This window comes from Prescottella agglutinans (genome assembly GCF_004011865.1).
In the GTDB taxonomy this organism is placed as follows: domain Bacteria; phylum Actinomycetota; class Actinomycetes; order Mycobacteriales; family Mycobacteriaceae; genus Prescottella; species Prescottella agglutinans.
In genome coordinates, this window is record NZ_RKLP01000011.1 from 114057 (window position 1) to 229399 (window position 115343).

The window sequence follows — 115343 nt, forward strand, 5'->3', positions numbered from 1 at the left end:
ACGAGCACGCCGAGCGGGAACACCCACAGGGCGAGCTTGTTCATGATCGCGGACTGCGGATTCGCCTGGGCGGCCTCGCTCTGGCGGGCGACCGACGCGCGCGAGTTGAAGTGCGTCGCGACGGACGCGATGATCATGAGCGGGATAGCGACGACAGCGACGTTCAGGACGGTCGGCACGGTGCCGTACGCGCCGAAGGACTCGAGCTGTTCCTTCGGCATCGTGATGAACGACGAGATCGGGGCGCCGAACAGACGGGCGCTCAGGAACGACTGGACGTCGGAGGCACTGAAGACGTAGTTCGCGGTGTTCGCGTTCTCCTCGATCGACATGCCGAGGCCGCCGTACCCGGTGCCGGTCCGGTTGAACGAACGCAGCACGTGGAACAGGCCGATGAACACCGGTGCCTGCAGCAGGACCGGCAGACAGCCCATGACGGGGTTGAAGCCGTGTTCCTTCTGCAGCTTCTGCATCTCCAGCGCCATGCGCTGGCGGTCCTTGGAGTACTTCTTCTGCAGTGCCTTGATCTGCGGCTGCAGTTCCTGCATCTGCCGCGTCGTGCGCACCTGCTTGACGAACGGCTTGTAGAGGATGGCACGCAGCGTGAACACCAGGAACATCACGGACAACGCCCAGGCGATGCCGTTGTCGTCACCGAGGACGGCTCCGAACACCTTGTGCCAGACCCACAGGATCCCGGACACCGGATAGTAAATGAAGTCGAGCACGGCTCTAAGTACTCCTCTGTTCGTCCACGTTCACCACTCCGTGGTGCTTGGCAAGTTCTGGGCGAGTGGTGCGCGTCATTCCCGGCTCACATGGTGGATGTGCCGGCCCCGACGTTCCGGGACCGGATCCCATCCTCCAGGGTGCCAGGGCGCGCACTTGACCAGTCGCACCACGGTGAGCGCCGAACCCTTGATCGCACCGTGCGTGCGCAACGCGTCGACCGCGTACTCGCTGCACGTCGGCGTGAACCGGCACGTCGGCAGGCGGAGTGGGGACACGTAGGTTCGGTACAGCTCGATCAGAAAGATCAGGACGCGCGCGGGAAATCGTCGCAGCGTCGTCCAGAGGTGTCCCGCGAACGACGACGAGCGCGGACCGGATTCGGTCCGCGCCTCGTCGTGTTCGATGCTCATACCGGATTGCCTTCACCAGCCAGCAGATCCAACTTCCTGAGGACGGATCGCAGCTGTTTGTCGAGTTCCCGGGAACTCGCGGTCGCCGATCCCGGCAACGCGCGGATCACCACGTCGGTGTCGACCGGAACGGTGCCGACCAACCCGGCGCAGATATGACGAAACCGGCGAGCGACTCGATGTCGAATCACCGCCGGCCCGACAGCCTTGCTGACGACGAGCCCGAAACGGGGCCCGTCGCTACTCACCAACGAGTCCGCTGTGTCGCGCTCGAGAGCGTGAACAACGAGATCTCGTCGACCCATTCGACGCCCGCGACGCACCGTTTCGGAGAAGTCCGAGCGTCGGCGCAGGCGATACGGCTCAGGTAACACCCCGAGCTCCCGAAGTCAGGTTCGGAATCAGGCGGTGAGGGAAGCGCGGCCCTTGCGGCGACGCGCCGAAACGATTGCACGACCCGCACGGGTCCGCATACGGAGACGGAAGCCGTGAACGCGCGCGCGGCGGCGATTGTTCGGCTGGAACGTCCGCTTGCCCTTGGCCACGGTCAACACTCCTCGAAGTTGGGTGACGCCGGACGGCGTCGGTCTGTCATTTCATCGGAAACTCGTGATCACGCGACGGCACCGGGACACCGACCTCCGGCCAGCGCACATCCTCCACCATCGGGTGACTGTTCGAGGGTACTGACAGGCTCGAGAGAGGTCAAACCGGGGCCCGTCGCGCACCGTCGCGCCGACACGCCGCGCCGCCGAAATCCTTGCATCGGCAGGGGCGGTGTGCGACGCGCGCCCGTTTCGCGCCGAATCCGGCGAATCACCGTGAATCAAACCTTCCGGTTGTTACCGTCCGTGCATGGCACAGCCGAAGCCCCTTACGCTTGCGCCGCAACGCGGTCGCGTGGCGCGCGGTAGCGTTCGCCGAGCGAGGCTCGAGAATCGGGACTGTAAGACAACTAACACCCACGCCCGCGGCCCGAGTCGGCGCAGGTAGCGGACGGCTACGCACGGATCACCACATACCACCAGGTGAGAGGATCGAGAATCCCCCCGCGTGGAGATTCCGAGCCGGCGAGCCCCAGCACCCGAGCGTTGTCCACATCTGTGGATAATTGTGTGGAAACACAGCTCGGGTGGCATATTCGTTGCCCGGTAAGGGGTCCAGCCTCACCGGAGGAGCTCGACAGACACACACCACGGCGGCGGGTCGGCACAGGCCCGGGGAGGACACACAGTGAACGACGATCCGAACGCCTTGGCGAATGTCTGGCGCGACGTCGTTGCAGAACTGACCTCCGCATCCGACGGCGCGGCCCTGACCAAGGCACAGAAGGCATGGCTCGCTCTGGTCAGGCCGCTGACCTACGCACAGGGCTTCGCGCTGCTGTCGGTGCCGTCGCCGCTGGCGCAGGAAGCGATCGAGCGTGACCTGCGGGAACCGATCCTGCGGGCGCTCAACCTCCATCTCGGGCAGAAGGTCGAGGGCATCGGCGTCCGCATCGCCGCACCGGAGGACGTCGACGAGCCGGACGAGCCCGCCGAACCCGTCTTCCAGGACACCGCCTACGCGGACACCCCCTACGCGGACAGCGCGTACGCCGATGGTCCGACCACCGTGCGCCGGCGGCACCTGGCGATGGGCACCACGGAGGTCGCGGCGCCGGAACTGGCCGACCACGAGGAGGTCGACGACGACCGGGAGGCGCTGGCCAGCGTCCACGAGTCGTGGCCGTCGTACTTCACCAAGCCGCCGGCGGGACCCACGACCGGATCGTCGGGCAGCAACAGCCTGAATGCGAAGTACACGTTCGACACGTTCGTCATCGGCGCGTCCAACCGGTTCGCGCACGCCGCCGCGGTCGCGATCGCCGAGGCGCCCGCCCGCGCCTACAACCCGCTGTTCATCTGGGGGGCCTCCGGGCTCGGCAAGACGCATCTGCTGCACGCCGCCGGCCACTATGCGCAGCGCCTGTTCCCCGGGATGCGGGTGAAGTACGTCTCCACCGAGGAGTTCACGAACGACTTCATCAACAGTCTCCGTGACGACCGCAAGGTGGCGTTCAAGCGCCGCTACCGCGAGACCGACATCCTGCTCGTCGACGACATCCAGTTCATCGAGGGCAAGGAAGGCATCCAGGAAGAGTTCTTCCACACCTTCAACACGCTGCACAACGCGAACAAGCAGATCGTGGTGTCGTCGGACCGCCCGCCCAAGCAGCTGGCCACACTCGAGGATCGTCTGCGGACCCGGTTCGAGTGGGGACTGATCACCGACGTCCAGCCGCCCGAACTCGAGACGCGCATCGCGATCCTGTCGAAGAAGGCGCGGATGGACCGCATGGACGTCCCGTACGACGTCCTCGAGTTGATCGCCAGCCGCATCGAACGCAACATCCGCGAACTCGAGGGCGCCCTGATCCGCGTCACGGCGTTCGCGTCACTCAACCGCCAGGCCCTCGACCTCAAGCTCGCCGAGGTGGTGATGCGGGACCTGATGCCCGATTCGGCGGCACTCGAGATCAACGCGTCGACGATCATGGCCGTGACGGCCGAGTACTTCAACACCTCGATCGACGACCTGTGCGGCCCCGGCAAGGCCCGTCCGCTCGCGCAGGCCCGGCAGATCGCGATGTACCTGTGTCGGGAACTGACCGACCTGTCCCTGCCCAAGATCGGGCAGACGTTCGGCCGGGACCACACCACGGTCATGTACGCGGACAAGAAGATTCGCAAGGAGATGACCGAGCGCCGCAAGGTGTACGACCAGGTCCAGGAGCTCACTGCGCGCATCAAGCAGCGCTCGAAGAGCTGATCCCGGCCCCTCCCTCGAGCCGTGGCCGCTCGAGGCATCAATGCTCGAGGTAGGGGCGCTCGAGGCGTGAGAGCTCGAGACGCGGCCGCTCGAGACACTGGCCGGCGTCGCCGATCACCGAGATCCGCACGGAGTTTTCCGTGCGGATTTCGCTGTTTCACGGTGACTCGAGACACCATCCGAAAGAACTCACACCTGTGGATAGGTGTGTGAATACAGCGGTGCGGCTAGTGTGTAATCGTTGTGGACAACCGGTGGACAATCGGTGGAGTACCGGTGGACAGCTGGGGAGTGTCTCGAGGTATCCACAGATTCGCCCGTTTTGTCCTCGAGTGCGTCCTCGAGAAGTCCCCAGGTCTCGAGGAGGTGGGACCAGCGGATTCGGCCGTCGATCCACAGATTCCACAGTGCCTATTACTGTGATTGGAATCTTCTCGAGAGAAGTTCTTTGAAAACAGGCGCTGTGAACAACCGGCTCGGAGCCGCCTGTTCACAGCCCGTCTCGAGGTGTCTCGAGGCGCCGGCGCCCGCTTTCCAACACGGCCGTTCAACGCATACGGTGTCCCCTGGCCGCTGTGTCAGACTGCTAGCGCAGCCTTTGCAGCCTTCGTGCGCAGCTGCTGCCGATACCACCGCGCCTACCGAGAGGAACACCCGAGCAATGGAGCTTGGAAGCATGAAGTTTCGCGTTGCTCGGGAGGACTTCGCCGACTCCGTCGCCTGGGTCGCGCGCAGCCTGCCGTCCCGGCCGCCCGTGCCGGTTCTCGGCGGTGTGCTGCTCGGTGCCGACGAGCAGGGCCTGACCGTTTCCGGGTTCGACTACGAGGTGTCCGCACAGGTCCGCGTCTCCGCCGAGGTCACCACGACCGGCCAGGTGCTGGTCTCCGGCAAGCTGCTCGCCGACATCACCCGCGCGCTGCCCAACAAGCCCGTCGACGTGACCGTCGACGGCACCCGCGTGCTGATCACGTGCGGCAGCGCCAAGTTCTCGCTGCCGACCATGCCGGTCGAGGACTATCCGCAGCTGCCCTCGATGCCGCAGCAGACCGGCTCGCTGCCCGTCGACCTGTTCTCCGAGGCCGTCAGTCAGGTCGCCGTCGCCGCGGGCAAGGACGACACGCTGCCCATGCTCACCGGCATCCGCGTCGAGATCGAGGGCACCAACGTCGTGCTCGCGGCCACCGACCGCTTCCGGCTCGCGGTCCGTCAGCTGGAGTGGATGCCGACCGCCGGCGACGTCTCGGCGGCCGTGCTGGTTCCGGCCAAGACCCTGTCCGAGTCCGCGAAAACGCTGGGCGGCAACACGCTTTCGCCCGTCGAGCTCGCGCTGGGCGCCGGGTCGTCGGTGGGCACCGAGGGCATGCTCGGTATCGTCGCGGACGGCCGCCGCACCACGACGCGCCTGCTCGACGCCGAGTTCCCCAAGTTCCGTCAGCTGCTGCCGGCCGAGCACACCGCGATGGCGACCGTCGAGGTCGCGCCGCTGGTCGACGCGATCAAGCGCGTGGCCCTGGTCGCCGAGCGCGGTGCCCAGGTGCGACTCGAGTTCAACGGTGACGGGCTGCTGCTGTCCGCCGGTGGCGACGACGCCGGCCGCGCCGAGGAGTCCCTCGAGGCCGATTTCCAGGGCGAGCCGCTGATCATCGCGTTCAACCCCGGGTACCTCATCGACGGTCTGTCGTCGCTGCACTCGGACCGCGTGTTGTTCGGCTTCACCACCCCGAGCCGTCCCGCCGTGCTGCGCCCGGCCGGCGAGGAGGCGCCCGAGCACGGCGAGTCCGGCACGTTCCCGGCGCCCGAGAGCGAGTACACCTACCTGCTGATGCCGGTCCGCCTGCCGGGCTGATCCACGCGTCCGGCCGCCGGCGTCGCCTCGGAGCCCCGCTCGAATCACCACTAGTGGAGGGACATCTCACGATGCAGCTCGGACTGGTCGGACTCGGCAGGATGGGTTTCAACATGCGCGCTCGGTTGCGGGCGCAGGGGCACGACGTCGTCGGCTACGACCCGCGTCCGGAGGTCTCCGACGTCGCCTCGCTCACCGAGCTGGCGTCGGCGGTGACCGCGCCGCGGGTCGTGTGGGTGATGGTTCCGGCCGGGGAGATCACCCGGAACGCGATCCGTGAGCTGGCGTCCGTGCTGGGCTCCGGTGACCTGGTGATCGACGGCGGGAACTCGCGCTACGCCGACGACCGGACGCACGCGGACCTGCTGGCCGCTGCCGGCATCGGGTATCTGGATTGCGGTGTCTCCGGGGGTGTCTGGGGGCTCGACGAGGGGTACGGGCTGATGGTCGGCGGCGCGGACACCGACGTCGCACGGGCGATGCCGATCTTCGACGCGCTGCGCCCGGACGGGGAGCGCGCCGGGGGCTTCGTGCACGCCGGACCGGTCGGGGCCGGGCACTACGCCAAGATGGTCCACAACGGGGTCGAGTACGGGCTGATGCAGGCGTACGCCGAGGGCTACGAACTGCTCGAGGCGCAGGACCTGATCACCGACGTGCCCGGCGTGCTGCAGGCGTGGACACACGGCACGGTCGTGCGGTCGTGGCTGCTGGAGCTGCTGGTCAAGGCGCTCGCCGAGGATCCCGAGTTCGCCCGGATCTCCGGGTACACCGAGGATTCCGGTGAGGGCCGCTGGACGGTGCAGGAGGCGCTCGACCGGGCGGTGCCGGCCCCGGTGATCTCCGCGGCGCTGTTCGCGCGGTTCGCGTCGCGGCAGGCCGATTCACCGGCGATGAAGGCGGTCGCGGCGCTGCGCAACCAGTTCGGTGGGCATGCCGTGCGCGCCGCCGACCGGGGAACGGCGACCGAGACCTAGTGTTCGTCCGCAAGTTCTCTCTCCGTGACTTCCGGTCGTGGGACGCCGTCACGGTCGACCTCACGCCCGGCTGCACCGTGTTCGTCGGACGTAACGGGCACGGCAAGACCAACCTGCTCGAGGCGCTGGGGTACCTGTCGACGCTGTCGTCGCACCGGGTGTCGACGGACGCGCCGCTGATCCGGGCGGGCGCCGCGCAGGCACACGCGGGTGCACTGGTGGTCAATCACGGCCGCGAGTTGGGCATCGACATCGCGATCAACGACGGGAAGGCCAACCGCGCCCGGATCAACCAGTCCCCGACCCGGCGGCCGCGGGAGATCGTCGGCATCCTGCAGACCGTGCTGTTCGCGCCCGAGGACCTGTCGCTGGTGCGCGGCGACCCGGGGGACCGGCGCCGGTTCCTCGACGAACTGCTCACCTCCCGGATCCCGCGGATGGCCGCGGTCCGCGCCGACTACGACAAGGTGCTGCGGCAGCGGTCGGCGCTGCTCAAGACCGCGAGCGGCGCCCTGCGTCGGGGCGCGCGCTCGTCGGACGGCGCGAGCGCCCTTGCGACCCTTGATGTCTGGGACGGTCATCTCGCAGCGCACGGCGCACAGCTGCTGGAGGCGCGGCTGCGGCTCGTGCACGACCTGGCTCCGCACCTGGTGACGTCGTACCGGTCGCTCGCGCCCGAGTCGCGGCCGGCGTCGGTGCGCTACAAGAGCAGTCTGGGCACCTCACTTCCTCCCGAATTGCTCGATCCGACAAGGGAACCCGAGCGCGACGACGTCGAACTGCTGGAGGCGAGCTTCCTGCACGAGCTGTCGGTGATGCGGCAGCGGGAGATCGAGCGCGGGGTGTGCCTGGTCGGCCCGCACCGCGACGACCTCGAGCTGTTCCTCGGCGATCAGCCCGCGAAAGGCTTTGCCAGCCATGGTGAGTCGTGGTCGTATGCGCTGTCGATGCGGCTCGGCGCCTTCTTCCTGCTGCGGGCGGACGGCAGCGACCCGGTCCTGATGCTCGACGACGTCTTCGCCGAGCTGGACCGCAAGCGCCGGACCGCGCTGGCGGGCGTCGCCGCCGCGGCCGAACAGGTCCTCATCACGGCCGCCGTGTCGGAGGACGTCCCCGACGAGCTGTCCGCCACCCGCTTCGGGGTGGCGGCCCACGACACCGACCACGGGCGGATCTCGCAGATCACGCCCGTCGGCGGGTTCACCACGACGGGAGGTGAGCGGTGACCGGCACCGAACCGGAGCAGCCGGAACTGAAGGGCATCGACCTGGCCCGGCGCGCGCTCGAGGAGGCGCGGGCGGCCGCCAAGGCGAAGGGCAAGTCCGTGGGGCAGGGACGCTCGTCGCCGCGCACCGGCGGCGTGCGCGCGCTGCGGTCGCGGCGCCGTTCCTGGTCGGGATCGGGCCCGGACGAGCGCGACCCGCAGCCGTTCGGTGCGCTGGTCAACGCCGTGGCGAAGCAGCGCGGCTGGTCGTCGCAGGTGTCGGAGGGCACCGTGCTGGGCCGGTGGGCCGACGTCGTGGGTCCGGACATCGCGTCGCACGCGCAGCCGACGGGGCTGCGCGACGGCGTGCTGAGCGTGTCCGCGGAGTCGACGGCGTGGGCGACGCAGCTGCGGATGATGCAGGCGCAGATCCTCGCCAAGATCGCCGCGGCGGTGGGGCACGGCGTGGTGAAGTCGCTGCGGATCACCGGTCCGACCGCCCCGAGCTGGCGGAAGGGCGACCGGCACATTCCGGGACGGGGCCCGCGGGACACCTACGGCTGACCCCTGGTTTTACCTATAACTGGGTGTTACAGTTACGGCTACTTCGTCGAGTGAACTGGGTCACTATGTCGCCGCGCGTCGGCGGCGACCCCGCGTGAGTAGCTGGGAGCAGTCATGGCGGTCACCTCCGTAGCGCGCACCGTCGCGACCGAGTCGGACCAGCTCGAGCCCGACCACATCCTGTTGCAGGCCCGGAACGTCGAATTCGACTGGGCCGACCTGCCGATGCACTGGATGCCCGGCGATCCGTTCACCACGCACGTGTTCAACGTCCTGCACATGCTGTTGCCGGCCGGTGAGGAGTGGTTCGTCGCCACCTACAAGGAGGCGCTGCCGCTCATCGAGGACGAGAAGCTGCGCGAGGACGTCGTCGGGTTCATCGGCCAGGAGGCGATGCACGCCGGCGCCCACACCGGGGTGCTCGAACACCTGAAGGCCAACGGGCTGGACCCGACGCCGTACACCGACCAGATGCACTGGGCGTTCCAGAAGCTGTTGGGGCCCAAGCCACTCGTGGGCCGGCGCGGGCAGAACCATCTGATCGAGCGCCTCGCGATCATCGCGGCCGTCGAGCACATCACCGCGTTCCTCGGCGACTGGGTGCTCAACGCCGACGGCCTCGACCGCGCCGGGATGCACCCGACCATGCTGGACCTGCTGCGGTGGCACGGTGCCGAGGAGGTCGAGCACCGCTGCGTCGCGTACGACGTCATGCGCTACTTCGACAAGCGCGAGTCGCGGCGCATCCGCACGCAGATCATCGTCACGCCGATGATCGTGTGGCTGTGGGTGCGCGGCACCCGCTTCCTCATGCGCAACGACCCCGAACTCCGGAACTGGGCGCCGAGCCGCCGCCGGCCGCGCTACTCCGACTTCCGCGCCTCCGGGCGTCGTGGAACCCTGCCCACGACAATCGAATTGGGCAGGCGCATGTCGGCGTACTTCCGCCGGGACTACCACCCCGGCAAGGAGGGCTCGACGGCGCAGGCGGTGGCCTACCTCGCGGCGTCGCCCGCGGCGCGGGCGGCGGCACGGTGAAGTTGCCCCGCGTGCGCGACCTCCTGACGCGGCAGGAGGCACTGACCCGACCGGCGCCGCCGGCCGATCTGCAGGGCCGCGACCGGCCCGATCGTGCGATGGCGATCGTCGAGGCCGTCGCCGACAAGTACCTGCGGGTGCTCTCGGCCTACGACTACGACCCCCTCGTCGCCGGGCACAACCCGGACACCGCGATGACGCTGGTCGTCACCGAGCGCACGATCGTCGCGGAGGACGAGAACGTCGCGTCCCTGACGTTCGCCGCCGTCGACGGCGGCGACCTGCCGGCCTGGCAGCCCGGGTGCCACCTCGACTTCCATCTCCCGTCGGGCCGGCGGCGCCAGTACTCGCTGTGCGGCGATCCGGCCGATCGGCGGCACTACCGGATCGCGGTGCGGTCCATCCCCGACGGCGGGGGCGGGTCGATCGAGATGCACGGGCTGGCGCCCGGCACCACCGTGACCGTGCGGGGGCCCCGTAACGGCTTCCCGTTCGTTCCCGAGGGCGGCGCGCTGTTCGTCGCCGGCGGCATCGGCATCACCCCGATCGTCGCGATGGTGCGCGCGGCCCGCCGGACCGGAATGGATTGGTATTTCGTCTATTCCGGGCGCTCACGCGAGTCGATGCCGTTCCTCGACGAGATCGCGACGTGGGAACCCGAGCGGGTGTTCGTGCGCCCCGACGACGAATACGGTCTCCCCACCGCCGACGACCTGCTGGGTCGGGCGCCGGTCGGGGGAGCGGTGTACTGCTGCGGGCCCACGCCGATGCTCGACGCCGTCCGTGGCGGCTTCGCCGACTCGGGCGCCTCCGCGCTGCACTTCGAGCGGTTCGGGCCGCCGCCGGTGCTGGGCGGCGCACCCTTCGAGGTGCAGTTGGTGAGCACTGGCGAGGTCCTCGAGGTGCCCGCGGACGAATCCGCGCTCGCGGTGATCAGGGAGCGGCAACCCGGCGTCGGGTACTCGTGCCAGCAGGGCTTCTGCGGCACCTGCAAGGTGCGGGTGCTGTCCGGCACGCCGGACCACCGCGAGAACCGACTGACCCCGCAGGAACGGGAGGACCACATGCTCATCTGCGTCTCCCGCGCCGACGGCGACCGCCTGATCCTCGACCTCTGAAAATGTAAGCCCGGGAGGAACTTCCATGAGTTTGCTTCGTCCGCAACCGCACATCGTCGCGCGCGGCGACGTTCGGCTGGCCGTGTACGAGCAGGGCAACCCGGACGGCGAGACGCTCGTGCTGGTGCACGGCTGGCCCGACACCCACGACCTGTGGCGGCACGTGATCCCACACCTGGCGGACCGGTTCCGGATCGTCAGCTACGACACCCGCGGCGCCGGCGCCAGCACCGCCCCGACCGCGGTCTCGGCGTACGCGCTGCCCGAGCTGGCGCGCGACCTGTTCGCGGTGATCGACGCCGTCAGCCCCGACGCCTCGGTGCACGTGCTCGCGCACGACTGGGGTGCGGTGGAGACGTGGGAGGCGGTGTGCGAGCCCGGCGCGGGGGAGCGGATCGCGTCGTACACGTCGATCTCGGGACCGAACCTCGACCACCTCGGCGCGTGGATGCGGCGCCGGCTCGCGCAGCGCCGCCCCGCCGGCCCGCTCGCGCAGGCCGCGGCGTCGGGGTACACGCTGCTGTTCCAGGTCCCCGTGGTCGGCACCCTGCCGTTCCGGCTGGGCCTGTGGCGGATCTGGCCGACGTTCCTGAGGTTCTTCGACCGGCTGGATCCGGCGCTGGTGCGGCCCGCGCCGACGTTGCGCGCGGACATGATCACCGGGCTCAAGCGCTACCGCGCCAACATCCGGCCGCGGCTGCGCAGCCCGCGGGAGCGTCGCACCGACGTCCCCGTCCAGCTGATCCTCAACCGGCGGGACCTGGCGGTCCGCCCGGTCGGCTACGAGGACACCGAACGGTGGGTTTCCGACCTGCGCCGCAGCGAACTGCCCGCCGGGCACTGGTCGCCGATCTCGCACGGTCGCGACGTCGCCCGGCTGACGGCGGCGTTCGTCGACGATCTTCGAGCCGGGAGTGCACCGGAGGGTGATGCGGTCGGTTCCGCGTAGGGTTTCACCCTTCCGGGGCCGAGAAAATTCGTCTGTGAGGCAATCAGGGCCGTGTTAGGCGCCTTGTATGTCGGTGCGGACACGTAAGATGGTCGAGTAACTAGCGGCGAATCTCGACACACCGCTCGCGGTGCCCCGTTGTGCGTGACTGCATCCGAACGCGGTCACTCTTCCTCGGAGCGCGGTGCGGGGCCGTGTCGGCACAGTACGGAGAAGGAGAGCTACCCACCCGTGGCTGCCCAGAAGTCAGACAAGAGCAACACATACGGCGCTTCCTCCATCACCGTTCTCGAGGGGTTGGAAGCCGTCCGCAAGCGTCCCGGTATGTACATCGGTTCCACCGGTGAACGCGGCCTGCACCACCTGATCTGGGAGGTCGTCGACAACTCGGTCGACGAGGCGATGGCCGGCTACGCCAGCAAGGTCGAGGTGACCATGCTCGAGGACGGCGGCATCCAGGTCGTCGACGACGGCCGCGGTATCCCCGTCGCGATGCACGCCTCCGGCGCCCCCACCGTCGAGGTCGTCATGACCCAGCTGCACGCCGGCGGCAAGTTCGACTCCGACGCCTACGCGGTGTCCGGCGGTCTGCACGGCGTCGGCATCTCCGTCGTCAACGCGCTGTCGACAAAGGTCGAGGTCGACATCAACGTCGACGGCTACCACTGGTCGCAGACGTACGACCATGCCAAGCCCGGTCCGCTGGTGCAGGGCGAGCCGACGTCCGAGACCGGCACCACCGTCCGGTTCTGGGCCGACCCGGAGATCTTCGAGACCACCACCTACAACTTCGAGACGGTCGCCCGCCGCCTGCAGGAGATGGCGTTCCTGAACAAGGGCCTGACCATCACCCTCACCGACGAGCGCGTCGCCGAGGAGGAGATCACCGACGACGTCGTCTCCACCACGGCCGAGGCCCCCAAGACGGCCACCGAGACCGAGGAGGAGGCCGCGGCGCCCAAGGCGCCGAAGGTCAAGTCCCGCGTCTACCACTACCCGGGCGGCCTCGAGGACTACGTGCGGTTCATCAACCGCACCAAGCAGCCGATCCACAACTCGGTCGTCGGATTCACCGCGAAGGGCACCGGCCACGAGCTCGAGATCGCGATGCAGTGGAACTCCGGCTACTCGGAGTCCGTCCACACCTTCGCCAACACCATCAACACCCACGAGGGCGGCACCCACGAGGAGGGCTTCCGCGCGGCGCTCACCTCGGTGGTGAAGAAGTACGCGAAGGACAAGAAGCTCGTCAAGGACAAGGACCCGGAGCTCACCGGCGACGACATCCGCGAGGGCCTGGCCGCGATCATCTCCGTGAAGGTCGCCGAGCCGCAGTTCGAGGGCCAGACCAAGACCAAGCTCGGCAACACCGAGGTCAAGTCGTTCGTGCAGAAGGCCTGCAACGAGAACATCTCGCACTGGTTCGAGGCCAACCCGGCGGACGCCAAGACCATCGTCACCAAGGCGGTCTCGTCGGCGCAGGCCCGCACCGCGGCCCGCAAGGCCCGTGAGCTGGTGCGGCGCAAGAGCGCCACCGACATCGGCGGCCTGCCCGGCAAGCTCGCCGACTGCCGCTCGAACGATCCGAGCAAGTGCGAGATCTACATCGTGGAGGGCGACTCCGCAGGCGGCTCGGCCAAGTCCGGCCGCGACTCGATGTACCAGGCGATCCTGCCGCTGCGCGGCAAGATCATCAACGTCGAGAAGGCCCGCATCGACCGCGTCCTCAAGAACGCCGAGGTCCAGTCGATCATCACCGCGTTCGGCACCGGCATCCACGACGAGTTCGACATCAGCAAGCTGCGCTATCACAAGATCGTGCTGATGGCCGACGCCGACGTCGACGGCCAGCACATCGCGACGCTGCTGCTGACGCTGCTGTTCCGGTTCATGCGTCCGCTCGTCGAGCAGGGGCACGTGTACCTGGCGCAGCCGCCGCTGTACAAGCTCAAGTGGCAGAAGGGTGCCGCGCCGGACTTCGCCTACTCCGACCGGGAGCGCGACGGCCTGCTCGAGGCCGGTCTGGCGTCGGGCAAGAAGATCAACAAGGACGACGGCATCCAGCGCTACAAGGGTCTGGGTGAGATGAACGCCAAGGAACTGTGGGAGACCACGATGGACCCGAGCGTGCGCGTCCTGCGTCAGGTCACCCTCGACGACGCGGCGGCCGCGGACGAACTGTTCAGCGTGCTCATGGGCGAGGACGTGGAGGCGCGGCGCAGTTTCATCACCCGCAACGCCAAGGACGTCCGCTTCCTAGACGTGTAGGTGCTCCGCACGTCCAAGTGACCACCGCGCCGAGCCGGGCCGATGTGATGTCAATTACATTGGTGCCCGGCTCGGCGCCGTCACTGTGACAAGGAGCACCTAGACTCCGGAACCGCCTGAGGGTCTGTCTCGACTCCCTCCGGCGAATTCGTTCTGTGGTCCGGGGGTGGGCTGTAGCACGGCAAGTGGTGCCGGACCTGGGTGGAAAGTGAGCTTGGACGATGAAGACCCAATCGCCGCCTGGCAACAGGCTGGGGAGGCTGTGGAACCTCGAGGGCTGGGGCCTGCGCTGGAAGGTCGGCGCGGTGGTCGCGATCCCGATCACCGTGGCCATGGTGCTCGGTGGTCTGCAGGTGCAGGACCAGTTCAGTCGCGCGATGCACTTCCGCGAGGCCGCGGACCGGGTCGACGGTGTTCCTGACATGGTCACCCTCAGCACCGACTTCGCCCTCATGGTCGCCGGCTACACGGCCGGCTCGTTCAAGGAGTCCGACTTCAAGGACTTCGAACAATCGATCGTGGACGCTCGGGCCGCCGCCGAGAATCCGGCGTTGCCCGACGATCTGGCCGACCTGGTGCGATCCTCGGTGGCCACCGTCGAGGACGTCGTGGCCGAGATCGAGAGCGGCAAGGTGTCCAGCCAGGACCTGCCGGCCAAGTCCGCGAAGGTCACCGCCGACCTGATGCGTGTCGTCGACGAGATCGTCGGTCCGATCGACGACCCCGCGGTCGTCGTCGCCTACCGCCAACTCCTGGACCTGGGGTCCGCGCAGAAGAGCCTCGCCGACCAGGTCGCCGGAATGATGGTTCACGTCGCGAACCCCACCGTGCCGCCGTACGAGATGATCGAGGCATCGGGCGCCGAGTTGGCGACGGTCGACTCGATGATGCGCGCGTACCCGGAATCGGCACCTGTGCTGCAGCAGATTCGAGATTCCGGAGAGGCGCGGTACAACCTGGTCACGACCGCCAAGCTCGGTCAGATGCCGCACTTCGAGCTGCGTGATCACATGATGGAGAGCGTCAACAACTACACCGCGCTCGTCGGGGCGACATCCAACGCCATCGCCGACACCGTGGCCGTGCGCGCCGACGAGACGACCGCGGAAGCGGTGCGTACCGCCGCGGTGGTGCTCGCCACCCTGATCGCGACGATCACGCTGGCCATCCTGGTCGCCCGGTCGCTGGTCCGTCCGATCCGCCGGCTCAGGCGCAAAACCCTCGAGGTTGCGAACGCGGGCCTTCCCGACGCGATCGAACGGATCAAGGACGGCGACGAACTCGCGATCACCGACTTCGAACCGATCCCGGTGACCACCACCGAGGAAATCGGCCAGCTCGCGCGCGCCGTCGACGACATGCACGGTCAGGCACTGCGGCTCGCCGGCGAGCAGGCGCATCTTCGTCTCCAGATCGGCGACATGTTCGAGACCCTCGCCAGGCGAAGCAAGTCGCTGGTCGACCAGCAGCTGGGCCTGATCGAGAACCTCGAGTTCGAGGAGAAGGACCCCAAGCGACTCGAGAGCCTGTTCCGGCTCGACCACCTCGCGGCCCGCATGCGCCGTAACGGCGACAACCTTCTCATCCTCTCCGGTAACCGGATGCACAGCGCGCAGTCCGCCCCGGTGCAGCTCGCCGACACGGTGCGCGCCGCGATGTCCGAGGTCGAGGAGTACCAGCGGGTGCAGCTCGGGGCCACCCCGCCGGGCGCGTTGAGCGGTGCCGCCGCAGCCGACGTCGTGCATCTGATCGCCGAATTGCTCGACAACGCGCTGCGGGCCTCCCCGCCGGACAGCAGGGTGAAGATCACCTTCGCCCGTGCGGTCGACGGCGGCGTGCTGATCGAGATCGCCGACCGCGGAATCGGTATCCCCGCAGAACACTTCGCGGAGATCAACAATCGTCTCGCCTCGGGTGGTGCGGTCGGCCCGGAGACTGCCCGGCACATGGGCCTGTTCGTGGTCGGCCGCCTCGCGGCCCGCCACGGGCTCACAGTCCGCCTAAGGCGGACGTACGATACGCACACCGATCAGGGCGTCACCGCGAGCGTGCACCTGCCCGACACCCTGCTGGTCTCGCCGTTGGGGGAGATGCCGCCGACCGGCTCGATCCCGCGCATGGACACCGGCGGGCTGCCGCAGGTGACCATCCTCCCGTCCGGCGCGATGCCGCAACTGGTCATCGACCCGGCCCGGCAGGAGAGTCCGCCCGCGATGAACCCGCCCGCCGCCCCTCCGCGGCGGACTCCCGGGGCGGCGGCCCTGCCGCAGCGGACTCCCGGGGCGGCGGCCCTGCCGCAACGGATTCCGGGCGGCGGCGTTCCCGCACCGCGCCCGGTGAATCCGGCTCCCGCACCGCCGGCTCCCGCGCCGCGCCCGATGGATCCTGCGCCCGCGCATAACGAGCCGACGGAGTATTTCCCGGCGCCCTCGGCGCCGGCACCGACACCACCGCCCTCGTTCGAGCCCTCCGCTTCGGTTGTCGCGGGGCTCGGCTCGACCGAACCCGCGAGTGCCGAGACCGTCGACGAAACGCAGCGGGTGCGTCGTCACCGCTACCTGAACAACGCCGCCAAGACGGCGTCGTTCTTCCAGGCGCGCCCGAATCCGGCTGCAACCCAGGACGTTACGGCCACCGGAACGCCGATCTTCTCCGGCATGGTCACGGACTGGCTCACGGATCCGACGGAGTCGGGGAACGAGGGACAGTTCCAATGGAAGTCGGCGGCCGACGAGGGCTGGAGCGCCGCACACCGGGCCAGCGAGTCCCCGGTCGAGGCCCGGACCGAATCGGGTCTGCCGCAACGCACGCCGGGGCATCGGCTGGTGCCGGGCGGGCTCGACACCGGCGGCAGGGGCGCGCACCGTCGGCGGCTGCGTGATCCTGAGGCAGTCCGTGAGAATCTGAGCCGCCACCAAAAGGGAACTCTCGAGGGCCGTGCAGCGAGCTCGGCCGAGCGCACCAACATCGGAGGAGACAGATGAGCATCGATCAGGGATACGAGTCGAACGGGGCGTCGGTCTCCGGCGGTCCTCGCCCGCTCGACTGGCTGGTCTCGAACTTCGCCAGGGACATCCCGGGCGTCTCGCACGCCGTGCTGGTGTCCGCGGACGGCCTGCTGATGGCGAGCAGTGCACACCTCCCGGTCGATCGTGCGGAGCAGCTCGCGGCGGTCACCTCCGGACTCGCGAGCCTGTCCGTCGGCGTGTCGAACCTCTTCGACGGCGGCGGCGTCCTGCAGTCGGTCGTCGAGATGCAGCGCGGCTACCTGCTGCTGATGAGCGTCGGGGACGGATCGCACCTGGCCGCGCTGACCTCCTCGTCGTGCGACATCGGACAGGTCGGATACGAGATGGCGTTGCTCGTCGAGCGGGTCGGCAGCTCCGTCGAAGCCACGCCGCGGTCGATGCCCGGAACCTGACCGGACGGTGGACATGAACAACGAGTACGCCGAGGCGAGCGAGCGCGGACCGAACCTGGTGCGCCCGTACTCGCTCACCTCGGGCCGGACGAAGCCGGCAGTGGAACTGGCGCTGGAAGCCCTGATCCAGGCACTGCCGCTCAGGGACTACCAACTGCCGGACCTGGGAGACATCGAGGCGACGATCATCGCGCTGTGCGCGCAGTCGCCGTCGGTGGCCGAGATCGCCGCCCGGGTGGGCGTCCCGATCGGCGTGGCGCGGGTGCTCGTCGCCGATCTCGTCGAGGCCGGTCATGTGCGGATCCTGGCAACCCTGCAAGAAGACGCGAGCGACAGCGAGCGCCGCGAACTAATCGAAAGGGTCCTCGGTGGACTACGGAACATCTAGCCCCGAGCGCGATCGGGTGACCTCGACCAAGATCGTCATCGCGGGTGGCTTCGGTGTGGGCAAGACGACGTTCGTGGGCGCGGTGTCGGAGATCGTCCCGCTGCGGACGGAGGCTCTGGTCACCAACGCTTCCGACGGCGTGGACAATCTCGCGGCCACCCCGCAGAAGTCGACCACGACCGTGGCGATGGACTTCGGCCGCATCAGCCTGGCGCCGGACCTGGTCCTGTACCTGTTCGGAACGCCGGGGCAGCAGCGGTTCTGGTTCATGTGGGACGACCTGGTCCGCGGTGCCATCGGGGCGATCGTGTTGATCGACACCCGCAGACTCGAGGAGTCCTTCGCCGCGGTCGACTACTTCGAGGCCCGTGACCTGCCGTTCGTGGTCGCGATCAACGAGTTCGACGATGCGCCGCAGTATCCGCTCGAGGAGATCCGGCAGGCGCTCGCGGTGTCTGCGCACGTGCCGATCCTTTCCATCGACGCACGCAATCGGGAGTCGGCGAAGGGTGCGTTGGTCAAGATCACCGAGTACGCGCTCACCCGCCTCGGGTCGACGGTCGGGTAGCGCCGGCCGCCGCCTCCCTCGCTGCCGCGCCCGACTCGACGACGAATGTCGGACATTGAGCGAGTGCTGCCGGGTTTGGCTGACCTGCACCTATTAGACTTGAGGGGTTGCGTGTGCGTGGCACCGGAGCCATCGAACTCCAACGCTTCGCGCGCCCCGGGTCCGCAGGCTCTACCAGGACCGATTTGCTGAGAAGAAGAGGAGCCGATGACTGACACCACGTTGCCGCCGGAGGAACCGGGGCACGACCGCATCGAGCCGGTGGACATCCAGCAGGAGATGCAGTCGAGCTACATCGACTATGCGATGAGCGTGATCGTGGGCCGTGCGCTGCCCGACGTGCGCGACGGCCTCAAGCCCGTGCACCGCCGTGTGCTGTACGCGATGTACGACAACGGCTACCGCCCGGACCGCGGCTACGTGAAGTCCGCCCGCCCGGTCGCCGACACGATGGGTAACTACCACCCGCACGGCGACAGCTCGATCTACGACACCCTCGTGCGCATGGCGCAGCCGTGGTCGCTGCGCTACCCGCTCGTCGACGGCCAGGGCAACTTCGGTTCCCGCGGCAACGACGGCGCGGCCGCGATGCGTTACACCGAGTGCCGGATGACGCCGCTCGCAATGGAGATGGTGCGCGAGATCGATCACGACACAGTCGATTTCGTTCCCAACTACGACGGCAAGACGCAGGAGCCGACGGTTCTGCCGAGCCGGATCCCGAACCTGCTCGTCAACGGTTCCGGCGGCATCGCCGTCGGTATGGCCACCAACATCCCGCCGCACAACCTGCGTGAGGTCGCCGAGGCCATCTACTGGGCGCTCGACAACCACGAGGCCGACGAGGAAGCCACCCTCGAGGCGGTCATGGAGCGGGTCAAGGGACCGGACTTCCCGACCTCCGGCCTCATCGTCGGCGGCCAGGGCATCCAGGACGCCTACCGCACCGGACGCGGCTCGATCCGCATGCGCGGTGTCGTCGAGATCGAGGAATCCGATCGCGGCGCCACCCAGATCGTCATCACCGAGCTGCCGTACCAGGTCAACCCGGACAACCTGATCACCTCCATCGCCGAGCAGGTGCGCGACGGCAAGATCGCCGGCATCTCCAAGATCGAGGACCAGTCGTCCGACCGCGTGGGCATGCGCATCGTCGTCGTCATCAAGCGTGACGCCGTCGCGAAGGTGGTGCTCAACAACCTCTACAAGCACTCGCAGCTGCAGACGAGCTTCGGCGCGAACATGCTGTCCATCGTCGACGGCGTCCCGCGGACGCTGCGTCTGGACCAGATGATCCGCCTGTACGTGGCTCATCAGCTCGAGGTCATCGTCCGGCGCACCCGGTACCTGCTGCGCAAGGCCGAGGAACGGGCTCACATCCTGCGCGGTCTGGTCAAGGCGCTCGACGCCCTCGACGAGGTCATCGCGCTCATCCGCGCGTCGCAGACCGTCGACGTCGCCCGGACCGGCCTGATGCAGCTCCTCGAGGTCGACGAGATCCAGGCCGACGCGATCCTCGCGATGCAGCTGCGTCGCCTGGCCGCCCTCGAGCGCCAGAAGATCATCGACGAGTTGGCCGAGATCGAGCGCGAGATCGCGGACCTCAAGGACATCCTCGAGAAGCCCGAGCGTCAGCGCGCGATCGTCCGCGACGAGCTCGCCGAGATCGTCGACAAGTACGGCGACGACCGTCGCACCCGGATCATCGCGGCCGACGGCGACGTCACCGACGAGGATCTCATCGCCCGCGAGGACGTGGTCGTCACGATCACCGAGACCGGGTACGCCAAGCGCACCAAGACCGACCTCTACCGGTCGCAGAAGCGCGGCGGCAAGGGCGTCAAGGGTGCGGAGCTCAAGCAGGAAGACATCGTCAAGAACTTCTTCGTCTGCTCCACCCACGACTGGCTGCTGTTCTTCACCACGAAGGGCCGCGTCTACCGGGCCAAGGCGTACGAACTGCCGGAGGCGAACCGTGCCGCGCGCGGCCAGCACGTCGCGAACCTGCTCGCCTTCCAGCCGGACGAGAAGATCCAGGGCATCATCCACATCAAGTCGTACGAGGACGCGCCGTACCTGGTGCTCGCGACCCGCAACGGCCTGGTGAAGAAGTCCAAGCTGGCCGACTTCGACTCGAACCGGTCGGGTGGCATCGTCGCGATCAATCTGCGCGACGAGGACGAACTGGTCGGCGCGGTGCTGTGCTCGGCCGACGACGACCTGCTGCTCGTCTCGGCGAAGGGCCAGTCGATCCGCTTCTCCGCGACCGACGAGGCGCTGCGCCCGATGGGTCGCGCGACGTCCGGTGTCCAGGGCATGCGGTTCAACCAGGACGACGAGCTGCTGTCGCTCAACGTGGTTCGGGACGACACGTACCTGCTGGTGGCGACGTCGGGCGGTTACGCCAAGCGCACGCCGATCGAGGACTACGTTGCGCAGGGTCGCGGCGGTAAGGGTGTTCTCACCATCCAGTACGACCCGAAACGTGGCACCCTGGTCGGTGCGGTCATCGTCGACGACGAAGACGAGTTGTACGCGATCACCTCGGGTGGCGGTGTCATTCGCACCGCGGCCAAGCAGGTGCGCAAGGCCGGCCGACAGACGAAGGGCGTGCGGTTGATGAATCTCGGGGAGGGCGACACCCTGCTCGCGATCGCGCGCAACGCCGACGAACCCGAGGACGGCGCTGTGGGTGCTGCGGGTTCCGATGGAGCGAAGGAGTCCTAGTTGAGCACTCCCCGAAAGCCCGGCGAGCAGGGCGAGGGCGTCAAGGGCGACAACCCCGTGCAGGAGGCCGTCAAGGCCGCCACCGCCGAGTCCGTGGAAGCTCCGGCGTCCAAGGCTGCCGACGCCCCCAAGGCCGCCGACACTGCGAAGGCTCCGGAGGCCCCCAAGGCTCCGGAGTCCAAGGACGCCAAGGCATCCCAGCAGTCCGGCGGGTCGGCGGACCGCACGGCGGCCGCTGCTCCGGCGGACGCCGTGAAGGGTGCGGATCCGCAGAAGCCGGCGGCCCAGAAGCCGCCGCAGAAGCCGGGGGCCCCGACGCCGCCGTGGCAGCGGGGACAGCAACAGGGGGCGCCGAGGAACGACGCCAACCGCCCGGGCGCGCCGGCGGCGGGACCGGCCGCGGGCGGTCAGCCGCCCGCCGCTCCCGGTCAGCCGGGCACCCCGGCCGCCGCGCCGGGCAGCAACGGCGCCGGCAAGCCGCCGGCATCGGCTCGACCGGTCGTCACCGGCACGGCGGCCCCCAAGCCGCCCGCCCCGCCGGCGCAGCCGGGTACCCCAGCCCAGCACGCCCAGCCCGGCAAGCCCGTGGTCACGGGTACGGCCGCTCCCAAGCCCGCGGGTACCGCAGCCCCCAAGCCCGTGGTGACGGGTACGGCGGCCCCCGCACCGGCGCAGCCGGGCACTCCCGCCCCGAAGCCGCCCGCTGCGAAGCCGCCCGTCCCGCCGGCGCCCGGTGGGGCGGCGGGAGGCGGGGGCGATCGCCGGGCGGCGGCCAAGGCGGCCGCTCAGTCGAAGGCGGCGGTCCTCGACGGGCCCACCCGCAGCATCGCCCGCACCGACCTGGCGAAGGACATGCCGGACCTGTCGGAGGTCAAGCACCCGTCGCCGGCTCCGGCGCCCGGCGGCGCCGCGTCGGCACCCACCGGTGGTGCGCTCCGCAAGGCCGCGTCGGGGGCGCTGACGGCGACCGCGCCGGCCGACGGGAAGGGCCTGAGGGCCACGGTTCAGCTGCGCCGGGTCGACCCGTGGTCGACGCTCAAGGTGTCGCTGGTGATCTCGATCGCCCTGTTCTTCGTGTGGATGGTGGCCGTCGGCCTGCTGTACGTCGTGCTCGACGGCATGGGCGTGTGGGACCGGCTCAACAACGCCTTCACCGAGATCATCAGTGATTCGAACAGCGGCGGGCTCGTGACGTCCGGTCAGGTGTTCGGTTACTCGGCGCTCGTCGGGCTGATGAATGTGGTGTTGTTCACAGCTCTCGCGACGATCGGTTCGTTCATCTACAACCTGTGTTCCGACCTCGTCGGCGGTGTGCAGGTGACGTTGGCCGACCCCGACTGACCAGGCAAAACAGTGCCCTGCCGGAGCCGTTTTGGTATCTGCGGGTTCGGTGGGGTACTGTTCTGCTCGGTTCGAGGGCCTATAGCTCAGGCGGTTAGAGCGCTTCGCTGATAACGAAGAGGTCGGAGGTTCAAGTCCTCCTAGGCCCACTCCCACGTGCCGACGAAGGGGTTGCCACCATGAAGGTCATCCTGATCGCAGGAACCGGATTGCTGGTTGCACTCGGACTCGCCAAGTTGCTCTCCAAGCGACGCGGCACCGATGTCTGGCACGAGGTCACAAGTCGCTGAATCTGCGGAGTCAGTGCAGACGGGGCCTTAGCTCAGTTGGTAGAGCGCTGCCTTTGCAAGGCAGATGTCAGGAGTTCGAATCTCCTAGGCTCCACACCTGAAAGACGCCATCCCGATCGGGACGGCGTCTTTTTCGTTTTCCGGCCTGGCCCGCCTCCGACCACGGCCGGATGGTCACCGGAGCCTGCTGCGCGCGAATCGACGCGCGGCGCGGTCGATAGCGCGCGCGGGACGCCGTTCTGCGCGCAGCAGGGCGTCCGTGGTCGGCTCAGCCGGCGATCATGTCCTCAGGGCCCCACACGGCACGCATGCTGACGATCCTGCCGGCGTCGTCGAACTCCATGATGTCGATCGGGGCGATCTCGACGGTCTGGTCGCCCATCTTGGTGACCAGACGGAAGTGGAAGGCCGCCGTGTTCGCCGCGATGCGCAGCGTCACCAGCTCGGCCTCCTGCTCCAGGGGCTCGATGATCGCGTAGAACTCCCGGATCGACTCCCGGGTCGTACGAACCGGGCTGCCCACCGGGTCCTCCACCGTGGCGCCCTCGGCGTACAGCGCCAGGACGTCGTCGGCGGTGCCGGACGCGACCGCCTTGATGTAGCTCTCGACGGTGCTGCGGATGCTTTCGGGTGATGCGGCCATGCTGCTCCTCCTGGCTAGAACTTGTTCCAGTCGCGAGGGTATCCCAGGGGCACGGTGCACGCTCCGATTCCCTTGGTGACGTCGCGAATCCGAATGACCTCGAGGCTTCCGATAGAAAACGGACATTCGACCTACTCGTTCGGATACGATCACCGCGATCGCCGCTCGGAGCCCGCACAGGGCGAAGATCGGGGAGACTGAACCGCTCCGCGCACGGGGCGGCGGGTTCGGTGGCCGCCGGAGACGGTCGGACCACGTCCCACGGCTGTCGGGGCTGTCTCAGCGCATGTGGCACGGACGCTGCATGCGCTCGATCTTCGGTGACGATCGAGGCTGAGGTGGTAGGTGGCGCGTTCCTGGTGGGCCGTGGCGGTCGGCTCGCGGCTGACGCGGCGGGTGACGGGATCGGATGTGAGACGTGCGGCGACCGCGGTGCCGCTCGGGCGCGCATCCCCGGACCGGACTGCTGCGCGGGTCGCGAGCCTCGCCCACGACGATGGGTGAAAAGTGTTGATTCGCAGGGGTGACGACGAAGTGGCTCGGGTGGTCGAGATCGACGCGCTCACCTAGCCGCGCGCCTGGGGCCGAACTGCCCGAAGTTGCCGTGCATTCCGTGCATTCGGTGCAGGAATGGCTCGAAGCGAGGTCGGCGTCACATCCCGTTGGCTACGGTGGGCCGAAGCCCGTTTCGCCCGCCACCTCGGGAGCTGCCATGAAGCTCGGGAAGATAGTTGCCACAGCTACATTCGTTGCGACAGCCCTTGCTGTCGGCGCGGGAACGGCCTCGGCGGATCCGGCCGCGATCGTCGCCCCGGCAGCCACCGCGCGCGGCGCCGATCAGGGCGTCGGATACACGACCGCCGCGGACGCGCCCGGCGGCACGGTCACGACCGTGCTCGACGCCGGCACCTTCCGGGTCGAGGCCGACGGCGGTCAGGTGAGTGTCGTCCGTGACGACGGGGTCGTCGTCGGTTCGATCCCCTTGGCCTACCGGATCGACGGCCGGATGTTCCCGATCGCCGGCAGCGTCGGCGACGAGGGACGCACATTGACCCTGACGCCGCAGCAGAATCCTCTGCCGCTCAACCAGGTTCGGGTCGACGACCCGGTCGCGCAGCAGAAGCTGATCGAGGAAGCGCAGAAGAATCAGACCGGCGCGATCATCGGCAACATCGTCGGGTCGATGGTCGGGCTCGTGGTCGGTTGCATCGTCGGCGTGATCGGCGGTTGTATCCCGGGCGCGATCATCGGCAGTGTCGTCGGCGCGATGATCGGCATGGACATCCAAGGCGGTCCGCCGATGCGTCAGGCATTCATCGACTTCATAACACCTTGATGCACAACGGTTTCCGTTCGTAGAGCGCCTCTCGGCGAACCCCCGCGTCAAATTGTACCCGGGTGCATTCCGCGTAAACCGGTCCGGGAAAGCCTATTCCGCACTCAGAATGGTTCTGTGGACCAACTTGCGCGAGTGCCTCTTCGGGCGGTCACCCACGCCGTCACGACGGGGTGGGCGCGGATGGGTGCCGCGGTCTACGACCCGATGCCGGCCGCCGCCGAGCGACGCGGGATGGAGGCCCGTCGTCGGCGGGTGCGAACCGCGCGCCCGGACGCCGGGGCGATCGGGACGTCCGGGGACCGGTTGCCCGTCGCCGGCGGATCGGTGGACGCCGTGCGTGAGCACGCTCGTGTTGTGCACGGTGCCGGACCGGACGCGGTGCTCGCAGAGATCGTCCGGGTTCTGCGCCCGAATGGCAAGTTCCTGTTCTGCGAGCACGTACGCTCTGATGACCCGATTGCGGCGAGGTGGCAGGATCGCCTGGCCGGACCGTGGTCGGTGTTCGGGCAGGGATGCCGGTGCAATCGCCGCACCCTGTCTTCGATCGAGCAGGCGTTCGGGGGCGTCGAGGTCGATCGTGACGAGTGGCAGGGGATGCCGACTCTGGTCCGCCCATTGGTGATCGGGCGGGCCGTGCAGGGAACAACAGAGGACGGTCGTGCCGAGCGCTCGACCGGAAGCAATGACAAGCGGCCTGGGGTCGTGGAATCGGGGGGAACGAAGTGAGTCGAACGGGAAGGGCAGCGGCGTCGTCCGGCGTCGGACAGGAAAAGCCGGACAAACGTGCCGAAATCCTGGCGGCGACATCGGAACTGTTCGCGGCGAAGGGGTACACGGGTACCTCGATGCGGGACATCGCATCCGGCACCGGCATGCTGGCCGGAAGCCTCTACTACCACTTCGATTCGAAGGAGGCGCTGGCCGCGACGATGGTCCGCTCGCTGCGCGACGACATCGTCGCCGCGGCACAGGGTCCGGGGGAGTCGTCGGACTCGCCCGTCGACGCCATCCGCAGGTTCGCCCTCGACATCGCCGACGCGTCCGCGCGTCACCCCGGCGCACTCCAGGTGTGCCTGGGGGTGCCGGAGACGAAGGACGACGAACTGGCGAGGCTGCTGACGTCCGAGCCCAAGTGGTCGGAGAAGAAGTGGAACACGCTGGTCCGTGAGGCCTCGGACGCGGGCCTGGTGCGACCCGAGGTCGACACCCGGATCCTGCGGGAAGTGCTCCGCGTCGCCGAGACGTACAGTGCCACCCTCGCACCCACCGGATTCGCGGCCCGCAAGGTCGCGGGCTGCACGGTCGACCTGCTGTTCAACGGACTCGCGACCAAACCCGCCGACGGCGACCTGTCCGAATCGGAGGCCGCGCGCGTCGCGCGCAAGGTGATCGCGTCCTGGGACCGGGAGAATCCGATGTCCTTGTCCGACAAGCAGGATCGGATCCTCGACGCGGCCCGGTACGTGTTCGCCGAGCGCGGTTTCGACGCCACCACCACCCGCGACATCGCGAACGCCGTCGGACTGACCCAGGGCAGCCTCTACCACCACTTCGAGTCGCGGGAAGCGATCCTCGTCGCGATCCTGCAGAGCTTCTCGTCCCGGATGCGCGCGGCGCACCAGGAGATCGGTGCGGCCGGTGGGACGCCGCTCGAGACGCTCGACGCGCTCATCCGGATGCGCAGCGCGGCCGGCAAGCGGTTCGATCCCGAGGTGACCATCCTCAAGTCGTGGGCGATGCTCGTCAACAACGAGCACTTCGACTTCCTCATGCTCGACGGCCGAAAAGTGCTGCAGGTGTGGGACAGTGCGTTCACCGCGGGCGTGCGCGACGGCAGCGTCACGATGCCCGGCTCGAGTCGCCTGGTGTTCCAGTGTCTCGGTGAGCTGCTGTGGTGCACGCACGGGCTGCCCCGGATCTCGGCCGAGCGGCTGACGCGGTACAACCTCGAGACGACCCTGTGGGGTGCCTCGCCCAAGTAGCGGAGAACATGCGATCCGGGGAGGTCGGCATGATCGGAAGATGGTGTGTCGCAGCGGCGGCGGTGATCGGCGTGATGGTGGCCGGCGGTCCCACCGCCACCGCGGAGGTGGACTTCTATCGACCGCCGCCGCTCCTCCCCGGAGCGGCCGGGGACGTGATCCGGACCGAGCCGATGTCGTTGGTGTGGCAGGCCGGCGCCTTCCCTGCCGCGGCGACGCGGATCATGTACCGCAGCAACGACACCCATGGATCGGCCAACGCGGTCACCGGAACCTTCTTCGACCCCGCCCTGCCGTGGACCGGCCCCGGGCCGCGGCCCCTGGTGAGCATGGCCGCGGGCACCCAGGGCCAGGGCGACCAGTGCGCGCCGTCGAAGACGATCGGGACCGTGCTCCAGGTGGCGTCGCCGTCGAACGTGATCGCGTCGTACGAGGTGCTGTTCGTGAACGCCCTGCTCTCCCGGGGCATCGCCGTGGTCCTCACCGACTACGAGGGTCTCGGTACCCCGGGCCTGCACACGTACGTCAACCGGGCGGCGGAGGCGCACGCGGTGCTCGACGCCGCCCGCGCCGCGAAGCGCCTCCCGGGAACCGGGATCACCCCAGACGGCCCGGTCGCGTTCTGGGGGTACTCGCAGGGCGGCGGGGCGGCGGCCGCCGCGGTGGAACTGCAGCCCGAGTACGCGCCCGAACTCGACGTGCGCGGCGCCTTCGCCGGTGCCCCGCCCGCGGACCTGGCCGCGACACTCGAGCAGGTCGACGGCCGGGTTCTCGCCGGTGCCATCGGGTACACGCTGAACGGCATCGCGCAGGCGTATCCCGAGGCACGGTCGATGATCGAGGCCGAACTCAACGATCGCGGCCGGCAGATGCTCTCGGACGTGCAGAACATGTGTGTCGGCGAAACCCGGGCGCGGTACGGGTTCCAGCGCAGCGAGTCGTTCACGAAGACCGGCGAACCGCTCTCGGCGGTGCTGGCCCGGTATCCGCTCGCGAGCCGGTTGTTCGCCGATCAGAAGGTCGGCGACCGCACACCCCAGGCGCCGGTACTGATCGTGTCCGGGATCAACGACGACACCGTGCCCTACGAGCAGGCGCGGCGGCTCGCGCAGGACTGGTGCGGCCGGGGCGCGACCGTCCGGTTCAGCGAGAACGCCCTGCCGCGGATCAATTCGGGTACCGGCATCAACCATGCCGGGCCGTATCCGCTCGGGGCACCCGAGGCGCTCGCCTGGATCACCGACCGCTTCGCCGGCCTCCCGGCACCGAGTTCGTGCGGTGAGCTCTGAGAACTACCGCGGGTCGAGATCGTTCAGCGACGGCGGACGGGGAGCGACGGGCGGCATCTCGGGGCGTCGGGTGAGGGCGATCGCGGCGGCGCCGACCGCGGCCGCGGCGGCACCCAGACCGATCAGCACCCGTCGGCGGCCGGACGAGGACGTCGGGACGGAAGCACGCTTGGTCGCACGGGTCATGGCTCCACTCTCGCACAGGTCGTGGGCGGCGACCGGACCGCAATGGCACGATAGGGGGGTGACTTCACAGACTGCTACCGCAACGCTGCACACCAACCGCGGCGACATCAAGATCGCGCTGTTCGGCAACCATGCGCCGAAGACCGTCGAGAACTTCGTCGGCCTGGCGGACGGTTCCAAGGAGTACTCCACGCAGAACGCGCAGGGCAGCGCCTCCGGCCCGTTCTACGACGGCGCCATCTTCCACCGTGTCATCGACGGCTTCATGATCCAGGGCGGCGACCCGACCGGCACCGGTCGCGGCGGCCCGGGCTACAAGTTCGGCGACGAGTTCCACCCCGAGCTGCAGTTCGACCGCGGCTACCTGCTGGCGATGGCCAACGCCGGCCCGGGCACCAACGGCTCGCAGTTCTTCATCACCGTCGGCCCGACCCCGCACCTGAACCGTCGCCACACCATCTTCGGTGAGGTGCTCGACGAGGAGTCGAAGAAGGTCGTCGACGCCATCGCCACCACCGCCACCGACCGCGGTGACCGCCCGGTCGACGACGTCGTCATCAACAGCATCACCATCGCGTAAGACGAGGATTCACACATGACGAACCCCGGCTGGGGTGGTGCGGCGAGCGAGGGCACCCCGCCACCTCAGCCGAGGTGTGTCCACCACCCCGATCGCCCCACCGCACTCTCCTGCACCCGGTGCGGCCGCCCGGCCTGCCCGGACTGCCTGCGCCCCGCGTCCGTCGGACACCAGTGCATCGACTGTGTCGCCGCCGGACAGCGCGACGCGCGACAGGCCCGCACCGTCGCGGGCGCACCGGTCCGCACCCAGGCGCCGAGGCCGCTGCTCACCTACCTGCTGATCGCCGCCAACGTGGCGATCTTCGCGATCACCGCGGTGCAGTCGCGCAGCCTGCTCGACAACCATCTGTCCTCGCCGCTGTTCTTCGACTGGGTCCTGTGGGGGCCGGCCGTCTCCGCCGGCGACTACGGCCGCATCCTCACCAGCGGATTCCTGCACATCGGCCTGATGCACCTGGCCGTGAACATGTTCGCGCTGTACGTGATCGGCCGCGACATCGAGATCGTCCTCGGCCGGGCCCGCTACCTGGCGGTGTACCTGATCTCGCTGCTCGGCGGGTCGGCCTCGGTTCTGCTGCTCGATCCGATGGCGCCGACGGCGGGAGCCTCCGGCGCGATCTTCGGCCTGCTCGGCGCCCAGGCGGTGATCCTGCTGCGGCTGCGGCGCAGCCCGACGCCCGTCCTCGCGGTCATCGCGATCAACGTCATCATCAGCGTCACGATCCCCGGGATCTCGCTGTGGGGTCACATGGGCGGCCTGGTGGCCGGTGCCGCCGCGACCGGCGCCCTGCTCTACGCCCCGTCCGCGGTCGGAGCAAAGGACGCCGATCGGGTGCGGACCGCGGGATGGACCGCGCTGGGTTCGGTCGGCCTGCTGACGCTGATCGTCACGACCGCGGCAGTGGCCGCGATCTGACGGTCGGTCAGTCCTCCGCCGGCACCAGTCCGTGCACGGACAGCGCGTCGAACACCACCGTCGGGTCCTCGCCCAGGTCCCACCGGCCGAAGATCAGTAGTCGCTCGGTGCCGTCGGGGTCGAGCGCGTCGATCTCGAGCATCGGCACCCGCCGGCCCAGCCGCGGATACCGCACGATGCGGATCCGGGCGATGTCGCCGCGGCGGTAGACCCGTCGGCCCCGCACGCGCGTCGCGGCGATCGCCGGGCCGCCCTCGACACGCACGATCGCGAGCTTCGGTCGCTGTCGGGCGCCCAGCGCCGCGAGCACGAGCAGCGCCACCGCCGCGACGCCGGCGAGGAATCGTCCCGGTGCGTCGAGCCCGAGCAGCAGCGCGGCGGCGATCATCACGACCGCGCCGACCGCGAGGGCCGCTACCGCGCCGAGCGGGGTGGACCACTCGCGCGACGGTTCATGATCCGCTTCATCCTCAGGCATGTGTACAGATCCCCCTGTTATCCACAGGTGTTATCCACACTGGGGATGAATGACACGCGTGTAATTGCACGGCTGTAGGCAAACTGACCGGTCTGCGAAACGGAAGGTCAGCGCCACCGCATGGTCATGATCAGGCCCACGACCATGAATCCGAAGCCGATGAGGAAGTTGTACGCCCCCAAGTCGTTCATCCAGGCGAGGTTCTCACCGGCCAAGTAGTACACAATCAGCCACGCCAGCCCGACGAGCATGAAACCGAGCATCACCGACACGTACAGCGCGCTCGACGGACCCGCCTTCACCTTCACCGGGGTGCGGTTCGCGGGATTGATCGTGTAGTCGGTCTTCTTCCGGACCTTCGACTTCGGCATGACGTCCTTGTCTCGTGTGGATGGGAGAACGCGATCTGGTGCCCGGGTCGGTCCGGGCGGACAGGGTAGATTCGGCTCCACCTGTTGTGAAGTACACGCTAACTCAAATAAGCACAGCTGGGACCGGTCCGGTCACGTACCGAATGTCCGATGTGGAAGTGGTGGTCGAGGGTGCCCGACGTCGAAACGGAGCCGCAGGGCTCGAACCCGCGGTTCGGTTTCTGGTCGATCGCCGTCCTGGTCGTCTGTCTCGTCGCCGGGCTGCTGCTCGCGACCACCCGCGAGGTCTCCCACGGAAACGAGCTGCGCGCCGCCGACTCGACCCGCCTGTCCGACCTGGTCCGCCGCGCGCAGGTCGACGTCGACAACGCCGCCGCCACCCGGGACGAGCTGGCCGCCGAGGTCGAGGAGCTCCAGGAGAACGCGGCCGGCACCGACACCCGGGTGGCGGACGCGCTCGCCGACAGCCGCCAGCTCGCCGACGCCGCCGGACTGACCCCGCTCAGCGGGCCCGGCATCGTCGTCACCCTCACCGACGCGCCCCGCGACGCCGACGGCAAGTACCCGGCCGGTGCGTCGCCCGACGACCTCGTCGTCCACCAGCAGGACGTGCAGAGCGTCCTCAACGCGCTGTGGACGGGCGGTGCGGAGGCGATCGCGATGCAGGACCAGCGGATCGTGAACACGTCGGCGCCGCGGTGCATCGGCAACACGCTGCTGCTGCACGGTCGCACCTACAGCCCCCCGTACGTGGTGACCGCGATCGGGGACCCGGCCCGCCTCGCCGCGACCCTCGCGAACGAGCCCGGGATCAGGATGTTCAAGCAGTACGCCGTCCGGTACGGACTCGGGTACACCCAGCAGGAGTCGGAGCGCCTCGCCGTCCCCGCGTACACCGGGCAGTTGCACACCGAGTACGCGCAGCCGGTCGCGTAATCCCTGCGCACCGACCGAGATCACGCAGGCACTACCCTCGTCCCATGCGCATTCTGGTCGTCGACAACTACGACAGCTTCGTGTTCAACCTGGTCCAGTACCTGGGTCAGCTCGGAACGCAGGCCGAAGTGTGGCGCAACGACGACCCCCGACTGACCGGGGACGACGCCATCGCGGCCGCTGCGCGGGAGTTCGACGGTATCCTGCTCAGCCCCGGTCCCGGCACCCCGCAGCGCGCGGGCGCGACGATGCCGCTGGTCGGTGCGTGCGCCACCGCGCGCACCCCGCTGCTGGGCGTGTGCCTCGGCCACCAGGCGATCGGGGCCGCGTTCGGCGCCACCGTCGACCGCGCGCCGGAACTGCTGCACGGCAAGACCAGCCTGGTCCACCACAACGACACCGGCGTCCTCGCCGGGCTGCCGGACCCGTTCACCGCGACCCGCTACCACTCGCTGACCGTCGTCGAGGACACCATCCCCGCCGAGTTGGAGGTCACCGCCCACACCGACAGCGGCATCGTGATGGCGATGCGGCACCGCGAACTGCCGATCCACGGCGTGCAGTTCCACCCGGAGTCGGTGCTCACGCAGGGCGGTCACCGGATGCTCGCGAACTGGCTCGGTGTGTGCGGGCAGGCGCCGGCGGAGACGCTCGTCGCGACCCTCGAGGACGAGGTCGCCCGGTCGCTGGGCGACGCGCTCACCCGCTGACCCGGAGACGAAAAACGGCTGTGCGGTCCCCGGCGAGGGACCGCACAGCCGTTTCTACCGACTGCTACCGGGGAATCCCCAGCTCGCCGACGGCGACCGTCAGCGCCGCGTTCTTCGCGACCTCGGTGCCCGGCGTCTGCTGCTGACCGACGACCTTGCCCACCAGATCCTTGTCGAGCGTCGGCTGCTTGATCTGCGACAGCTGGTTCGACGAGCCCGTCCAGCCGGCCTTGCGCAGCGTCTCGACGGCCTGCGACACCGACATCTCGGTCAGGTCGGGCATCGTGAACAGCTTGCCGTTCGACACCTGGATGCGGATCGTGTCGCCCTTCGCCGCGCTCGAGCCACCGGACGGCGAGGTCGAGATCACCTCGCCCTCGGGCTTGCCGGAGTCGATCTTCTCGACCTGGACCTTGAATCCGGCACCCTCGATGTTCGGCTGCGCGACGTCGATCGACTGGCCGATGACGTTCGGCACCCGCACCTGCTCGGGACCCGAACCCAGCGTGATCGCCACGGTGGAATCGAGGTTGATCTTCGCGCCTGCCGACGGCTCCTGGCCGACGACCATGTCGATCTGCTCCGAATCCGAGGCCGCGCGGCCGACGTCGGAGTCCATCCGCAGACCGGCCGCGGCCAGCGCCTTCTCCGCGTCCTCCTGCGACAAGCCGGAGAGCTTGGGCACCTGCACCTGCTCGGGGCCCGACGACACCTGCAGCGTGACGGTGCTGTTCTCGTCCACCGAGGTGCCGGCCGCCGGGTTGGTGCCGATGACGTTGCCGTTCGCCACCACCGGGTCGGGCCGGGTCTGGATCGTCGAGTCGAGCTTCGCGTTGCGCAGCATCGTCTCGGCTTCCTGGACGCTGCGGCCCGCGACGTTCGGCACCGGCACCTTCTCCGGCGTGGACAGCAGCGACGCCGCGAACGCGCCGATGATGCCGACGACGACCAGCGCCGCGACGGCGATCAGCACGTTGCGGGTGGTGTTCTTCTTCTTCGGCGGATCCGCCGGCGGGATCACCGTCGGTGCGGCCGTCGCCGTCGCCGTGCGTGCCGGCTCCGCCTGGTAGCCGGAACTGGTGCTGGTGCCGCCGTCGACCGCACCGAGGATCGTGGTGCGGTCCTCGGCGGTCATCACCATCGGCGCGCTGGGACGCTGCCCGCCGAGCACCCGCACCAGATCGCTGCGCATCTCGGCGGCGCTCTGGTAGCGGTTGGCCGGATTCTTGCTCATCGCCTTGAGGATCACCGAATCCAGTGCGCGCGGCACCGCCGGATTGACCAGCGACGGCGTCTTCGGGTCCTCCCGCACGTGCTGGTAGGCGACCGCCACCGGGGAATCGCCCTTGAACGGGGGCTCACCGGTGAGCAGTTCGTACAGCACACACCCGAGCGAGTAGACGTCCGAGCGGGCGTCCACCTGGTCACCGCGGGCCTGCTCCGGCGACAGGTACTGCGCGGTGCCGATCACGGCGGCCGTCTGCGTCATCGTGCTCTGACCGTCGGCCATCGCGCGCGCGATACCGAAATCCATCACCTTCACCGCGCCCGCGCGGTTGATCATGATGTTGGCGGGCTTCATGTCCCGGTGCACGATGCCGTTGCGGTGACTGAAGTCCAGCGCCGCACACACGTCGGCGATGACCTCCATCGCCCGCCGCGGAGCCATCGGCCCCTCGGCGCGGAGGATGTCGCGCAGCGTGTCGCCGTCGACGTACTCCATGACGATGTACGGCAGCGGACCGGCGTCCGTCTCGGCCTCGCCGGTGTCGTACACCGCGACGATCGCCGGGTGGTTCAGCGCGGCCGCGTTCTGCGCCTCGCGGCGGAACCGCAGGTAGAACGTGGGGTCGCGGGCCAGATCGGCGCGCAGCACCTTGATCGCGACGTCGCGGCTGAGTCGGAGGTCGCGTCCGAGGTGCACCTCGGACATCCCGCCGAACCCGAGAATCTCACCCAGCTCGTACCGGGAGGAGAGATTGCGCGGCGTCGTCATGGCAGTCCTTGCGTGGCCGTGGTTGTGGTGGCCGTTGTCGTGGTGGTCGTGGTCTCGGGCTCGGTTGTCGTCGTCGTGGTCCGCGGCGGCGTCGTGGTCGTCGTGGTTGTCGGCGGCGGCGTGGTGGTCGTCGTCGTGGTTGTCGGCGGCGGCGTGGTGGTCGTCGTCGTGGTCTCCGGCTGGGTGGTCGTCGTCGTGGTCCGCGGCGGCGTGGTGGTCGTCGTGCGGGTGGTCGTCGTCGCCGGTGTCCGCGTCGTCGACGTGGCCGCCGGTGCGGACGGTCGATCGTCTCCGCCCCCGAAGAGCAGCATGCCGAACGTGACGATCGCGGCGAGCGCGAGCAGGCCGCCACCGGCCCACGCGAGCGCCTTCTGGCCGCTGGTCCAGCCGGAACCACTGTCGCCGTCGCCCTGCGGCGCCGCAACCTGGCCGGTGTCACCGGCGTAGTTGCGCTGCTGCGTGGGCATCATCGCAGTCGGTGCGGCGGCCACGACAGGCGGGACCACGAGCGTCGCCGCCGTCGGCACCCGGCCCGGTGGGGGCGGCCGGTGCCCCGCGCGGACCGCGGCGACGGCGTCGGCGAACTCGCCGCCGTTCTCGTAGCGGCCGGCGGGGTCCTTCGTCAGCGTGATGTCGATCAGCTCACGGATCGGGGCCGGCAGGTCGGCCGGCATCGGCTCCGGCGGTTCCTGCACGTGCTTCATCGCGACCGTGAGCGTGCCGCCGCCGCCGAACGGGCGCCGACCCGACAGCGCCTCGTAGCCGACGACGCCGAGCGAGTACACGTCGCTCGCGGCGGTCGCCTCCTGGCCGAGCGCCTGCTCCGGCGCGATGTACTGCGCGGTGCCCATCACCATCCCGGTGCGGGTGACCGGGGAGGCGTCGACCGCCTTCGCGATGCCGAAGTCGGTGATCTTCACCTGCCCGGTCGGGGTGATGAGGATGTTGCCCGGCTTGACGTCGCGGTGCACGACACCGGCCGAATGCGCGGCCTGCAGCGCCCGCCCGGTCTGTTCGAGCATGTCCAGGGCATGCGGAATCGACAGCCGGCCCACGCGGGCGAGCACCGCGTTGAGCGGTTCACCCGACACCAGTTCCATCACCAGGTAGGCGAGGTTGGCGCCGGCCTCGTCGCGGGTCTCGCCGTAGTCGTACACGCCGGCGATGCCCGGATGGTTGAGCTGCGCGGTGGTGCGGGCCTCGATGCGGAACCGCTCGAGGAACTCCGGATCCGACGAGAACTCGGCCTTGAGGACCTTCACGGCGACCCGGCGGTCGAGGCGGCTGTCGGTCGCCTCCCACACCTGGCCCATGCCGCCGGTGGCGATCAGCCGCTGCAGGCGATAACGGCCGCCGATCACCGATCCGTTGGTCAACGACATCCCCTCATCCCCTCTGCAATCCCGCTGCGATGACCGCTCGCCCGATCGGGGCCGCGACCGACCCGCCGGTCGCGGCGAGCGCCCGGTCGCCGCCGTCCTCGACGATGACCGCGATCGCGACGGTCGGATTCTGCGCCGGTGCGAACCCGATGTACCAGGCGTGCGGCGGGGTGTTGCGCGGGTCGTTGCCGTGCTCGGCGGTGCCCGTCTTGGACGCGATCTGGACCCCCGGGATCTTGTTGCCGCCGGCGGTGTTGTTCTCCGACCCGATCATCAGCTGGGTCAGCGTCGCGGCCACCTCGGGGGACACCGCGCGGCCGACCGACTTCGGTGACGTGGTCGCCAGGTTCGACAGGTCCGGGCTCTGCAGCTGCGACACCAGGTGCGATTCCATGCGCATGCCGCCGTTGGCGATGGTCGCGGCGATCTCCGCGTTCTGCAGCGGCGTCAGCGCGACGTCGCGCTGGCCGATGCTGGACTGGCCGAGCGCCGCGTCGTCCGGGATGGGGCCGATCGTGCTGTCGGCCACCGGGATCGGGATGCCGGGCGTGTTGGGTCCGATGCCGAACGCCTTGGCCTGCTCGGCGAGCGCGTCCGACCCGGTCTTGATGCCCAACTCGACGAACGCCGTGTTGCACGAGCGCGCGAACGCCTCCCGCAGCGACGCCGTCGGCCCGCCGCCGCAGTTGGTGCCGTTGTAGTTCTCGAGTGTCGTCGAGGTGCCGGGCAGCGTGATGTTCGGTGCCGCGGTCAGCTGCTCGTCCGGGTTCGCGCCGTTCTCCAGCGCCGCCGCGGTCACGACCACCTTGAACGTCGAACCGGGCGGGTAGGTCGCGGACACCGCGCGGTTGAGCATCGGCTTGTCCGGGTCGGCGTTCAGTTCGTCCCACGCCGCCGCGGTCTCGGCGCCGTCGTGGCCCGAGAGGCGGTTCGGGTCGTAACTGGGGGTGCTGGCCATCGCCAGGATGTTGCCGGTGCTCGGCTCGATCGCGACCACCGACCCCGTGTAGCCCTTCGCGGTCAGCTCGTCGTACGCGACCTGCTGCATCACCGGATCGATCGTGCTGATGACGTTGCCGCCGCGCGGATCGCGACCCGACACCAGGTCGAAGAAACGGTTGCTGAACAGGCGGTTGTCCGAGCCGTTGAGCACCGGGTCCTCGGCCTTCTCCAGGCCGGCGCTGCCGTACTGCATCGAGTAGAAGCCGGTGACCGGAGCGTTCGCGAGCGGGCTCGACGGCGACGCCGGGTTCGGCGGGTACACGCGCAGGTACTTGTAGCGGTCGTCGGTGGGGACCGACGCCGCGAGCACCTGCCCGCCCGCGGAGATCTGGCCGCGCTGCCGCGAGTACTCGTCGAGCAGCACCCGCGAGTTGCGCGGATCGTTGCGCAGGTCGTCGGCCTTGATGACCTGCACGTAGGTGGCGTTGGCGAGCAGCGCGACGACCATCACCATGACGGCCAGCGCGACGCGGCGAAGCGGTGTGTTCATTGGCGCTCCAGCATTTCCGTCGGAGCGTCCGCGATGGGAGCCGGCCCCTTCTTCACGGGCGCCGCGGGAGTGCGGGCGGCGTCGGAAATCTTCATCAGCAGTGCCAGTAGCAGGTAGTTCGCGAGCAACGACGATCCACCGTACGACATGAACGGAGTGGTGAGACCCGTGAGGGGAATCAGCTTCGTCACACCGCCGACGACCACGAACAGCTGGATCGCGATCGTGAACGACAGACCCGCGGCGAGCAGCTTGCCGAAGCTGTCGCGCACCGCGAGCGCGGTGCGCAGCCCACGCACCACGAAGACGAGGAACAGCATGAGGATGGCCGCCAGACCGACCAGACCCAACTCCTCGCCGATCGCGGCGATGATGAAGTCGGTCTTGGCGAACGGCACCTGCGACGGGCGGCCGCTACCGAGCCCGGTGCCGGCGATGCCGCCGGTCGCGAGTCCGAACAGTGACTGCGAGATCTGGTAGCCGGTGTTCTGGTAGTCGCCGAGCGGGTCGATCCACGTGTCCACGCGCACCCGGACGTGGCCGAACATCTGGTACGCGAAGAAGAACCCGACGATCAGCAGCGCACCACCGATCAGCAGCCACCCGACCCGCTCCGTCGCGATGTACAGCATCACCAGCACGGTGCCGAAGATCAGCAGCGACGTGCCCAGGTCCTTCTCGAACACCATGATGGCGACCGAGACGATCCACGCCACCAGGATCGGACCGAGGTCGCGCGCGCGGGGGAGGTCCATACCGAAGAAGTGCCGGCCGGCGGTGGTGAACAGGTCGCGCTTGGCGACCAGGACCGCGGCGAAGAAGATGATCAACAGGATCTTCGCGAACTCGCCCGGCTGGATGCTGAACCCGGGTAGCTTGATCCAGATCTTGGCGCCGTTGACCTCGGAGAACCGGGAGGGCAGCAGCGCCGGGATCGCCAGGAGCACCAGTCCCGCGAGCCCCACCGTGTACCCGTACCGCGCGAGCAGTCGGTAGTCGCGCAGCAGCACGAGCACGGTGACGAACCCGGCGAGCGCGAGCGCCGTCCACAACACCTGCTGGGTGGCGTCGGGGGAGGGGACCGGCAGACCCTGGTGGATCGCGCTGTCGGCGTCGGCGAGGTCGAGACGGTGGATCAGGACCAGCCCGAGCCCGTTGAGCAGGGCCACGATCGGCAGCAGCAGCGGGTCCGCGTACGGCGCGAAGCGTCGCACCGCGAGGTGCGCGACCAGGAACATCACCGCGTAGGCGATCCCGTACTTCGCGAGATCCCACGTGAGGGTCTGCTCCTGGCTCGCCTCGACCAGCACCAGCGACATCGTCGTGATCGCAATCGCGCAGCACAGCAGGACCAGTTCGGTGTTCCTGCGGTTCGACTGGACGGGTGCGGCGGCGAAGCCGCTCGGTGGGCTGGGGAAGGGAGCGTCGGACGTGGATGACATCAGCTAGCGGCCCTGCAGTTCTGGCCCGGGATCTGCTCGATCGGCGCCGGAGTAGGGGTGGCCGGGGGCGGAGCCGCCGTGGTCGGTGCGGGCGCCGGGGCCGGACCGGGCGGCGGAGTCGGCGCCGGGGCCGGGGCCGGGGCCGGGGCGGGCACGGGCGCCGGAGCGGGCGTCGGCGTCGGGGCGGGCGTCGGTTCCGGCGTGCACAGCGGCAACAGGTCGTTCGCGGCCAGTCGCCGCATCTGCTCGATCGCCTCGTCCTGCGAACCCGACGGCAGACCGGCACGCACCTGCTCGCGCGCCGACGGCTGCAGGTCGTCGACCTTCAGCACGCGGCAGTCGCTCGGCAGCGTGTTCGGGTCCACGATCGTCAGCACGTCGCTGTCGGTGATGCAGCCGACGAGCGCACTGTCCTGCAGCGAGACGCCGAGGACCGACCCGGGGACGCCGCGCAGCACCGTGACCTGATCGTCGGACGCGCCGACGTAGTAGTAGTTGCGGATCATCGAGCGGCCCACGACCAGCCCGCCGGCGACCAGCACGACCAACCCGAGCACGATCAGCGTCCAGCGCAGCTTGTGGGACTTCTTCGGGGGCTCCTCGGGGACCGGGGTCACCCGCTTCGGGGTCGCGCGCGGCGGCCGCATCGCCGCGGCCCGGCCCGCCGCGGTGTTCGGCGGCGGCGTGTCCTCCTCCTCGTCGGAGGCGGCGCCACCGACGATCGGGTGGCTCTGGCCGTAGTCGAGGTCGATGACGTCGGCGACGATGACCGTGACGTTGTCGGGTCCGCCGCTGCGCAGCGCCAGTTCGATGAGCCGGTCGGCGCACTCGTCGTGCGTGCCCTCGCGCATGGTGTTCGCGATCGTCTCGTCGCTGACCACGTCGGACAGGCCGTCGGAGCACAGCAGGTAGCGGTCGCCGGCCCGCGCCTCGCGCATGATCAGCGTCGGCTCGACCTCGCTGCCGGTGAGCGCCCGCATGATCAGCGACCGCTGCGGGTGCGTGTGGGCCTGCTCGGCGGTGATCCGGCCCTCGTCGACGAGGGACTGCACGAACGTGTCGTCGCGGGTGATCTGGGTGAGCTGGTCGTCGCGCAGCAGGTAGGCACGCGAGTCGCCGATGTGGACCAGGCCCAGTTTGCTGCCCGCGAACAGGATCGCGGTGAGCGTGGTGCCCATGCCCTCGAGTTCGGGATCCTCCTCGACGTGGTCCGCGATGGTGGCGTTGCCCTCGCGGGTGGCGGCGTCGAGCTTGCCGAGCAGGTCCTCGCCCGGCTCGTCGTCGTCGAGGTGCGCGAGCGCGGCGATCATCAGCTGCGACGCGACCTCGCCGGCCGCATGGCCGCCCATCCCGTCGGCGAGCGCGAGCAGACGTGCACCCGCGTACACGGAGTCTTCGTTGTTGGCGCGGACCAGTCCGCGGTCGCTGCGGGCCGCGTAGCGCAGAACAAGGGTCACGGGCGTAGCTCGATCACTGTCTTGCCGACGCGCACCGGGGTGCCGAGCGGGACACGGACCGCCGTGGTGACCTTGGCCCGGTCCAGGTAGGTGCCGTTGGTCGAGCCGAGGTCTTCGACGTACCAGTCGGTGCCGCGCGGGGACAGGCGTGCGTGCCGGGTCGACGCGTAGTCGTCGGTGAGCACGAGCGTCGAGTCGTCGGCACGACCGATGAGCACCGGTTGGGTGCCCAGCGTGATGCGGGTGCCGGCAAGCGCGCCCTGCGTCACGACCAAGTGCTTGGCGACCTTCTGCTTGCTGAGTGCCGGCAGCACCGACGGGCGCCGTGTGTACCGCGACGTGACACGTCCGCCGCCCGCGCCCGCGTAGACGTCGTTGCGGAGGGCCCGGATCACCGCCCACACGAAGAGCCAGAGCAGCAGCAGGAAGCCAGCTCGCGTCAGTTGGAGTATCAGTCCCTGCACTGCTCGACACCTCCTTCGGGAGCACGGCCACGCGGGTGCGCAACCGGGGCATTCTCAGCTGGCTGCATCATATGTGGAAGCCGCCGACAGCGATCATGATCCAGCACCGCGCCCGGTGTCCCGACACGCGGTCCCCTGTGTCGGCGGAGGACGTCTGCAGTGGTCAGAGGATGCGCACCAGGATCTCGGAGTGTCCGGCGCGAATCACATCACCGTCGGCCAGCTGCCAGTCCTGGACCTGCGCGCCGTTCACGGTGGTGCCGTTGGTGGACCCGAGATCGGCGAGCATCGCGACCTGACCGTCCCAGCGGACGTCGAAGTGGCGGCGCGAGACGCCGGTGTCGGGCAGCCGGAACTGGGCGTCCTGACCGCGTCCGACGATGTTGTTGCCCTCGCGCAACTGGTAGAAGCGACCGCTGCCGTCCTCGAGCTGCAGCGTCACCGTGAGCGTGCGACCTGCCTCGGGCGCGTACCCGGCCTGGTAGCCCTGGTCGTAGCCGCCCTGCTGGCCGTACGCCTGGTTGTACCCGGCCTGGTCGTAGCCGCCCTGCTGGTAGTCGTAGTCGGCGTATCCCTGCTGGGCGTAGCCCTGGTCGTAGCCGCCCTGCTGGTCGTAGCCGCCCTGCTGGTCGTAGCCACCCTGCTGGTCGTAGCCACCCTGGTAGCCCTGGTCGTACCCGGACTGGTTGTAGTCCTGGTTGTAGCCGGGGTACTGGCCCGGGTACGGCTGCTGTGCGTCGTACTGCTGCTGGTCGTAGCCCTGCTGGTAGCCGCCCTGCTGCGGGTAGCCCGCGTCCTGCGGGTAGCCACCCTGCTGGGGGGCGCCGTATCCGCGGTCGTAGCGCTCGGTGTAGCCCTGCGGGTAGTCCTGCTGGTAGCCCTGCGCCTGATCGTGACCCGGGTGTGCGTTGCCATTGCGCGCCTGATCGTGTTCCTGGCGGCGATCCTGGGGGTCGCGGCCGGGCTCGTAGCCGGGGTTCTGCGTCATGGGGCCTGCTCCTGGGTTCGGTGAAACGGGTACGGGGGCACGTCCCGCGCGGGGACCGGGTCCGGCTCCGCCGGCGTTGCCGCGGCGCGCGTCCGGATCGACCGATCCCGTCGTGCGGAATTGCCCGGTGTGCAGTGTCGGGGACGGCTCGAATCGGACTTCGATGTCACCGTACGTCTGCCACCCCTGTTCGCGGATGTATCCCTCGAGGTGTCGGGCAAAAGATTTCACGGTCAACTCGTGATCCGAGGACAGCTTCTCGTGATCCGACTCGTTGATCGTGATCACGTAACTGTTGGGCGCCAGGTAGTGGCCGCCGTCCAGTTGCTGGACGCGGTCGGCCGCCTCCTGCTGCAGCGCGGATTCCACTTCCTGAGGTACGACGCCCCCGCCGAAGACGCGCGCGAAGGCGTCACCGACAGCCCCCTGAAGCTTGCGCTCGAAACGTTGAACGATCCCCACGGCATGAACCTAGCTGTTGTCTGTTCTCGGTCAATCTGCGTGTCGCGGCCGCAATACTCGCTGCCGCTGCTTCTGCATGATATCTGGACCCCCTCGCGGCGGGGGTTCGGCGGCGTTCCTGAGGCGCATTTTTCGGCCTCTACCTGCACGAATCGTCGTTTCCGCAGAGTGCATGCTAGTGTTTTCCACGTCGCTCGGGCGAGTGGCGGAATGGCAGACGCGCTGGCTTCAGGTGCCAGTGTCCTTCGGGACGTGGGGGTTCAAGTCCCCCTTCGCCCACAACAGACAGAGGCCGCGAGTTCTTCGGAACTCGCGGCCTCTGTCGTTTCGGGGGAACCGTGTTCCGGGGTCCCCGCCCCGTCGTCCGGTCACGTCCGCGGCCACGGCCGCCCGTCGAGTCGCTCGATGTCGGTGTTGAACCGCTCCAGGTAGGCGGCGAAGGCGGCGACGTCGTCCGGTTCCCAGCCCTCCAGCACCCGGTCGAGGGCGTCGATGCTCCCGGCGCGTTCGGCATCGAGGCGACACTGCCCCTCGGGGGTGATGCGGTACTTGCGTGCCATGCCGCCGTCGGGGTCGGCGATACGTTCGACGAATCCGGCGCCCAGGATGGCGGTGGTCTGGCGGTGCAGCGTCGAGGTGTCGAGGCCGAGGGCGTCGCTGAGCTGTCCGATGGACATGGGCCCTTCCATGCTCAGGCGGCTGAGCAGGATGTATGCGCTGGTGTCGAGGTGGCCGTTGCTGCGGCGTGGTCGCGGGCTGTTGAGGCGCAGGTGCCGGCCGAGAATCATCGTCTCGAACTCGATCAAGTGCGTGGGCTTGTCCATTCCCGTCCTCTCGCGAACCGCGCCCGACGCTCAGGTGTCCGACGCACCCCTCATTGTGCCCGCCGGAAACGGACAAACGCCCCTTGTGGGCGCCGGGTGTGACGCATCTTGTTGCATCTTGCAATCAAGTTGTACTCTGCAACCGATTTGCATCATGCAATCTACTGATTGAGGAGGGCCACGCGTGGAGAGTCCCGCGTCCACCGACCGTTCGAACGGCGTCGTCACCGTGCTGGCGGCCGCCGGCATCGTGGCGGCACTCATGCAAACCCTGGTGGTGCCGCTGATCGGCGACCTGCCGCAGATCCTCGACACGACGGCGTCCAACGCGTCGTGGGTCATCACCATCACGCTGCTGGTCGGTTCGGTCGCGACGCCGGTCACCGGACGCCTCGGCGATCTGCTGGGCAAGCGGCGTATGTTGCTGTTCTGCGCGGTGCCGCTGGCACTCGGATCCGTGACCTGCGCCCTCGCGACGTCGCTCGTGCCGATGATCGTGGGTCGCGGCCTGCAGGGTCTGGGCGTGGGCATGGTGCCGCTGGGCATCAGCGCTCTGCGCGAACTGGTGCCGCCGCAGAAGCTGGGCTCGTCGATCGCCCTGATGAGCGCGACGATGGGCATCGGTGGTGCGCTGGGTCTGCCGCTCGCGGCGTTGGTCATCCAGAACACCAGCTGGCGGGCGCTGTTCTGGGGCTGCGCGGTGCTCAGCGTGCTGATCGGCGTGCTGATCTGGCGGCTCATCCCGGCGACGCCTCCGCTCGCGGCGGGTGGCCGGTTCGACTTCGTCGGCGCGATCGGTCTCGGCGTGGGACTGGTGTCGCTGCTGCTGGCCGTCTCGAAGGGTGCCGTCTGGGGCTGGGGGAGCGCATCGATCCTCGGCCTGTTCGCGGCCGCGGTGATCGTGCTGCTCGCGTGGGGGTGGTGGGAGCTGCGCACCGCCGACCCGCTGGTCGACCTGCGGGTGACCGCGCGCCGGCAGGTGCTGCTCACCAATGCCGCCTCGATCGTCGTGGGCTTCTCGATGTACGCGCAGTCGCTGATCGTTCCGCAGCTCCTGCAGCTGCCCGAGGCCACCGGCTACGGCTTGGGCCAGTCGATGCTCGCGATGGGTCTGTGGATGGCCCCCGGCGGCTTCGTGATGATGGCGATCTCGCCGCTCGGGGCGAAGCTGTCCGCCGCGCGCGGCCCCAAGGTCACGCTGCTGGTGGGTGCCCTGATCGTCGCGCTCGGTTACGGCTCGTCGATGGTGCTGATGGGCTCGGCCTGGGGCCTGATGCTGGTGGTCGCGATCTGCGGCGCCGGCACCGGCTTCGCGTACGGCGCCATGCCTGCACTGATCATGAGTGCGGTGCCGCCGTCGGAGACGGGTTCGGCCAACAGCTTCAACACCCTGATGCGGTCGGTCGGCACGTCCGTCGCCGCGGCCGTCGTCGGCGTGGTGCTTGCGCAGATGAGTGTCGGGATCGGTGGCGGCCACACCATTCCGACCGAGGCCGGGTTCCGCACGGGTCTGCTGATCGGCTGCGGTGTCGCCCTGGTTGCCGCCGCGATCGCAGCGGCGATCCCCGGACGCAAGCCCGCGACGACGGTCGTGGAGGTGGACGAACCCGTCGCCGCGAAGGTCTGAACTGGGCTTTCGTATCGCCGGATGAGGGTCTCCGACAAGGATTCCCGATCCCGGTGAGTCAAACGTCCAACAGATGCTAATGTTCGTCCTGCACTGGCCGCAGCTGTCCACTCGCTGCGGCCAGTAGCTATTTTTGCACCGGAATCCCGGGCTCTACCGATGTTTCACGCGAAACGTGAACTCGGCCCGGCAGCGGTGTCCCGCAGGTCGATCGGTTCCGGATCGTGCCGGGTGTTTACGGCGCGGCGCTCGCGGGCATCCGACGGTGTCGGCGTTGCCATGGCCGGCCAGCGGCGCGCGTCGCCGGATATCGGCGATTTGTGCGCCTGGAGAAGGGAACACGCATGATCTCGCCTTCCTCTTCCTCGTCCTCCCTGTCTGCGCCGCCGCGTCGCCGACGCGATCCGGGCCCGGTCGCGGTCCGCCGGTCGCCGCGGGCGCGGGTCGCCGCCGCGGCCTTCGCGGCGGTCGGGCTGGCGCTGTCCGCCGGCCCGGTCGCGCAGGCGGACACGGTCACTGCCACGTTTCCGGTCGGCACGGGACCGACCGGGGTGGCGTTCGGCCCCGGCGGCGCCCGCGCCTACGTCACCAATTCCTACGACGACGCGGTCGCGCTGGTCGACCCCGTCACCGACGCCGTCACCGGTACGTTTCCGGTCGGCAGGTTCCCGACCGGGGTGGCGTTCGGCCCGGACGGGGCGCGCGCCTACGTCGCCAACTACGAGAGCGGCACGGTGTCGGTCGTCGACACCGCCTCGGAGTCCGTCGTCGCCACCGTGCGGGTCGGCGCCGGTCCGGAGGGGGTGGAGGTGACGCCGGACGGTGCCCGTGTGTTCGTGTCCAACTACGACGACGGCACCGTGTCGGTGATCGACACCGCCACCGACGGCGTCGTCTCCACCGTCCCGGTCGGCAGCCTGCCGTCCGAGGTCGCCGCCACGCCGGACGGTTCCCGCGTGTACGTGGCCGACGAGGGCAGTGACACGGTGTCGGTGATCAGCACGTTCATCAACACGGTGGTGGCCTCCGTGCCGGTCGGCGATGCGCCGTTCGGGTTGGATGTCACACCGGACGGTTCGCGTGTCTACGTCGCGAACTGGGACAGCGACACGGTGTCGGTGATCAGCACGGACACCGACGCGGTGGTGGCGTCGGTGCCGGTGGGCGACGAACCGTTCGGGCTGGCGGTCACGCCGGACGGTTCCCGCGTCTACGTCACCAACTACGGCGGCGATTCCGTGTCGGTGCTCGAGACCGCCACCGGTGCCGTGGTCGCCACCGTGCCCGTCGGCGACAGCCCGTCCGGGGTGGCGATCACGCCCGACGGGGCGCGCGCCTACGTCACCGACTACGACGGCGACACGGTGTCGGTCATCGCGATTGAACGCGGTCCGTAGCCGGCAGCGTCCGATCCGAGCTCCGCAACCGGCCCGACACCGCAGCGATACGCGCCCGCCGCGCGGTCGTAGGACGATCGTGTCGATGCCGCAATACGTCGGGGCATCGGCCACGAAACATTCGCTCTAGGCTGTGACGTGCGTTGCATTTCCCCAAGAGGCGGGAGCAAACGCACAGGTCACGGGGTGGAGAGGGGAGCCTTGCTTGCGTTTCTCCCAGGGGCGTGAATTAACCTTTTCTCAACACGGTGGACTCATGACCGTCTGAAACGCCCCAGAGCAACGTCGCCGGGGCGGACGTCAGTCCCGTGCCGAGGCTCAACGAGGAGCCATTCTCGGTCGGTGCCGCACAATGTCGTGCCGGTACATGCTCTGCAGTTGTATGGCCATCAGCGCTGCTGGTCGTCGGTGCATTTACGCATACGAAGGCAGTAGGTATGAAGCATCTTCCCGGGCCCCAGGGGCTCTACCACCCGGCAAACGAGCACGACGCGTGTGGCGTCGCGTTCGTCGTCGACATGCACGGTCGCCGCAGCCGCGACATCGTCGAGAAGGCGATCACCGCGCTGGTCAACCTCGAGCACCGCGGTGCCGCGGGCTCCGAGCCCAACACCGGTGACGGCGCCGGCATCCTGCTCCAGGTCCCGGACCGCTTCCTGCGCGCCGTGGTCGACTTCGAGCTGCCCGCCGCCGGCGCGTACGCCACCGGCATCGCGTTCCTGCCGCAGGGCGAGGAGGCCGCCGACACGGCCGCCGCGGGTGTCGAGAAGATCGTCGCCGAGGAGGGCCTGACGGTCCTCGGCTGGCGTGCGGTCCCCACCGACGACTCGTCGCTCGGTTCGCTGGCGCAGGCCGCGATGCCGACGTTCCGTCAGGTGTTCATCGGCTCGGCCGGTGACACGGTGACCGACATGGACCTCGAGCGCCGCGCGTACGTCATCCGCAAGCGCGTCGAGCACGAGCTCGGCGACGGCGGTGCCGGCCAGGACGGCCCGGGCCGCGAGTCGGTGTACTTCCCGAGCCTGTCCGGTCAGACCTTCGTCTACAAGGGCATGCTCACCACCCCGCAGCTCAAGGGCTTCTACCTGGACCTGCAGGACGAGCGGGTCGAGAGCGCGCTGGGCCTGGTCCACTCGCGCTTCTCCACCAACACGTTCCCGTCGTGGCCGCTGGCGCACCCGTTCCGCCGCGTCGCCCACAACGGCGAGATCAACACCGTCAGCGGCAACGAGAACTGGATGCGGGCCCGCGAGGCGCTCATCAAGTCCGACGTGTTCGGTGAGGGTGCGCTCGAGAAGATCTTCCCGATCTGCACCCCGGGCGCCTCGGACACCGCGCGGTTCGACGAGGTGCTCGAGCTGCTGCACCTCGGCGGCCGCAGCCTGCCGCACGCCGTGCTGATGATGATCCCGGAGGCCTGGGAGCGTCACGAGAGCATGGATCCGGCCCGCAAGGCGTTCTACGAGTACCACTCGGCGCTCATGGAGCCGTGGGACGGCCCGGCGTCGGTGTGCTTCACCGACGGCACCGTCGTCGGCGCGGTGCTCGACCGCAACGGCCTGCGTCCGTCGCGCGTGTGGGTCACCGAGGACGGCCTGGTCGTCATGGCGTCCGAGGTCGGCGTCCTCGACATCGCCCCGGAGAAGATCGTGCGCCGCATGCGCATGCAGCCGGGCCGCATGTTCCTGGTCGACACCGCGCAGGGCCGCATCATCTCGGACGACGAGATCAAGTCGGAGCTCGCCGCGGAGCACCCGTACCAGCAGTGGATCGACGAGGGCCTCGTCCAGATCGACGACCTGCCGGAGAGCAAGTACACGTACATGACCCACGACCGGGTCGTGCTGCGCCAGCAGATCTTCGGTTTCACCAACGAGGAGGTGAACCTCCTCGTCAAGCCGATGGCGCTCACCGGCGGCGAGGCGCTGGGCTCGATGGGCACCGACACCCCGATCGCGGTGCTCTCGGCCCGTCCGCGGATGCTGTTCGACTACTTCCAGCAGCTGTTCGCGCAGGTCACCAACCCGCCGCTCGACGCCATCCGCGAGGAGATCGTCACGAGCCTGGGCGGCACCATCGGCCCCGAGGCCGACCTGCTGAACCCGTCGGCCGCGTCGTGCCGCCAGATCGCGCTGCCGCAGCCGATCCTGCACAACGACGACCTGTCGAAGCTGATCCACCTCAACGACAACGCGAAGTTCCCGCACTTCCGCAGCGTCGTCGTGCGCGGTGTGTACCCGGTCGCGCAGGGCGGCGAGGGCCTGCGCAAGGCCCTGGACACGGTGCGCGACAAGGTGTCCGAGGCCATCGCCGGCGGTGCCCGCATCATCGTGCTGTCCGACCGCGAGTCCAACGAGAAGTACGCGCCGATCCCGTCGCTGCTGCTCACCTCCGCGGTGCACCACCACCTGGTGCGCGAGAAGACCCGCACCAAGGTCGGTCTGATCGTCGAGTCCGGTGACGCCCGCGAGGTCCACCACATGGCGGCGCTGCTCGGCTTCGGTGCCGCGGCGGTCAACCCGTACATGGCGTTCGAGACCATCGACGAGCTGCTGCAGAGCAACCAGCTGCAGGGTCTGAGCCTGGACAAGGCCGTCGCGAACTACATCAAGGCCGCCGGCAAGGGTGTGCTCAAGGTGATGTCGAAGATGGGCATCTCCACGCTCGCGTCGTACACCGGTGCCCAGCTGTTCCAGGTGATCGGCCTGTCGCAGGGGCTCGTCGACGAGTACTTCAGCGGCCTGCACTCGAACCTTGACGGCATCGGCCTGGACGAGATCGCCGCGGATGTCGCTGCGCGCCATGCCAATGCGTACCTGGACCGTCCGGAGCTGCGGGCGCACCGCGAGCTCGAGGTCGGCGGCGAGTACCAGTGGCGTCGTGAGGGCGAGTACCACCTGTTCAACCCGGACACGGTGTTCAAGCTCCAGCACGCCACCAAGACCGGCCAGTACCAGGTCTTCAAGGAGTACACCAAGCTGGTCGACGACCAGTCGGAGCGACTGGCGTCGCTGCGTGGCCTGTTCAAGTTCAAGACCGGTCTGCGCGAGCCCATCTCGATCGACGAGGTGGAATCAGCGGAGTCGATCGTCAAGCGGTTCTCGACCGGCGCGATGAGCTACGGCTCCATCTCGGCGGAGGCGCACGAGACCCTCGCGATCGCGATGAACCGTCTCGGTGCACGGTCGAACTCCGGTGAGGGCGGCGAGGATCCGCGGCGTTTCGAGGTCGAGGAGAACGGCGACTGGCGTCGCTCGGCGATCAAGCAGGTCGCGTCGGGCCGCTTCGGTGTCACCTCGCACTACCTGAGCAACTGCACCGACATCCAGATCAAGATGGCGCAGGGCGCCAAGCCCGGTGAGGGCGGCCAGCTGCCGCCGCACAAGGTGTACCCGTGGGTCGCCGAGGTGCGTGGCTCCACCCCGGGCGTCGGCCTCATCTCGCCGCCGCCGCACCACGACATCTACTCGATCGAGGATCTGGCCCAGCTGATCCACGACCTGAAGAACGCGAACCCGCAGGCGCGGATTCACGTGAAGCTGGTCTCGGAGATCGGTGTCGGCACCGTCGCCGCGGGTGTCTCGAAGGCGCACGCCGACGTCGTCCTGATCTCGGGTCACGACGGTGGCACCGGCGCCTCGCCGCTGACGTCGCTCAAGCACGCGGGTGCGCCGTGGGAGCTCGGCCTGGCCGAGACCCAGCAGACGCTGCTGCTCAACGGTCTTCGTGACCGCATCGTGGTCCAGGTCGACGGCCAGATGAAGACCGGCCGCGACGTCATGATCGCGACGCTGCTCGGTGGCGAGGAGTTCGGTTTCGCGACCGCGCCGCTGGTGGTCTCGGGCTGCATCATGATGCGCGTGTGCCACCTCGACACCTGCCCGGTGGGTGTGGCGACGCAGAACCCGGTGCTGCGCAAGCGTTTCGCGGGCAAGCCCGAGTTCGTCGAGAACTTCTTCATGTTCATCGCGGAGGAGGTGCGTGAGCTGCTCGCCGAGCTGGGCTTCCGCACCCTGCAGGAGGCCGTCGGCCAGGTCGACGTCCTCGACACCACCGCGGCGCTCGAGCACTGGAAGGCGTCCAAGCTGGACCTGTCCCCGATCCTGCACAAGGTCGAGTCCGCGTTCGCGGACCAGGACCTGTACTGCTCGGGCACGCAGGAGCACGGCCTGGAGAAGGCACTCGACCAGCAGCTGATCGAGCAGGCGCGTGCGGCCCTCGACAGGGGCGAGGCCGTCGCGTTCGAGTCGGAGATCACCAACGTCAACCGCACGGTCGGCACCATGCTCGGCCACGAGGTGACGAAGGCCTTCGGCGCGGAAGGTTTGCCGGACAACACGATCGACATCACGTTCACGGGTTCGGCCGGCAACAGCTTCGGCGCGTTCGTGCCCAAGGGCATGACGCTGCGGCTGCAGGGCGACGCCAACGACTTCGTCGGCAAGGGGCTGTCCGGTGGACGCATCGTCGTCCGCCCGCCGCTGCGGACGGCGGAGGGCTTCGTGCCCGAGGAGAACATCATCGGCGGCAACGTGATCCTGTTCGGTGCCACCACGGGTGAGGCTCTCATCCGCGGCATCGTGGGTGAGCGTTTCGCAGTCCGCAACTCCGGCGCCACCGCTGTCGTCGAGGGTGTGGGCGATCACGGTTGCGAGTACATGACCGGCGGCAAGGTGGTCATCCTCGGCAAGACCGGACGCAACTTCGGCGCCGGCATGTCCGGTGGTGTCGCGTTCATCTTCAACCCGGACCGTGATTTCGGGGCCAACCTCAACACCGAGTTGGTCGATCTCGAGGATCTCAGCGTCGAGGACTTCGAGTGGCTGCACGGCGCCATCGAGCGCCACCGTGACGAGACCGGATCCGAGGTTGCGGCTCGGATCCTCGCCGACTGGTCGCACCAGAAGGCACATTTCGCGAAGGTCATGCCGCGCGACTACAAGAAGGTCCTCGTCGCTATCGAGACCGCGAAGAAGAACGGAACGAACGTGGACGACGCAATCATGGAGGCAGCTCGTGGGTGATCCGAACGGCTTCCTGAAGCACACGTCGCGCGAGCTGCCCATCCGCCGCCCGGTGCCGCTGCGCCTGATGGACTGGAAGGAGGTGTACGAGGATTTCTCCTCGGACACCCTCAAGTCCCAGGCCAGCCGGTGCATGGATTGCGGTATCCCGTTCTGCCACAACGGTTGCCCGCTCGGAAACCTGATTCCCGAGTGGAACGACCTGATCCACAAGGATCGGTGGCGCGAGGGCATCGACCGGCTGCACGCGACCAATAACTTCCCGGAGTTCACCGGCCGGCTGTGCCCGGCGCCGTGTGAGGCGTCGTGCGTGCTCGGCATCAACCAGGACGCGGTGACCATCAAGCAGGTCGAGGTCGAGATCATCGACCGCGCCTTCGACGAGGGCTGGGTCCAGCCGGTGCGCGCCTCGCACATCACCGGCAAGAAGGTCGCGGTCGTCGGCTCCGGCCCGGCGGGCCTGGCTGCCGCACAGCAGCTCACGCGCGCCGGTCACTCGGTGACGGTGTTCGAGCGCGAGGACCGCATCGGCGGCCTGCTGCGCTATGGCATCCCCGAGTTCAAGATGGAGAAGCGCCACATCGACCGCCGCCTGGCGCAGATGGAGGCGGAGGGCACGGTGTTCCGCACCGGCGTCAACGTCGGTGTCGACATCACCGCCGAGCAGCTGCGTGAGCAGTTCGACGCGGTCGTCCTCGCCGGCGGTGCCACCGAGGCGCGCGACCTGCCGATCCCGGGCCGCGAGCTGGATGGCATCCACCAGGCGATGGAGTTCCTGCCGATCGCCAACCGGGTGCAGCTGGGCGACCTGACCGAGCCGACCATCACGGCGAAGGGCAAGAAGGTCGTCATCATCGGCGGCGGCGACACCGGTGCCGACTGCCTCGGCACCAGCCACCGCCAGGGCGCCGAGAGCGTGCACCAGTTCGAGATCATGCCGCGCCCGCCGGAGGAGCGTGCCGACTCCACCCCGTGGCCGACGTACCCGCTGATGTACCGCGTGTCGTCCGCCCACGAGGAGGGTGGCGAGCGCGTGTTCTCGGTCAACACCGAGGAGTTCGTCGGTCGCGACGGCAAGGTGACCGCGCTCAAGGCGCACGAGGTCACGATGGTGAACGGCCGCTTCGAGAAGGTGGAGGGCTCGGACTTCGAGCTCGAGGCCGACATCGTGTTCCTCGCGATGGGCTTCGTCGGCCCCGAGAAGCCGGGTCTGCTCACCGATCTGGGCGTCGACCTCAACGAGCGCGGCAACGTCGCCCGCTCGTCGGAGTGGGCCACCAACGTCGACGGCGTCTTCGTCGCCGGCGACATGGGCCGCGGTCAGTCGCTGATCGTGTGGGCCATCGCCGAGGGCCGCTCGTGCGCGGCCGCGGTCGACAAGTTCCTCGAAGGCTCGACGGCGTTGCCCACGCCGATCGTGCCGACCGCAGCGCCGCAGCGCTGATCCGGGCGGGGACCAGCGTCGTTCCCCGCCACCAGGGCTCGAAGGCCCCGTTCCACGCTTCGCCTCGCGTGGAACGGGGCCTTCGTCTTTTTTGTCCGATCTCTTTTGGACGGGTGACCAGAAAACAGGTTTGCAACGATCGCGCAACGGCTATGGTTCGCCTCATGTGATGCACGACACAGCACCGCCGGTCGGGGAGGCGGATACCACCCGAGGAGGATCAGTGCTTTCGTCAACCGTTCGTAGACTCGCGACACCGGTGCTCGCCGCCGGTGCCGCCGTGGCGGTGATGCTCGGCGGTGCCGGCACCGCGGCGGCCGCCGATCCGCCGCCCGCAACGTCGGGCGACCAGCCGAACGACAACCTCAGGTGGAATCTGAGCCTGACGGCGGTGAACGGCGCCACGGTCAACCCCACCCAGCCGGGCGTCAACGTCGTCCGACCGGGCGACACCGTGACCTACACCGCCAAGATCTGGAAGACCGCCGGAATCGGTCGATACATGACCGCGATCCGACAGATCGCACCCGCGGGCTTCCAATACCTTTCGCACACGATCAGCAAGCAGTCGACCGTCACCAACGAGGGTGCGGCCGGCGTCAAGGCGGTCTGTGCCGGGGGCGGCTGCAACTCGGTGCCGATTCTCGGGACCAAGGGCTACCTCGACAACGTGAACTTCGACGTCACCTACAAGATCCCGGAGACTCAGACCCCGGGCGACTACAACTCCGGCTTCGTGTTCGACGTCTACGCGTTCTCCACCCAGTCGGGCTCCACCCAGGCCGGCGCGTGGGTCCGCGTCGAGGACCCCCGCGAGGAAACGACGACGTCGCTGACGGCGCCCGCCTCGATCGGCAAGGGCAGCCCGGCGGATCTCACGGCCACCGTCTCGCCGGCCACCGCCACAGGCACCGTGCAGTTCTTCGAGGGTGCGAACCCGATCGGTGATCCGGTCACGGTCAGCGGCGGTACCGCCACGCTGTCCCACGCCTTCGACACGATGGGCACCCACTCCGTCTCCGCGAAGTACACCGCGACGGGACTGTTCCACGACTCCGAGTCCGGAGCACAGCAGGTCGAGGTCGGCCCGTCGACGACCACCACCTCCGTGACCGTTCCGGCCACGGCCGAGGCGGGTACGACGGTGCCGCTCGAGGCCACCGTCTCGCCGGCCGGTGCCACGGGCACCGTGCAGTTCGTGGTGAACGGTGCGAATGTCGGCAACCCGGTTCAGGTGAACGCCGAGGGCAAGGCCACGTTGAACCACCTCTTCACCGATCCCGGTGACTTCGCGGTGACCGCAAACTTCGTCGGCGGCTTCGGCTACGCCGACTCGGCCGCCACCGCCCAGCACGTCAACGTCGCCTACGGTGCCTGGCAGACCACCACCGTGGTCGTCGAACCGGTGAGCGCCGAGGCCGGCAGCCCGACCAACCTGATGGCGACCGTCCGCCCGATCCCGACCGGCGGCACCGTCACCTTCTCCGTCGACGGCACCCCGATCGGCTCGTCCGCCGTGGGCACCGCCGACGGCGTCGCGGTCCTCGAGCACACCTTCGACACCGCCGGGGCCTACCAGGTGGTCGCCGAGTTCGCCGGCACCGAGGGCTTCTCCACCTCCACCTCCGCACCGTTCACGGCCACGGTCGCCCCGGCCGCACCCGTGCTCACCGCGGTGGCCGCCGACCTGAAGGTCCAGGGCCTGTCGGTGGTCGGTCAGACCGTCACGCTCACCGTGGAGGTCGATCCCGCCGACGCGCTGGGCACCGTCCAGTTCTACAAGGGCACCGAGGCGGTAGGCGCTCCGGTCGCCGTGGTGGACGGCAAGGCGTCGATCACCACCACGCTCGACTCCGAGGGCAGCCAGGTGCTCACCGCGAAGTTCCTCGGCGGCAATGGCTTCCGCGACACCGTGTCGAATCCGGTGGTGCTGAACGTGTCTGCTGCGCCGGAGAATCCGGGCACGGACGCGGGGAGCTTGGGCTCGCTGAGCGGGCTGTTCACCGGATCGCTGGGGGGCTGACGAGATGAGTGCAGGAGGATCGATGAGTTCCAAGCTGTACCGCTTCATCGCACCCGTTGCGGTGGGAGCAACTGTCGCCGCGGGTGCGGGCGTGTTGGGTGCGGCGACCGCATCCGCGGAGACGACCACGACACCGTTCAACAACGCGTGCCTGGCGACGCCGTCGTCGAGCCTGGCAGGTGGGCCGCAGACCCAGGTGCAGGCGGCGTCGGTGACGGTCGACGCCCCGACCACGGTGGCACCCGGTGAGGAGTTCGTGGTGACGATCTCGCCGCCGCCGATCTCGGTGCCCAACGATCTGGGTTCCGGAGCGAGCCTGGCGAACATCTCACGGCTCAAGATCGACGTGGCGATGCCGGAGAACGCGCAGTTCCTCGGCGCCGAGGTGGTGGCCGGTACCTCGGCGGGCATCACGGGTGTCGCGCCCAACGTGCTCGTCGTCAACGAGCAGGGCAACGTGGACCCGAACGGGCAGATCATCCGCCTGTCCGGGAACAACCAGACGATCGGCAACGGCCCCAATTCCTCGAAGAACTCCGAGGGCGGTATCAAGGCCAACGCGTCGGGCTCGACCACGAGCTTCCAGCTGCCGCAGGTCAAGGCCCGTCTCAAGGCGGGCGCGACCGGGGACATCTCGATGAAACTGCGCACGGCCGGAAACGCCGGCCAGTTCGGCAACGACGCCAACTTCCTGACGTTCCTGCCCCGGGCCAACGCGCCGATCATCGGCACCGTCTGGGCACCCACCCAGTGCTCGCCGCGTGACACCTCCGGCGGCCCGCTGAACTCGGGAGCCGGTCCGCTGGCGACGATCCAGATCCAGCGGCAGGCGGTCGCGACCGTCACCTACCTGGACGGTCCGAGCGCGGTGACCAACGGCGGTGAGTTCACCCTCAACGCGACGGTCGCCCCCACCCCGGACAGTGGGCAGGTGCAGTTCACCCGCGACGGCGAGAACGTCGGCGCTCCGGTCGATCTGGTCAACGGCAAGGCGTCGCTGACCGAGACCCTCGGCACCGACGGCGACTACTCCTACGAGGCGAAGTTCCTGGGCGCGGAGTTCTACAACCAGTCGTCGGGATCGAAGACGGTGACGGTGACGTCGCAGGACATCCAGACCACCACGTCGGTCACCGGCCCGGATCACGACGCCTACCGCGAGCAGCCGGTGAACCTGACCGCCAAGGTCGAGCCGGGCGTCTCCGGTGGCACGGTGACCTTCGAGGTCGACGGCACCGCTGCCGGCACCGCCGCGGTGATGGATGACGGGGCCGCGGTGCTTCCGCACACCTTCACCACCAACGGCACGCATCGGGTGATCGCCCGCTACTCGGGCACCGCCGGGGTCTCGCCGTCGGTCTCGCTGCAGTACCCGGTCAGCGTCACCGAGGCGCCTGCCGCGGACGTGGCGACCACGATCACCGTCGATCCGGTCGCGTCGACCGCCAAGGGTTCGCCGGTGACGCTCACCGCGCGCCTCGCCCCGGCGGACGCGCGTGGCACGGTGCAGTTCAAGCTCGGTGACGTGCTGCTCGGCGGGCCGGTGCGGGTGGATGCGAACGGCGTCGCGACGTTGACGACGTTCTTCCAGAACCCGGGTGAGTTCGTCGTCACCGCCGAGTTCACGGCCGACGCCGGTTTCATCGACTCGGCAGCGAACCCGGTGAACGTCACCGTGACCGGTGATCCGGACACGATTCCGGGGCCGGACTCGGGAAGCCTCGGCAGCCTGTCCGGGCTGTTCGGCAGCCTGGGAGGCTGAGGTAGCTTCGGTCGGCTGAACTGATCAGGGCGGTGGGTCCTCTCGGAAATCGAGGGGGCCCACCGTCCTTTTCGAACATCCGGTGTTCGAATCCGGGCGATTGCGACACGGACACTTGCCGATTCGGCGCCTGCCGGAAGGACCCCACATTCCGGCGCCGCTCCGGTAACGTGCGTTTACCGATCGTGCACCGTCTCGACACAATGGCCTGCCAGGATCGATGTGTCGCGTCACCCGCGGGCGTTGTCACGGGAGGGGACGTCATGGCACGTGGTCATGGGGAAGTGACCACCTGGATCGAGTGAGTGGGGTGCGGTGTTGATGCGCGTGAGGAAGTCGCTGGCCGTGCTTGGTGCATGTGTCGTAACTGTTTTCGGTTCCACGGTCGCGGTGGGGGTGGGCACGGCTCAGGCCGCGCCGGCGTGCCCGAACCTGCAGGTCGTCGCGATCCCGGGCACGTGGGAGACCACGACCGATCCGGGTGCGCATCGCGGTCCGGGCATGCTCGGTGCCGTCACCGGTGGCCTGCCCGCGTCGGTGGGTGTCGATTACGTGTCCTATGCGGCGACGGCGTTCCCGTGGGAGACCGAGATCTACGGCGCGTCCAAGCGCCAGGCCGTCGACAGCGCACGCGGAATCATCGCCGACGTCGCGCAGCGGTGCGGCAACACGAACTTCGCCCTCGTCGGGTACAGCCAGGGCGCGGACGCCGCCGGCGATCTCGCGGCCGAGATCGGTACCGGGCTCGGGGTGGTGCCGCCGTCGCGCGTTGCCGCGGTGGGACTCCTCTCCGATCCGCGCCGGTCGGAGGCCGACACGCTGGTCGGTCCGTGGGTGGTCGGCAACGGCGCCGGCGGCCCGCGCATCGGTGGCTTCGGCCTGGTCACCCCGCAGACCCGCACGTTCTGCGCGGCCGGCGACCTCTACTGCTCCACCCCGAAGGACGACTTCGTCACGCGCATGGCCGGGTTCCTGGCGCAGACTTCGTCACCCGAGGCGCCGATGACCGGGCGCTACGTGCAGGAGGCGATGGCGATCGTGCAGGACCTCATGGCCGCCGGTGGCATGCCGACCCTGCAGGCGCAGTCGTCCGACACCGCCAACGAGGACCGAGTCGGCAAGCTCGACCGGTTCTACCGGTCCCAGGTCCACCAGGACTACGTGACGTATGTCGTCGATCCCTCGGGTGCGACCGCGACGTCGTGGCTCGCGAACTGGCTGCGCTCGGTGAGCTGACGCCCGCGGCAGGTCGCATCCAGGGTCCGTCGGGTCAGCAGTACGTCCGCTCGGCGGTCGAGACGTAGATCTCGGCGATCCGGTCGGCAGACATCGGCACGAATCGCGCGTAAGCCTGTCCGACGGAGTCGAATTCGGCGAGCACGCTCGCCCGGGAGTCGCCGCGGGCCAGGGCCTCGCACGTTCCCTGCGCGTACAGCACCTCCGCCGCGTCCATGCCGGTCGGCGGGATCCCGCCCGCCCGCAACGCCGCGAGGTAGTGCCGTCCCCGCTCGCCGGAATCGGCCACGACCTGTTCGGGGGAGCGGGCGTCGAGTGCGCCGGAGGGCGACGCCGGCGGACGCGGGGGCGGTGGCGGTGGCGCGCTCGCGACCGATGTTTCGCTCGTGACCGGCGGCGGCGCAACCGTCGTCGTGGGTTGCGGGTCCGGAGTCGACGTGTCGGACGGGGGCACGGGCGCCGGCGTCGACCGGTCGATCGGCACCGCGGAGGCCGTCGTCGCCGAGGGGCGTGTGGAGCTGACCGCGGTCTCGTGCGCCGCGACCGCGGGATCCGGATCCTGGCTCCCGCACGCGGTGAGGAGCAGGGCTCCGGCCACCGCGACGACGGCGGTAACTGCACGTGTGCTCGTCATGGTGGAACAGTGTGGCACGTTGAACTACCGACCGGTAGACCCCACGCGTTCGATGCGGCCGAAAGACGCGAATCTCCCATTCTTCGCCATCGGCCGTGGTATAAACCTCCTCATCTGTTACTGCTCGTAACAGTGGATATTGCGCCGAACCTGTCCTCGAAGGCATTGATGCAGAGATGCTTTCGGGTCAGGTTCTCGTGTCGCGGAACAGGCGACAGGGTTCCGTGGCAGTTCCATCCGCTTGGTTCGCGGCGAGCGAGCGCCCGCCGCTGGTGATCCGCGTGTGCGCCCGCAAATGTGTCGGCGCACCGCGAGGTATCGGTAACTGAGGAGTGCGCGTGAAGAACGATTCGAACAGTCGGTGGCGTCCGGCAGGCCTGCGTGTCGCGGTGGTGGGAGGTGCCATCGGTGCCTCGATCGCCGTATTCGCCCCGGCGGCGTCCGCGGCGCCGGGCACCAACGTCGTGCCCGGCGGTGGGGTGTGTGATCCCGTCCTGACCCAGGGTTGCCTGTCGGTCGTCGTCAACGGCGGGACCTTCGCCAACAACGGGTTCAACCTCCCGATCGGCGACGGCGACATGATCATCGCCGGCAACCTCGGCGACGTGGACTTCATTCCGCGCGACGACGGCAGCAACGGTGTGTACAGCAAGCCGATGACCGTCCCCGGGGGCGTGCTGGGCATGGATCTGCCCTTCGACAACCTGTTCGGTCTGGCGGCGGTGACGGCGACCGTCGAGGCCGTGTCACCCCCGGTGTTCAACGGGATCATCACCGACTTCGACATGACCATGCCGGTGCGGATGAAGATCGACAACCCGTTCCTGGGCGACCAGTGCTACATCGGGTCCGAGTCCGATCCGGTGGTGTTCAACCTGCACAAGTCGAATCCGGCCGATGACCAGCCGACCTACGTCTACGAGGATCCGTGGCCTGCGGAGACGGTGGCGGCGAGCAACGTCCAGAACACGGCGACCGACTTCGCGTTGCCGGGCGCCACGGGATGCGGCCCGTTCGGCGTGCTCAACCCCATCGTCAACTGGCGGGCGAAGGTCCCCAACGATGCGGGAACCTCGCTGACCACGGTGTCCACCGGGTTCCTGTTCCCGGCGGCCACCGGCGGCAGTGATCCGCTCGACGGGACGGGTGGCGACAGCGGATCCAGCGGTTCCAGCGGGTCGAGTGGCTCGAGCGGTTCGAGTGGCTCGAGTGGATCCAGCGGTTCCAGTGGATCCAGTGGCTCGAGCGGTTCGAGTGGCTCCGCCGCATCGAGCGGGTCCGACGGTAGCTGAGACCGCGGTAACCGGGCGTCCTGCCGAGCCGTCGGGGCTCGACAGGACGCCCGTCGAGGTCAACGCAGCCTGTGGAAGCGCGCCATCATCTTCTCGGTGAATGCCCGCGGCGCGAGTCGGCGGACGGTGAATACGAGCGGCGCCATGTTCCCGACGGCGTAGAGCGGCTTGGGCTTGTCCGCCTCGACGGCCTTGACCACCACGTCGGCGACCGCCGATGCCTTGATGCCGCGATCCTCGTTGCGCTGCATCGCTTTCGACACCGTCGTGTAGTCGCCGGTGTACGGGGAGCCGTCGGCGATGTACCGGGTGCGGCGGTCGCCGATCCCGGTGGCGATGGTCCCCGGTTCGACGGTGGTGAGCCACACGCCGAACGGGCTCAGCTCGCGGCGGGCGGCCGACGCGAAGCCCTTCAGCGCGCACTTGGTGGCCACGTACGACGACCGGAAGGCGAGTGGGAAGCTCGCGAGCATCGAGCCCACCATCACCACCCGGCCGTAGCCGCGCTCGCGCATCCCCGGCAGCAGCAACTGTGTCAGCTGCACCGCGCCCAGGACGTTCACCTGGAACAGGCGGTCGATCGCGTCGAGCGGCAGCTCCTCGAGCGGCCCCATCTGGCTTTCGCCGGCGTTGTTGACCAGGATGTCGACGTCGCCGGCGGCCCGCGCGCACGCCTCGATGCTCGCCCGGTCCGTGAGGTCGAGTGTCACGTACTCGACGCCGGGTACCCGCGAACTCTGCTGCAGTGCATCCGGATTGCGGGTGGTGCCGAGCACCCGGTAGCCGCGGGAGACCAGTTCGCGGGCCACCTCCAGGCCGATGCCCGACGACGCGCCCGTCACCAGCGCGGTGCGAATCATCCGAGGCTCCGGCCCAGGGCCCGCCCGGCGGCACGACCGGAGAAGATGCAGCCGCCGAGGAACGTGCCCTCGAGTGCGTTGTAGCCGTGGACGCCGCCGCCGCCGAACCCGGCGACCTCACCGGCGGCGTACAGACCGTCGAAGACGCTGCCGTCGGGCCGGATCACCTGCGAGTCCAGGTTGGTCTCGAGGCCGCCGAGGGTCTTGCGGGTGAGCAGGTTCAGTCGCACGGCGATCAGCGGCCCGTGCGCCGGGTCGAGCAGCCGGTGCGGCTTGGCGACCCGGATCGCCTTGTCCGCGAGATAGGTTCGCGCGTTGCGGATGGCCATCACCTGCATGTCCTTGGAGTAGGTGTTGTCCATCTCGCGGTCGCGGGCCACGATCTCGCGTTCGACCTGTGCGTAGTCCAGCTTCGTGTCGGGGGTGATCGCGTTCATGCCGTCGACGAGGTCGCGCAGGTTGTCGCGGACCACGAAGTCCACGCCGTGCTGCTTGAACGCCTCCACCGGCCCGGGCGCACCCTTCTTCACCCGCCCGAGCAGGAGTTTCATGTCCTTGCCGGTGAGGTCGGGGTTCTGCTCGGAACCGGAGAGCGCGAACTCCTTCTCGATGATCGACTGGGTGAGGACGAACCACGTGTGGTCGTGCCCGGTGCCCAGGATGTGCTTCAGGGTCGCGAGGGTGTCGAATCCGGGGAACAGCGGCACCGGCAGGCGCTTGCCGGTGGCGTCGAGCCACAGCGACGACGGGCCGGGGATGATCCGGATCGCATGGTTGGGCCAGATCGGATCCCAGTTGACGATGCCCTCGGTGTAGTGCCACATGCGATCTCGGTTGACGATGTTGCCGCCGGCGTTCTCGGTGATCTCGAGCATGCGGCCGTCGACGTGTGCGGGCACACCGGTGATCATGTGCTCGGGCGCGCGGCCCAACCGGTTCACGGGCCAGTTCTTCTTCACGAGGTCGGGATTGCCGCCGATGCCGCCGGACGTCACCACCACCGCCTGCGCGCGGAGTTCGAATTCTCCTGCGGGCGTGCGGGACGACTTCACGCCGCGCGGTTCGGTCGACGGTTCGAGCACCGTGCCGCGGACGCCCACGGCCGCGCCGTTCTCGACGATCAGTTCGTCCACCTGGTGTCGGTAGCGGAAGGTGACCTGGCCGCGGCGCGCGGCGTCGAGCACGGGTTCGCGGAACACGCGGACCACCTCGGGGCCGGTGCCCCACGTGATGTGGAAGCGGGGCACCGAGTTTCCGTGGCCGGTGGCGAGTCCGCCGCCGCGCTCGGCCCACCCGACGTTCGGCATGACGCGCAGGCCGAGGTCGTGGAGGTAGGCGCGCTTCTCGCCGGCCGCGAAGTCGACGTACGCCTCGGCCCACTGCCGCGGCCAGTGGTCCTCGCGATCGCGGTCGAATCCGGCGCTGCCCAGCCAGTCCTGCAGGGCCAACTCCCGGGAGTCCTTGATGCCCATGCGGCGCTGTTCGGGGCTGTCGACGAGGAACAGTCCGCCGAGCGACCAGAATGCCTGCCCGCCAAGGTTCTCCACGTTCTCCTGGTCGACGACGAGGACCCGGCGGCCCGCCTTGACCAGTTCGTGGGTCGCGACCAGACCTGCCAGTCCCGCTCCGACGACGATGACGTCGGCTTGTTCTGCCACGGCCTATCTCCTGTCCGTATCGGTGCTGCTGTAACTGCTGACGACGGTGACGAACAGGCGCTGGCGCGCCTGCCGGACCGCCTCGTTCTCGGGTTCCATCAGGACCTGCACGGCAGTGCCGTCGTGGATCGCGACCAGCGCCCGGCCGAGCGCCTCGCGGTCGGTGACGTGTCGTCCCGCGGTGGCGAGGGCGTCCTCGACGATCGGCATGATCGTGTGCAGGATGGCGTCCTCACGGGCGGCCATGACCCGTTTGAGGACGGGGTTGCGGAGGGCGTGGGCGGTGAACTCCGCGGTGATCCGGTACCAGGCGTCGTCGACGGGGATCGCCGCGAGGACCCGCTCGACGGCCGTCTCGAGCGTCAGCGACGCTGGCCGGGCGGCGGCGTCGGCGAGGGCGGTGCGGATGCCGTCGAGCATGAGGGCCGAGCGCTGTTCCCACATCGCGAGGAACAACTCGTCGAGCGAGGTGAAGTTCGAGTAGAAGGCGCCGCGCGTGTAGCCCGCGCGCTCGCACACGTGCTCGACGGTGGAGCGGCCGAAGCCCTCCTCGGCGAACACCTCGCCCGCGGCGTCGAGCAGGCGCTGGCGGGTCTCGGCGCGGCGCTTGGTGACCCGCTTGGGGCGCGGCGCGGCGGTCGTCAGGTCGGACGTCTGCACTGGTCATCCCCGCTTTCCGGTCACCGGAACCCATTCGATACAAAACTGTATCCGATGGGGGCGCGCGTAGGGTCGGAATTGTGCAGGTCTGGTACGTGAGTTACGGATCGAACATGTCCCGGGCCCGGCTGGACTGCTACCTGCGCGGCGGGTGCCCGGACGGTGGCGGACGCACGTATGTCGGGGCGCGGGATCCGCGCGGGCCGGCGGACCGGGTCGCCGTCCGACTGCCCGGCACGGTCTACTTCGCGGGCGAATCCCTGGTGTGGGGTGGGGGACGGGCGTTCTACGACCCCGACCTGCCCGGCGACACCGCCGCGTGCGGGTACCTCGTGACCGGTGCGCAGTTCGACGACATCCTCGCGCAGGAGCCGCCCTGCTACGACCGGGTCCTCGAGGTCGGTGTCCGCGACGGTGCGCCGATGCGGACGTTCACGTCCGGCGTCGGCCGCGGCGACATCGTCCGCACCGAGCCGTCGGCCGCGTACCTCGCCACGATGGAGACGGGACTTCGCGAGGTGTTCGGCTGGAGTTCCGAACGGGCACATGCGTATCTGCGGCAAATACGGCACTGACCAGGGTACGGTCGGGAGGCCGCACACTGTGTCGGCGCTCACAGAAGAGGAAATTGATGTCGAATCTGCATGTCGTGGCGACCATTCCGGCCAAGTCCGGGTCCGAGAACGCGGTCCGTGCCGCGCTCACCACCCTGGTGGAGGCCAGCCGCAAGGAAGACGGCTGCGTGTCCTACGACCTGTACGAGTCGACGTCGGCGCCGGGCACGTTCGTCACCGTCGAGGTGTGGACCGACCAGCATGCGCTCGACGCGCACATGAAGTCGCCGCACCTGCGCGAGGCGGCCGGCACCTTCGGTGCACACCTCGCCGCGGCCCCCGGGATCCACCCGCTGCGCCCCCTCGCCTGATCACGAACTACGCATACGAGAGGGTGGCTGGTGCCACCCTCTCTCGCGTTTCACGTGGAACCGGTCGTGACGCCGTGCAGGTCCCTCCAGGTGCGGTCGTTCAACACCGTCGCGGCGACGAGCACCATCCACCCGCTCATCGACAGCAGTTCGACGCGCTGCGCGAAGCCGAGCCAGGCGTGGCTGCCGGACGGGTCGTCGACGCCGACCAGCATCCACAGCGTCCCGATCAGGAACAGCACCACCACGGCGAGACCGGACCACCACATGGCCCGCGGCGCGCGGTAGACGAAGATCGCGACGATGAACGCGACCGCCGACACCACTGCGGCCGTCACCGACACGGTGCTGGTGAGGGCGTGCCACTGGTGGGTGAGCGGCACCTGCGCGGCCTCGCAGGCGGGCTTCGAACAGCGCAGCGGCAGACGGGAATCGGCGATGGTGCCGACCGCGAACACGCCCAGCGCGGCCCAGCCGACGGTGGTGAGGAAGCGCCGCGGCGTGATCGTCAGCCCCAGCACGGCGGCGACCGTCAGCGCGATCCCGGTCAGCAGATCGCCGCTGCGGTAGAGGATCCCGTGCTCCTGGTCGGTGGCCGCGAGCTGACTCGCGAAGCCCTCGAACGGGTTTCCGCTCGGGTTCAGGACGAATGCCAGCACCCACGAGGAGTACAGCACCGCACCCGCGATCAGCAGTCCGGCGAGCACGTAGCGCCGCACCGTCGCCGTTGCCGTCATCGTCACCGACACGGCGCCCTCAGGACTGTCCGCTGCGCGGCTTGGCGAACGGGAAGGCGAGAGACTCCCGGATGCTGCCGCCGGTGATGAGCATGACGACGCGGTCGACGCCCATCCCGAGACCGCCGGTGGGCGGCATCGCGTGCTCGAGGGCCTGCAGGAAGTCCTCGTCGAGTTCCATCGCCTCGGCATCGCCGCCGGCCGCGAGCAGCGACTGCTCGGTGAGCCGGCGACGCTGGTCGATCGGGTCCGTCAGCTCGCTGTAGGCGGTGCCCAGTTCCATGCCCCACGCCACCAGGTCCCACTTCGCGGCGACGCCGGGAATCGTCGGGTGCGGTCGGGTCAGCGGCGACATCGACGTCGGGAAGTTGGTGTAGAAGGTCGGGAACTCGGTCTGCCCCTCGACGAGGTGCTCGTACAGTTCCTGTGCGACGGCACCGGCATCCCAGGACTTGTTGTACTCGATGTCGTTGGCGTCGCACAGCTTCCGCAGATCCTCGAGCGGCGTCTCGGGCGTGACCTCGACGCCGAGCTTCTCGGCGATCGCCCCGTGCATCGTCTTGACGGGCCACTCGCCGGAGATGTCGACGGGGACGAGGTCGCCGTCCGGTCCGGGCCGCATGATCGTCTGGCTGCCGTGCGCGGCGACGGCCGCGTTCTGGATCAGCTCGCGGCACACCACCATCATGCGCTCGTAGTCGCTGTGCGCCTCGTACGCCTCGAGGATCGTGAACTCGGGGTTGTGCTTGAAGTCGACGCCCTCGTTGCGGAACACGCGCCCGATCTCGAACACCTTCTCCATGCCCGCCACGCACAGCCGCTTGAGGAACAGTTCCGGCGCGATGCGCAGGTACAGGTCCAGGTCGTACGCGTTGATGTGGGTGACGAACGGGGCCGCGTTGGCGCCGCCGTGGATGCGCTGCAGGATCGGCGTCTCCACCTCGAGGTAGTCGCGGCCGGAAAGCGTGTCGCGCAGCGACTTCACGATCGCGGTGCGCGCGGCCAGCAGTCGGCGCGATTCCGGGCTGATCGCCAGGTCGACGTAGCGCTGGCGGACCTTCGTCTCGGCGTCGGTGAGGCCCTTCCACTTGTCCGGCAGCGGGTGCAGGCACTTGCCGTTCATCCGCCAGTCCGTCGCCAGCAGCGACAGCTCGCCCTTGCGGCTGCGGCCGATGGTGCCGCTGACCTCCATGAGATCGCCCAGGTCGAAGTCGGTGGCGAACTCGTCGAGTCGGTCGCCCACGGTGGTGCGCTCGATGAGCACCTGGATGTCGCCGGACCAGTCCCGCAGCACCGCGAACGCGACACCGCCGTACGTGCGGATCCGCAACAGTCGTCCCGCGATTCGCACGCGCGTGCCCTCGGGGGACGCGGCCGCGGCGGCGACCGTGTGGGTCGGGGGATAGGCGACCGGGTAGGCGTCGACGCCCTCGCGGGTCAGGCGCGCGAGCTTGTCCATGCGCACCCGCACCTGCTCGGGTCGGCGCGGCCCCGACGGCTCCGGTGCCATCGCCGCCACCCCGGCGGCGGTCTCGCAGGCGGTGACGACGTCGGGTGCGCTGCCGTCGGCGTGGAGGATTCCCGAGTGGGCCAGCGCCTCCGGCACCGCGGCGCGCGTGCCCGTGTGCGCGGACGGCTGCGTCCGGCGCCCGAAGGTGGGGAGGGTCAGGAAGCCTTCGGCGACGGCGGACGCGATGCCCACGCGGGGCAGGTGCCGGTTGTCGTCGAAGCACAGGTAGCGCGGCGCCCATTCGGGCAGATACTTCACGTTGGAGCGGTACAGCGCCTCGAGTTGCCACCAGCGGGAGAAGAACAGCAGCATCGACCGCCACAACCGCAGGATCGGGCCGGCGCCGATGCGCGCGCCCTCCTCGAAGGTGGACCGGAACACCGCGAAGTTCAGCGAGACCCGGACGACACCGAACTCGTCGGCGCGGGCCGCGAGTTCGGTGACCATGAACTCGACGACGCCGTTGGGGGCGTGCGGGTTCCGACGCATCAGGTCCAGCGAGACACCGTTGGGTCCCCAGGGCACGAGGGAGAGCATCCCGAGCACGCCCCCGTCCTCCCCGATCGCCTCGACCAGCAGGCAGTCGCCGTCGAGCGGGTCGCCGAGTCGGCCGAGCGCCATCGAGAATCCGCGTTCGGTCTCGGTGTCCCGCCAGTTGTCGGCGCGCGAGACGACGTCGGCCATCTCCTGCGGCGCAATGTCGCGGTGGCGGCGGATCCGGGCGGTGACACCCTGCTTGCGTACCCGGTGGACGGCCTGCCGCACCTGCCGCATCTCGCGCCCGTTCAGCGTGAAGTCGCGGGTCTCGAGGATCGCCTCGTCGCCGAGTTGCAGCACCGACAGGCCGCCGCGCTTGTATGCGGTGGCGCCGGCCTCGCTCGCGCCCATCACCGCGGGCGCCCACCCGTACTGCGAGCAGAGCGCGAGCCAGGCGTCCACGGCGTGCGGCCACGCCTCCGGGTTGCCGATCGGGTCACCGCTGGCGAGGCACACGCCGAGTTCGACGCGATACGTCACCGCGGCCTTGCCACTGGGCGCGAACACGACCGCCTTGTCGCGGCGGGTCGCGAAGTAGCCGAGCGAGTCGCCGCCGCCGAAGCCGTCGAGCAGTCCGCGCAGGGCGGACTCGTCGTTTCCGGTCAACGCGTTCGACGCCCGCTGCGACCGGAACAGCACGATCACCGCGGCCAGCAGCGCGAGCGCGCCGAACAGACCCAGAAGTGTGTTCACGAACGCGTGCGGATGCCCGTCGAACTGCTCGTTCTCGACCACGGACAGGGCCGTCACGCGGTTGAGCGCCCACAGGAACCGCTCATTCTTGGGTAGCGTGCCGGGGAACATCTCGACCAGACCCCAGCCGAGCAGGGTGCCGACGGCGAGTCCGGCGACCAGGACGCCGAGTGCCTTCCAGCCCGCGCCGCGTCGGACGTGGGTGTAGAACTCCTTGCGGGACGCGATGAGGATCCCCACGACCACGAGATGGACCACGCAGGCCGCCGCGGCGCTGGCGTTCTTGTCGATCGACGCCTCGAGCGCGTTGACGATCGCGAACAGCACCATGTAGACCGTCAGCAGCCACCAGGCGATGCGTTTGCGGCTCGCCAGCGCCGCGGCCACCAGTCCCAGGACCACCGCCCACGACAGGCTGGTGTCGGGGGCGTCGAAGTAGTAGCTGTCGACGTACACCCGCGGGGTGTGGACGAGGTACCGCAGCGCGGGCGACAGGCTCCACAGAAAGACCAGCACGGAGTACACACCGAGAATCAACCCCGCGATGTGCGGGACCTCGGAGAGGCGCCCACGTTTCGGTGCGACCGGTGTTCCGCGTTCTTCCCGCTTGTCCGCCGCGTCGACCGGGGTTCCGGTGCTCGTGGCCATCGACGTCCTCTCCGTCGGGGAATCGTGTCTGACTCCAGTGTGAGGCGTTCAACGGCCGTTTGGGGGGAAGGAGGAAGATGGAGTCATGTCTGACGCTGTGGACGAAGTGCCGATCCGTGACGAGTCGATCCGGCTGGGTCAGTTCCTCAAACTCGCGAACCTCATCGAATCGGGTGCCGAGGCCAAGGGCGTCATCGCCGACGGCCTCGTGAGCGTCAACGGCGAGGTCGAGGAGCGACGCGGCCGCCAGTTGCGCGACGGCGACGTCGTCGAGATCGGCGGCCTGGCGGCGCGGGTGAGCGCGCCGACCGCCGATTGACAGGACGCGTTCCAGCGCGCGAGGACGGACCGATCACCGGCGGGCGGTGCGTGGGCCCGACCCCGTGAACCTCGGCTGCGTACCGGCGAGAAACGCGTCGAGGCCGATCTGCAGATCCGGGTTGGGGGCGCCGGTCCAGTACCGCTCGAGCTCGTCGTCGATCCCGCCTCGCGCGGTTGCGTCGATCATCTGCTTCGCGGCCCGCTGGGTGATCGAGGACCTCGAGGCGATCGTCTCCGCGAGGACCGACGCGCGGGTGTGCAGGTGGTCCTCGGGTACGACCTCCGCGACGAGGCCCACCCGCAGCGCGGTCTCGGCGTCCATCCGGTCACCGGTGAGCACGAGGTGTTTCGCGGTGGCGGGCCCGAGGGTGCGGACCAGTCGCGTGATCGTCCGGGCCGGGTAGATCACGCCGAGCTTCGCCGGTGTCACTGCGAACTCGGCGTTCTCGGCGGCCACCCGGATGTCGCACGCGAGCGCCAGCTGCGCGCCGCCGCCGATGCAGTATCCGGAGATGGCCGCGACCGTCGGTTTGGGGAACGCGGCGAGTGCCTCCTCGGCGTCGGTGACCCGATCCTCCATCCGGACACCGGACTTCCGCGCCGAGCGCAGTTCTCGGATGTCCATACCGGCGCAGAAGTGCGGTCCGGAGCCGGTCACCACCACCACGTCCACGGCAGGATCGTCGGCCAGCCGCGCGAGCCCGGTCGTCAACTCCTCGAGCATCTTTCCGGTGAGGGCGTTGTAGCGGCGCAGATGATCGATCGTGACGACTGCGACGCACTGCTCGATCGTGATGCGGATCCGGCCCGGATCTACGGGCGTACTCACCTTCCCGCCCGGTAGTCCTCGACGAGGAGCTTCTTCTGGACCTTGCCCATCGCGTTGCGGGGCAGGACGTCCACGTCGCGGATCTCGCGGGGACGTTTGTGGATCGACAGGGTTCGGGCGACGAAGTTCGAGAGTTCACGGTGATCGTGGCAGTCGCCGACCACGTAGGCGACGATCCGCTGCCCCAGATCGTCGTCGGGCACGCCGACGACCGCGGCCTCCCGGACGTCGGGGTGGTTCAGCAGGGCCTGCTCCACCTCGCCGGCACCGATCCGGTAGCCGCCCGACTTGATCATGTCGATCGACTCGCGCCCGACTATGCGGTGGAAGCCCTGCTCGTCGACGACGGCGATGTCGCCGGTCTTGAACCATCCGTCGGCGGTCATCGATTCGGCGGTCTTCTCGAAGTTGCCCAGGTACCCGTCGAAGAGGGTCGGGCCCGCGATCTCCAACTGTCCGAGTGTTTCTCCGTCGTGCGGCACCGGGTTGCCGGCCTGGTCCCGCAGCCGGGTCGCCACTCCGCGGAGCGGCAGCCCCACCCAGCCGGGTCGGCGCTCGCCGTCGAACCGGGTGCTGAGCGTGATGACGGTCTCGCTCATTCCGTAGCGTTCGATCGGAGCCGAGCCGGTGAGGGTCCGCATGCGCTCGAAGACGGGCACCGGCAGGGGAGCGCTGCCCGAGACGAGCAGCCGTGCGGAGCCGAGCGCGCGGGCGACCGCCTCGTCGGCGCACACCCGGGACCACACGGTGGGGACGCCGAAGTACAACGAACCATCCGCTGCCGCATACGATTCCGGCGTCGGCCGGACGGTGTGCACGAGGGGGGAGCCGTGCCGGAGCGCGCCCACGACGCCGAGGATGAGTCCGTGCACATGGAACAGCGGAAGCCCGTGGACGAGGGTGTCGTCGGGGCCCCAGTTCCACGCGTCCGCGAGTCCGTCGAGGCCCGCTGCCACGGCCGAGCGGGAGAGCACGACGCCCTTCGGGGCCCCGGTGGTTCCGGAGGTGTACATGATCATGGCCGCGGAGCCGGGAGCGGGCTCGCGGTGCGTCGATCCCGATCGTGCCCGTGAATCGACCAGGACGGAGGGGAGGGTGACGTCCTCCCGGTAGGCGCCGAGCCAGAGCTGTGCGCCCGAGTCCTTCAGGATGTGGTTCCGTTCGGCCGGACCCGAATCCGGTGGCACCGGGACCGCCGGCACCCCCGCCATCAGGCATCCGGTTGCCGCGATCACCGTCTCGATGCTCGCCGTCGCGTCGATGGCAACGCTTGTGGCGCCGGTGATCTCGTCGGCCACGGCTGCCGCCGCTGCGATCAGTTCGGACCTGGTGAGCGCCTCGTCTCCGACGCGGACGGCGTGGCGATCCTCGCCGCCGTTGCCGGAATCGGCGAGCGAGGCCAGCAGCGGTCGAGGCATCAGGGTGGTCATCGGTGGAGGGTCCTTTCTCGAAGTCCCTACCGGACGGTGTCGAATCACGTCCGGTCCGCATTGCGGACCGACGTGCTACATTGTGGTCCGGCTAACGTATAGCGCGCGATGCCCGCCGTCAACCGACGTGTGTGAAAGGTCTTGAATGAACAGTGTTCTCACCGCGCTCCGGGTCTTCGAGGAGGTCGCGGCCGCACAGCCCGTCGGGCTGTCGGAGCTGAGCAAGCGCCTCGACGTCCCCAAGAGCACGGTCCAGCGATGCCTCAAGACCCTCGCGGACGCCGGCTGGTTGCGTCCCGCGACGGGCGACGGTGGACGCTGGGTGATCACCGGTCGGGCCTTCAGCCTGGGCAGTGCGATGTCGGCCGGCGACGATCTGCGCGACGTGGCGCTTCCCGAGCTGAGCCGGTTGCAGGCCGACACCGGCGAGACCGTCCACCTGGCGGTTCCGGACGGCAGTGAGCTGGTGCTGATCGAGCGCCTCGACAGCGCGCACCAGTTGCGGGCATTTCTCCCGTTGGGCACCCGGTTGCCCCTGCACGCGGCGTCCACGGGCAAGGCGTACCTCGCGTCGCTCCCGGACGCCCAGGTCGAGGAGATCCTGACGGCCGAGCTAGCTCCGCTGACCGATCGCACCGTGACCGACCCGGCGGCGCTTCGTCGGGAGATCGCGGAGATCCGCAGCCGCGGATACGCGGTGACCGACCAGGGGCTGCACGACGGGATCGCTGCGGTGGCCGTCGCCCTGCGTGGGCGGGGCGGGGCTGTGCGCGGCTGCTTCAGCGTCTCCGGTCCCGCCTCTCGGCTGACCCCGGATCTCTACCAGGTGTACGGGGAGAAGGCGCTGGTCGTGCGCGACTCGATCGAGCGTTTCCTGTCCTGATCGGACCGACCGTCAGGACTGCGTGCGCTTGCTCCGCGAGCGGTTCTTGCCGGTGGTCTTCGGCCGGGCGTCCTCGGCGCGTTCCTTCTCGGGCTCGTCGTCGGGCAGGGGCTCGAACAGCACCGCGGTGTTGATGGTGGCGAGCTCGCGACTGGCCGCCTCGTAGAGCCCGGTGAGGACCTGCATCGACCGCACCGCGTGGTGCATCTTGGTGGTGATGTCGCTCAGTTCCTCGAGGTTGGAGACGAGCGTCTGGCGCCGCAGTTGCGCGTACCTGTCGGTGATCTCGCGACCCTTCGCGGTGACGGTGAACACGGACGACGTCCCGGACTTCGTCCGTTCCAGTAGACCCATGCTCACCAGCTTGCGCAGGTTGTACTGGAGGTTCGGCAGGTCGTCCCGGTTGGTCAGCTGGGCGATCGTCGCGGTGTCCTTCGATCGCTCCTGCATGCGCACCACGTGCAGCGCGACGACCTCGTTGAATGCCAGGTCGAGGTCGGCGGCGACGCGGATTGCCTGCGTCGCGAACCGTTGGAATCCGCCCTCCACCTGGAGGACTGCGAACTCGAACGCCGTCAGCGCCTCCTCATAGGAGTTCTCCGCGAGATGCCAGTGCCGTCCCGGCGCCAGCGACTCGGGCCTTCCGGGTGACGTGGGGTCGGTGCTGCTCATGTTCTCCGTCGCTGTTCTCTCGGCGTGGACCTGGCGGCGCGGCATCGGAAAACGATACGCGCTGGGGTGCAACGGTATCAGGGCGAATGAAGGCAAACATTGAACTGATTTATAGATCATTCATAAAATTTCTATTGACACTCCACGGACAACTGATACTGTGACTCGCAACACCGCGAGTGTTTCGACTTCTCAGAACGTGCGGCCCCAGCCCGGGCCACTGCACATCCGGCGCAGATCTACGCACCTGACAGCCACACCCCCATCCCAGACCACACGGAGGTCTCGATGACCACTACTTCCCACAGCGGATCGTCCGCCGGGGTCACCCGGCAGTACGCGCCCTACGTCAAGGCCGACTGGGGCTACGCCAACCACTGGTACCCCGCGCTGCTGTCCGACGAGCTCGAGGACGGCACCGTCAAGGGCATCACGATCGGCGGCCACGACATCGCCGTCCGTCGTTCGGCCGGCAAGGCGTACGCGATCTCGGACCGCTGCATGCACCGCGGCGTGAAGCTGTCCGCCAAGCCGATGTGCCTGTCGGAGGGCACCATCACGTGCTGGTACCACGGATTCACGTACGGCCTCGAAGACGGCAGCCTCACCACGATCGTCGGCAATCCCGACGATTCGCTGATCGGCAAGGCCGGCATCCGCACGTACCCCGTCGAAGAGGTCAACGGCATCATCTATGTCTTCGTCGGCGAGGAGGACTACGGCACCCCGCCGCCGCTCAGCAGTGACCTGCCGGCGCGAGTCACCAACGACCCCAACGACAATCCGGTTCCGCACCTGCAGGACGAGGGCATCGTGATCCGCGGCATCCACCGCAAGCTGGTCGGCAACTGGCGCCTCGCCGCCGAGAACGGCCTCGACCCGGGACACCTGCTCGTCCACTGGGACAACCAGATCCTGGTCGCGCTCGACCGGGCGCTGCCGCTCGGCGTCAACGCCCTCACGGATTCGGCCACCGAGGAGATCGACATCCCGGACGGGCCGAAGGGCGTCATGAACCGGTACGACCGCCCGGACCTCTACAAGCCGGTTCTCGACAACCCCAAGGTCAACATGAAGGCGCGCGGCACGGTGCCGCACTACTTCCGCACCTCGCTGTGGGTTCCGGGTGTCCTCATGGTGGAGCACTGGCCGATCACGGACGTCGTCCAGTACGAGTTCTACGTCCCGATCGACGACCACCACCACGAGTACTGGGAGATCATCGCGACGCGGGCGACCACCGACGAGGACATCGCCGAGTTCAACTTCAAGTACGACAACTTCATGCTGCCGCTGGCGCTCGAGGGCTTCAACAACAGCGACGTCTTCGCCCGCGAGGCCACCGAGGAGCACTACACCAGGTTCGACGGCTGGAACAACGAAGTGCTGTGCGACATGGACTACTCCATCGTCGCCTGGCGCAAGATGGCGGCCCGCCACCCGCGTGGCTTCTTCGAGTCGCCCTTCCAGGACGAGGACTGACCATGTCCATCGCCCCGATCGACGCAATTCCGGAGTACGCAGTGACCACGAACGACGTCCACCTGAAGTTCACGGACGGGACGAAGACCATTTCGGTGCCGGCCGGCACCACGATTCTCGAAGCAGCGAACACGGCCGGTGTCCGACTGGTGAGTCAGTGCAAGGTCGGCACCTGCGGAACCTGCGTCGGTCGGGTCGCGTGCGGCGAAGTGATGATGCCCGAGGGCAGGGTCTACTCGCTGCGGCAGGAGGAGATGGCCGCCGGCCATCGACTCCTGTGCCAGTCGCACGCATTCGCGGATTCCGAGGTGGAACTGGACTACCCGGCATCGATGCTGGACGAGTACCCGGTGATCGTCACGACCGCGAAGGTCGCTGCGGTCAGCTGGCTCGGTGAGTCAGTGGTCGAGCTGCAGCTCAAACTCCCCAAGTCGGTGCGGTTTTCGTTCCGTGCGGGTCAGTACGTCCGGATGCAGGTCCCCGGCACCGACGAGTGGCGCTCCTACTCGATGGCGTCGGGGGAACGCGACCGGAAGAAGCTCTCCTTCACGATCAGGGTGCTCCCGTCCGGCGCGATGTCGGACTACCTCAGAAGTAGCGCCGCCGTCGGTGACCATATCGAAATCGAGGGACCGATAGGAGGATTCGGGCTCGCGGACGACGCGGGACCGACCCTGATGATCGCCGGCGGCACCGGGTTGGCCCCGATGCTGTCGATGCTGGAGACACTGCAGACCGCGCGCGACGATCACCCGATCCGCCTCGTCTTCGGCTGCACGCGTGGGGCCGACCTGTTCCACCTCGACGAGCTCGACGCGCGCGGCAGCTTCATGCGTAACCTGGCAGTCCGGGTCGTCGTCGACGAGCCCGGCGACGCACTCGCAGCGATCCCCGACATCCTGGTCGGGAATCCGGTCAGTGTCCTGACCGCCGACGATGTCGCACATCCGCGGACGTCCGCGTACCTGTGCGGGCCGCCGGCGATGCTTCAGGCCGCCGAGCAGCGGCTGCTCGAACTCGGAATGCCGGCGGAACGAATCCACGCCGAGCAGTTCCTTCCCAGCTAGATCGCGATCGAGCTGCGCGGCGACGCGGTTCGACTTCCGAACAGAGGCAAGAGATGAGTATTTCCCGTCTGGGCGCTCTGAGCGTCGACGTCACGGACCTGGAGGCTTGGCGCCGCGTGCTGGTCGACCTCCTGGGTCTGCATGCCCGACCCCGTGAGTCCGATCAGGACCCGCTGTTGATCCGCATCGACGACCACCATCATCGGATCGCGTTGTATCCCGCGGCCGAGGATCGGATCCGGATGATCACGTGGGAGGTCGACAGCCTCGACGAACTCCGCGCGATCGCGGACCGTGTCGGCGCCGAGGGCCTTGCCGTGGAGTGGCTCGCCACGGGTGCGCCGGAGGAGCGGATGGCGGTGGCGGCCTTCCGTTTCGTCGACGCAGACGGGTTCCCGAACGAGGTCTGCTTCGGCCCGACGATCGATCATCTCCCGTTGGCGCAGGGCAGGGTGATCAGCGGTTTCGTCACCGGTGAGCTCGGCCTGGGGCACGTGGTCCTGATGTGCAAGGACTACCCGAAGGCGGTCGACTTCTACACCCGGGTTCTCGGCTTCCGATTGACGGACTACATCGTATGGGACGGTGCGGATGCCACCTTCCTGCACTGCAATCCGCGTCACCACAGCCTGGCTCTGATGAACGAGTGCTTCAGCTTCACGGGCGGGGACTTCAACCACCTGATGCTCGAGGTGGCATCGATCGACGACGTCGGCCGCGCCTACGACATCATCAACGAGGCCGCCATCTCGCTGCAGATGACCTTCGGTCGGCACACCAACGACGGCGTGACGTCCTTCTACCTGCGTACCCCCTCCGGATTCGCCATCGAGATCGGTTACGGCGGCGAGCTCGTCGACTCCGACGGCTGGGAGGTCAAGACCTTCCGCTCGCCGTCCCGCTGGGGCCACGAGCCGCAGAAGGCGGGGTGAACGCGATGTCAGTCGTCTCCTCTCCCTTTACGGACATCCTGGCCGACGAGAATCTCAGCTCCGCCGCGGTGGAGCACTGCCTCGAGCGGATCGGTGCCCGCGACCACGCGATCAAGGCGTGGGCCCACCTGGATCCCGATCTGGCGCTGGAACAGGCCCGGTCCCGTGACGCCGAGCCGCGGCGCTCGGCACTGCACGGGATCCCGTTCGGCCTCAAGGACATCATCGAGACCGGGGACCAGCCGACCGGCTACGGCTCCGAGCTGTGGGAGGGATGGCGTCCGGAGAGGGACGCCGAAGTGGTGCGGCGCCTGCGCCGGGACGGGGCCGTCGTCCTGGGGAAGACGACCACCACCGAGTTCGCCACCTACCGTCCGACGCAGACCCGGAACCCGCACGGGCTGGGGCACACTCCCGGCGGCTCGTCGAGCGGTTCGGCGGCGGCGGTGGCGGACGGTCAGGTGCCGCTGGCTCTCGGCACGCAGACCGCCGGTTCGGTGCTGCGCCCGGGCTCGTTCTGTGGCGTGTTCACCCTGAAACCGACATACGGCCGGTGGCCGTTCGACGGCGTGCTGCCCGTGGCGCTCACCTTCGACACCGTCGGCGGATTCGCTCGCCATCCCGCGTGGCTGGGAGCGCTGGACGTGTCGCTGGCGTCGGACGGAGCACACGCCCCGGACTCGGTGATCCTGCCGGCGCTGCGCGACATGCGGGTGGGCGTGCTGCGCCCGCCGTGGGCGGACCGGGCGACCCACGCCGCCGCGAACATGCTCGAGGAGTTCCGTTCGGGCATGGGCGAAGTGGTGGCTGACATCCGTGACATCGAGGTGCCGGCGGAGCTGGCGGAACTCGACGAGGCACACACCCTCATCATGGCGGCCGAGGCGTCCGCGGCCCTCGCCGAACGCATCCACCGTTCCCATCCGGAACGGATCAGCGACCAGCTGCACGCCTTCCTCCTCGCCGGGCGGACCGCGCCGGCGAGCGAGATCCAGCGGGCGCGTCGCGTACTGCGTTCCGCGCGAGCCTTCGTGGACCGGGCCCTCGCGGACGTCGACCTGCTGCTGACCCTCGCGGCGCCGGGAGAGGCGCCGGCGGGTCTGACCAGCACCGGCGATCCCGTGTTCAACAAGCTGGCCAGCGTGAGCGGCTGTCCCGCAGTCGGTTTGCCCGCCGGGCGAGGCGATTACGGGCTGCCGCTCGGGATCCAGCTCATCGCGCCTGCGCACGCCGACCAGGCGCTGGTGCGGGTGGCGACCAGCCTCACCGACGGCGTCGGACTGGCGGCGCGCCCGGAAGTACCGGAGGAGGACGAACGTGGCTGAGTCGGAGACGACCGTACGACTGCCACTCGACGACACGCGTCGGGAGATGTACGAGCAGGTCTGCTCGAAGCTGGATCCGAACCGGTTCCGTGACCTGTTGGTCGACCTGATCGACATCCACAGCCCGACCGGCCAGGAGCGGGCCGCGTCCGAGTACATGGCCACCCACCTCCGGGACCGGGTCGGGATCGACGCGCGATACCAGGCGGTGTCGGAGCACACCGGCAACGCCGTCGGCGAACTGGCCGGGACGGGCGGAGGAAGCCGCCTGTTGCTGTACGCACCCATCGACACCCACATCGACCCCGAGTCGGACGTCCCGTGGGTGGGGAAATCGTTGCGCCCCGACATGATTCCCGAGGCGAAGGTCGACGGCGACCTCGTGATCGGACTGGGCGCCTCCAACCCGAAGTGCATGGTCGCCGGACTCGCCGAGGTGATGAACGCGGTCGTCGACGCGGACATCCCTCTGGTCGGCGACCTCGCGATCGGATTCGCCGGCGGTGGCATGCCGGTGACGATGAGCAACCGCGACCACGTGGGGATGAGCAGCGGAGTGTTCCACATGCTCACGCACGGCATGATGCCGGACCACGCGATCGTGCTGAAGCCGTGGTGGCGGTGTACCCCGAGGAACCGGGAATGTGCTGGTTCAAGGTGTCCGTGCGCGGCACGTTCGGCTACGCGGGCATCACGCGCGGCACCGACGGTTTCCGCTCGTCGATCGTCCCGGCTGCAACTGTGATCCAGGAGATCGAGCAGTGGCTGCCGGAATACACCGCACGGAACACCTCGGGATCCACCCTGCCCGAGGGCTGGATCTCGGCGGTGCGCTCGGGTAGTCCGGACAAGCCGGCGTTCCCGTCGGCAACCACGGAGATCTACCTCGACGTCCGGGTCAACCCGCGCGTCACGCCCGCCGACGTCCGCCACCAGTTCGCGGAGATGATCGCCGGTGTGCGGCGTCGTCACCCGGACATCGAACTGGACTGGGAGATGTACGGGTCCCTCCCCGGCGGCATGACCGACACCGCGAACTGGATCATCCAGTCCTGTCGCCGCGGGTGGGAGGAGGTCGAGGGCCGGCCGTACGAGACGACCCCGTTGCTCGGTGGTCAGACGGACGGCACGCTCATCCGTCGTCTCGGAATCCCATGTGCCCGAATCGGTTACCCGTGGCCGCCCGCTACCGCCCCCGACGAACTGAACGAGGGGCTGGGCGGCATGGGTGTTGCATCGGTGTCCGACGTGATGACGGCGACCCGGGCGGTCGCCTACGCCGTCGTCGACACCCTCACCCGTACCAGAGAGGAACTCGAACTGTGAAGCGTGTACTCAACATCGTCCCCGTGCCGGTCCCTCCGGAGGCATTGGACGCGTTCGCATCCCAGCTCTCCGGTGACTTCGTGCACCCGGCGTTCGAGAACGTCTTCGTGTCGGCCCGGGCGGGCGGCGGTGCGCTCGACAGCGCGTACGAGACCACCCTCGCGGACGCCTTCGTGCTCGACGCCGGATGCCGGGCGGAGGAGCAGGGATACGCCGGCGTGTGCGTCAACTCGATGAGCGATTCGGCGCTCGCGGCCCTGCGGTCCCGGTTGACCATCCCGGTCGTCGCACCGAGTCAGGCCACGATGCTGCTCGCGTGCCTGCTCGGCAAGCGGTTCTCGGTCGTGACGATGTGGCCGCAGTGGCACGAGCTGTACCACAAGGCCGCCCGCGAGAACGGGATCACCGCGCGCCTGGCGTCGGTTCGTGACATCGGTGTGCGCCCCGACGCCGCCGAATTGCTGGCAGGCAAGGAGGAATTCGTCTTCGCCGCGCTCGAACGTGAGGCCCGCGCGGCGGTGGAGGAGGACGGCGCCGATGTGATCGTCCTGGGCTCGACGACGATGCACCAGAGTCACGCCTACCTGTCGTCCGTGCTCGACGTTCCCGTGCTCAATCCCGGTGTCGTGGCCTACAAGATGTGCGAGATGCTCGTGCAGACCGGCCTCGCGCACAGCAAGCGCGCCTACCCCTCGCCCGAGCGACCGCAGGACGACCTCCTGTCGGCCGTGGCGTCCGTCTTCCAGAACTAGGAGTCGAGATGACGACCGTGATCAATCCCGAGATCGGGAAGACCCTGCGGACCGGGTCCTTCGACACCAACTACCACGACGTCGGTACGGGTGATCCCGTGCTGCTGCTGCACGGGTCGGGCGCGGGCGTGTCGGCCTGGGCCAACTGGCGTGGGCTGATTCCAGTTCTCGCAGAGAACTTCCGCGTGATCGCACCGGATCTGGTCGGGTTCGGGTACACGTCGCTGCCGGAGCCGGCGCGGTTCGAGATCTTCGATACCTGGATCGACCAGATCCTGGCGCTGCTCGACGCGTTGGACATCCCGAAGGTGCACGTGGTGGGCAACTCCTTCGGTGGCGGTCTGGCGCTGCACCTCGCGACGCGGTTCCCGGACCGGCTCGGCCGTATCGTCCTGATGGGGGCCGGCGGCGTGAAGTTCGACTTCACCCCGGAACTCGATGCGCTGTGGGGTTACACGCCGTCCGTCGAGAACATGAAGAAGATCATGGACATCATGGCGTACGACCGGTCGCTGGTCACGGACGAACTCGCCGAGCTGCGGTACCGCGCGACGATCCGGCCCGGCGCCCAGGAGGCGTTCGAGCAGGTCTTCCCGGAGCCGCGGCAGCGCCATCTCGACGCCCAGATCGTGCCGGACGAGGACCTCTCGCGGATCGAGCACGAGGTGCTGATCCTGCACGGCCGCGAGGACCGGGTGGTCCCCGTGGCGGCGTCGCAGCACATGTTCGACACCATCCCCAACTCGCAGTTGCACGTGTTCGGCAAGTGTGGGCACTGGACGCAGATCGAACACGCGGCGCGCTTCCAGCAGCTCGTGAGCCAGTTCCTCGGCGAGGCGCTCGTGTCGGGGGAGGGGCGGTGAGCCGCAGTGGGTTAACCCGCGGATCCGCGGGGGATCCGATGCGGGTCGCGATCGTCGGCGCCGGCGTTGCGGGCTTGTCCTCGGCGAAGGTGCTCGACCAGTTCGGCTTCGACGTCACTGTGTACGACCGAACACCGGACGTGGGCGGGGTGTGGAGCGTCACGCGGCGTTACCCGGGGGTGACGACGCAGAACAACAAGGGCACCTACGCCTTCTCGGACTACCCGATGCCACGCGACTATCCCGAGTGGCCCACCGGCGAACAGGTGCAGCAGTACCTGGCCGGGTACGCCGAGCATTTCGGGCTGAAGTCGCACCTGCGCCTGGGCACCGAGGTGACCGCCGCCGTCCAGGACGCGGACACCGGGACCTGGACGGTGACGACCCGCGAGGTCGAGTCCGGCCGGGTCGACGAGCAGCAGTACGACCGGCTCGTGATCGCGAACGGCATCTTCTGCGACCCGTTCGTGCCTCCGTATCGCGGTGTCGAGGATTACGAGCGGGCGGGTGGACGACTGTGTGCCGCATCCGACTTCCACGAGCTCGAGGACGCAGCGGACAAGAACGTGCTGGTCGTGGGCTACGGAAAGTCCGCCTGCGACGTTGCCGAGGCGCTCAGCGAGGTCTCCGCTTCCACGACGGTGGTCGCCCGCGAAGTCACGTGGAAGATGCCGCGCAAGCTCGGAAACATTCTGAACTACAAGTACATTCTGCTCACCCGGCTGAGTGAGGGGCTCTTCGAACACATCGACCAGCGTGGATTCGGGCGATTCCTCACCGGTCCCGGCCGGTTCCTGCGCAACGGTCTGCTCGGCGCCGTCCAGTCCGTCGCGCAGAGGCAGTTGCTCCTCGACCGGGTCGGGCTGGTGCCGGAGGGATCGTTCGAGCGAATCGTCCGACACGCGGTGAGCCTGGCGACCGAACAGTTCTACGAGAAAGTGGCGGACGGCACGATCGGTGTCCGACGAGGGACCGTCATCTCCGCGCTGCACGAGAAGGACGGCAAGCCGGTTGCCGAGCTCAGCGACGGCACCGTGGTGCCGGCGGATGTCATCGTGTGCGCCACCGGATTCCAGCAACGCGTACCGTTCGTGACCGACGCGATGCAGGACCGTCTCACCGACGACGAGGGCAACTTCCAGCTGTACCGGCAGATTCTGCCGCTCGACGTGCCGAACCTGTACTTCGTCGGCTACGGCTCGTCGCTGTTCAGCCCGCTCAGCGCCGAGGCCGCCGCGCTGTGGGCGGCCGATCACATGCTCGGTGGCACGCAGTTGCCGCCACTCGAGGAGCGGCGCGCCTTCGTGCGGACCCGGTTGGACTGGATGATCGAACGCAGCGAGGGCAAGCCCGCCCGCGGCACGAACATCATCCCGTTCTCGCTGCGGCAGGTCGACGAGGTGCTCGACGAGATCGACGCGAACGTCGGACCGCTGACCCGACTGTCGCAGTGGTTCCTGCCCGCACGTCCCGCGTCCTACAGGCACTCGACCCGGGTGCTGCTGCGCCGCCACGGTAAGGCCGGCCGGTAGCGCTTCCCGGACGGGGCCGGCGGATCGATCCGTCGGCCCCGCTGCCTGCCCGCCGCACGTCGGCCACCGGGCATACTGATGTTCGACGGCGTTCTCGACGGCGAGAATGACACTCCCCGGGCGGACGGAGGAGAACAGCATGGCCGAGATGACCGTGATGTCGGGTGCGCTGACGGTCGCCCTGTCCCGCGGGGAGAAGATCGCGGCCCTTCGTGGTGACGTCCGCATACCGACGTCGCAGGTTCGTGACGTCGACGTCGTCGCCGACGCGTTCACGAACATCCGCGGCTGGCGTGCGCCCGGCCTGGCGATCCCCGGCCGGGTTCGGATCGGCACGTGGCGGGGCGGGGGACTGCGGACGTTCGTCGTCGCCCACCGCGGCGTGCCGGCCGTGCGGGTGCACACCGTCGGCACCGCGGCCGGTGCCGACGTCGACCAGGTGATCGTCACCAGCGCGGACGCGACCGCGGCCGCGCAGCGCATCCGGGATGCGCTGTCGGCGGACCGCCCCGAGTTCACCGAGCGCGAGGTGACCTTCGAATCCGGCGATCGCACCACGCTGTCCGGCACGCTCGCGGTGCCCAGCGGCGGGGCGTCCGGGCCGGCGGCGGTGATCGTGGGCGGGTCCGGCGAGATCGATCGGGACGGCGACCACGCCCGGATGCCGATCGGGATCAGTCGGGCCGTCGCGCACGCCCTGGCGCGGAACGGGGTGGCGTCGCTGCGGTACGACAAGCGCGGCGTCGGGGCGTCGGACGGTGACTTCATGACCGCGGGTCTCGGTGACAACGTGGAGGACGCCGCTGCCGCCGTCGAATGGCTGGGCACGACAGGGGGATTCGCGCGCGATGCGCTGGCGGTGATCGGACACAGCGAGGGTGCGTGTCTGGCGATGGCCCTCGGTGCCGGCGGCGGCGCACCGGCGGCGGTGGTGCTGCTGGCGGGGCCCGCGGTGACCGGGCGGGAGGTGCTGCTGTGGCAGACGGGCAAGGCGGCCGACGGACTGCCGGCCGCGGTGCGGTCGGTCCTGCGCGTGCTGCGGATCGACGTGCCGGCGAGGCAGCGGAAGGCGTTCGACAGGCTCGCGCGCAGCGAGACCGACGTCGCGCGACTGGGCACCCGGAAGGTGAACGCGCGGTGGTTCCGGGAATTCCTCGAGTTCGATCCGAAACCGCTTCTGCGGGAGAACTACTCGCCGGTCCTCGCGATCACCGGAGCGAAGGACATTCAGGTGGATCCGGACGATCTCGCGGCCATCGCCGCCCTCGTCCCCGGTGACGTCGACACCGTGCGGGTGCCGGATCTGACGCACCTGCTCCGCCGGGATCCGAACCCGCCGTCGCTGGGCGCCTACCGAAAACTCGTGCGCGATCCGGTGGACGCCGAGGTGCTGTCGCTGGTGGCCGACTGGACCGCCGGCCACCTGCCCAGGCGCTGACGCACCCGTGCGCCTTTCTGGTGGTGCCGGCTACCAGAAAGGCGCACGGGCGGCGAAGCCGCCTACCGGACGACGACGCCGTCGTCGTCGCTGTAGACCGTCTCGCCCGGGTTGAAGGTGACGCCGCCGAAGGAGACGGGCACGTTCTTCTCGCCAGAACCGGTCTGGGTGCTCTTGCGCGGGTTGGTGCCGAGCGCCTTGATGCCGATGTCGAGGGTGCGCAGGATCGCCGAGTCGCGCACCGCGCCGTTGACGATGACGCCGGCCCAGCCGTTGGAGACGCCGCGTCCGGCGATGATGTCGCCGACCAGGGCCGTGTGCACACTCGCGTCGCCGTCGACGACCAGGACGCCGCCGTTGCCGGGCTCGCTGAGGGTCTGCTTGACCAGCAGGTTGTCCTGGAAGCACTTGATGGTGGTGATCGGGCCGGAGAAGGCCGCCCGCGCCCCGAACTGGATGAACTGGGTGTCGCAGCTACGGATGTCCGGGCCGATCTCGTCGGCCAGATCGGCGGTCGCCACCGGCTCGCTCATGGTTACTTCCCTTCGTCGGTTCACCGCCACCTTAGTTGACCGGTCGGTAACTTGGCTGGTCAGCTGCGTCCGTGACGCCGCTCGTAGTCGTCGCGGATCCGATCCGCCCGCCGCTGCGCCTTCTCGGCGACCAGGTCGGGGTCGAGCCCGTGGCTCTGCAACCGGTGCCGGCGGTACACCTGCATCAGCGCGATGGCGAAGTACACCAGCGGGATGAACAGCAGCGCCATCATCGCCAGCGGAATCCACACCGGGCCGGGGATGAACAGGAACAGCGCCAGGATCGGCAGCACCGGCACCGTGAACCGGATCAGGTAGCGAACCGAGGCGCCGGGGCCTACCAGGTCGTTGCGGACCCAGTCCTGCAGCGAGTCCGGCAGCGTCCGCCCGAACTGGTAGCCCACGTACTGCCCGAGGGTGGGGCGCTGAGATGCCGACATGGGTCCAGGGTAGAGCGGGTGCCGGTGGGACGATCCGCAGGTACCGGACCGAATCTTTGCTACGGTCGCCGTGGGCGCCGTGCGGCATCGACAATCGAAGCGCGACAGGAGGATCCGTGCAGAATAGTCTCGCCGTGGACACCGCCGATCCGGGACTGAGTGTGTGCCTGGCACCGGTCGCCGCCTGGCCGCTGACGGATGCGCTGGCGATGCTCGGGAGGATCGGTGCCCGCCGGTTCGGTGTCCTCGCCCCCACCCTGGCGGTCGAGGGTCCGACGCGCCGCTCGTGACGATCGCCGCGAGCGGCCTGTCGCTCGAGTACATCGCCGGCGGTGCCCGCGCGATGCAGGACAGCGACGACGGCTGGGACGACACCTTCCGGCACCTGCGCCGCGCCGTCGACATCGCCGCGGAGAACGCTGTTCCGACGGTCTGTTTCACGTCCAGTGGATCGGATGCCTTGTCCTGGGAGGACGCGGCGAACCGGGCCGTCGATCGCTTGACGCGGACCCGGAGGCGGCGCTGGGACGGGGCCTGGCGTGGATGCGCTCGAATGTGTCGGGGCTCAGCCGTACAGCTCGGTGATCCGATCCGAGAAGTTGTCGACCACCTTCTTGCGCTTGAGCTTCATGCTGGGGGTGATCTCGCCGTTCTCGACGGTCAGTTCGCGCTCGAGGATGGTGAATCGTTTGACCTGCTCCCAGCGGTTGAGGCCCGCGTTGAGCTGGTCGACGTAGGCGCTCATCATCGCGACCGTGGGCCCGGCCGTCGCGATCTCGCGCAGCGGCCGGTCGCCCATGCCGTTCTCGACGGCCCACTCCGCGATGGCCTCGCCGTCGAGGCTGATGAGTGCGACGCAGTACGACTTGCCCTCGCCGCTCACGATGATCTCCCCGACGTACGGGCAGATGCCCTTGAACGTCGCCGAAATCGCGGACGGTGCCACGTACTTGCCGTTGGACGTCTTGAACATGTCCTTCTTGCGGTCGGTGATCCGCAGGAAGCCGTCGGCGTCGATCGTGCCGATGTCGCCGGTACGGAACCAGCCGTCGGCGTCGAGCGACTCGGCGGTGGCCTCCGGGTTGTGGTGGTAGCCGCTCATCACGCCGGGACCCTTGATCAGGATCTCGCCGTCCTCGGCGATCCTGACGTCGGTACCGGGAATGGGCCAGCCGACGGTCCCGAACCGGTAGGCGGACGGTCGGTTCACGAGCGACGCGGCGCTCGTCTCGGATAGCCCGTAGCCCTCGAGGACGATGATGCCGACCGCGTCGAACCACTGCGCCACATCGCGATCCAACGCCGCGGAGCCGGAGATGAAGAACTTCAGCCGGCCGCCGAACCGTTCCCGGATCGTCTTGAACACCAGGCGGTCGGCGACGGCATGCTGAGCCTTCTGCATGCGCGACAGCGGCTTTCCGGCCTGGCGCGCCTTCGATGCGGCCAGCCCCACGCCCATGGCCCAGTCGAAGATCTTCTTCTTCGCGCCGCCCTCGGCCTCCACCGTCCCGACGATCCGGGCGTGTGCCTTCTCGAAGATCCGCGGCGCCGCGCCCATGAACGTCGGCTTCACGACGGCCAGGTTGTCGACGATCTTGTCGACCCGCCCGTCCACCGCGGTCGCGAACCCGATCTGCAGCGGCAGCGTCAGCAGTACCTTGCCGAAGACGTGCGACAGCGGCAGCCACAGGTACTGCAGGTCGTCGGCCTCGAGGATGCCGGTGGCGTCGATCGCCGCCGCCTCGTATGTCCACGCCGAGTGCGGCAGCCGCACACCTTTGGGCCGGCCGGTCGTGCCCGACGTGTAGATCAGGGTCGCCAGGCTGTCCGGGGAGATCCCGGCGATGCGCTCGTCGACGGCGCCGGGGCGTTCGGCGAGCAGTCGCTCGCCCAGCCGCTCGAGCTCGTCGAAACCGACCACCCACTCGTCGTCCGGGGCGGTGCCGTGGACCAACACCACGCGCTGCACGTCGGGCAGTTCCTCGCGGTGTTCGCGGAGCTTGGCCAGCTGGGCCTCGTCCTCGGCGACGACGACGCGGCTGCCCGAGTTCGAAATGATGAACGCGACGTCGGACGCGGTCGTCGAGGGGTAGACGGTGGTGGTCGCAGCGCCGGCGCACATCACCGCGAGGTCGGCGAGCACCCACTCGTACCGGGTGGCCGACGCCAGCGCGACGCGCTGCTCGGCTTCGACGCCGAGCGCGATCAGGCCCGCCGCCAGCGTGCGGACCCGTCGGCCCACCTCGGACCACGTGACACTGGTCCACATGTCCCCGTTGGGGTACCGAAATGCTTCGGAATGTGGTGTCGCGGCCACCCGGTCGACGAACAGCTGAGCAACCGACGGCGCCCGCTCCTCGATCTTGGACCAGTCCACGACCTCGTCTGACGCTCGTGAAGCTGTCATGGTTCCGAGTTTAGGAACCCCGCCGCAACCCCTGAACGGGAATTCACGGCACGGTTCGGTCTCGAAAGCGTGACGTGAATTCCCGTTCGGGTGGTGGTCAGCGGACGTCGCGGCGCCGCAGCGCGGCGAGCCCGCCGACGACGAGCGCCGCCGCGATCGCCAGCAGCCACACCACCGGCGCGGCCTGGAACTCGCCGCCGGGCAGCCGCGGCAGGTGCAGGAACGGCACGAGGTCGAGCAGCGGCTGGGGGAGGTCGGCGACCATGCCGAACACGTACAGTGCCATCATCGCGCCGAAGACGCCCCACGCGGCGGGGGCGAAGCGCGGCATCAGTCCGAACATGGCGACGGCGATCCCGGCCAACAGCCACACGCCGGGCAGCTGCACCAGCGCGGCGCCGAGGATGCGCGGCACCTGTCCGCCGACGTCGTCGATCGACGTCCCGTACGCGAATCCGGCGACGAGGCCGGCGACCGCGAGCGCGACAGCCGGGCCGACGAGCGCGAACAGGATGTGGCTCATCGCCCAGCGTCGGCGACCGACCGACGCGGCCAGCACCGACTCGGCGCGGCCGGACTCCTCCTCGTCGTGCAGTTGCAGCACCGCGGAGATCGAGTACGCGCCGGCGAGAAGCCCGAAGATGGTGAACGCCAGCGCGAGGAACGAGTCCTCGATCGCCTGCGTGCCGCCCAGGCGGGCCAGTGCCTCGGTGACGGCCGTGCTGCTGCCCAGCTGATCGCTGACACCGTGTGCGGCGCCGCCCATCACGAGCGCGAACACCGTCAGTCCCACGGTCCACGCGATCAGGAGTCCGCGTTGCGAGCGCCACGCCAGTCCGACCGGCCCGGACAGGGACGGCGGCGACGTCGCCGGTCCGGGGCGTTCGGCGATCAGGCCGGCGCCCAGGTCGCGGCGCGCGAGCAGGCGGTAGGCGACGGCGACGAGCACGACGGTGGTGATCGCCGGGAGCAGCAGCACCCACCAGCGTTCGTCGGCGTACGGGCGCACCTGCTGCGCCCAGCCGATCGGCGACAGCCACGACAGCGTCCCCGATCCGGCGTCGCCCACGGCGCGGAGCAGGAAGGCGACCGCGAGCACCGCGAACGCGAGGCCGCGGGCCAGACGAGCACCGGTGCTCAGCTGAGCGGTGACCGCGGCGACGCCGGCGAACACGGCACCGGCGCCGGCCACGGCCGCACCGAACGCGACCGCACCGGAACCGCCGATGCCGATCGAGATCAGCCCGACGGTCCCCAGGACGGCGCTGATCGCGGTCCCGATCCCGGCCACCAGCAGCGCGGCGGTGAGTCCCGCGTACCGGCCGACCGCGGTCGACTCGAGCAGTTCGGTGCGGCCGGTCTCCTCCTCGGTCCGGGTGTGCCGGACCACGGTCAGGATGACGGCGACCGCCAGGAACGTGAACAGGTAGCCGGCACGCCACGTCGTCAACGCGCCCACACTGGAGCCGAAGATCGGCCCCACCAAGGCGATTTCGGATTTCAGGGTCGCGGTGGAGGCCGCGAAGGCGTCGAGCTGACTCTGGGTGGTGTACAGACCCATGATCGCCTTGCCGTAGACGATCGGCAGCAGACCGATGGTGATCGACCACAGCGGCAGGATCACCCGGTCGCGCCGCAGGGCCAGGCGCAGCAGCGCCCCGGTACCGGTGAGGGTGGAAGACGCCGACACCGCCGGGTGGGCGGCGGTCGGCGCCGCGGTGGTGGTCATACCCGCACCTCCTCCGAGAGTTCGTAGTGCCGCAGGAACAGTTCCTCGAGGGTCGGCGGCGTGCTGACGAGGCTGCGCACACCGGTGTCGCCGAGCGTGCGGATCAGCGCGCCGAGGCTGCCTGCGTCCACCTGACAGTGCAGCGTGCTGCCGTCGATCCGGAGGTCCTCGACGCCCGGAATCCGGCTGAGATCGCCTGGGTCTCCGGTGAGTTCGGCTGTGATCGACGTGCGGCTGAGGTGGCGCATCGACGCGATGGAACCGCTCTCGACCGCCTTCCCGGCCCGGATGATGGTGACCTTCTCGCACAGCGCCTCCACCTCGGAGAGGATGTGGCTCGACAGCAGCACCGTCACGCCGCGGGCGCCGGCCTCTGCGATGCAGTCACGGAACACCTTCTCCATCAACGGATCCAGGCCCGACGTGGGCTCGTCCAGCAGGAGCAGCCGGGCGCGCGACGAGAAGGCCGAGATCACCGCGACCTTCTGCCGGTTGCCCTTCGAGTACGAGCGCGCCTTCTTGTGCGGGTCGAGGTCGAACCGTTCGATCAGGTCGGCGCGCCGATCCGGGTCGAGTCCGCCACGCATCCGGGCCAGCAGATCGATGGTCTCCCCGCCGGTCAGCGACGGCCACAGCGTCACGTCGCCCGGCACGTACGCGACGTCGCGGTGCAGGTCGACGGCGTCGCGCCACGCGTCGCGGCCGAAGACCGTCGCGGTGCCGCCGTTCGCGCGCAGCAGACCGAGCAGCACCCGGATCGTAGTGGACTTGCCGGCGCCGTTGGGGCCGAGGAATCCGTGGACCTCGCCCTCGCCGACCGTCAGGTCCAGGCCGTCGAGCGCGCGCGTGGACCCGAACGTCTTCTCCAGCTTCTCGACTTCGATGATCGTGGTCATGCCCTCTCCTCGGAAGGTGGGTGGTGGGCTCCTCGTGGAACTGAAGGGACCCTTTGTGCGCCGCCGGCGGTCGAAGGGTCCCTTCAGCTGTCGCCGGCGTAGGCGTCGAGCATCGCCGAATCGGTGAAAAGCCCCTCGGTGTAGACCTCGAGGGCGGGGAGCATGATCTCGTCGGTCATCTCCCGGATCACGCGGGCGTAGTCGACGGAGCCGTCGGAGTCGGCGTGCATCTGCAGGTACAGCAGCGTCGCGCCGAGGCTGTTCGTCGCGAGGTACCGGGCACGCGCGGACGGGTCGCGACTCGGCCGCACCCGTCCCTCGACGACGGCGGCCGCGAGGTACTCCTCGACCCCGGCGACCATGTGCTCGAACAGTGAGACGGCCAGTTCGCCGCCGGCCTGGAAGGACCGCACCAGGTACGCGACCAGCGGCGCATACTGCTCGACCTCGCTCAGGGACTCGAGCATCCGGGCCGGGTTCTGTGTGGTGAGCACCGCGCGCTTCTCGGTGGCGATGATTCCGAGGACGTGCTCGTCGCACACCGCCCGCAGGCCCTGCTTGGACCCGAAGTGATGGTTCACCAGCCCGGGGGAGACACCCGCCGCCGTCGCGACCGCGCGCACGCCGGCCCCGAAACCCTGCTCTCCGAACACGCGGATCGCGGCCTCGCGGATCCGGGCCCGGGTGTTCAGGTCCCGCTCGGCGGGTACCGCCATGGCTGAACGCATGTTCAAAACGCTACGCGCGCGTTCAATGCAGCGACAGGGTCGCGGGCCCGTCCTTACGGCATCTTGACGGTGGCACCGGTGCAGGCGGGTGCTGGTCGTGCAGTCAGAACCGCACGGTGAACACCACGTGCCGGACGTCGCGGGATGCGCGCTCGAAGAAGTCCGCCACTTCCTGCAGCCAACCCCAGGCATATGCGCGCTCGTCCGCGCCGTACTCGGGGTTGCGATCGTCGAGCGGCATCGCGTCGTAGCCCGCACCGAACTCGGATTCGGTGATGCCGGCCAGATACGCGGCGACCTCGGCGACCCGGTCGGGCGTCAGGTAGGTGATCAGTTGGTCGTCGGTGTCCGTGTTGAGGTCCTCGTCTCCCAGGATCACGCCGTACGCCGGCCAATGCTCGGGCGCGCGCTGGTACCCGGCGCTGGAGAGGGCGCACAGGATCGGGTCCCACGCCTTGTCCGTGTCGCACGAGAACTCCGCGCGCCCAGTCTCCTCGATGTCCTGCGCCACCGCGCCGAGTCTGCCGTCGTCGCCACGCGCGTCGAGAAGTTCCGCTGCCACGCGGTCGGAAAGCGCGAAATGCACCCCAAGTTCCATGGCGTCACGTTAACCGTCCGCCCTGCTCGACTGTTCAACTGTCGCAAGGGGATCTCGACGGCGAAACCGGCACGAGGATTTCGGCCCCATCAAACGCTCGACTGTGTTAGCTTCCCGAACGAATGGGCCCGTGATCCGGGTCACTGCACAGTGAGGATGGACCTACGTGACGCTGAACATCGCCGACCTGTACGAAGCCGTCACGGACGCGATTCCCGATCGGGTACCGGTGGTGTGCGGGGACGAGCGTCGCAGCTATGCCGAGCTGGACCGGCGGGCCAATCAGCTCGCGCACCACCTCGAGTCGGTCGGGGTACGGCCGGGCCAACACGTCGCGATCCACATGCGCAACCGCATGGAGTACGTCGAGGCGCTGCTGGCGTGCCTGAAGATCCGGGCCGTTCCCATCAACGTCAACTTCCGCTACACCGACGCCGAACTGGTGTACCTGTACACGAACTCCGACAGCGTCGCGCTGATCGTCGAGAACGAGTACCTCGAGCCCGCCGGGGCCGCGCTGCCGCACGCCCCCGGGATGGGGCACGTCCTCGTCGTCGGGGAGCACGAGGGGCTGCCCGACGGCTACGGCGGCGTGACGGTCGCCGACTACGAGGACGCCCTCGCGGCGCAGCCCGACACCCGCGGCTTCGGGCCGCGCAGCGCGGACGACCACTTCGTGATCTACACCGGCGGCACCACGGGCATGCCGAAGGGCGTCGTGTGGCGGCACGAGGACTTCTACTACGCGGCCCTGTCCGGCGGGAACATCGGTGGCGCGCCCCGACATTCGGTCGAGGAGGTGGTGGCCGGCGCCGTCGCCAACACCGAACCGCAGGTGTACCTGCTGATTCCGCCGCTCATGCACGGCGCGGCCATCTACTCGCTGCTCACCGCCTTCTTCATGGGTGCCCCGCGTGTGCTCACCCGCACCTTCGACCCCGTCGAGGTGCTGCGCCTGATCGAGGCCGAGAAGATCACCGGCATCACGGTGGTCGGCGACGCCATCGCGCGGCCCATCGCCGAGGCGATCCGCGAGCACGGCGACCGGTACGACCTGAGTTCGCTGAAGCTCATGGGTTCCGGTGGCGCGCTGTTCTCGCCGAAGCTCAAGGACGAACTGCGCGAGATGGTTCCGGGCCTGGTCATCAAGGACGCCTTCGGGGCGTCGGAGACCGGCAACGACGGCATCGTGGAGTTCGGCGACGACGGCACCAAGCGAATCCGGTCCAACCCCAACATGATTCTCGTGGACGAGCAGTTCCGGCCGATCCTGCCGGGCTCGGACGAGGTCGGGTTCCTCGCCCGCAAGGGGCACGTACCGGTCGCCTACTACAACGACGCGGCCAAGACCGCCGCGACGTTCCCCGTGATCGACGGGGTGCGGACGGCAGTCCTCGGCGACATGGGGCGGATGGAGGCGGACGGCACCATCCTGCTGCTCGGTCGCGGCTCGACGTGCATCAACTCCGGTGGCGAGAAGGTGTATCCGGAGGAGGTGGAGCAGGCGCTCAAGACGCACCCGGCGGTGCTGGACGCGCTGGTCGCCGGGGCGCCCGACATCCGGTTCGGCGAGAAGGTGGCCGCGGTGGTGCAGTTGCGGCCCGGATTCGACGACGCCGACACCGCCGAGATCGCCGAGCACTGCCGCACCCAGGTCGCGGGCTACAAGATCCCGCGGTCGGTGGTCGTGGCCCCGGCGATCCGCCGGTCCCCGAGCGGCAAGGCCGACTACCGCTGGGCGAAGGAGGTCGTCGCGGCCGTCTGACCGGGACGGTCCGCCTCCTCGAACGGGCACGATGTGGACAAGCGTCCAATTGTTTGTTGAAATGAGTCGCTTCGAGCGCATCTGGACCTCGCCTCGGCAGCCATTGTTTCCGTAGCCCACTGGAGGAACGAGTTGCGCAGAACGGCGGCAGCGCTCGACGCCATCGGGGATTGCAGTGCGCCCCTGACCAGTTCCGCCGTCTAGCCGTCCGCTTCCTCCCCGGTGGCGGCGGCTCGGTCGCCCGCCCGCCACCGGGCAACCACGAAGGTGTGTTCCATGCGTTCTGTTCTGCGGCAGCTGCTCGCGCTGCTGGCCTTGGTCGCGTCGATCGTCGCGGCGTCGACGGCGATCGCCCATGCGGAGACCGCGGCGGGCGGGATCGGCATCCAGCTGCTGGAGCCCTCCTTCAACCCGGACTTCGAGCAGTGGGAGACCGAGATCGGCGGCCCGGTCCAGCCCGGCGACACCATCACGGGATGGATCCGGATCTCGAACGGCGGCACCACGGCACAGACGGTCGAGGTCTATCCCGGTGCGGCGTCGATGAGGAACGGCCACTTCACGGTCGAGGATCCCGGCAGCAGCAACCGGCTCACGTCGTGGACGACTGTGGACAAGCGGACGGTGGCGCTGGCGGCCGGGCGCTACGCCGATGTGAAGGTGACCGTTCGGATTCCGGCGGACGCGCCCACGGGGGACCGGTACGCGGTGATCTTGGCGCAGCCCGCCACCGGTGACGGCGGCGGAGTGTCCACCGCGCCGCGGGTCGGCGTCCGCCTGCATCCGACGGTGAAGCCGCCGAACGGGCGCACCGCGGACTTCGTGATCAACGGTCTGACCGCGGAACGCGACTCCGACGGCCAGGCGGTCGTCGTCGCCGACGTCCGCAACACGGGCACCTGGGCGGTCGAGATCGAGGGCGCGCTCACCCTCTCCGGCGGCAGCATCGTCGGCCCGGTGGACGCCGACGCCACGGTGGTCGCCGCCGGTGGCGGTGGAAAGGTGCGTTTCCGGATCCCCGACAGCGCCGACCTGCCGGCCGGACCGTGGCAGGCGAGCGTCGCGCTCCACAGTGCCTCGCTCGAGCGCAAGTACGCCGGCGACGTCACGTTCCCGAACGTCGCGAGCAGCGGTTCCCTCGGCAGCCTCGGATCGTCCTCGATGCCGTGGTCGTCGCTCACGGGCGGCTCCGCCCGATAGTCCGTTCGCGCCACCGACCCCGACACGTTCTCCCAGGACGTGGATCGGATCGTGATCCCGATGACGGGGACCACCGTGCGGGGTAGGTTGTGTGTAACTCGAAATCTACTCACCAGTAGGAGTACGAAACATGCCTGCTCCGTCCGCGGCGACATTCGCCCGCCTCGCCGACCTCGTCGCCATCCCCGACGCGGCGAACCGTCCGACGCGCCCGGTGGTCGAGGCCTTCACCGGGCGTGAACTCGCGACCGTCCCGGTCGGCACCGCGGCCGACGCGATCGCGGCGGTCGAGCGGGCCCGCGTGGCCCAGAAGGCGTGGGAGCAGCGGTCCCCGGCGGAACGCGCCCAGATCTTCCTGCGCTACCGGGACCTGGTCCTCGAGCACCGCGACGCGCTGATGGACATGGCGCAGGCCGAGACCGGCAAGTCCCGGGCTTCCGCGCAGGAGGAGGTCCTCGACATCGCGATGACCTCCCGCTACTACGCGCGGTTGGCCCCGAAGCTGCTGCGCCCCAAGCGTGTCCAGGGCATGCTGCCCGGGCTGACCAAGACCGTCGTCCGACACCACGCGAAGGGCGTCGTCGGTGTCATCTCGCCGTGGAACTACCCGATGACGCTCGCGGTGTCCGACGCGATCGCGGCGCTGCTCGCCGGCAACGCCGTCGTGATCAAGCCGGACAGCCAGACCCCGTACTGCGCGCTTGCGTGCGTCGAGCTGCTGTACCAGGCGGGCCTGCCGCGGGACCTGTTCGCTGTCGTGCCCGGGCCCGGCTCCGTGGTCGGCACCGCGCTCGTCGAGCACACCGACTACCTGATGTTCACCGGTTCCACCGCCACCGGGCGGCTGCTGGCCGAGCAGGCCGGCCGCCGCCTGATCGGGTTCTCCGCCGAGCTGGGCGGCAAGAACCCGATGATCGTCGCGGCCGGGGCGAACCTCCGCGAGGTCAGCGACGCCGCCGTGCGCGCGTGCTTCTCGAACTCCGGCCAGCTGTGCATCTCGGTGGAGCGCATCTACGTCGAGGAGGCGATCGCGCCCGAGTTCATCCGCATGTTCGGGGAACGGGTCCGGAACATCAGCCTGGCGCCCGGCTACGAGTTCGGCATCGAGATGGGCAGCCTCGTCTCCGAGGATCAGGTCAAGACCGTGTCGCGGCACGTCGACGACGCGGTCGCCAAGGGCGCCACCGTCGTCGCCGGCGGCAAGGCGCGCCCCGACCTGGGCCCGCTGTTCTACGAGCCGACCGTGCTCACCGACGTCACCCCCGAGATGGAGTGCTACGCGAACGAGACGTTCGGCCCGCTCGTGTCGATCTACCCGGTCGCCGACGTGGACGAGGCGATCGCCCGCGCCAACGACACCGAGTACGGGCTCAACGCGAGCGTGTGGGCGGGCAGCAAGTCCGAGGGCGAGGCCATCGCCGCCCGGGTCATGGCCGGCACCGTCAACGTCGACGAGGGCTACGCCCCGACCTGGGGCAGCACCGCGGCCCCGATGGGCGGCATGGGTGTGTCCGGCGTCGGCCGCCGGCACGGCGACGACGGCCTGCTCAAGTACACCGAGGCGCAGACCGTCGCCACCACCCGGGTGCTCAATCTCGGCGGCCCGCGCTGGCTGCCGGCCAAGCTCTGGGCCAAGATCCTGCCGCCGTTCGTCAAGGCGATGCAGTACCTGCCGGGGCGCTGACCCCCGCGCGACACCGCGAACGGGCGTCGTACACATCGCGTGTACGGCGCCCGTTTCCTGTCCCGCTCAGCGCCAGGTAGTGACGGGCGGGTCGCATCGGGGCTCGCGCCGCACGCTCGGCCGGATGCGTTCGTTTACTCGGCTAGATGCACCATCAGGCAAGGCCTAGTTGGCTGAGGCGGCGATAGAACGTCGACCGGGACAGTTCGAGTTCTTGGGCGGCCGCTACTTTGTTGCCACCGTGCGTCAGGAGCACCGCAGCAATGGCGTCGCGTTCAACCCTTTCGAGCGGAGTGAGCCGGCGAGCCCTGGACTGGGTCCTCGGTTTCGGTGGCAGATCGGCTGACGTGATCGGTCGATCCCCCGAAAGGGCACGTGCTCGAAACAGCACACGCTCGAGCTGTTCGACGTTTCCCGGCAGCGACCGTTCCTGAAGCATGCGCAGAGCATCACCGTCGATGACCGTGTCGAGATCGGCGACATGCACCTCCAGAATGTCGGCGACCAAAGCGGGAACGTCCTGCGGCATCTCCGACACCGACGGAACTCTCAAATAGGCGTCGAAGTTCGCCTCGAGCCAACTGGGGAGCTCACCTTCCACCGGCGCGACACGGTAGGTGCCGACCAGGAGGGTGAAGCGTCGCGCTGCGCGGTTCAGCGACCGCTCCAAGGTCGGCAGTTGGTCCTCGGGGACAGCTTCGAGGTGACGGACGATCAGACAGACGGGGGTGGTCGGCCCGGCCTCGTCGGACATCGCCAGGACCCCATTGACCAATTCGGCTGCTTCGCATGTCAGGACGGCAAATCCGAGGGCTTCGAGCACCCGACGCGACAGCGTGTACTTTCCGACGTGCTGGGCTCCGTAGACAAGGCACGACGGCGCGGTCTTCAGTATCCGCTCGACCTCGCTACGCAGTCCGCTCAACCAGCCCGGCGCTGCTGACGAATGCCCCTTTGCGGTCGAGTGCCGGATCGATGACTGTGGAGCTTGGACCTGTTCGCGCACACTCGGTTTGCCCGAAAGCTGGATCAATCCACCGACCAGTTCCCTTCCCGAGAAGACCGGTCGCACCGCGAGCCGCTGCCCTCGAGGAGTCTGGACCTCCCGGATCGCGGTGCCGGTCGAGGCATTCTCGCTGGCAGCTGCCTGAACCATTTCCCAGAGGTCGGCTTGACTGGGGTAGATGTCTCGGTCCAAGGCCTCCATGTTCGAGAGGCGCATGCGCGAATTGATGGCGATCACGGGGCGTCGTGGTCCGCGCCGCTCCACTCGGAGGTAGGCGTCGAGCAATTCACGGTCGGCGCGGCTTCGGCCCATCATGAGGGCCGAGCCGATGTCCCTTGCAGCTTGATTCACCAGCGATGACACCAATCCGAGGGGGACGGTGAGATCGCAGCCGACCGAGATCGCCCCCTGCACGACCCCAGTCCCAGGGTGGACGATCGGCGCACCTGCCCCGGACAGCAGACCGAGGCTGTCGTTGTAGTGCTCCGGGCCCCAGACCTTCATGGGGCGCCCCTCTTCCAGGACCGTCGAGAGGACGGTCGTACCGACCACGTCTTCCTCGACGATGGAGCCGATTTCGCAAATGCCCTGCAGCATCTCCTCGTAGAAGTCGGAGGTCACCCAGCGTCCGATGATCTGCCCACTCTTGTTGAGGAGTTGGATCCAGACTTGGGCGTCGGTGAAATCGTCGAGAAGAGTGCGTATCACCGGACGGGCGGCGCGGAACAGCAGGCCGTCGACCTCGAATGTCGGACCTTGGTGGAGCTGAAGCTGTGCCGTAGGGGAGACACCGGCCAAGGAGGACCGATACCACGAACGCAGAATCTCGGGCCGCACGATGCCGCCGGGGTCGGCTCCGCGTAGGAAGGCCCGGCGAGCCTCGCGGAGTCGCGTCAACGTGTCCTCTTGGGCCGGCGGGAGCATCCGATCACGCAACATCACGGGCACGTACCTCCGTAGTCGGGCCGGCTGGGAGTCGGCGGCTCTTACCTCTGCCAGCGCAGCAGCCACCGCTCGACTGCTGACATCAGGCCGTTGAACATCAGGGCGAAGACAACAATGACTACCAGAGTTGCGAACACCGCACCCGGTTGGAAGCTTTGCGACTCGAGTGCGATCTTGCGTCCCCAGCCGTGGTCAGCGGCCAGCATCTCGCCCAGGATTGCAGCGAGCAGGGCATACACTGCGCCCAGCTTGAGGCCTGAGAACAGCGACGGGACGGAGGCCGGCAGCACGATACTGAGGAAGATTCCCCGTTCGGTGGACCCGATCGCCCGCCCCATCATGATGAAGTCCGGGTCGATGGTCCGGATACCGGACTCGGTGGCAATCATGACGATGAAGAAGACCACGCTTGCGACAAGGTAGACCTTCGATTCCGGACCGATACCGAACCACAGAATGAACATCGGCGCCAGTGCAACTCGCGGGAGGGCGTTGAGTGCGGTGAGGAAAGGCATGCTCACCGCGCGGAAGGTCATGTATCGACCGAGTAGGAGTCCTACCGGAATGCCCAGTGCCGCACCGAGACCGAAACCGAGCAGTGTTTCGCTGATTGTCGTGATGCTGTCGGCGACGATCTCCGAACTGGACAGGTAGGTCACCAGCTGGTCCCAGATGGCGCTGGGTTTCGAGTAGAAGGTCTCGTTACCCCAGCCGCGGCGAACGGCAGTTTCCCAGAGGGCGAGGAAGCCGCCGAACAGAACCAGCTGAATCGCGACAACCATGATGTTGCGCTTGGAAAGCCATCTGCGGGCTGGGTGTCGTTGCCGGCGCTTCGGTTCGAGAGCCGCCGGTTGGGGAGTTCCATCGGCGCTGCCGGCCGCCGCCGGCCGCTCGTCTCGGGCTTGGGTTGATGTAGTCATGTCGTCTGATCTCAAATCTGTGCGATGTCGAGCTGGGCGATCTCGTTGCGGAGCAGTTCCCACACGCCGTGCGTTATCTCGCGAAAGCGCGGGTCGTATCGGATCTCCGCCGCGTCGCGCGGTCGGGGGAGATCCACCTGGATGTCGGCGATCACCTTGCCTGGACGATGCGACAACATGACGACCCGATCAGCCATAGCGACGGCTTCTTCGATGTCATGGGTGACCATGACGACCGTTCGATGGGTTTTCTCCCAGATTTGGATGAAGGCATTCTCCAGGAGCAGTTTCGTTTGCTGGTCCAGGGCCGAGAAGGGCTCGTCGAGCAGAAGGAGTTCCGGTTCGGTTGCGAGTGTGCGGGCGATCGCGACGCGCTGGCGCATGCCTTGCGACAACTGGGACCGGTAGCTGTTCTCGAAGCCGGACAGTCCGACCACGTCGAGGAAGTGTCGGGCCGTCGCCAGGCGATCGGCCTTTCGAATGCCCCGGACTTCGAGTCCGTAGGCGACGTTGGATTCGGCAGTCCGCCACGGCAGGAGCGAGTCACGCGCCGAGATGTAGCCGACGTCTCGTCTGGGCTTCTCGACGCTCTTGCCTCGGACCTCGATTGCGCCGTCCTGCAGTGGAATCAATCCGGCGATGAGGTTCAGCAGTGTGGTCTTGCCGCATCCGCTGGGGCCGACCAGTGCGATGAACTGCCGCTCGGCGATATCGAGAGAGACATGATCGATCGCCAACGTGGGTTCGGCACCGCGTCGTTCGAAATGGTGGGTGACACCCTGGACCGAGATCGCGGAAGCGGTCCGATTCGGAGTGTTGTCCAAGAGTCCATCGCAGACAACGACTTGCGATGGATGTCGATCACGCCGGCTGGCGGTGTCCCTGTCTGGTGACGCCATTTGTTCGGGTTTGGTCACGTCTGTTCTCCGATCCTGTCAGAGGTGAGAATTCTTCGGCGAGTGAAGTGCGGGAAGCGTCGGTCGCTTCGCCGGCGCTGCTATGAGAAACTCACTGTCTGCCAAGAGATGTCGTGGCATGTAGCAGGGCCCTTGCCGGCGGCGAGTTGGTTCGTCTTGGTCAGCCACGTTGTGATTGTCTCGATGCTGCTGCAGGTCGCCGTCGTTCCGAAGTAGTCGTGGCTGGAGGCGATCACGGCATCGACTGTCGCGTCGCTCGTGTTCGGCGAGTTCTTCTTGAAGATTGCCCGTGCTTCCGTGCTGTTCGCCGGATCATTGATCCACGTGATCGCGTCGCTGATGGCATCGGTGAACTTCTGGTACTTGTCCGGTGACCGCTGCAGCTGCGGTTCGAGCGCCCACACCCCGTTGCCGAACCAGTCGACGAACGGGCCGTCGTGCTTGAGGTCCACGAGCGGCGATCCGACCTTGATCACCTCAGTCGCGTAGGTCGCGGCCGTGTCCTCGCCGAAGAAGAGGTCGATCTGACCGGCCTGCATCGAGCTTCCGATCATCTCGCCTGCGCTCGCGGGCACCCACGAGACGTCGGATTCCTTCAGTCCGGCTTCTTCGAGGACGGTGATGCCGCCGATGTGGCTCTCGGTTCCCAAGGCCACGACCCCGATCCGCTTACCCTTCGCGCAGAGGATGGGCTTGGGGTACGGCTCGTTCACATAGGGGCAAGAATCCATTACTTCCTTCGACGCGATCAGGTTGTAGATGGATTTCGGAATCGTCGGAGTGATCATCTTGATCGGCTGGCCGGTCGCACTGGCGGTCACGGCGATCGTCGCACCGTTGAGCATCGCATCGATACTCTGAGAATTGAGTGCCGAGATCATCGTCGGTCCGGCCAAGATCGTCTTCACTTCCACGTCCAACCCGTGTTGCGCGAAAATCCCTTGGTCCTGCGCTACCCAGACCGGCATGCTGACGAATAGCGGAAATGCGCCGACGGTGAGCTTGTTCGGCGAAGTTCCTCCCGAAGTTCCGGAGCAGGCTGACACGCCGATCACCAACAGGGCGCAGATACCGAGAATGAATGCTCGTGTCAGGCGGCGACCGAATGTGAAAGGCCGGAAAGAGGTTTGTTCCACGACTGGTCCAATCGTTGAGGTGGTGTTCGGGTGCCGGCCCGCGACGAGAGATGTTCGCTTTGCACCTGTGCGAAGAGTCCCGTCGTGCCGGGTCGAGTCACGGCGCCGAGTCTGGGGACGGCGCGATGAGGCGGTCGATCGTGAGCGCTAGTTCGAGCGGAAGCAGCACCTTGGGCTCGGTGAGGCTGTTCAGACCGAGAATCCCGCTGATGCGCTTCAGCCGATAGCTGACCGAGTTCTGATGGAGAAAGAGGCGCCTGGCGGTTTCGCTCGTGCTGCACTCGGTGTCCAGGTAGACGCGTAGCGTCTCGACCAGTTCTGCGCGCCGGAGTGCGTCGTAGTCACGCAGAGGACGCAACGTTCGATCTGCGAATTGAATCAGGTCCTGTGGCCGCTTCACATCGAGCATGAGACGGAAGAGTCCGAACTGTTCGACCGTTGCTGTGCGCGCAGGTTCAGCAGATTCGCCCATGAGGTTCAGCAGTGCAACCGCGTGTCGGTAGGCGTCGCGGTGACCTTCCACAGTGTCGCTCGAGTCGGCGACGGCCACGCTCACGATGGCATCAGCGGCGTAGGCGCCGACGTCGCGCCGCAGTGCCTCGGCGAACTCACTGGCAGCCTGTGTGGAGCAATCGGAGACCAGCACGACAAGCTGCCGGTCGAACTCGGCGGCGAGGTACGCCACCGGCGACCGCTTCACGAACTCCTCCGCTGCAGCGAGCAGGGAGCGGCGGACAGGGGTGGGATTGCGGGTGGAAGGTGCGCTGTCGGACGGGGCGGTGATACGTACGACAACCAGGCGATTGGGGGTTGTCAGATCGATACCCCATCTGCTTCTTGCATGGGCCGCAAGCGGGAGATCGCCCACCCCGGGCGCCGAAAGCAGTTCCTCGAGGAGATCGCCGCGCTGCCGAGCCTCGGCGTCGAGCGCTACCCAGTGGCGCATGAGCATCATCGCGACAAGGGTTGGGGCGGTGTGCAACACGGTGGCCACTTCCGGGCGAGTGAGGGTGTCGGCGTCAGCGCATCGAATGGTCAGGGTCGCCACCACCTCCTCGTCGAGCACTACGGCCCGCTTCAGGAGGTGGTCGTGATCGTCCCCGCTCGATTCGCCCGCCAACGTGCGCCCGAACATGTCGTATACGTGCAGGCGGGCGCCGGTCATCTCGTGGAGACGGTGGAGCAGCCGATCAAGCCCGGCGTCCTGAACTACGAGGCCGTGCAGTTCGTCGAGGTTGACTTGTGCCACCCTCATCGCATGGCACTTCGACTGCAGTGCGTTGATCTGTCGACGGTGAGCTTCGGCTTCGGAAGTTCGGATGCTGCCGGCGGCATGATTGTCGAGCAGGAGGCTGACGAGACTTGCGAAGTTCTCGATCAGGAGGACAGACGCATCGTCGAAACATGATGGATCAGAGCAGTACACATTGACGACGTACCGGACCTCCTGTGCCACGATCAGTGGCAGCGAGACCATCGACCCTATGCCCTCGCGTGACGCCGTCCGACCCCAGACGACGGGCAGATTCGCTTCCAACCCGGTCGCCACCACGGGGCGTCGCGAACGGTAGGCGCGGCTGGTGGGCGCCTCACCACGGCCGCCGGCGGTCGTCATCACCGGATGCTGGGTAATCGTGTCGATGTAGTTGGCGGAGATCCCGTGCGCGGTCAAGACCTCCAGTGCCCTGGTGGTTTCGTTGGGCTGCATCACCAGTGCCATCACGTGCCCGGTCATCTGGGCGACCTTCGCTGCGACCAATTCGAGGACATCACGTATTGCCGCACCGTCGTTGACTGTGGCCGTGAGCTCGGCCATCGCCCTGACGGTTGCGTTGACCGTCGCGGCACCCGTGCAGTGGATGCGGTGGCCGGTGGCGGTGGGGTGAGCAACGACGCTCATGCGCCCTCCTCTCAGATTTCTCAGCTCGATCGCCGAGGCAACCTCGGCCGAGTAGAAGCGCCGTGGACCTGGCGTGGACTGTGACGCTACCCACCACGCGACATGGGTGAGGTGTCTCGATTTTGGGACGCAGGTCGCATCCCAGGACCGGGTGGACATGGCACCGGGGGCTGGCTCCGGTCCGCGGCAATGTTGGCCCGTAGTGGGATTACCAGGATGTCCTACTACGTCGAAACACCTTGGGGCGAAATAGAAGCGGACGAACGCCCTCGGATCGGCCTCCGATTGGACTGTGCCGGATACGAGACATTCGCCGCACGGCCGGCGTGGATAGCATGGTGGCGGTGGTCGGCCTACGGCCAGAGTGGAATCGTGGCCGCCGATGCGCCCGGACAATCAAGCGTTCGACAGGATCGAAACAACCGCGCCAGTTCATCCCGGCGATCGAACGCATTGAATCCAAGTCCGGTAGATGGGCACCGCTCGTGTCCCGTGCTTCTTCCGGGCAGTTCAGTCTCGGTTCGACACCCGTTTGCCCTGTCTCCATCTGTCCGGCTGACAGCACTGTCGACAGAACCGTTCGCTGCCCGACGGAAGGCGCTTGTACGAGCGTGTACGAGTTTTAGGAGAAGCGACATGACCATTACGGACCTCACCCCGTCACTGCAAAGCTCGAAGGTCGAGCGAGCCATCGCGGACATAGCCGCCGGAAAACCGGTGATCGTCGTCGATGACGAGGATCGCGAAAATGAAGGTGACCTGATCTTCGCCGCAGAAATGGCGACGCCGGAACTTCTCGCCTTCATGGTGCGCTACACCTCGGGCTTTGTCTGCGTATCGCTTCCTGAAGGCACATGCCGCAAGTTGAGGCTCCCCCCGATGTACCCGGTCAACGAGGACGCTCGGGGAACGGCATACACGGTGACGGTGGATGCGGTCGACGTCGGCACCGGTATCTCGGCGACCGACCGTGCCCGAACCATTCGGCTTCTGGCCGACCCCGCCGCCCGCCCGTCCGACTTCAACCGGCCAGGTCACGTCGTGCCTCTCCGGGCGCGCATGGGAGGTGTACTCGCCCGCCCGGGGCATACGGAGGCCGCCGGCGACCTCGCACGGCTTGCCGGGCTCCAGCCGGTCGGAGTCCTGTGTGAAATCGTCTCCCAGCTCGACAGCACCGAAATGGCACACCGCGACGAACTGAAAGTGTTTGCGCAAAAGCATGATCTGGCAATGATCTCGATCGCCGAGCTGATCAGCTACCGGCAGCTCACAGAGTGTCACGTCGATCGTATTGTCGAGACGCGGATGCCTTTCGAGTGCGGCACATTTCGCGCATTCGGCTATAGCAGTCGACTCGACGAGCGCGAGCACATCGCTTTGGTGTACGGCGACGTCGGAGACGGCGAAGGCGTCCTGGTGCGCGTGCACTCGGAGTGCCTGACGGGTGACGTCTTCGGTTCACTTCGCTGCGACTGTGGTCCCCAATTGCAGGCTTCGTTGGAGACGATCGTCGCCGAAGGGCGTGGCGTGGTGCTGTACGTGCGTGGGCACGAAGGCCGAGGGATAGGGCTGCTGCGCAAACTGGAGGCCTACAACCTTCAGGACGGTGGCGCGGACACGGTCGAGGCCAACATCGCTTTGGGGCTTCCGGTGGACGCTCGCGACTACGCCATTGCGGCGCAGATCCTTCGAGATCTGGGAGTGAGTTCGCTATGCCTGCTCAGCAACAACCCCGGCAAGCAAGCCGGGCTCCGACAGCACGGTTTGCGAGTAGACAACATGAGGTCATTGGTTGTCGCCCCGAATCCGGAGAACGTCCGATACGTCAACACGAAGACGAACCGGATGGGACATCTTGCCGCCGCGAGTATGGAGCCGAGCCTGCTCGCGAAGCCGATGTGATCGACGGTCTGCCGCGGCGGCGTACGGAGATGGCGACCCGCGGGCCGCATGGTGGCCCGCCCGTCTCCTTGCTCGAGCGCGTGACGTTGATACTCGACACTTTCGACAGCCCAACGTCGCGGCTGACGCTGGAGGAGATCACTCGGCGCACACAGCTCCCGCGATCGACGTTGCACCGGATTCTCGACAAACTTGTTCGACTGGAGTGGCTGGAGCATCTGTCGACCGGCTATCGATTGGGTCGCCGTGCGCTCGAACTCGGTAGCAATGTCGACCACAGCGACATCCGGAGTGCGGCAGCGCCGTTGCTGCACGCCCTGCACATGCGAACCGGGTTGGTCGTCCATCTTGCGATTCTGGACCAGGGCTACGCTGTCTACCTCGACAAGGTCGGCGGACGATCAGCGGCGCTGGCACCGACCCGCGTCGGCGGTCGTGTTCCTGCCTACTCGACTGCCGCCGGCAAGTCGATGCTCGCGTGGCACGATCCGGAACGGATTCATAATCTCTACGAGGCGCGCCTGGACCGCCGTACCGACCGCACCATCGCCGACCTCGCCACGTTGCACCAGGAACTCCGCCGCATCCGGCAGCGTCGTGGCGTGGCCTTCGAACGCGGTGAATTCGTCAGCGGCGTGGCTTGCGTCGGAGTCGCGGTCCGCAGCCACGACCTGCCTGTCGCCGCGATCTCGTTGTGTGGCGATGAACGCTCCACGAAGCTCGACAGGTTTGCGCCGATCCTGATCGACGCCGCGCTGGAGGCGTCACGGACGCTCGATGTCGCGCCCGACAGTCCGCGCGTGGTGCCGGTCGTGCGACTACGCAACATCTGACGTGGGCACCAATCGAAGCCGGCCACAGTGTGTGGGGGGAAACGAGATATGGACCGGAAACCCTATGTCGTCACCCAAAGACCCGCTCTTGGAATCGATCTAGATTTTCGTTCCGAAGCCGAGCACTCGCTCGTCAAGACACGAAGGGACTCAGATCAACATGGTCAACGTGATCCTCCAGCTCTACCCTCAGCTCCCTGCGACTCAGGAGGAGCGCATCGCAAAGGCGCCCCTCGGCCGTGACTCGAGCCTCTATCAGCAGGCGGTTCGAGACATGAAGGACGTGGTCCTCGCTGCTGAGGAACTCGGTCTCTGGGGTGTGTCAGGCATCGAGCACCACTTCCACTCCGAGGGCTATGAAGTCGGACCGAACCCCGGCCTCCTCAATGCCCACTGGGCAAGCTTCACCAGCAAGATTCGGGTCGGACAGCTCGGCTACACGATGACGACGCACAACCCGTTCCGCGTCGCCGAGGACATCGCCATCGTCGACCACCTGACGCAGGGCCGGACGTTCGCCGGCTTCTCTCGGGGCTACCAGCAGCGCTGGACGAACATCATCGGGCAGCACTACGGAAGCAAGGCGACCAAGTCGCCGACGGGCCTGACGCCGGAGCAGCTGGCCGCCATGACGGACGCAGAGAAGAAGGCTCAGTTCTCCGACGATGCGATCAACCGCAGTCTTTTCGAGGAGAACGTTCAGCTCGTCATCGACTCATGGACTCAGGACAGTGTGGAGCGCAAGGAAGGGCGCTGGCAGGTGCCGTTCCCGTACGCCGAGGGCATCGAATGGGGAATGGCGGCTACGCGCGAACTCGGTGCTCCGGGCGAGTTGGACGACGACAACCGCATCCGGCGTGTCAGCGTCGTGCCGAGCCCGTACACCAAGCCGCATCCGCCGGTGTTCGTGGCGAGCAATGCGAGCGTGGAGACCGTGACCTTCTGCGGTCCGCGGGGTTACATCCCGTCGTACTTCTCGAAGATCGACACTGCCGCGCGGTTCGGCCAGGCCTATGTCGAGGCCGCCGCAGAGGCCGGCCGGACCTACGCTCTCGGCCAGAACCAGGCCCTGTGCCGCTGGTTGCAGGTCGCGGAGACGGAAGCCGAGGCCCGGGAGAACATCGTCAAGTACGACCTCGACATCTTCCGCGATCTCTACGCCGGCACCACCCCGATGAAGATCGATGGGGACCCCGTCGACTCGGTCATGAACTGCGGCATGTGGGTTGCCGGCTCGATCGATCAGGTACGCGACCAGTTCGTCGAGCAGTGGAAGCGGCTCCCCGCCGAGTACCTCGTCATTCCTTCGCACTTCGCGCAGCAGCCGAAGGAAGAGGTGATCAAGCAGCTCGAGATGTTCATGACCAAGATCAAGCCGGCGCTGGACGAGATGACGGACTACTGACGAGCCGACCAAAAGGTTGAGGTCACGACGATGAAGTGGTGCACCTACAGGACCCCCGGACGCTCTGGTCTGCGTACGGGCGTGCTCGATGCCGGGGGTGACCACATCTATGGCCTCGAAGCAGGCGTCACCCTGCTGAGCCTGCTGGAAGGCGACCTTCTCTCGGAGGCCGGCAGGAACGCGTTGCACAGTCCTGCCGAGGTTGTCGGGATGGGGAGCGTCGAGCTGGCGCCCCCCATTCCCCGGCCGCCGTCGTTTCGGGACTTCATGTCCTTCGAGACACACCTGCAGAACTCGGCTCGGATGATGTCCGTCGATGTTCCGGAGGCCTGGTATCGCGCTCCCGCGTTCTACTTCTCGAACGCGGCGGCGATGCTCGGACCGAACGAACCCGTGAAGAGACCGCCTGCGACAACTGCCCTCGACTACGAGCTGGAAGTGGCTGCCGTCGTGGGTCGTGCGGGATCGGACCTGACCCCCGACCAGGCGAAAGACCACATCGCCGGGTATCTGGTTCTGTGCGATTGGAGCGCACGCGATTTCCAGCGCGAGGAGATCCCGTTGACGATGGGACCCTCCAAGAGCAAGGACTTCGCAACCAGCCTGAGCGGGTTTCTTGTCACACCAGACGAACTGGTCGGTTCGGAAATTGCTGAAGGGTATGACCTTTCGATGACGGCAGACGTCAACGGGCGGCGCTACAGCGAGGGAAACCTCCGCGATCTGCACTGGAGCTTTCCGGAGATGATCGCCGCCGCCTCGCGCAACACGATCGTCTCGCCCGGTGACATCATCGGGAGTGGCACGGTGGGTACGGGCTGCATCCTGGAGCTCTCCGGTCTGTATGGGCCAGAAGCCTTTCCGTACCTTTCTCCCGGCGACCGGGTGCGCCTCGAAGTCGCCGGCATCGGCGTGATCGAGGCCGGAATCCACGATGCGAGCGGCATCGGTTTGCGCGGAAACGTGTAGCCGCTGCGGAGCGAGCCACTGTCCTGCTCTATGCTCCGGCGCGCTTGGAAGATTCCCAAGAACCCAGACACACAACGAGATATGAGGTGACCTCATGAGTCAAGCATCAGCTGCCTACGACCCCAGCCGCTGGTCCTCCATCCGAACGGGTGATCAGCGCTATCGGATCGGCATCATCGACGGTCCGAACATGTCCAACATGCACAACCGGGACCGCAGCGTGTACGGCGGCGCATCGATTCAACAGTTACAGGAGTTCGTCAGGGCCTTCGGCGAGAGCATCAACGTCGAGGTTGTGTCCCTGGTCTCGAACCATGAGGGTGACATCGTGGAGTGGATCCACGAGACCGCGCCGACAGTCGACGGGTTCCTGATCAATCCGGCGGGACTCACCTTCACCGGTGAGCCTACGAAATGGGCGCTGGCTGACAGCAACAAGCCGTATATCGAGGTCCATTTCCGTAACGTCGTGGCGGGCAAGGCAATGGCTCCGCTCGGCGACGAGCGGCGGTTCGTGTTCACCACTTCGGCACGGGGTGAAGTTTTCGGGTTCCAGCAGTACAGCTACACGTCTGCACTACTCGGCCTTGTCTGGGTGCTCGACGACCCGGATCTGACGAACGAACTCTCCATCGGCCAGATCTGCTGAGCAAAGGGCCGGACGGGCCCGAGCCGAGTAGAACCGACGCTTGCCGGTAGGTGCCGAGAAGCGCCGGCAACGATCACTGCAGTGTCAGGAGCAGATATGACGATCGAAATCGACGGCGCTCACTTCCGCAAGGTGCTCGGGCAGTATCCCACCGGTGTCGTCGTCGTTACGGCTGTCGCGGCCGACGGCGAACCTCTCGGCATGGCAGTAGGTTCCTTCACCTCGGTGTCGTTGAACCCACCGCTCGTCGCCTTCCTGCCGGACAGGAAGTCCAGCTCATGGAAGGCGCTGCGGGAATCGGGGGACCGCTTCTGCATCAACGTACTCGGCTCGGATCAGGAGGACGTGTGCCGGGCGGTGGCGACGCGCAAGGAGAGGAAGTTCGAAGGGATTACGTGGCGCCCCTCCAGCGCAGGCATGCCTGTGCTGGAGGGGGCGGTGGCCTACATCGACTGCACGGTGCAGGACATCCACGATGCCGGAGACCATCACATCGTGGTGGGACGGGTGAATGACCTCGACATGATCGCCGCGACGGCGCGACCCTTGCTGTTCTTTCGGGGCGACTATGGTTCGTTCGCGCCGTTGGCGCTTGCGGCTGGTGAGTCGCTTCAATCCTGAACCGTTCGGGGACCCAGGCCCTCGCTCGCGTAGCCGCGATGCCGGGAATCGCCAAAGCGTCTGTGGCTCGAATGAATTGGAGGGCAAGCCTTGACCAAGATCTGCACATCCGCGGCGGAGGCCGTCGCGGATATTTCGACAGGCGCGTCGCTCGCGGTCGGCGGCTTCGGCCTGGCAGGAATTCCGGATGCGCTGATTGCAGCGATCGCCGCTGGATCTGCCACCGATCTCGAGGTGGTATCCAACAACTGTGGTGTCGACGGGTACGGGCTGGGAATCCTGCTGCAGGGCAGCCGTATCCGGCGAGTCACTGCCTCCTACGTCGGTGAGAACAGGGAGTTTGCCCGTCAGTATCTCGGTGGCGAGCTGGAGGTGGAGTTGACTCCGCAGGGCACGCTGGCAGAGAAGTTGCGCGCCGGCGGCGCGGGAATTCCCGCGTTCTTCACCGCCGCGGGGGTCGGTACCCCCGTTTCGGAGGGTGGACTGCCGTGGCGCTATGCCTCGGACGGATCGATCGAAATAGCATCTCCGCCGAAGGAGATACGCGAATTTGGTGGAAAGCGATTCGTGCTCGAGGAAGCGATAACGGCGGACTTCGCGCTGGTACACGCACTGGTCGGCGATACCGACGGCAATCTCGTGTTCAACAAGGCCGCAATGAATTTCAATCCTCTCGCTGCAATGGCTGGGAGGATCTGCATCGCTCAGGTCGAAGAATTGGTCACCCCGGGTGAAATCGACCCAGCCGCGGTGCACCTGCCGGGGATCTTCGTCGATCGGATCGTGCACACCGGGATCCAGGAGAAGCGGGTTGAGAAGCACACTGTCTCCAGCGGGAAGGGAGCCTGAGCATGACCGTGGTGGTGGAGAACCGAGGCTGGACGCGGGAACGGATGGCTGCCCGCGCCGCGCAGGAGCTTTCGTCCGGCGAGTATGTCAATCTCGGCATCGGACTGCCGACGCTGATACCGAGTTTCCTGCCCGAGGGCGTTCAGGTCACGCTGCACAGCGAGAACGGGATCCTGGGCACCGGTCCGTACCCCACAGAGGACGCGGTCGATCCGGACCTGATCAACGCCGGCAAAGAGACCGTCACAGTGAACCCCGGTGCGGCGTTCTTCGACTCGGCGATGAGCTTCGGGATGATTCGCGGCGGACACATCGACACCGCCGTTCTCGGCGGGATGCAGGTCTCGGCTACGGGGGATCTGGCGAACTGGATGGTGCCGGGCGCGATGGTCAAGGGCATGGGAGGGGCGATGGACCTGGTCCACGGCGCACGCTCGGTGATCGTACTGATGGAGCACACCGACAAGTCCGGTGCGTCGAAGATCGTCGCCGAGTGCACGTTGCCGCTGACCGGCGAAGCGGTCGTACAGCGCATCATCACCAATCTCGCCGTCATCGATGTCACCGATGGTGGCCTGGTCCTCCGAGAGTGCGCGCCCGGCATCACCGTCGAGCAGGTGCGCGCCGCCACCGACGCGCCTCTGGCCTGAGACCTCTGTTCCGTCTTTGCATCGAAAGGGAAGGACCGAAGATGCTCAATCTAGCTGGGCTCCTGGAAGATTCCGCCCGCCGCTACCCCGACCGGGTAGCGCTGGTCTGCGGCACGACACACCTGACCTATGCTCAGCTCGATGCTCGAGCCAACCAGATCGCCGACCTGTTGGTTGCCCGCGGTATCGAACCGGGCGACAGAGTCGCGCTCTCCTGCCCGAACCTTCCGCAGTTCCCCGCCGCCTACTACGGAATCCTCAAGGCCGGTGCGGTCGTCGTTCCGTTGAACATCCTGCTCAAACCCGGCGAAATCGCCTACCATCTCGAAGACTCCGGTGCCGCCCTCTTCCTCTGTTTCGAGGGCACCGACGAGCTGCCCATGGGTGAGTTCGGCCGGGCCGGATTCGACTCCGTCACCGGATGCCGCGAGATGATCGTCATCACCTCGGACCCGAACGCGCAGTCGACCGTCAGCGGTGTCGATACGCTCGCGCGTGCCCTCCAAGGTCATCCGGTCACGTTCGCCACCGTCGTGCGTGAATCCACCGACACTGCCGTGATCCTCTACACCAGCGGTACCACCGGCCGGCCGAAGGGCGCCGAACTCACCCACGCGAACATGGTTCTCAACGCCCTGACCGCCAATCGCCTGTTCGACAGCAGTCCGGTGCGTCCGGACACCTGTCTGCTCACGCTGCCGTTGTTCCATTCCTTCGGTCAGACCGTGACGATGAACGCCGGACTGTCAGTCGGTGCCACACTCGTGCTCGTTCCCCGATTCGAAGCCAAAGCCGTTCTCGAGCTCATGGTTACAGAACAGATCACCGTTTTCGCCGGCGTGCCGACGATGTACTGGGCGCTACTCGGAGCGGTCGACGAAACCGTCGATGTGGAACGCATCGCCCGAACACTGCGGCGCGCGATCTCCGGGGGCGCGGCGCTACCGGTGGAAATCCTCACCCGGTTCGAACACCGATTCGGCGTGCAGATCCTCGAAGGATACGGACTGTCCGAAACCTCGCCCCTGGCGCTCTTCAGTGATCCTGAACGCGATCCGAGACCAGGTTCGATCGGGGTACCGGTGTGGGGCGTCGAGGCCGCGCTGGTAGACGAGTACTGGAATCCGGTCGGCGATGGTTGTGTCGGTGAGCTCGCCCTGCGCGGCCACAACGTGATGAAGGGCTATCTCGGCCGTCCCGACGCTACGGCCGAGGTGATGCGTGAAGGCTGGTTCCGCACCGGCGATCTTGCTCGACGTGACAACGACGGTTTCTACTACATCGTCGACCGGGCCAAGGATCTCATCGTCCGCGGCGGCTTCAACGTCTACCCCCGGGAGATCGAGGAGGTGTTGATGACGCACCCCGCCGTCTCGCTCGCTGCAGTGGTCGGAGTACCGGACCAGCGGCACGGGGAAGAAGTCAAAGCGTTCGTCATTCTCGAGGGCGCCGCGCAGATCTCCGATACGGAATTGATCGAATGGTGCAGGGAGCACATGGCGATCTACAAGTACCCCCGCTCGATCACGTTTGCGACTGCCCTACCGATGACTGCAACCGGCAAGATCTTGAAGCGCGAGCTGTCTTCTCCGGTCGTTCGAACTCTCTAGTGCAGTCGGGGACGGTGAGGCCCTGCGCGCCGCGTGGCATCGATCGATTCGGATCGGAATCAACGCTTCCCACGCTCGGACGCGTGGCGTGCTACGACGCGGCCATCCGCCCGGAAGGAGACTGGAACAGTGGGGAGATTCGAAGGCAAGGTCGCCGTCGTCACGGGGGCGTCTCGCGGGCAGGGCCGCACCCATGCGGTGCGGCTGGCGCAGGAAGGCGCGGATGTCGTGATCGTCGACTCGTGCGTAGGCAGAGCGACGATGCCCTACGAGTTCCCCGTGGAGGTTGATCTCAGGCAGACCGAGAGCCTGGTCACCGCGACTGGTCGGCACGTGCTCTCCCGCATCATCGATGACCAGGATCAGCTCGACGTGATGGTCACCGATGTCATCGCCGACTTCGGCCACATCGACATCGTCTCCGCCGATGTCGGTGTAGGCCGTGGGCCGACGTGGGATCTCACCGAAGCCGAGTGGCAGGACGTGCTCTACATCAACCCCGCCGGGGCGTTCCAGACGATCAAGGCCGTAGCGCCATCGATGATCGAGGCCGGTAGGGGCGGTTCGATCGTGCTCACCAGCCCGATCCAGCCGATGCTCGGCTCGACGACCGTCGGTCGCTGTTGCTGTCGCACATCGACGTCCTGTGTCGTGCGACTGATGCGCACTGTCGCCGCCGAACTCGGTCCGCATGGAATCCGCGTCAACGCCGTCGGTTCGAAGCCGGCATGCGGGGCGTCTCCGGCCGATGTGAGCAACGCAGCGCTGTTCCTCTCCTCCGACGAGGCCCGGTACATCACGGGTATCGCCCTGCCGATCGGCATGGGAAGGCGGCTGTGGCCCGATCCGACGGAGGACGCCGCCGTGACCCCCACATGTGTTCTGGCTGGTGGCGAGTGCACGCACGGGTCTGCCTCGACGGTTCATTAGACGCGCGTACTACCCCGTCGAATCGGATTCCTCCCGCTAATCTCTTCCGGTGAGCGAATCCGCGTGGGTGCGTAGAGCACTGGTCATCGAGGACCAGCCGCTCATGCGTTCACTGGTGGCCGAGGCGCTCCGGCACGCCGGGTTCGACGTGCACGACCGACCGGCGGCGGCGCCCGCGCTCGCCGACTTCGACGAGATCGACCCCGACGTGCTGGTCACCGACATCGACCTCGGCGCGCGTCCCAACGGCACGGAGTTGGCCACGATCGTCCACGCGCGGGCACCGCACTGCGCGGTGGTGTTCCTGACGAACTATCCGCGGGCGGGAGTCGCTCCGGGGCACGGCGTTCCGCCCGGTTCGGTCTTCCTCGACAAGGTCGCGCTCGAGTCCGTCGAGGACCTGGTCGCGGCGGTGGAGTCGGCGCTCGCCGAGAAGCCGGTATCGGGCCCGGCATCCGACGACAGCCCGGACGCGGTCCTCGGGAGGCTGACCCGCACCCAGCTCGACGTGCTGCGCGGCATCGCACTCGGCTGGTCCAACGCCGAGATCGCGCGCCGACGCGGGTCGAGCCTGCGCAGCGTCGAGAAGGTGGTGACCCGCGTCTTCGACGCGCTCGGGGTCGGCGCCAGCCCCGAACTGAACCCGCGGGTCGTCGCGGCGCAGTTGTACATCCGACGCTTCGGGCTGCCCGCGGAGATCGGTTGAGGCGTCCGTTTCCCCGGCCGACGCGGGTCGGTGGCTCCGCCGCCGTCACCCGCTGGTCGTGGATCCTGACCGCCCCGTTCGCCGTCACGGTGATGGGCAGCTACTACACGGCCCGCGGGCCGGCGGACTGGCCGACGTACTTCGGCGTCGCGGTGATGGTGCACCTGATCATGGGCGTCGGGTTGCTGATCGCGTGGCTCACCGTCCTGCGCCCCAACCGAACTCGCGCACAACCGGCGGTTGCCATCGCGGTTTTCGCGCTGCTCGGCGCGACGCGACCGTTTCTGCTCGACGCGCTGATCGCGGTCCAGGGACTGCCGACGGACCCCCGGAACATGGGGGTGCGGCTGATCATCAATGTGACGACCGGGATCGTCGCGCTCTCGCTGATCGCGATCCTCGTCGACTCCGTGCGCGAGCACGACGCGGTGATGGCGCGGTTGCGGGCCGCCCGTGCGGCGCTCGACGAGCAGCGCCGCGTCGACGAGGAGTACCTCGCCGGGCTGGGCCGGCGGTGCGCCGACGACCTGGCCGCGCGGATCGATGCCGCGCTCGCACACACCGACCGCGTCTCCGTCGACGCCGAGCGCGACGCGCGCCTGCTGCGCGCCATCTCCGAGGACATCGTGCGCCCCATGAGCCACGCCCTGTTCGACGACGCCACCCCGCCGCCGGAGCCGACACCCCCGCTGCCCGCGCTGACCCGACGCGAGCGCCTGCTCGGTGTGCTGCAGGCGGTCCGGCCGGCGCCGCTGACACTGCCGGCCCTGCTGTACACCGTGGTGATCCTGACGTTCCTGCTGACGAGCTACGGCTTCCGCGAGACGGTCCTGCAGGTGTCGGCCAGCCTGGCGGTGTGCGTGTTCGGGAGTTGGGTGGTGCAGCGGACCGCGCCCCGCATCCCGAGCGCGGGCCGCCGGGTCGGGGTGATGGCGCTCGCGTACAGCGCCGTGGCGGGAGTCACCGCAGGGGTGTTCTGGATCATTCTCGGCGGCAGCGGATTCCCGCCCGCGTTCGTCGTCCCGGGGGTCGCCTTCTACCCGTTAGCGGCGCTCGCCATGTGCCTCATTGCCGCCGCGAACGAGCAGCGCGAGGTCGAGGAGCGGCAGCTCGCGGACACGCTCGGTGACCGGAGCCGCCGCGCTGCCGAGGTGCACGGTCGGGTGATCGGTGCCCGCCGGCGACTGGCGCACGTGCTGCACTCGTCGGTGCAGGGCGAACTCGTGGCCGCGGCACTGGCGATGCGCGTCGCCCCGGCCGCCGTCGACGTCTCCGTCGGGGAGATCGTCGACCGCCTCCTGCGGGAGGTGGCGCGGGGCGAGCAGCAACCGACGGAGCGGTCCGACGCCAGAGCGCAGATCACCGAGCTGATCGGCATGTGGTCGGCCGCCGTGCCGATCCGGACGGACATCGACGAGCAGGTGTGGTCGCTGCTGTCGGCCAGCCCAGCGCGCCTCGAACACGCGGTGGACGTGCTGTCCGAGGGGTTCACCAACGCGATCCGGCACGGCCGCGGGGGTCCGCTGCACATGCGGATGAGTGTCGATCCCCGAACCTCCCTGATCTGCATCGGAATCCGGTCACCCGGGCAGGTCGCACGTGACCGGGGAGACGGGCTGGGCCTGGCGACGCTGTCGAGTCGGGTCGGCTCGGCCGACCTGGTCGAGGAGCCCGGATCGGTGCTGCTGTCGGTGCGCCTCGACTGATCCGGGCGCCCGCCGGGGATCCGGCGCGAGATGTCGCAATACCCGAACATCGGGCCCTTCCGGTGCAACGAGCTCCCTACCGTTGGTCGCGGATCGACGGAGGGGTCGAGGACGGACTGATCCGACACGACGCCGCCATCATCACCGTCCTGTTCCTGCTGCCGGCCGGTCTTCAGCTCTCGTACGTCGTCACCGCACTCACCGTGTGACATCCAGCGATCCGAAGGAGGAGACACCATGACTCTCATCGCTCCCGACACCGCGGTGGTCCACACGACCCACGGACCGGTACGGGGCACCGTCGACGGACCGGTCGAGGTGTGGAAGGGCATCCGGTACGCCGCCGCGCCGACCGGCGCGCTTCGATTCCGCGCCCCGGTGGCCCCGGAGCCGTGGACCGAGGTGTTCGTCGCGGACCGCTTCGGTCCGGTGGCACCGCAGAGCCCGATGCCGGGGATGCCGCTCGGCGACGACGTCCGCCGCGACGAGGACTGCCTCTCGCTCAACGTGTGGTCGCCGGGGACCGGTGGCGACCGTCGGCCGGTGATGGTGTGGATCCACGGCGGCGCGTACTTCCGCGGCGCGTCGAGCCAACCGGTGTTCGACGGTCGGGCGCTGGCCGAGAAGGGCGACGTCGTCGTCGTGACGCTGAACTACCGCCTCGGGGTCTTCGGGTTCGTCGACTTCTCGGCGCTGAACACCGGCCGGCACCGCTTCGACACCAACGTCGCGCTGCTCGACGTGATCGCCGCGCTGCGCTGGGTGCAGGCGAACATCGCGGCGTTCGGCGGCGACTCGGACTGCGTGACGGTGTTCGGGGAGTCGGCCGGGGGCGGCGCGGTCACCACCCTGCTGACGGTCCCGGCGGCGAAGGGCCTGTTCCACCGCGCGATCGCGGAGAGCTCGCCGGCCACGTCGGTCTACGACCGGGAGCGGGCCGCGCATGTCGCGCAGGTCTTCCTCGACATCCTCGGCGGCGCAGACGATCCCGTCGAACGTCTGCTGTCCGCGGGCACCGACGAGCTGCAGGCGGCGTCGGACGAGTTGTTCGCGCGGATCCCCGCCGAGACGCCCGGCACGCTCGCGTTCGGCCCGGTCGTCGACGGCGACCTGGTGCCCGACTATCCCGTCAACTCGTTCTGGAACGGCACCGCGGCCCGCGTCCCGCTGCTGATCGGCACCAACAAGGACGAGTCGTCGCTGTTCGAGCTGATGAAGTCGCCGCTGATGCCGCTCGATCCGGACGTCATCCGGGGCATGTTCGCCGAGATCGCGGCCGAGCACCCGGACGTCGAATTCCCCGACCAGGCCCGCATCGAATCGGCCTACTCCGGCCTGGTGACCAGGAACGACGCGATGGGCCTGGCCCGCGACTTCGGGTTGCGCCTGCCGACGCTGTGGATCGTGGAGGCCCACAGCCGCTACGCGCCGACGTGGCTGTATCGATTCGATTACGCGACCCCGATGTTGAAGGCGCTGAAGATCGGTGCGACTCATGCGACCGAACTGCCGTACGTGTTTGGCAACATCGCGCACGGGCCCAAGGAGATCACCTACCTGCTCGGCGGGCTGTCGACCGCCCGCAAGGTTTCGGAGCGG

The 115343-nt window shown here is 68.2% G+C and carries 100 protein-coding genes and 3 tRNA genes (2 of these 103 cut by a window edge); 66 read left to right on the plus strand and 37 right to left on the minus strand.

The window, feature by feature from the left end:
• The 4 genes from yidC to rpmH all read right to left on the minus strand — a co-directional run.
• Nucleotides 1–728: the 5' portion of a membrane protein insertase YidC gene (yidC, locus tag EGT67_RS20020; RefSeq protein WP_127917847.1), read on the minus strand. It extends 370 nt beyond the left edge of the window; the window shows 728 of its 1098 coding nt (coding positions 1–728); the start codon lies at nt 726–728; the stop codon falls past the left edge of the window.
• A 75-nt stretch (nt 729–803) separates the two neighbouring features.
• Nucleotides 804–1142 carry a membrane protein insertion efficiency factor YidD gene (gene yidD / locus EGT67_RS20025; protein WP_127917848.1) on the minus strand — a complete coding sequence of 113 codons (339 nt, stop codon included), beginning with the start codon at nt 1140–1142 and terminating at the stop codon, nt 804–806.
• Nucleotides 1139–1516, minus strand: coding sequence for a ribonuclease P protein component (gene rnpA / locus EGT67_RS20030; protein ID WP_127917849.1), 378 nt, complete (start codon nt 1514–1516; stop codon nt 1139–1141). Before rnpA ends, yidD begins: the two co-directional genes overlap by 4 nt.
• A 27-nt stretch (nt 1517–1543) precedes the next feature.
• Complete coding sequence (gene rpmH, locus EGT67_RS20035; RefSeq protein WP_006550910.1) at nt 1544–1687, minus strand: 50S ribosomal protein L34; 144 nt, start codon at nt 1685–1687, stop codon at nt 1544–1546.
• A 688-nt stretch (nt 1688–2375) separates the two neighbouring features.
• Here rpmH and dnaA point away from each other — a divergent pair.
• From dnaA to EGT67_RS20120, 17 genes are all read left to right on the plus strand, one after another.
• Complete coding sequence (gene dnaA, locus EGT67_RS20040; RefSeq protein ID WP_127917850.1) at nt 2376–3953, plus strand: chromosomal replication initiator protein DnaA; 1578 nt, start codon at nt 2376–2378, stop codon at nt 3951–3953.
• Nucleotides 3954–4614: 661 nt separating this feature from the next.
• Nucleotides 4615–5799 carry a DNA polymerase III subunit beta gene (gene dnaN, locus EGT67_RS20045; RefSeq protein WP_127917851.1) on the plus strand — a complete coding sequence of 395 codons (1185 nt, stop codon included), beginning with the start codon at nt 4615–4617 and terminating at the stop codon, nt 5797–5799.
• Between the two features lie 71 nt (nt 5800–5870).
• Nucleotides 5871–6776 carry a phosphogluconate dehydrogenase (NAD(+)-dependent, decarboxylating) gene (gene gnd / locus EGT67_RS20050; RefSeq protein WP_127917852.1) on the plus strand — a complete coding sequence of 302 codons (906 nt, stop codon included), beginning with the start codon at nt 5871–5873 and terminating at the stop codon, nt 6774–6776.
• Nucleotides 6776–8002, plus strand: coding sequence for a DNA replication/repair protein RecF (gene recF / locus EGT67_RS20055; protein WP_127917853.1), 1227 nt, complete (start codon nt 6776–6778; stop codon nt 8000–8002). The genes gnd and recF overlap by 1 nt, the downstream gene beginning before the upstream one ends.
• The gene (locus EGT67_RS20060; RefSeq protein WP_127917854.1) at nt 7999–8544 is read left to right on the plus strand and encodes a DUF721 family protein; all 546 of its coding nucleotides are present in this window, start codon (nt 7999–8001) and stop codon (nt 8542–8544) included. Before recF ends, EGT67_RS20060 begins: the two co-directional genes overlap by 4 nt.
• 114 nt (nt 8545–8658) lie before the next feature.
• Nucleotides 8659–9582, plus strand: coding sequence for a metal-dependent hydrolase (locus EGT67_RS20065; protein ID WP_127917855.1), 924 nt, complete (start codon nt 8659–8661; stop codon nt 9580–9582).
• On the plus strand, nt 9579–10700 hold the full coding sequence (locus EGT67_RS20070) for a PDR/VanB family oxidoreductase (RefSeq protein ID WP_127917856.1): 1122 nt from the start codon (nt 9579–9581) through the stop codon (nt 10698–10700). The genes EGT67_RS20065 and EGT67_RS20070 overlap by 4 nt, the downstream gene beginning before the upstream one ends.
• Before the next feature lie 25 nt (nt 10701–10725).
• Nucleotides 10726–11649 (plus strand): alpha/beta fold hydrolase, encoded by a 924-nt coding sequence (locus EGT67_RS20075; RefSeq protein WP_127917857.1) that lies wholly within the window; start codon nt 10726–10728, stop codon nt 11647–11649.
• Between the two features lie 231 nt (nt 11650–11880).
• Nucleotides 11881–13917, plus strand: a complete 2037-nt coding sequence (gene gyrB, locus EGT67_RS20080) for a DNA topoisomerase (ATP-hydrolyzing) subunit B (protein WP_127917858.1) — start codon at nt 11881–11883, stop codon at nt 13915–13917.
• Nucleotides 13918–14138: 221 nt separating this feature from the next.
• Nucleotides 14139–16901, plus strand: coding sequence for a sensor histidine kinase (locus EGT67_RS20085; RefSeq protein ID WP_127917859.1), 2763 nt, complete (start codon nt 14139–14141; stop codon nt 16899–16901).
• On the plus strand, nt 16898–17338 hold the full coding sequence (locus tag EGT67_RS20090) for a roadblock/LC7 domain-containing protein (protein WP_127917860.1): 441 nt from the start codon (nt 16898–16900) through the stop codon (nt 17336–17338). Before EGT67_RS20085 ends, EGT67_RS20090 begins: the two co-directional genes overlap by 4 nt.
• Before the next feature lie 13 nt (nt 17339–17351).
• Nucleotides 17352–17726 (plus strand): DUF742 domain-containing protein, encoded by a 375-nt coding sequence (locus EGT67_RS20095; protein WP_127917861.1) that lies wholly within the window; start codon nt 17352–17354, stop codon nt 17724–17726.
• A 16-nt stretch (nt 17727–17742) separates the two neighbouring features.
• Nucleotides 17743–18294 (plus strand): GTP-binding protein, encoded by a 552-nt coding sequence (locus EGT67_RS20100; protein WP_127917862.1) that lies wholly within the window; start codon nt 17743–17745, stop codon nt 18292–18294.
• A 207-nt stretch (nt 18295–18501) separates the two neighbouring features.
• The gene (gene gyrA / locus EGT67_RS20105) at nt 18502–21021 is read left to right on the plus strand and encodes a DNA gyrase subunit A (protein WP_127917863.1); all 2520 of its coding nucleotides are present in this window, start codon (nt 18502–18504) and stop codon (nt 21019–21021) included.
• The gene (locus EGT67_RS20110) at nt 21022–22362 is read left to right on the plus strand and encodes a DUF3566 domain-containing protein (RefSeq protein WP_127917864.1); all 1341 of its coding nucleotides are present in this window, start codon (nt 21022–21024) and stop codon (nt 22360–22362) included.
• Between the two features lie 75 nt (nt 22363–22437).
• Nucleotides 22438–22511: transfer RNA gene (locus EGT67_RS20115), tRNA-Ile, on the plus strand.
• Nucleotides 22512–22673: 162 nt separating this feature from the next.
• Nucleotides 22674–22746, plus strand: a tRNA-Ala gene (locus EGT67_RS20120).
• A gap of 174 nt (nt 22747–22920) precedes the next feature.
• Here EGT67_RS20120 and EGT67_RS20125 read toward each other — a convergent pair.
• Nucleotides 22921–23295, minus strand: coding sequence for a nuclear transport factor 2 family protein (locus EGT67_RS20125; RefSeq protein ID WP_127917865.1), 375 nt, complete (start codon nt 23293–23295; stop codon nt 22921–22923).
• Nucleotides 23296–24007: 712 nt separating this feature from the next.
• Between EGT67_RS20125 and EGT67_RS20130 the strand changes: the two genes are divergently transcribed.
• The 4 genes from EGT67_RS20130 (at nt 24008) to EGT67_RS20145 (ending at nt 27905) form a co-directional block, all read left to right on the plus strand.
• Nucleotides 24008–24631, plus strand: a complete 624-nt coding sequence (locus tag EGT67_RS20130; RefSeq protein ID WP_127917866.1) for a DUF8020 domain-containing protein — start codon at nt 24008–24010, stop codon at nt 24629–24631.
• Nucleotides 24632–24865: 234 nt separating this feature from the next.
• Nucleotides 24866–25360: a methyltransferase domain-containing protein gene (locus EGT67_RS20135; RefSeq protein WP_241566151.1), complete on the plus strand. Its 495-nt coding sequence runs from the start codon at nt 24866–24868 to the stop codon at nt 25358–25360.
• The gene (locus tag EGT67_RS20140) at nt 25357–26616 is read left to right on the plus strand and encodes a TetR/AcrR family transcriptional regulator (protein ID WP_127917868.1); all 1260 of its coding nucleotides are present in this window, start codon (nt 25357–25359) and stop codon (nt 26614–26616) included. The genes EGT67_RS20135 and EGT67_RS20140 overlap by 4 nt, the downstream gene beginning before the upstream one ends.
• A 29-nt stretch (nt 26617–26645) precedes the next feature.
• Nucleotides 26646–27905 (plus strand): alpha/beta fold hydrolase, encoded by a 1260-nt coding sequence (locus tag EGT67_RS20145; RefSeq protein ID WP_127917869.1) that lies wholly within the window; start codon nt 26646–26648, stop codon nt 27903–27905.
• 3 nt (nt 27906–27908) lie between these two features.
• Here the strand turns inward: EGT67_RS20145 and EGT67_RS20150 are convergent, their stop codons facing one another.
• Complete coding sequence (locus EGT67_RS20150; protein WP_127917870.1) at nt 27909–28091, minus strand: hypothetical protein; 183 nt, start codon at nt 28089–28091, stop codon at nt 27909–27911.
• Nucleotides 28092–28149: 58 nt separating this feature from the next.
• Between EGT67_RS20150 and EGT67_RS20155 the strand changes: the two genes are divergently transcribed.
• Nucleotides 28150–28671, plus strand: coding sequence for a peptidylprolyl isomerase (locus tag EGT67_RS20155; RefSeq protein ID WP_127917871.1), 522 nt, complete (start codon nt 28150–28152; stop codon nt 28669–28671).
• Between the two features lie 15 nt (nt 28672–28686).
• Nucleotides 28687–29589, plus strand: a complete 903-nt coding sequence (locus EGT67_RS20160) for a rhomboid family intramembrane serine protease (protein WP_127917872.1) — start codon at nt 28687–28689, stop codon at nt 29587–29589.
• A gap of 7 nt (nt 29590–29596) precedes the next feature.
• Here EGT67_RS20160 and EGT67_RS20165 read toward each other — a convergent pair whose 3' ends face one another.
• On the minus strand, nt 29597–30067 hold the full coding sequence (locus EGT67_RS20165; RefSeq protein WP_127917873.1) for a PH domain-containing protein: 471 nt from the start codon (nt 30065–30067) through the stop codon (nt 29597–29599).
• 107 nt (nt 30068–30174) lie between these two features.
• Entirely contained in the window at nt 30175–30438 is a 264-nt protein-coding gene (gene crgA / locus EGT67_RS20170; RefSeq protein WP_127917874.1) for a cell division protein CrgA, read from the minus strand.
• A gap of 171 nt (nt 30439–30609) precedes the next feature.
• On the opposite strand from crgA, the gene EGT67_RS20175 reads away from it, so the two are divergent.
• The gene (locus EGT67_RS20175) at nt 30610–31374 is read left to right on the plus strand and encodes a DUF881 domain-containing protein (protein WP_241566135.1); all 765 of its coding nucleotides are present in this window, start codon (nt 30610–30612) and stop codon (nt 31372–31374) included.
• A gap of 44 nt (nt 31375–31418) precedes the next feature.
• Nucleotides 31419–32084: an aminodeoxychorismate/anthranilate synthase component II gene (locus tag EGT67_RS20180; protein ID WP_127917876.1), complete on the plus strand. Its 666-nt coding sequence runs from the start codon at nt 31419–31421 to the stop codon at nt 32082–32084.
• Nucleotides 32085–32148: 64 nt separating this feature from the next.
• Here the strand turns inward: EGT67_RS20180 and pknB are convergent, their stop codons facing one another.
• The 7 genes from pknB to EGT67_RS20215 form a co-directional block, all read right to left on the minus strand.
• Nucleotides 32149–34080 (minus strand): Stk1 family PASTA domain-containing Ser/Thr kinase, encoded by a 1932-nt coding sequence (pknB, locus tag EGT67_RS20185; RefSeq protein ID WP_127917877.1) that lies wholly within the window; start codon nt 34078–34080, stop codon nt 32149–32151.
• Nucleotides 34077–35462, minus strand: a complete 1386-nt coding sequence (locus tag EGT67_RS20190) for a serine/threonine-protein kinase (protein WP_127917878.1) — start codon at nt 35460–35462, stop codon at nt 34077–34079. Before EGT67_RS20190 ends, pknB begins: the two co-directional genes overlap by 4 nt.
• Nucleotides 35463–35466: 4 nt before the next feature.
• Nucleotides 35467–36954, minus strand: a complete 1488-nt coding sequence (locus tag EGT67_RS20195) for a peptidoglycan D,D-transpeptidase FtsI family protein (RefSeq protein ID WP_127917879.1) — start codon at nt 36952–36954, stop codon at nt 35467–35469.
• Entirely contained in the window at nt 36951–38396 is a 1446-nt protein-coding gene (locus EGT67_RS20200) for an FtsW/RodA/SpoVE family cell cycle protein (RefSeq protein WP_127917880.1), read from the minus strand. The genes EGT67_RS20195 and EGT67_RS20200 overlap by 4 nt, the downstream gene beginning before the upstream one ends.
• Nucleotides 38396–39853 (minus strand): protein phosphatase 2C domain-containing protein, encoded by a 1458-nt coding sequence (locus EGT67_RS20205; protein WP_127917881.1) that lies wholly within the window; start codon nt 39851–39853, stop codon nt 38396–38398. Before EGT67_RS20205 ends, EGT67_RS20200 begins: the two co-directional genes overlap by 1 nt.
• On the minus strand, nt 39850–40317 hold the full coding sequence (locus EGT67_RS20210) for an FHA domain-containing protein FhaB/FipA (protein WP_127917882.1): 468 nt from the start codon (nt 40315–40317) through the stop codon (nt 39850–39852). Before EGT67_RS20210 ends, EGT67_RS20205 begins: the two co-directional genes overlap by 4 nt.
• Nucleotides 40318–40480: 163 nt before the next feature.
• The gene (locus EGT67_RS20215; RefSeq protein WP_127917883.1) at nt 40481–41767 is read right to left on the minus strand and encodes a DUF3662 and FHA domain-containing protein; all 1287 of its coding nucleotides are present in this window, start codon (nt 41765–41767) and stop codon (nt 40481–40483) included.
• Nucleotides 41768–41963: 196 nt separating this feature from the next.
• Here EGT67_RS20215 and EGT67_RS20220 point away from each other — a divergent pair.
• Nucleotides 41964–42046, plus strand: a tRNA-Leu gene (locus EGT67_RS20220).
• 89 nt (nt 42047–42135) lie between these two features.
• Here the strand turns inward: EGT67_RS20220 and EGT67_RS20225 are convergent.
• On the minus strand, nt 42136–42591 hold the full coding sequence (locus tag EGT67_RS20225; protein ID WP_127917884.1) for a MarR family winged helix-turn-helix transcriptional regulator: 456 nt from the start codon (nt 42589–42591) through the stop codon (nt 42136–42138).
• Nucleotides 42592–42775: 184 nt separating this feature from the next.
• Here EGT67_RS20225 and EGT67_RS20230 point away from each other — a divergent pair, with 184 nt between their 5' ends.
• The 7 genes from EGT67_RS20230 (at nt 42776) to EGT67_RS20260 (ending at nt 57104) form a co-directional block, all read left to right on the plus strand.
• Complete coding sequence (locus EGT67_RS20230) at nt 42776–44218, plus strand: MFS transporter (protein WP_127917885.1); 1443 nt, start codon at nt 42776–42778, stop codon at nt 44216–44218.
• Between the two features lie 344 nt (nt 44219–44562).
• Nucleotides 44563–45615, plus strand: coding sequence for a beta-propeller fold lactonase family protein (locus EGT67_RS20235; RefSeq protein WP_127917886.1), 1053 nt, complete (start codon nt 44563–44565; stop codon nt 45613–45615).
• Between the two features lie 437 nt (nt 45616–46052).
• Nucleotides 46053–50639 carry a glutamate synthase large subunit gene (gltB, locus tag EGT67_RS20240; protein WP_127917887.1) on the plus strand — a complete coding sequence of 1529 codons (4587 nt, stop codon included), beginning with the start codon at nt 46053–46055 and terminating at the stop codon, nt 50637–50639.
• Entirely contained in the window at nt 50632–52083 is a 1452-nt protein-coding gene (locus EGT67_RS20245) for a glutamate synthase subunit beta (protein WP_127917888.1), read from the plus strand. The genes gltB and EGT67_RS20245 overlap by 8 nt, the downstream gene beginning before the upstream one ends.
• A 223-nt stretch (nt 52084–52306) precedes the next feature.
• Nucleotides 52307–54106 carry an Ig-like domain-containing protein gene (locus EGT67_RS20250; protein ID WP_241566136.1) on the plus strand — a complete coding sequence of 600 codons (1800 nt, stop codon included), beginning with the start codon at nt 52307–52309 and terminating at the stop codon, nt 54104–54106.
• 22 nt (nt 54107–54128) lie between these two features.
• Nucleotides 54129–55868, plus strand: a complete 1740-nt coding sequence (locus tag EGT67_RS20255) for an Ig-like domain-containing protein (protein ID WP_127917890.1) — start codon at nt 54129–54131, stop codon at nt 55866–55868.
• A 321-nt stretch (nt 55869–56189) separates the two neighbouring features.
• On the plus strand, nt 56190–57104 hold the full coding sequence (locus EGT67_RS20260) for a cutinase family protein (RefSeq protein WP_127917891.1): 915 nt from the start codon (nt 56190–56192) through the stop codon (nt 57102–57104).
• 34 nt (nt 57105–57138) lie between these two features.
• Here EGT67_RS20260 and EGT67_RS20265 read toward each other — a convergent pair whose 3' ends face one another.
• A complete protein-coding gene (locus EGT67_RS20265; RefSeq protein WP_127917892.1) occupies nt 57139–57738 on the minus strand; it encodes a DUF732 domain-containing protein in 600 nt (199 codons plus the stop codon).
• A 338-nt stretch (nt 57739–58076) separates the two neighbouring features.
• Between EGT67_RS20265 and EGT67_RS20270 the strand changes: the two genes are divergently transcribed.
• Entirely contained in the window at nt 58077–59030 is a 954-nt protein-coding gene (locus EGT67_RS20270) for a hypothetical protein (RefSeq protein WP_127917893.1), read from the plus strand.
• A gap of 59 nt (nt 59031–59089) precedes the next feature.
• Here EGT67_RS20270 and EGT67_RS20275 read toward each other — a convergent pair whose 3' ends face one another.
• The 3 genes from EGT67_RS20275 to EGT67_RS20285 are packed head-to-tail and all read right to left on the minus strand — an operon-like array spanning nt 59090 to nt 62208.
• On the minus strand, nt 59090–59890 hold the full coding sequence (locus EGT67_RS20275; RefSeq protein ID WP_127917894.1) for an SDR family oxidoreductase: 801 nt from the start codon (nt 59888–59890) through the stop codon (nt 59090–59092).
• Nucleotides 59887–61548, minus strand: coding sequence for an FAD-binding dehydrogenase (locus EGT67_RS20280; RefSeq protein WP_127917895.1), 1662 nt, complete (start codon nt 61546–61548; stop codon nt 59887–59889). The genes EGT67_RS20275 and EGT67_RS20280 overlap by 4 nt, the downstream gene beginning before the upstream one ends.
• A 3-nt stretch (nt 61549–61551) precedes the next feature.
• Nucleotides 61552–62208 carry a TetR/AcrR family transcriptional regulator gene (locus EGT67_RS20285; RefSeq protein WP_127917896.1) on the minus strand — a complete coding sequence of 219 codons (657 nt, stop codon included), beginning with the start codon at nt 62206–62208 and terminating at the stop codon, nt 61552–61554.
• A gap of 95 nt (nt 62209–62303) precedes the next feature.
• Between EGT67_RS20285 and EGT67_RS20290 the strand changes: the two genes are divergently transcribed.
• Nucleotides 62304–62783, plus strand: coding sequence for a hypothetical protein (locus EGT67_RS20290; protein WP_241566137.1), 480 nt, complete (start codon nt 62304–62306; stop codon nt 62781–62783).
• A 56-nt stretch (nt 62784–62839) separates the two neighbouring features.
• On the plus strand, nt 62840–63133 hold the full coding sequence (locus tag EGT67_RS20295; protein WP_127917898.1) for a putative quinol monooxygenase: 294 nt from the start codon (nt 62840–62842) through the stop codon (nt 63131–63133).
• A 50-nt stretch (nt 63134–63183) separates the two neighbouring features.
• On the opposite strand, the gene EGT67_RS20300 is transcribed toward EGT67_RS20295, so the two are convergent.
• On the minus strand, nt 63184–63870 hold the full coding sequence (locus EGT67_RS20300; RefSeq protein ID WP_241566153.1) for a DUF998 domain-containing protein: 687 nt from the start codon (nt 63868–63870) through the stop codon (nt 63184–63186).
• A 19-nt stretch (nt 63871–63889) separates the two neighbouring features.
• Nucleotides 63890–67258 carry a bifunctional lysylphosphatidylglycerol synthetase/lysine--tRNA ligase LysX gene (lysX, locus tag EGT67_RS20305; protein ID WP_127917900.1) on the minus strand — a complete coding sequence of 1123 codons (3369 nt, stop codon included), beginning with the start codon at nt 67256–67258 and terminating at the stop codon, nt 63890–63892.
• An 85-nt stretch (nt 67259–67343) separates the two neighbouring features.
• On the opposite strand from lysX, the gene EGT67_RS20310 reads away from it, so the two are divergent.
• A complete protein-coding gene (locus EGT67_RS20310; RefSeq protein WP_127917901.1) occupies nt 67344–67577 on the plus strand; it encodes an RNA-binding S4 domain-containing protein in 234 nt (77 codons plus the stop codon).
• Between the two features lie 33 nt (nt 67578–67610).
• On the opposite strand, the gene EGT67_RS20315 is transcribed toward EGT67_RS20310, so the two are convergent.
• Nucleotides 67611–68408 (minus strand): enoyl-CoA hydratase/isomerase family protein, encoded by a 798-nt coding sequence (locus EGT67_RS20315; protein WP_127917902.1) that lies wholly within the window; start codon nt 68406–68408, stop codon nt 67611–67613.
• A complete protein-coding gene (locus tag EGT67_RS20320; protein ID WP_127917903.1) occupies nt 68405–69838 on the minus strand; it encodes an acyl-CoA synthetase in 1434 nt (477 codons plus the stop codon). The genes EGT67_RS20315 and EGT67_RS20320 overlap by 4 nt, the downstream gene beginning before the upstream one ends.
• A 145-nt stretch (nt 69839–69983) precedes the next feature.
• Here EGT67_RS20320 and EGT67_RS20325 point away from each other — a divergent pair, with 145 nt between their 5' ends.
• Entirely contained in the window at nt 69984–70721 is a 738-nt protein-coding gene (locus EGT67_RS20325; RefSeq protein ID WP_127917904.1) for an IclR family transcriptional regulator, read from the plus strand.
• Nucleotides 70722–70733: 12 nt separating this feature from the next.
• On the opposite strand, the gene EGT67_RS20330 is transcribed toward EGT67_RS20325, so the two are convergent.
• Nucleotides 70734–71438, minus strand: coding sequence for a helix-turn-helix domain-containing protein (locus EGT67_RS20330; protein WP_241566138.1), 705 nt, complete (start codon nt 71436–71438; stop codon nt 70734–70736).
• 243 nt (nt 71439–71681) lie between these two features.
• On the opposite strand from EGT67_RS20330, the gene EGT67_RS20335 reads away from it, so the two are divergent.
• The 10 genes from EGT67_RS20335 (at nt 71682) to EGT67_RS20375 (ending at nt 82110) form a co-directional block, all read left to right on the plus strand.
• Nucleotides 71682–72875 (plus strand): Rieske 2Fe-2S domain-containing protein, encoded by a 1194-nt coding sequence (locus EGT67_RS20335; protein ID WP_127917905.1) that lies wholly within the window; start codon nt 71682–71684, stop codon nt 72873–72875.
• A gap of 2 nt (nt 72876–72877) precedes the next feature.
• Nucleotides 72878–73942, plus strand: a complete 1065-nt coding sequence (locus EGT67_RS20340; RefSeq protein ID WP_127917906.1) for an FAD-binding oxidoreductase — start codon at nt 72878–72880, stop codon at nt 73940–73942.
• Between the two features lie 53 nt (nt 73943–73995).
• Nucleotides 73996–74874 carry a VOC family protein gene (locus EGT67_RS20345; RefSeq protein WP_127917907.1) on the plus strand — a complete coding sequence of 293 codons (879 nt, stop codon included), beginning with the start codon at nt 73996–73998 and terminating at the stop codon, nt 74872–74874.
• 5 nt (nt 74875–74879) lie between these two features.
• Nucleotides 74880–76199 carry an amidase gene (locus EGT67_RS20350; RefSeq protein ID WP_127917908.1) on the plus strand — a complete coding sequence of 440 codons (1320 nt, stop codon included), beginning with the start codon at nt 74880–74882 and terminating at the stop codon, nt 76197–76199.
• The gene (locus EGT67_RS25375) at nt 76192–76944 is read left to right on the plus strand and encodes a zinc-binding metallopeptidase family protein (RefSeq protein WP_241566139.1); all 753 of its coding nucleotides are present in this window, start codon (nt 76192–76194) and stop codon (nt 76942–76944) included. The genes EGT67_RS20350 and EGT67_RS25375 overlap by 8 nt, the downstream gene beginning before the upstream one ends.
• Nucleotides 76863–77525 (plus strand): zinc-binding metallopeptidase family protein, encoded by a 663-nt coding sequence (locus tag EGT67_RS25380; protein ID WP_241566140.1) that lies wholly within the window; start codon nt 76863–76865, stop codon nt 77523–77525. The genes EGT67_RS25375 and EGT67_RS25380 overlap by 82 nt, the downstream gene beginning before the upstream one ends.
• Nucleotides 77522–78277: an aspartate/glutamate racemase family protein gene (locus EGT67_RS20360; protein WP_127917909.1), complete on the plus strand. Its 756-nt coding sequence runs from the start codon at nt 77522–77524 to the stop codon at nt 78275–78277. Before EGT67_RS25380 ends, EGT67_RS20360 begins: the two co-directional genes overlap by 4 nt.
• An 8-nt stretch (nt 78278–78285) precedes the next feature.
• Nucleotides 78286–79140 (plus strand): alpha/beta fold hydrolase, encoded by an 855-nt coding sequence (locus EGT67_RS20365; protein WP_127917910.1) that lies wholly within the window; start codon nt 78286–78288, stop codon nt 79138–79140.
• Complete coding sequence (locus EGT67_RS20370) at nt 79137–80672, plus strand: flavin-containing monooxygenase (protein ID WP_241566141.1); 1536 nt, start codon at nt 79137–79139, stop codon at nt 80670–80672. The genes EGT67_RS20365 and EGT67_RS20370 overlap by 4 nt, the downstream gene beginning before the upstream one ends.
• A 139-nt stretch (nt 80673–80811) precedes the next feature.
• On the plus strand, nt 80812–82110 hold the full coding sequence (locus tag EGT67_RS20375) for an alpha/beta hydrolase (RefSeq protein ID WP_127917911.1): 1299 nt from the start codon (nt 80812–80814) through the stop codon (nt 82108–82110).
• Between the two features lie 62 nt (nt 82111–82172).
• On the opposite strand, the gene rraA is transcribed toward EGT67_RS20375, so the two are convergent.
• Both rraA and EGT67_RS20385 read right to left on the minus strand, forming a co-directional pair.
• Nucleotides 82173–82643 (minus strand): ribonuclease E activity regulator RraA, encoded by a 471-nt coding sequence (gene rraA / locus EGT67_RS20380; protein WP_127917912.1) that lies wholly within the window; start codon nt 82641–82643, stop codon nt 82173–82175.
• A gap of 59 nt (nt 82644–82702) precedes the next feature.
• Nucleotides 82703–83083: a DUF5313 family protein gene (locus EGT67_RS20385; RefSeq protein WP_127917913.1), complete on the minus strand. Its 381-nt coding sequence runs from the start codon at nt 83081–83083 to the stop codon at nt 82703–82705.
• A 116-nt stretch (nt 83084–83199) separates the two neighbouring features.
• On the opposite strand from EGT67_RS20385, the gene EGT67_RS25150 reads away from it, so the two are divergent.
• Entirely contained in the window at nt 83200–83373 is a 174-nt protein-coding gene (locus tag EGT67_RS25150; protein WP_164877619.1) for a hypothetical protein, read from the plus strand.
• A 275-nt stretch (nt 83374–83648) separates the two neighbouring features.
• On the opposite strand, the gene EGT67_RS20390 is transcribed toward EGT67_RS25150, so the two are convergent.
• The 5 genes from EGT67_RS20390 to EGT67_RS20410 form a co-directional block, all read right to left on the minus strand.
• Nucleotides 83649–85490: an AMP-dependent synthetase/ligase gene (locus EGT67_RS20390; protein WP_127917914.1), complete on the minus strand. Its 1842-nt coding sequence runs from the start codon at nt 85488–85490 to the stop codon at nt 83649–83651.
• A gap of 97 nt (nt 85491–85587) precedes the next feature.
• On the minus strand, nt 85588–87219 hold the full coding sequence (locus tag EGT67_RS20395) for an ABC transporter permease (protein ID WP_127917915.1): 1632 nt from the start codon (nt 87217–87219) through the stop codon (nt 85588–85590).
• A complete protein-coding gene (locus EGT67_RS20400; protein WP_127917916.1) occupies nt 87216–88115 on the minus strand; it encodes an ABC transporter ATP-binding protein in 900 nt (299 codons plus the stop codon). The genes EGT67_RS20395 and EGT67_RS20400 overlap by 4 nt, the downstream gene beginning before the upstream one ends.
• Before the next feature lie 83 nt (nt 88116–88198).
• Nucleotides 88199–88843: a TetR/AcrR family transcriptional regulator gene (locus EGT67_RS20405; protein WP_206612445.1), complete on the minus strand. Its 645-nt coding sequence runs from the start codon at nt 88841–88843 to the stop codon at nt 88199–88201.
• 103 nt (nt 88844–88946) lie between these two features.
• The gene (locus EGT67_RS20410) at nt 88947–89441 is read right to left on the minus strand and encodes a DUF1877 family protein (protein ID WP_127917917.1); all 495 of its coding nucleotides are present in this window, start codon (nt 89439–89441) and stop codon (nt 88947–88949) included.
• Nucleotides 89442–89607: 166 nt separating this feature from the next.
• Between EGT67_RS20410 and EGT67_RS20415 the strand changes: the two genes are divergently transcribed.
• From EGT67_RS20415 to EGT67_RS20425, 3 genes are all read left to right on the plus strand, one after another.
• The gene (locus EGT67_RS20415; protein WP_127917918.1) at nt 89608–91206 is read left to right on the plus strand and encodes an acyl-CoA synthetase; all 1599 of its coding nucleotides are present in this window, start codon (nt 89608–89610) and stop codon (nt 91204–91206) included.
• A 276-nt stretch (nt 91207–91482) separates the two neighbouring features.
• Nucleotides 91483–92406, plus strand: a complete 924-nt coding sequence (locus EGT67_RS20420) for a COG1361 family protein (protein ID WP_127917919.1) — start codon at nt 91483–91485, stop codon at nt 92404–92406.
• A 130-nt stretch (nt 92407–92536) separates the two neighbouring features.
• The gene (locus EGT67_RS20425; RefSeq protein ID WP_127917920.1) at nt 92537–94090 is read left to right on the plus strand and encodes a succinic semialdehyde dehydrogenase; all 1554 of its coding nucleotides are present in this window, start codon (nt 92537–92539) and stop codon (nt 94088–94090) included.
• Nucleotides 94091–94244: 154 nt separating this feature from the next.
• Here the strand turns inward: EGT67_RS20425 and EGT67_RS20430 are convergent, their stop codons facing one another.
• The 5 genes from EGT67_RS20430 to EGT67_RS20450 all read right to left on the minus strand — a co-directional run bounded on the left by EGT67_RS20430 (nt 94245) and on the right by EGT67_RS20450 (nt 100914).
• Complete coding sequence (locus EGT67_RS20430; RefSeq protein ID WP_241566154.1) at nt 94245–96035, minus strand: helix-turn-helix domain-containing protein; 1791 nt, start codon at nt 96033–96035, stop codon at nt 94245–94247.
• Between the two features lie 47 nt (nt 96036–96082).
• Nucleotides 96083–96961, minus strand: a complete 879-nt coding sequence (locus tag EGT67_RS20435) for an ABC transporter permease (RefSeq protein ID WP_127917922.1) — start codon at nt 96959–96961, stop codon at nt 96083–96085.
• An 11-nt stretch (nt 96962–96972) separates the two neighbouring features.
• Nucleotides 96973–97878, minus strand: coding sequence for an ABC transporter ATP-binding protein (locus EGT67_RS20440; RefSeq protein WP_127917923.1), 906 nt, complete (start codon nt 97876–97878; stop codon nt 96973–96975).
• An 80-nt stretch (nt 97879–97958) separates the two neighbouring features.
• Nucleotides 97959–99014, minus strand: a complete 1056-nt coding sequence (locus tag EGT67_RS20445; RefSeq protein ID WP_127917924.1) for an ABC transporter substrate-binding protein — start codon at nt 99012–99014, stop codon at nt 97959–97961.
• Between the two features lie 97 nt (nt 99015–99111).
• Entirely contained in the window at nt 99112–100914 is a 1803-nt protein-coding gene (locus EGT67_RS20450) for a helix-turn-helix domain-containing protein (protein WP_164877620.1), read from the minus strand.
• Nucleotides 100915–101550: 636 nt separating this feature from the next.
• On the opposite strand from EGT67_RS20450, the gene EGT67_RS20455 reads away from it, so the two are divergent.
• From EGT67_RS20455 to EGT67_RS20515, 14 genes are all read left to right on the plus strand, one after another.
• Nucleotides 101551–102816 carry a bifunctional 3,4-dihydroxy-2-butanone-4-phosphate synthase/GTP cyclohydrolase II gene (locus tag EGT67_RS20455; RefSeq protein WP_127917926.1) on the plus strand — a complete coding sequence of 422 codons (1266 nt, stop codon included), beginning with the start codon at nt 101551–101553 and terminating at the stop codon, nt 102814–102816.
• A 29-nt stretch (nt 102817–102845) separates the two neighbouring features.
• A complete protein-coding gene (locus EGT67_RS20460) occupies nt 102846–103649 on the plus strand; it encodes an IclR family transcriptional regulator (protein ID WP_127917993.1) in 804 nt (267 codons plus the stop codon).
• 160 nt (nt 103650–103809) lie between these two features.
• Nucleotides 103810–105054: an LLM class flavin-dependent oxidoreductase gene (locus EGT67_RS20465; protein WP_127917927.1), complete on the plus strand. Its 1245-nt coding sequence runs from the start codon at nt 103810–103812 to the stop codon at nt 105052–105054.
• A 30-nt stretch (nt 105055–105084) separates the two neighbouring features.
• Nucleotides 105085–106023 carry a fumarylacetoacetate hydrolase family protein gene (locus EGT67_RS20470; protein ID WP_127917928.1) on the plus strand — a complete coding sequence of 313 codons (939 nt, stop codon included), beginning with the start codon at nt 105085–105087 and terminating at the stop codon, nt 106021–106023.
• A gap of 94 nt (nt 106024–106117) precedes the next feature.
• Nucleotides 106118–106672: a type II 3-dehydroquinate dehydratase gene (locus EGT67_RS20475; protein WP_127917929.1), complete on the plus strand. Its 555-nt coding sequence runs from the start codon at nt 106118–106120 to the stop codon at nt 106670–106672.
• 96 nt (nt 106673–106768) lie between these two features.
• The gene (locus tag EGT67_RS20480; protein WP_127917930.1) at nt 106769–107293 is read left to right on the plus strand and encodes a flavin reductase family protein; all 525 of its coding nucleotides are present in this window, start codon (nt 106769–106771) and stop codon (nt 107291–107293) included.
• Between the two features lie 90 nt (nt 107294–107383).
• Nucleotides 107384–108142, plus strand: a complete 759-nt coding sequence (locus tag EGT67_RS20485; RefSeq protein WP_127917931.1) for a CoA transferase subunit A — start codon at nt 107384–107386, stop codon at nt 108140–108142.
• A 2-nt stretch (nt 108143–108144) separates the two neighbouring features.
• Entirely contained in the window at nt 108145–108792 is a 648-nt protein-coding gene (locus EGT67_RS20490) for a CoA transferase subunit B (RefSeq protein WP_127917932.1), read from the plus strand.
• Nucleotides 108793–108833: 41 nt separating this feature from the next.
• Complete coding sequence (locus EGT67_RS20495; RefSeq protein WP_127917933.1) at nt 108834–110402, plus strand: long-chain-fatty-acid--CoA ligase; 1569 nt, start codon at nt 108834–108836, stop codon at nt 110400–110402.
• A 129-nt stretch (nt 110403–110531) separates the two neighbouring features.
• Nucleotides 110532–111332: an SDR family oxidoreductase gene (locus EGT67_RS20500; protein WP_127917934.1), complete on the plus strand. Its 801-nt coding sequence runs from the start codon at nt 110532–110534 to the stop codon at nt 111330–111332.
• Nucleotides 111333–111381: 49 nt separating this feature from the next.
• Nucleotides 111382–112038 carry a response regulator gene (locus tag EGT67_RS20505; protein WP_241566142.1) on the plus strand — a complete coding sequence of 219 codons (657 nt, stop codon included), beginning with the start codon at nt 111382–111384 and terminating at the stop codon, nt 112036–112038.
• Nucleotides 112035–113744: a sensor histidine kinase gene (locus EGT67_RS20510; protein ID WP_127917935.1), complete on the plus strand. Its 1710-nt coding sequence runs from the start codon at nt 112035–112037 to the stop codon at nt 113742–113744. Before EGT67_RS20505 ends, EGT67_RS20510 begins: the two co-directional genes overlap by 4 nt.
• A gap of 62 nt (nt 113745–113806) precedes the next feature.
• The gene (locus EGT67_RS25155; RefSeq protein WP_164877622.1) at nt 113807–113953 is read left to right on the plus strand and encodes a hypothetical protein; all 147 of its coding nucleotides are present in this window, start codon (nt 113807–113809) and stop codon (nt 113951–113953) included.
• 28 nt (nt 113954–113981) lie between these two features.
• A protein-coding gene (locus tag EGT67_RS20515; RefSeq protein ID WP_127917936.1) for a carboxylesterase/lipase family protein crosses the window boundary here: on the plus strand, nt 113982–115343 show its 5' portion. It continues 189 nt past the right edge of the window; the window shows 1362 of its 1551 coding nt (coding positions 1–1362); its start codon is at nt 113982–113984; its stop codon lies beyond the right edge, outside the window.

Bases quoted from the DNA above. Each gene is read 5' to 3' on its own strand.
- crgA (WP_127917874.1), bottom strand. From the start codon at position 30,438: ATGCCGAAGTCGAAGGTCCGGAAGAAGACCGACTACACGATCAATCCC.
- EGT67_RS20150 (WP_127917870.1), bottom strand. From the start codon at position 28,091: ATGACCCGTGCGACCAAGCGTGCTTCCGTCCCGACGTCCTCGTCCGGC.
- EGT67_RS20260 (WP_127917891.1), top strand. From the start codon at position 56,190: ATGCGCGTGAGGAAGTCGCTGGCCGTGCTTGGTGCATGTGTCGTAACT.
- EGT67_RS20375 (WP_127917911.1), top strand. From the start codon at position 80,812: ATGGCCGAGATGACCGTGATGTCGGGTGCGCTGACGGTCGCCCTGTCC.
- EGT67_RS20125 (WP_127917865.1), bottom strand. From the start codon at position 23,295: ATGGCCGCATCACCCGAAAGCATCCGCAGCACCGTCGAGAGCTACATC.
- EGT67_RS20065 (WP_127917855.1), top strand. From the start codon at position 8,659: ATGGCGGTCACCTCCGTAGCGCGCACCGTCGCGACCGAGTCGGACCAG.
- EGT67_RS20190 (WP_127917878.1), bottom strand. From the start codon at position 35,462: ATGTCGTTGACCAACGGATCGGTGATCGGCGGCCGTTATCGCCTGCAG.
- EGT67_RS20180 (WP_127917876.1), top strand. From the start codon at position 31,419: ATGCGCATTCTGGTCGTCGACAACTACGACAGCTTCGTGTTCAACCTG.
- EGT67_RS20265 (WP_127917892.1), bottom strand. From the start codon at position 57,738: ATGACGAGCACACGTGCAGTTACCGCCGTCGTCGCGGTGGCCGGAGCC.
- EGT67_RS20465 (WP_127917927.1), top strand. From the start codon at position 103,810: ATGGTCAACGTGATCCTCCAGCTCTACCCTCAGCTCCCTGCGACTCAG.
- EGT67_RS20090 (WP_127917860.1), top strand. From the start codon at position 16,898: ATGAGCATCGATCAGGGATACGAGTCGAACGGGGCGTCGGTCTCCGGC.
- dnaN (WP_127917851.1), top strand. From the start codon at position 4,615: ATGGAGCTTGGAAGCATGAAGTTTCGCGTTGCTCGGGAGGACTTCGCC.
- EGT67_RS20075 (WP_127917857.1), top strand. From the start codon at position 10,726: ATGAGTTTGCTTCGTCCGCAACCGCACATCGTCGCGCGCGGCGACGTT.
- EGT67_RS20300 (WP_241566153.1), bottom strand. From the start codon at position 63,870: ATGACGGCAACGGCGACGGTGCGGCGCTACGTGCTCGCCGGACTGCTG.
- EGT67_RS20330 (WP_241566138.1), bottom strand. From the start codon at position 71,438: ATGCCGCGCCGCCAGGTCCACGCCGAGAGAACAGCGACGGAGAACATG.
- EGT67_RS20200 (WP_127917880.1), bottom strand. From the start codon at position 38,396: ATGTCATCCACGTCCGACGCTCCCTTCCCCAGCCCACCGAGCGGCTTC.
- EGT67_RS20160 (WP_127917872.1), top strand. From the start codon at position 28,687: ATGACGAACCCCGGCTGGGGTGGTGCGGCGAGCGAGGGCACCCCGCCA.
- EGT67_RS20420 (WP_127917919.1), top strand. From the start codon at position 91,483: ATGCGTTCTGTTCTGCGGCAGCTGCTCGCGCTGCTGGCCTTGGTCGCG.
- rraA (WP_127917912.1), bottom strand. From the start codon at position 82,643: ATGAGCGAGCCGGTGGCGACCGCCGATCTGGCCGACGAGATCGGCCCG.
- EGT67_RS20480 (WP_127917930.1), top strand. From the start codon at position 106,769: ATGACGATCGAAATCGACGGCGCTCACTTCCGCAAGGTGCTCGGGCAG.
- EGT67_RS20345 (WP_127917907.1), top strand. From the start codon at position 73,996: ATGAGTATTTCCCGTCTGGGCGCTCTGAGCGTCGACGTCACGGACCTG.
- EGT67_RS20470 (WP_127917928.1), top strand. From the start codon at position 105,085: ATGAAGTGGTGCACCTACAGGACCCCCGGACGCTCTGGTCTGCGTACG.
- EGT67_RS20430 (WP_241566154.1), bottom strand. From the start codon at position 96,035: ATGTTGCGTGATCGGATGCTCCCGCCGGCCCAAGAGGACACGTTGACG.
- EGT67_RS20145 (WP_127917869.1), top strand. From the start codon at position 26,646: ATGATCGGAAGATGGTGTGTCGCAGCGGCGGCGGTGATCGGCGTGATG.
- EGT67_RS20385 (WP_127917913.1), bottom strand. From the start codon at position 83,083: ATGTCGGCATCTCAGCGCCCCACCCTCGGGCAGTACGTGGGCTACCAG.
- EGT67_RS20255 (WP_127917890.1), top strand. From the start codon at position 54,129: ATGAGTTCCAAGCTGTACCGCTTCATCGCACCCGTTGCGGTGGGAGCA.
- EGT67_RS20390 (WP_127917914.1), bottom strand. From the start codon at position 85,490: ATGACAGCTTCACGAGCGTCAGACGAGGTCGTGGACTGGTCCAAGATC.
- EGT67_RS20490 (WP_127917932.1), top strand. From the start codon at position 108,145: ATGACCGTGGTGGTGGAGAACCGAGGCTGGACGCGGGAACGGATGGCT.
- EGT67_RS20095 (WP_127917861.1), top strand. From the start codon at position 17,352: ATGAACAACGAGTACGCCGAGGCGAGCGAGCGCGGACCGAACCTGGTG.
- EGT67_RS20085 (WP_127917859.1), top strand. From the start codon at position 14,139: ATGAAGACCCAATCGCCGCCTGGCAACAGGCTGGGGAGGCTGTGGAAC.
- EGT67_RS20495 (WP_127917933.1), top strand. From the start codon at position 108,834: ATGCTCAATCTAGCTGGGCTCCTGGAAGATTCCGCCCGCCGCTACCCC.
- EGT67_RS20435 (WP_127917922.1), bottom strand. From the start codon at position 96,961: ATGACTACATCAACCCAAGCCCGAGACGAGCGGCCGGCGGCGGCCGGC.
- EGT67_RS20325 (WP_127917904.1), top strand. From the start codon at position 69,984: ATGAACAGTGTTCTCACCGCGCTCCGGGTCTTCGAGGAGGTCGCGGCC.
- EGT67_RS20165 (WP_127917873.1), bottom strand. From the start codon at position 30,067: ATGCCTGAGGATGAAGCGGATCATGAACCGTCGCGCGAGTGGTCCACC.
- EGT67_RS20340 (WP_127917906.1), top strand. From the start codon at position 72,878: ATGTCCATCGCCCCGATCGACGCAATTCCGGAGTACGCAGTGACCACG.
- EGT67_RS20295 (WP_127917898.1), top strand. From the start codon at position 62,840: ATGTCGAATCTGCATGTCGTGGCGACCATTCCGGCCAAGTCCGGGTCC.
- lysX (WP_127917900.1), bottom strand. From the start codon at position 67,258: ATGGCCACGAGCACCGGAACCCCGGTCGACGCGGCGGACAAGCGGGAA.
- EGT67_RS20195 (WP_127917879.1), bottom strand. From the start codon at position 36,954: ATGAACACACCGCTTCGCCGCGTCGCGCTGGCCGTCATGGTGATGGTC.
- EGT67_RS20320 (WP_127917903.1), bottom strand. From the start codon at position 69,838: ATGACCACCCTGATGCCTCGACCGCTGCTGGCCTCGCTCGCCGATTCC.
- EGT67_RS20235 (WP_127917886.1), top strand. From the start codon at position 44,563: ATGATCTCGCCTTCCTCTTCCTCGTCCTCCCTGTCTGCGCCGCCGCGT.
- EGT67_RS20135 (WP_241566151.1), top strand. From the start codon at position 24,866: ATGGAGGCCCGTCGTCGGCGGGTGCGAACCGCGCGCCCGGACGCCGGG.
- EGT67_RS20365 (WP_127917910.1), top strand. From the start codon at position 78,286: ATGACGACCGTGATCAATCCCGAGATCGGGAAGACCCTGCGGACCGGG.
- EGT67_RS20395 (WP_127917915.1), bottom strand. From the start codon at position 87,219: ATGACCACCACCGCGGCGCCGACCGCCGCCCACCCGGCGGTGTCGGCG.
- EGT67_RS20455 (WP_127917926.1), top strand. From the start codon at position 101,551: ATGACCATTACGGACCTCACCCCGTCACTGCAAAGCTCGAAGGTCGAG.
- EGT67_RS20130 (WP_127917866.1), top strand. From the start codon at position 24,008: ATGAAGCTCGGGAAGATAGTTGCCACAGCTACATTCGTTGCGACAGCC.
- EGT67_RS20460 (WP_127917993.1), top strand. From the start codon at position 102,846: ATGGCGACCCGCGGGCCGCATGGTGGCCCGCCCGTCTCCTTGCTCGAG.
- pknB (WP_127917877.1), bottom strand. From the start codon at position 34,080: ATGACGACGCCGCGCAATCTCTCCTCCCGGTACGAGCTGGGTGAGATT.
- EGT67_RS20350 (WP_127917908.1), top strand. From the start codon at position 74,880: ATGTCAGTCGTCTCCTCTCCCTTTACGGACATCCTGGCCGACGAGAAT.
- EGT67_RS20425 (WP_127917920.1), top strand. From the start codon at position 92,537: ATGCCTGCTCCGTCCGCGGCGACATTCGCCCGCCTCGCCGACCTCGTC.
- EGT67_RS20335 (WP_127917905.1), top strand. From the start codon at position 71,682: ATGACCACTACTTCCCACAGCGGATCGTCCGCCGGGGTCACCCGGCAG.
- EGT67_RS20310 (WP_127917901.1), top strand. From the start codon at position 67,344: ATGTCTGACGCTGTGGACGAAGTGCCGATCCGTGACGAGTCGATCCGG.
- EGT67_RS20450 (WP_164877620.1), bottom strand. From the start codon at position 100,914: ATGAGCGTCGTTGCTCACCCCACCGCCACCGGCCACCGCATCCACTGC.
- gnd (WP_127917852.1), top strand. From the start codon at position 5,871: ATGCAGCTCGGACTGGTCGGACTCGGCAGGATGGGTTTCAACATGCGC.
- EGT67_RS20405 (WP_206612445.1), bottom strand. From the start codon at position 88,843: ATGCGTTCAGCCATGGCGGTACCCGCCGAGCGGGACCTGAACACCCGG.
- gyrA (WP_127917863.1), top strand. From the start codon at position 18,502: ATGACTGACACCACGTTGCCGCCGGAGGAACCGGGGCACGACCGCATC.
- EGT67_RS20275 (WP_127917894.1), bottom strand. From the start codon at position 59,890: ATGATTCGCACCGCGCTGGTGACGGGCGCGTCGTCGGGCATCGGCCTG.
- EGT67_RS20475 (WP_127917929.1), top strand. From the start codon at position 106,118: ATGAGTCAAGCATCAGCTGCCTACGACCCCAGCCGCTGGTCCTCCATC.
- yidD (WP_127917848.1), bottom strand. From the start codon at position 1,142: ATGAGCATCGAACACGACGAGGCGCGGACCGAATCCGGTCCGCGCTCG.
- gltB (WP_127917887.1), top strand. From the start codon at position 46,053: ATGAAGCATCTTCCCGGGCCCCAGGGGCTCTACCACCCGGCAAACGAG.
- EGT67_RS20400 (WP_127917916.1), bottom strand. From the start codon at position 88,115: ATGACCACGATCATCGAAGTCGAGAAGCTGGAGAAGACGTTCGGGTCC.
- EGT67_RS20410 (WP_127917917.1), bottom strand. From the start codon at position 89,441: ATGGAACTTGGGGTGCATTTCGCGCTTTCCGACCGCGTGGCAGCGGAA.
- EGT67_RS20225 (WP_127917884.1), bottom strand. From the start codon at position 42,591: ATGGACAAGCCCACGCACTTGATCGAGTTCGAGACGATGATTCTCGGC.